Here is a 114,548-nt window from a genome sequence, read left to right as displayed (position 1 = left end):
GCTCAGCGTCGGTGAACTCGCCGCCGCGCTCCAGCGGCAGAGCTGGGAGGACCTGGAGTACCGCTACCTGAACGGTGTGGAGATCCTCCGCGAGATGGCCCGGCTGCGCGGCGGCACCAGCGGCTCGGTGATGCCCGTGGTCTTCACCAGCACCCTGGTGCAGGAGAACGAGGCCGAGGACGCCTCCATGTTCGGCTGGCTCGGCGCGATGCTGCACGAGATCGCGCAGACCCCGCAGGTCTGGCTCGACTTCGCCGTGATGGAGAACGCCGACGGTGTACAGCTCAGCTGGCACTGGCTGCGCCGCCTCTTCCCCGAGGGCGTGATCGACGCCGTCTTCGACTCCTTCCACCACCTCGTGGAACGCCTCGCCGACTCCGACGCGGCCTGGGGCGACGCCGCTCGATGCCCGCTCCCGGCGGAGCAGCGCGCACTGATCGAGCGGGCCAACGCGACCGAGGGGCCGCTGCCGGAGGGGTTCCTCTACTCCGCCCTCCTGGCCCGGGCCGAGGAGCACCCCGACCGCGTCGCGGTCACCGCCGACGACGGCGAGCTGACCTACGGACGGCTCCGCGCCCACGCCTGCGCCCTCGCGCACCGTCTGCGCGGCCTCGGCGCGGGGCCCGGCCGGCTCGTCGCCGTCGCCCTGGAGAAAGGCTGCGAGCAGATCGTCGCTGCCCTCGCCGTGCAGCTCGCCGGCGGCGCCTACCTGCCGATCGATCCCGGACTGCCCCCGGAGCGGCAGGACCACCTGTGCGCACGCGGCGAGGTGCGGCTCGTCCTCACCCCCGCCGGCGGCACGGACCGCACCTGGCCCGGCGGCGCCCGCGAGGTGCCCGTCGACCTCGGTGCCGACCCGGAGGGGCCCGGCGCCGACGGCACCCCGCCCGAGGCCGTGCAGGTGCCCGACGACCTCGCCTACGTGATCTTCACCTCCGGCTCGACCGGCGAGCCCAAGGGTGTGATGCTCTCCCACCGGGCGGCCCTCAACACCCTGGAGGACATCAACGAACGGTTCGGCGTCGGCCCCGGGGACGCCGTCCTCGGCCTCTCCTCGCTGAGCTTCGACCTGTCCGTCTACGACGTGTTCGGCGTGCTCGGTGCTGGCGCCCGGCTGGTGCTGCCCCGCCCCGGCACCAGCCGGGACCCCGCGCACTGGGACGAACTGGTGCACCGCCACCGCGTCACGCTGTGGAACAGCGTGCCGGCCCTACTGCGCATGTACGTCGAACACCTCGCCGGCCGGCCCGCCGAGGAGGACAAGGACGCCGCCTCCCCGGAGACCAACCCCCTCCGGCTGGCGCTGATGTCCGGTGACTGGATACCCCTCGACCTCGCCTCCCGCCTGCGCGACGTGGCCCCGCAGGCCCGCCCGATCAGCCTCGGCGGCGCCACCGAGGCGGCCGTGTGGTCCATCTACCACCCCATCGACCCGGACGACACCGACCGCGAATCCGTCCCCTATGGCACCCCCCTGCGCAACCAGACCTTCCACGTCCTCAACGACCGGATGGAGCCCTGCCCCGTGTGGGCCACCGGCGAGCTGTTCATCGGGGGCGACGGCCTCGCCCTCGGCTACTGGCGCGACGAGGAGCGCACCCGGGCCTCGTTCGTCACCCGGCCGGACACCGGGGAGCGCCTCTACCGCACCGGAGACCTCGGACGGCGCCTGCCGGACGGCACGCTGGAGTTCCTCGGCCGCGAGGACTTCCAGGTCAAGGTCGGTGGATTCCGTATCGAACTCGGCGAGATCGAGAACGTCCTCACCCGCCACGAAGGCGTGCGCACCGCTCTCGCCGCCGCCCCCGGGGACCGCCACAACCGCCGCCTGGTGGCCTACCTGGTGCCCGAGGCCGACCCGGACGCCCGCACGCCCGAATCCGACGAGTCGCTCGTCGACGAGGTCACGGCACTCGCCGAGACGGCCCTGCCCGCCTACATGGTGCCCACCGCGCTACTCGTTCTGGACCGGTTGCCGCTGAGCGCCAATGGCAAGGTCGACCGCTCCGCCCTGCCCGACCCGGCACGTGCCGCCGCAGGGACCGACGGCGCCGCGGCGGGCCCCGTCGCGGCCCGGCTCGCCGAGATCGTCGCCGAGGTCGTCGGCGTCCCCGGCATCGGCCCGCACGACAACTTCTTCTCCGTCGGTGGCAACTCCATCATGGGCGTCCAGATCGTCTCCCGCGCCAACGCCGAGGGCCTCGACTTCACGGCCGCCGACCTCTTCCAGCACGAGACGCTCGGCGAACTCGCAGCCGTCCTCGAAGCACGGGGCGCGGTCGTCTCCGGCGAAGCGCCCACCACGCCCCCCACCCGGCACCAGCGCCGGCTGCTCGAGGCCGCCGCGCCCGGCACCCCCGCGGGCGCGCACCGCGCCGAACTCCTGGTGGCGGAAGACGTCGGCCCGGAACAGCTGGAAACCGCGCTCGCCGCCGTCGTCGCCCGGCACAACGCCCTGCACCAGCGGCTCGCCACCCCCGACGGCACCGGCGGCCTCGTACGGGCCGGCGACGCCGCACCTCCCGTGCCGCACATCGACCTCACCTCGCTGCCCGACGCGCGCAGGCTGCGAGCCTTCCACGGCATGGTCGAGGAGATGCGCCAGGAACTGTGCCCCCACGGTGGGCCGGTGACCAAGGCGGCGCTGTTCGAACTCGGGAACCACGGCCGCCGCATGGTCTGGCTGGTGCACGAACTCCTGGTGGACGGCGCCTCCTGGCCGGCGCTGCTCGGCGACCTCGACCGGGCCGCTCGAGCGGTACGGAACGAATCCGAACCCGCGCTGCCCGCCCCGGACGACCAGCAGGCCCGCGCCCTGACCGCACTGGCCACCGAAGCCCCCGCCGACGCGCCACCGCCCGTACCGGAAGCCGTCGGGGGAGAGGGCGCCGGGGAGGAGAGCGCCGACCTGGTCGACCTCGGCGCCACGGCCGGCACCCGGCACGCCCTGCACGCCCTGGACACCGCCCTCACCGAGGAGGAGACGGCGGACCTGCAGCACGGTGTGGCGAGCACCTACCGGCTCACGCCCGCGCGGACGGCGGTCGCCGCCCTCGCGCTGGCCGCCGGCGCAACCGGCCACCGGCAGGCGCTGCGCTGCGACGTGGAGGACGACCTGCGGGAGTTCGAGGAGGAGGACAGTCGTGCCCGGATCCCCGCCGGCAGCTTCAGCACCCTCCTCACCGCGCTCCTCCCCGCCCCGGAGACCGCCCCCGGCCCACCGGCGGAGAACGGGGCGGACGCCCCGGCCGACGCGCTCCTGCGCTCCGTGAAGAACCTGCGCGACGACGCCACGCCCGCGGCAGAGAAGCCCGCGTCCCAGATCCTGGTCCGCCACCTGGGTGCCCTCGACCTCGCGCCGGACGGCCCCTTCGACCTCGCGGGTCCGCCCCGGCTCGACGCCTCCGGCCACCCCGTCGTCTTCGACACCCGCATGGAGGCCGGACGCTTGCACACCACCCTGACCTGTCACGCCGACGAGGCGGCCGCCCGTCGCCTGGCGGACCTGAACGAGGCCCTCCCCGGCGCCTTCCGGCGGATCGCCGCGCACTGCCGCGACACCGGCACCGCGGTCCTCGACCCCGGCGACTTCCCGCTCGCCGGTCTGGACCAGGACACCCTCACCGCGTTCCTCGGCGCCTTCGCCGGTGACGACGGCGGTAGGGGTGACGCGGAAGGCGACGCACGTACCGGCGTGCCCGAGGGCGACGACGCACCCCCGGCCCACGGAGCGCGGCCGACCCGACACGCGGAGGAGACCCGATGAAGCCCGAGAACCTCCAGGACGTCTTCGAACTCACCCCCGTCCAGGAGGGGATGCTCTTCCACAGCCTCTTCACCCCGGATTCGGGCGTCTACGTGGAGCAGCTCTCCTTCACCCTCCGCGGCCCCCTCGACCCGGACGCGTTCCTCAAGGCGTGGCAGGATCTCGCCGCCCGGCACCCGATCCTGCGGACCGGCTTCCACTGGGAGGAGGTCGGCAGGTCCCTCCAGGCCGTGCACCGCCGCGTCGAGGTGCCGGTGCGGCACCACGACTGGCGCGACGTGCCCCCCGCCGAACGGGAGGGACGCTACGAGGAGTTCCGCGCCGAACAACGCCGCCTCGGCTTCGACCTGCGGCGGCCCCCGCTGATGCGGCTCGCCCTGATCCGGCTCGAGGACGAGCTGCACCGCTTCTTCTGGAGCTTCCCCCACCTGGTCATGGACGGCTGGTCGTTCGGCCTGGTGCTGCAGGAGTTCGCCGCCGCCTACGCCGCACGCTGCGCCGGGAGGGCGCCCCAGCTCCCCGGTGCCCGCCCGTACCGGGACTACGTCGCCTGGTGGAAGCGCCGCGACACCGGTCGCGCCGAGGAGTTCTGGCGGCGGGAACTGGCCGGCGCCGCGCCGCAGCGGCTCGACACCGGGCCCACCGCGCCCGACGACGGTGGCCCCACCCACGCCTTCGTCCCGGACCGCCACCTCGGCTCGCTCGTCCGCGACCTCGACGGCCTCGCCCGCGACAACCGGCTGACCCTCAACACCCTGGTGCAGGGAGCCTGGCTGCTGCTGCTCGGCCGCTACACCGGCAGCGACGACGTGGTCAGCGGTGCCACCTCCACCCACCGGCCGTCCGACCTGCACGGCGCGGAGACCATCGTCGGCCCGATGATCACCACCACCCCGGTGCGGGCCCGCATCGACCCGGCCCAGCGGCTGCTGCCTTGGCTGCGCCGCCTCCAGGACGCCATGACCGAGGCTCGCGAGTACGCCGACGTCCCCCTGCACCTCTTCCCCCGATGGGCCGGACTCCCCGGCGGAACACAGCTCTTCGAGACCGACCTCGCGTTCGAGAACACTCCCGCTCCCGAGATGGCCCTGCACCGTCTGGAGATCACCGACTTCGCCTACGACGGCCGACCGCACTACCCGCTGACCATGGTGGTCTTCCCCCAGGAGGACCTACCGCCCCGGCTGGTGCACGACCGGCGCCGCTTCCCCGCCCCCTTCGCCGAACGCCTCCTCGGGCACTTCCAGCACCTTCTCGGCGGTATGGCGGACGACCCCGGCCGCAGCCTCGGCGACATCGACCCCTACACGGCGGCTGAACGCGTACGACTGCTGGACGGCGGGCACCGTCCGGACCCCGTGGACGGCGACGACCTGCTGCACGAGGTGTTCGCCCGCCGCGTGGACGCCGCCCCCGACGCGGTCGCCGTGGTGTGCGGCGACGACACCGCCACCTACCGGCAGCTCGACGAGCGTGCCAACCGCATCGCCCGGCACCTGGTCGCCCTCGGGGCCGGCCCCGAGGAGCGCGTCGGCCTCTGCCTGGAGCGGTCCGTGGACATGGTGGCCGCCGTCCTCGGCGTGCTGAAGAGCGGAGCCGCCTACGTGCCGCTCGACCTGGCGCAGCCCGCCTCCCGCATGGCGCACGTGCTCGCCGACTCCGGCGCCGCCCTGCTCGTCACCCACGACGCCGCCGCCGACCGCGCGCCCGCCTTCGAAGGCACCCTCGTCCACCTGGAGAAGGACGCGGATGCTCTCGCGGACCAGGACCCGACCCGCCCGGACACCGGTGCCACGCCCACCGACCTCGCCTACGTCATCTACACCTCCGGCTCCACCGGCCGCCCCAAGGGTGTCGAGGTGACGCACTCCAACGTGGTGCGTCTGGTGCGCGGCGCCGGCACGCTGCTTGACACGGGCCCGGCGGACGTGTGGAGCATGTGCCACTCCTACGCCTTCGACGTCTCCGTCTACGAGATGTGGGGCGCATTCGCCGAAGGCGCCCGCCTGGTCGTCGTCCCCCGGGACACCGTGCGCGCCCCCGACGCGCTGCACGAGCTCCTCGCGGAACAGGGCGTCACCGTCCTCAGCCAGACACCTTCGGCCTTCCACCCGTACGCGCGGCACGCGCTGGAGACCGACGGCGTGCAACCGCCGTTGCGCTACGTGCTGTTCGCCGGCGAGTACCTGGACGTGCCGGCTCTGGAACCCTGGTTCGCACGCTTCGGCGACGACGAGCCGCAGCTGGTCAACCTTTACGGCATCACCGAGGTGACCGTGCACGCCACGTTCCACCGGGTCACCCGGTCCGACGTCCTGTCCGGGGTGCGCAGCAACATCGGCCGCCCGCTGCCCGACCTCACGCTGCGGCTCCTCGACCCCCACGGGCGCCCCGTACCGCAGGGTGTGCCGGGCGAGATCCACGTATCCGGGCCTGGCGTCGCCCGTGGATACCGCAACCTGCCCGAACTGACGCGACAGCGTTTCCTTCCCGACCCGTTCACCGGGGGCGACGCCCGCATGTACCGATCCGGCGACCTCGCCCGGTTGCTGGACGACGGCACCCTCGAGGTGCTCGGTCGCGTCGATGACCAGGTCAAGATCCGCGGCTTCCGAGTCGAACCCGGCGAGATCGCCGAGGTGCTGGCCGGGCACCCCGCCGTCCGCGAGGCCGTCGTCGTTCCGCGCGAGCACGCAGAGGGCGACGTGCGGCTCGTCGCCTACGTGGTGATCCCACAACCGGACACGGACGGTCCGCAGACGGCGGTCGGCGACGCGCGAGGCGAGGGGCGGCAGCCCGGGCCCACCGGCACCGAACTGCTGGAACGGGCCCGCCGCAACCTCCCCGAGTACATGGTGCCCGCGTCCGTTGTGCTGCTGGACGTCCTGCCGCTCACCGCCAACGGCAAGGTCGACCGAGCTGCCCTGCCCGCCCCGGGCACCGGTCGCTCGGCAGCGGCCGGCGCCTACGTGGCGCCCCGCGACGACCTGGAACGGCGGATCGCCGAGGTGTGGAGCGAGGTGCTGGAGGTCGAACGGGTCGGCGCACACGACGACTTCTTCGCCCTCGGCGGCCACTCCCTGCTCGCCACCCGCGTCACCGGCCGGCTCAAGTCCGCGCTGCGCCGCGACGTAAGGGTGCGCACCCTTTTCGAACGGCCGGTGCTGGCCGAGTTCGCCCGCGAGTTGCGCGAGACCGGGGATGCCCGTGCGGCTTCCGGCGCCCCCGAACTCGTCGCGGTGCCCCGCACTCCCCGCCGGCCCGCGACCGCCGCCGACGCCGAAGCACCCGGGAACGACGAGGAGAACTGACGTGACCACGGAGCGGACCGACCCGGCAGCCGCGTCGACGGCACAGGACGAGGCGCCCAGCATCCTGCCCATGTCCTCCGGCCAGCAGCGGCTGTGGTTCCTCGCCCAGCTCGACTCCCGGAGCGCCGCCGCCTACCTCGGTCATGGCGCCGCCCGCCTGCGCGGACCATTGGACGAGGAGGCGCTGCAGCGCGCGGTGGACGCCCTGGTCCTTCGGCACGAGACGTTGCGCACCTCCTTCGGCCTGGACGGCGCCGAGCCCGTGCAGTACGTCCACCCCTCCGGCCGGCTGCCCGTGAGCCGACGCGACCTGTCCGCGGCGGAGGACCTCGACGCCGCGCTGCGGGACGTCCTCACCCGGGAGACATCCACCCCGTTCCGCCTCGACGCGGCGCCGCTGGCCCGGGTGACCCTGGTCCGGCTCGCCGACCGGGACCACGTCCTCGTCGTCACCTTCCACCACGGCGTCGGGGACATGTGGTCCGGAGCCGTCTTCGTCCGCGAACTCGCCGCCTGCTACGAGGCCGAGACGACCGGGGCCCCACCCGATCTGCCCGACCTCCCGGTGCAGTACGGCGACTACGCGGCCTGGCAGCAGCGCAGGCTCGAGGACGGTGCGTTCCTCGGTGACCTCGCCTGGTGGCGCATGACCCTGGACGACCTGCCCGTCCTGGAACTCGCCACCGACCTGCCCCGCCCGCCGACGCAGTCCTTCTGCGGCGCCGTCCGCACCACCCGGCTGCCCGCCGACCTCGTCACCGGTCTGGAGGACCTGGCCCGGGAACGCGGCGCCAGCCTCTTCATGGTGCTCCACGCCGCCTACTGCGTCCTGCTCTCCCGCTACTCCGGCCAGCAGGACATTCCCGTGGGCACCTCCGTCGCCGGCCGCGACCGGCCGGAGCTGGAGAACCTCATCGGGATGTTCATCAACACCCTGGTGCTGCGCACCGACCTCACCGGCGACCCCACGTTCGAGGAACTGCTGGACCGCTCCCGCGAGACCTGCCTCGGCGCGTACGCCCACTCCGGGTTGCCCTTCGAGCGACTGGTGGAGGAGCTGAAACCCGAACGCGACCTGTCCCGATCCCCGCTCGCCCAGGTGTGGCTGATGCTCGGCAACACGCCGTCGGACCGGTTGCGCATGGGCGGCCTTGCCGTCGAGCCGGTGCCCGTGGACACCGGAACCGCCAAGGTCGACCTGTTCCTCTCCCTCGTCCCCCACGGCGACGGCGGCCTTCACGTGGAACTCCACTACGACACGGCGCTGTTCACCGCGGACACCGCGGACCGCATGCTCGACCACCTCACCCTGCTGCTGCGCGAGGCCGCAGCCGACCCGTCCCGCCGCCTGACCGCCCTCCCCGCGCTCCCCGCATCGGAGGCGGCACTCCTGGACGCATGGGGGAGCGGCGACACCTCCGCACCCCGCCGCACCCTGCCCGTGCACCGCATGATCGAGGAACAGGCCGCCCGCGTCGGCGACCGTACGGCAGTCTTCCTCGACGACCACGCGCTGACCTACCGCGAGCTCAACACCCGCGCCAACCGCCTCGCCCACCTGCTGCGCCGCCGTGGCGTCCGCCCCGGCAGCCGCGTCGGCGTATGCACCGAACGCACCCCCGACCTGCTGGTCGCACTGCTCGCCGTGCTCAAGTCCGGCGGCGCGTACGTGCCGGTCGACCCCGCCTACCCGGCCGAACGCGTCCGGTTCCTGCTCCGGGACACGGACGTGTCGGTGCTGCTCACCCATCGCGGCGTCGCCGCCGCCCTGCCGGGCCACGACGCCGAGGCGATCTGCCTGGACGACGAACCGGACCCGGCCGCGGCGGAGTCCGGCCACGACCCGGAGCCGGTTGGCGGCCCCGACGACCTCGCCTACGTCATCCACACCTCCGGATCCACCGGCCGTCCCAAGGGCGTGATGATCCCGCACGGGCGGCTGCCGAACTTCCTGGACTGCATGCGCCGCGAACCCGGCCTCCACGAGACCGACATCGTCGCCGCGACCATCACACATGCCTTCGACATGTCCGTGCTCGACTTCTTCCTTCCGCTCACCACCGGCGCCACGATCGCCCTGGTGCCGCGCGCCGAAGCCGTCGACGGGGAACGTCTCGCCGCCCGCATGACCGCCACCGGCGCCACGTACTGGCAGGCCACCCCCGCCGCGTGGCAACTGCTGCTCGACACCGGCTGGCGGGCCCGTCACCCGTTCCGCGGACTGTGCGGTGCCGAACCGCTGGACCCCGGCCTGGCCCACCGGATGGCCGCCGCCGGGGTCGAGGCGTGGCAGGTCTACGGGCCCACCGAGACCACCGTCTGGGCGAGCTGCCACCGCGTCCGCGAGGACGACGCTCCCGTCCCTCTGGGCCGCCCCCTCGCCCACACCCGCTTCCGGGTACTGGACCGGGCAGGCCGGCCCGTACCCGTCGGCGTCACCGGCGAGCTGCACATCAGCGGCCCCGGCGTCGCCCTCGGCTACCACGGGATGCCCGAGCTGACCGACCAGCACTTCCTGCCCGACCCCGACGACCCGGCCGCCCGCATGTACCGCACCGGCGACCTGGTGCGGTACCGCGGCGACGGCCGCCTGGAGTTCGTCGGACGCGCCGACTCCCAGGTCAAGATCCGCGGATTCCGCGTCGAACTCGGCGAGATCACCGCTGTGCTGCGCGAGCACCCCGACGTCCGCACCGCCGTCGTCGTCCTCCGCGAGGACACCCCCGGCGACCGGCGGCTCGTCGGCTACGTCGAACCCGTCACCATGCCCGAAGACCCCGGCGCCCTCGCCGCCGCGCTGCGCGAATTCGCCCGCAGCCGCGTCCCGGAGTACATGGTGCCCGCCGTCGTGGCCGTGCTGCCCGCCCTGCCCCGCACCCCCAACGGCAAGGTGGACCGCCGGGCCCTGCCCGACCTGGACGGCTCCTCGCGCCAGCGCACCGACGACTCCGTCGCACCCCGCACCGACACCGAACGGCGCATCGCGGAACTCTGGGCCGACGTGCTCAAGCTCGACACCGTGACGACCGACGACGACTTCTTCGACCTGGGCGGGCACTCGCTCCTCGCCGGCCGCGTCGTCGCACGGCTCGGCAAACACCTCGGACGCAAGATCCCCGTCCGCACCCTGTTCGACAACCCCACGGTCACCGCCTTCGCCGCCCGGCTCGACGAAACCGCCGACCCCGCCCGCACCCCCGACACGACGCGGGAGAAACCCACCCCGGACATCGGGGCCGCAGCCCCGGCCACCGCTGTCGGCGACGGCCCCGAGCCGTTGCCCCGCACCGCCGGGACCGGCGGGCCCGCGCCCGGCCACGTAGTGCTGCCCGCCTCACTCGGCCAGGCCCGGCTGTGGTTCCTGCACCGCCTCGACCCGGGCAGCGCCACCGCCTACCTGATGTCCGGGCACGTCGCCCTGGACGGCCCCGTCGACGAGGACGCCCTCCAGCGCGCCGTCGACCGGCTCGCCGACCGGCACGAAAGCCTCCGCACAGCCCTGGTCGAGGTCGACGGAGAGCTCCGCCAGGCGATCGCACCGCACGTCACCGTCCCCGTGGAACGGACCGACCTGCGGCACCTGTCGGAGGCGGAACGCCGGGACGCGACCGAACGTCTGCTGCGCACCGCGGCCACCCGCCCCTTCGACCTCGCCCGGGCACCGCTGCTGCGCCTCACGCTGCTGCACACCGGCCAAGACCACCGCGTCCTCTCCTTCGTGCTCCACCACGCCGTCTGCGACCGCTGGTCCGTCTCCGTCCTCGTCCGGGAACTGGTCGCCTGCTACGAGGCGCTGACCGAAGACCGGGAACCGGACCTTCCGCCGCTGCCCATCCAGTACGCCGACTACGCCGCCTGGCAGCGGACCCGCCAGGACTCCCCGGAGGCGGCGGCCCAACTCGCACACTGGCGGGAGCGGCTGCGCGACCTGCCCGTGGTGGACCTGCCTGCCGACCATCCCCGCCCGCCCGTGCAGACCTTCCGCGGGGCCGTCCGCGCCCGCACCCTCCCCGCCGACGTGCTGCGCACCCTGGAGGAGCTGGGGCGGCGCGAGGGCGCCACCCTGTTCATGGTCCTGCTCGCCGTCTACTACGTGCTGCTACAGCGGTACAGCGGTCACCGCGACCTCGCCGTCGGCTCGCCCCTCGCCGGGCGCGGCCGGCCCGAACTCGAAGGGATCGTCGGCTTCTTCGTCGACAACCTGGTGCTGCGCACCGACCTGTCCTCGGACCCCACGTTCACCGAACTCCTCGCCCGTGTCAGGGAGACCTGCCTGGACGCCTACGCCCACCCCGACGTGCCGTTCGAACGCCTGGTGGAGGAGACCGGCGCCGCCCGCGACCTCTCCCGCACCCCGCTGTTCCAGACGGTGTTCTCGTTCGGCAACGTCGAGATCCCGCAGACCCGTATGGGAGCCGCTCGCGTCAGGCCGTTCGACGTCGACGCCGGTACCTCCAAGTTCGACCTCGTCCTGGAGATCGTGCGCCGCGACGGCGACTGGCGCGCCGCCCTCCAGTACAACACCGACCTGTTCGCCGACCACACCGCAGACCGGCTCTTCGACCACTTCGTGGCACTCCTCGAAGCGGCGGCCGACGACCCGGCACGCCCGCTGTCCGCCCTCCCCGCGCTCACCGGGGCCGACGCCCGCGCCCTGGAGCGGTGGCGGCGCGGCGAGCACCGCCCCGTCCCCGCCACCACGGCACATGCCCTGTTCGAGCAGCAGGCCCGCCTCACCCCGGACGACATCGCACTGCGCTGCGCCGACGGCGCCACCACCACGTACGCGGAACTCGACGCCCGTGCCGACCGCCTGGCCCGGCACCTGCGCACGCTCGGCGTCGGCCCCGGCACCCTCGTCGCCCTGTGCACCGGGCGCTCGCCGGACACGTACACCGGCATCCTCGGCGTCCTCAAGGCCGGCGGCGCATACGTGCCCGTCGATCCCGGCTACCCGGCCGAACGCATCCGGCACATGCTCACCGACAGCGCCGCACCCGTCGTCCTCACCCTCAGCGGTCTCGCCGCCACCCTCCCCGCCAACGGCGCGACCCTCGTGCTCCTCGACCGGCCACTCCCGGCGCCCCACGACGACGAACGGGCCGACCGTACCGACGACGCACCGGCCGCCGGCCCGGACGACCCGGCGTACGTCATCTACACCTCCGGCTCGACCGGACGCCCCAAGGGCACGGTGATCACCCACCGTTCGGTCGTCGACCTGCACCTGACCCGCGACCTGACCGGCATCGGACCCGACGACACCCTGCTCGCCTTCGCCTCCACCAGCTTCGACGCCTCCGTGTGGGAATGGGTCACCGCACTCCTCGGAGGTGCGACCCTCGCCGTGCCGGCCGCCGACGCCCCCCTGGCCGGGGAGGAGCTGGCCGTCACCGTTGAGGCGCTGCGCGTCACGGCGGCCCTGCTCCCGCCCTCCCTGCTGGCCCTGCTCGACCCGCGCGACATGCCCACGCTGCGCACCGTCGTCTCCGGTGGCGAGGACTGCCCCGCCTCGGTCGCCGCGCGCTGGACGGACCATGTGCGGCTGTTCAACGCCTACGGCCCCACCGAGATCACCGTGTACGCCACGCTGTCCAAAGTGCTGACCGGCGAAGGGCACCCGCCCATGGGCCGCCCGGTCCCCAACGCCGTCCTCGACGTCCTGGACCCCGACGGCCGCCGAGTACCGGTCGGCGTACCCGGCGAACTGCACGTCGGTGGTCCCGGCGTCGCCCTCGGCTACCTCGGGCTGGCCGACCTGACCGCCGAGCGCTTCACCACCGACCCGGACCGTCCCGGCGACCGTCGCTACCGCACCGGCGACCTCGTCCGATGGCTCCCGGACGGCCAGCTGGAGTACCTCGGCCGCCGGGACGACCAGGTCAAGGTGCGGGGCTTCCGGGTCGAACCCGGGGAGATCGAAGCCGTGCTGCGCACCCACCCCGCCGTGCGGGACGCCGTCGTGCTGCTCCGCGAGGACACCCCCGGCGACCCCCGGCTGACCGGCTACGTCCGCACCGAGGGCGACACCGGCGCCAGCCCGGCACACGTCCTCACCGGCGAACTCCTCACCCTGCTGCGCGACCGCCTCCCCGGCTACATGATCCCCGCACACCTGATCACCCTCACGGCCTTCCCGCGCACCCCCAGCGGCAAGACCGACCGTGCGGCGCTGCCCCGCCCCGACGCCACACGCCCCGACGCCACACGCCCCGGCGCACCGCCGGCCCGTCCCGCCACCCCGGAGGAGGAACACGCCGTGGCCCTCTTCGCGCGCGTCCTCGGCACCGAAGGGGTCGGTGTGCACGACGACTTCTTCGCCTTCGGCGGCAACTCGCTGACCGCCACCCGCCTGCACGCCCTGGTGCGCGACACCTGGCCGGACGCCCGCGTCCCGCTCCGGCTGCTCTTCGAGGAGCCCACCCCGCACGCGCTGGCCCGCGCCGTGACCCGTACCGGAGACGGCGACGCGGCGGACGGCGCCGACACCCGTCCGCGCGCCGACGTCACGCTGGACCCCGAGATCCGCGCCGAGGGGCCCCCGCAGTGGCGCAGTGACCCGCAGGCTGTCCTCCTCACCGGCGCCACCGGCTTCCTCGGCGCCTTCCTGCTGAACGCCCTGCTGGACAGCACCGGCGCAGACGTGGTCTGCCTGGTACGCGGCGACTCCGTCGAGGAGGCCGACGCCCGGCTGACCCGCCACCTGCGCGAACTGCGGCTGTGGGACCGTTGGGACGAGGACACCCGGGACCGGGTACGGGCACTGCCGGGTGACCTGTCCCGGCCCCACCTCGGTCTCGGTGCCGACGGCTTCGAGCGGCTCGCCCACGAGGTGCAGGAGATCCACCACTGCGGCGCCGCCGTCAACTTCGCCAAGCCGTACGCAGCCCTGCGGGACACCAACGTCGGCGGCACCCGGTCCATCCTGCGGCTCGCCTGCACCGGCCCGGTCAAACCGGTCCACCACATCTCCACCCTGTCCGTCTTCACCCTGCGCCGGGAGGGCGACCCTCCGGCCCGCGAGGACGAACTGCCCGCCGACCCGCCGCCCGCGGAGAACGGCTACAACCAGAGCAAGTGGGTGGCCGAGCAGCTCGTCGGAATCGCCCGGGACCGTGGCGTTCCCGTCTCCGTCTACCGCCCCGGCCGCATCGCCGGCGACACCGTCGGCGGAGTGTGGCGTGCGGACGACGTGTTCACCCACATCCTCCGCGCCTGCGCCGTCGTCGGCTCCGTGCCGACGCTCGACTTCCACACCGACATCGTGCCCGTCGACCACATCGCCCGCGTGGTCACCGGCATCGCCCGCCAGGAGGAACATCTCGGCGGCACCTACCAGTTCGGCGGCACCCGGCGCCTCACCTTCGACACCGTGCACGCCGCCCTCCGGCGGGCCGGCCACCCGGTCCGGCGCGACTCCTTCGAAGACTGGTACCGCGCCTGCCGAGCGCACGCCGAACGACACCCCGACAGCGACCTCGGCCCGACCCTGTCGCTGTTCGGCAAGCGTGTCGAGGACGACCGGCAGGGGCTGCGCGAACCCGTCTTCGACACCTCGAACACCCTGCGGGCCACCGGCGGACTGCGGCCCCCGACGGTGGACGTCCCGCTGCTCACCCGCTTCGTGCAGGAGCTGACCGCGACCGGCTTCCTGCCGCCGCCCCCCGCGGCGGCCGACACCGACGCCTGACCCTCCCCGAAAGGCAACGACATGCACGCGAAACCCACAGTCCTCGTCGCCGGAGCGGGCATCGGCGGTCTCACGGCGGCACTCGCCGTCCGGCTGCAGGGGTTCCCGGTCACCGTCCTGGAACGCCGCACCAGCCTGCGCATCGAGACCAGCGGCACCGGCGTCACCATCTGGTCCAACGCGACCAGTGCCCTCGCCGCCCTCGGGTTGGGCGACGAGGTACTCCGGGCCGGCGTCCCCATCCAGCAGTCCCGCCTGGTCACCGAACGCGACGTGCCGGTCATCCACACCCCGGTGCAGGAGTACACCCACCCCGGCAGCATCCCGGGCGTCACCATCGCCCGCGGCGCGCTGGCCCGCGTCCTCACCGACGCCTGCGAACAGGCCGGCGTGGTAATCCGCTTCTCCGCCAACATCACCGAGCACCGAAGCGACGGCGACCAGGTCACCGTCCGCCTCGAAGACGGCACGGAGCTCACGGGCGGCGCCCTCGTCGGCGCCGACGGCCTGCGCTCCCGCACCGCGGCGCGCATCCTCCCCGACACCGACCCCGTCTACACCGGTGTCACCACCTACCGCGGCGTCAGCGACACCGACTGCGGTGTCCCGCCTGGCACCGTGCACCTCTTCCAGGGCAGGCACGGCGTCAACGGCGGTGCCTGGCACATCGGCGGCGGCCGGGTCACCTGGACCGTCGGCCATCCCGCCCCGCCCGGCGGCCAGGACGCCCCCGGCACCCGGCGCGCACGCATCCTCGAACTGATCGACGGCTTCCAGGGACCGCCGCAGTGCCTGGTGCGCAACACCCCCCAGGACCGCCTGCTGCGCACCGACCTCTACTACTGCGACTGGTACGACAGGTGGGGACAGGGCCCCGTCACCCTCCTCGGCGACGCGGCGCACGCAGTCACCACGGTCCTCGGCCAGGGGGCCTGCCAGGCCATCGAGGACGCGGTGGTGCTCGGCGACGAACTGGGCGCCGCCCCCGGCGACCCGGTCGCGGCGCTCCGCAGCTACGAACGCGTCCGCCGCGAACGCGTGCGCTCCGTCCGCGACACCATCTTCAAGGTCGCGTCCGCGCCCCGGGTGGACAACCGCCTGCTCCGGCCCCTGTTCCTTCGCCTCACGCGCCACTTCGCCACCCGCAACCAGGAGGCCATGTGGCGTGACCTGCAACAGCCGCCCCGGCTGCACGCGACCCCGGCCCCCGACGTCGTAGCGCAGCCGTGACCGAGGCCGCCGTGAGCGCCCGCCGCCCGTCAGCGAGAGGACCGATGAAACCTCCAAACCCCTCACTCGACAACGCTCCCCGCCCCCTCACCGACCTGTCGCCCGCCGCCGAGGCATGGCGTCGCAAGGTCCGCGACTTCGCTCGCGACCGCGTGGCCCCCCGCGTCCGTGGCATGGACGAGGCCGGACGTCTCGACGACGCCCTGGTCCGCGGACTCTTCGAGCACGGCCTGATGGGCATCGAGATCCCCGAGATGTACGGCGGCGGTGGCGGCGACCTGTTCGATGTCGTCCTGGCCATCGAGGAGCTCGCCCGCGTCGACCCTTCCGTCGCCGTCTTCGTCGACGTGCAGAACGCCCTGGTCGCCAGCGCCCTGCTGCGCCACGGCAGCGGCGACCAGAAGCGCCGCCACCTGCCCCGGCTCGCCAGCGGTGTGACCGGCGCCTACGCCATCTCCGAGGAGCGCGCCGGCAGCGACGCGTTCGCCCTGGCAACCCGGGCCGAACCCGACGGCGACGCCTACGTTCTCAACGGCCGCAAGCGCTGGATCACCAGCGCTGCGGAGGCCGGACTCTTCCTGGTCTTCGCCCGTACCGGCGAGCGGCCGTCCGCGTCCGCGCCCCCCGGCCTCAGCGCCTTCCTCGTGGAGCGTGACGCGCCCGGCCTCACGGTCGGCGCGGCGGTCCCCAAGATGGGCATCCGCGCAAGCTCGACCTGCGAAGTCGTCCTGGAGAACGTGCGGGTCAGGCGCGCCGACCTGCTCGGCCGGCCGGACGACGGGGGAAGCCTCATGGTGGCCACTCTCGACATCGGGAAGCTCGGTATCGCCGCCCAGCTCGTCGGTCTCGCCGACGGCGCCCTGCAGCACGCCCTGAGCCACGCCGAGGAGCGCGAGCAGTTCGGCACCCGCATCTGGGACTTCCAGGGCGTACGGTTCCCGCTCGCCCGCCTCGCCGCGGAAGTCGAGGCCGCCCGCGTCCTGCTGTACAACACCGCCCGGCTGCTGCAGGGCGAGGCCCCCCAGCACGAGCGGCTCAAGGCCTCCTCGATGGCCAAGTACGTGGCCTCAGCGGTCGCCGAACGCGTCGCCTCGCAGGCCGTGGAGACCCTCGGCGGCGCCGGGTTCGCGGGCAACCACCCCGTGGAGAAGCTCTACCGGGACGCCAAGATCGGCGCCATCTACGAGGGCACCTCCAACGTCCAGTTCCAGACCATCGCCTCGCTGCTCTCGCGGCGCGACGGCTCTGCGCGACCGGACGGGGCGGCGTCGGTGGCGGGGGAGGAGTGATGCCGATGGACCCCAGCACCGCCCCCGCCGCGGGCGCCTCCGTTCCGGTCACACCCACTGCGGACGGCAGCCGGCCGCTCCGGCTCTTCTGCTTCCCCTACGCCGGCGGCTCGGCCCGCCTCTTCGCCGGCTGGGAGGCCGCCATGCCCGCCCACGTACGTCTGCACGCCGTCGAACCCGCCGGCCGCGGCAGTCGGTTCCGCGAACCCCCTCACGACCGCATCGAGGCGCTCATCCAGGACCTGCTGCCGACCTTGCTCGCGGCCCGGGACGCCCCGTACGCCCTGTTCGGCTACAGTCTCGGTGCCCTCGTGGCCTTCGAACTCGCCCGCACGATGGAGCAGCGCTTCGGCTGCCCGCCGGCGCACCTGTGCGTCGGCGCTTTCCGCGCCCCGCATATGCGGCGGACCGCAGTACCCGACTACAACCTGCCCGAGGAGCAGTTCCGCGAACGCCTCCGCGCCTTCAACGGAACCCCGGACGCGGTGCTGGCGGACGACTCGTTGATGGAACTGGTCATCCCCATCCTCCGCGCCGACCTCGCGGTCGCCGACACCTACCAGCACACGGCGGGACGCCCGCTGAGCTGTCCGATCACCGCCTTCGCCGGCACCGGCGACGAGGAGGTGCCGGTCTCCGCCGTGGCACAGTGGGAGCGTCACACGAGTGCAGCGTTCACCCTCAAGGTCCTTGAGGGCGACCACTTCTTCATCCACCAGCAGGAAACCACCATGCTGGAACACCTGTCCGGTGTTTTCGAGCACGGGTGAGGAAAGGGAGTGGTGGGATGCTGGTCAGGGCCCTTCCTCGTCGGAGGGATCGTCGACGATGCCCTCGCGCAGGGCCAGGGCAACGGCCAGCGTCCGGTTGGGACAGTTGAGCTTCGCCAGTACGTTGGCCACGTGTCGCTTCGCGCCGTGCTGGGATATCTGCAACGACCTGGCTATCTGCTTGTTGCTGTACCCCTCTGCGAGAAGTTGCAGCGTCTCCTGCTCACGTGCCGTGAGGAAGAACGGTCGCACAGAACGGGCCGGAACGCCGCTGCGTATCCGTCCCAGCATCCACTTCGACAGCAGGGCGGGCACGGGCATGTCGCCCCCGACCAGCCTCCGGAGGGAGTCCTCCAGCGACTGCGCGGTGATCTCGTCGACGAGCAGGAACCCGTCCGCCGGCATCTCCGTGGCGACGGCGAGTTGCTGTTCGTCCCCGCTCTCCAGCAGGGCCAGCGTCTTCCCCTGCTGCTCGCGCGTGGCCGCCACCAGCTCCATCACCTCGGGTGTGAGGTCGCACGGACAGATCACCACGTCGGTACCGGGCAGGTTCATCCGTACTTCAGCCGATCCGGGGTCCTCGAAGGCCGTGACCTGGGTCGCGAAATCCTTCTCCTGCATCATCGACTCCAGACCGCGCCGCACCATCTCATGCGGGTGCACCACGCTCACGCGCAGACCGCCGGAGATCGCGGACGGCGGCAGCGTCTGCTGCTCCGCGACCCCGGACGTCGTGGCGTCGTCGCTGACTCGCATCGGCCGGGGCCCTGATAGTCCCTTGCTCACGGCCACCTAGACCATCCTCTCAGGTTTGACGGGCTTATTTGTAATACATCTCCAGTTCGGATGCGTCGATGGAGCCGCCTCCTGTCCACCATGTGCCAACCCGGTATGTCACATGACAGGTTGGTGCCGTTACGGTTTGCTGTTGGGGGGGTAGCCGTTCGGCTACTCCATTCGACCGGCCCGGGTGGCAGGTGGACCGGCGAGCCGGGATGCGGACGCGGGTCACGCGATGAGGCCATGGGGGACGGCGGTGTCCTCACCCTGCCGCATCCGGGTTCTTGCCTTCTCCCCCAGGGCGTTGACGACGGCGGGCACGGTGGTCTCCACGACCGCCAGCGTCGGAACCAGGCTGTCGTAGGGGGAGGGGCGGTGACCTGGCTGGCGAGCACCACGTCTGCGTGCACGGTCGCGGGGGACAGCCCAACGTCGGTGAACAGGACCACGGTGCCCCCCTTCTCCCGCAGTGCCTCGGCGATGACGCTTTTGTCCTGTTCGTAGCGCCGGTAGTCGCAGAGGACGAGCACATCACGGCGGCCGCAGGCCGTCAGTGCCGCGGTGCGCTCGACGGGCCGGTCGGGGAGGATGCGGACGCCGTCACGCAGCTGCATCAGGTGCAGTGCCAGATACTGGGCGAGGAGATGGGTGAAGCGTCCGCCGGTCACCGTGATCCGCCTTTTCGGGCCGGCGACGAGGTTGGCGTCGCCGACGCCGCCGGTGTGGACGCCGTCGAAACGCAAGCCGGAGGTCCGCGGCGAGGTCCTGCTCGTCGCAGACCCCGGGGCCGTGGGCAGGGCGGCCAGCCGTGCGGGAGGGACGCGCGGCGGTGGAGGGCAAGGGGACGGGGGCGCGAGAGGCTCCTCGGTCGAACGCAGGGGCAGGACTGCGCCGGGACGTTGCATCAAGGAGATAGACGCGCCTATATGTACGCACGCTACGCACTGCGCGTGGCGCTCGGTGGCCGAGTGGAAGCATCGCCGGGCACGTTGCGGATCTCTGTCGCCTCCGTTGCTCGTGTCCGTGCGCGCCCGATGCGTGTCCGCCGGTACGTCGGGGGTGTGCCGGGGTTCGAAGCCGACCGGGCGCTCCGTCCGAGTGGGTGCCGTCGACGCGTGATTCCCGCAATCCGCAGATTCCGCACCATGCGGCCGTCGTGATTTCCGCACAGCGCCTTCCCGGCGCATATGCCCGCAGTGTCGCTCCGGCTTCCCAGGAAAAACCGAATTGGCAATGCCAATTGTGTGCCCACGCGGGAGGCCAAGGATTACCGCCGGTGTGATGCAGGCCACACGACACCCTCTTGGCGATCCTTTTGCCTGCACCTATCGTCGTGACCACGCGTCAGATGGAGATTTCACTTCCTCGTTCCCCCGGCCAGGAACGTGACGGAGAAATCGATCTCCTTCTTCGGAAGGTATTCTCCTGCGGCATGCGTGAGATACACGCGTCGTTCGTCGTGACACGAAACGGGGGCATTCTCATTCGTCGTCCACCAAGCCCTCTGTCCCGCGCGAGCGGCGCGCATCTCCCCGCCACCTCATCGCTGAACGCAGATCGCCGCGGCCCGGACTCAGCGGCCGCGCCTCGAAGCTGCCCGACGCGGCGTCGTCGGGTATGACCGGGCGGCGGCGTGCCGTCCCGGTACGGAGCACGACCGAGACACACAGGAGGACTCCGCATGGAGCAGAAGATCGCGACGTTCATGAACGGGCAGGACTTCGGTCCGATCGAGAACGGCCTCCAGGAGACCACCCCCGCGCCGGTCATGGGCACCCCCGCCTCCGCCGCCGCCACCTGCTGGTACGTGGCAGGCGGCGTAGCCGGTGCGGGTGCCGTCGTCGGCGCCTACACCTGGGGTGTCGCCAACGGCTGACCGGCCGCCGTCGGGCAGCCCGCGCCTTCGTCCCTCACCGGTACAGGAAGAGGAGAAAGCAATGAGCCGCATCAAGAACAGTGTGATCGCCGTCACTCCGGAGAAGCTGCAGGACGGGGCCACCACCGAACTGGGCGCGATGGCGCCCGTCCAGGCCACTCCGGGCTTCGTCGCCTTCGGTGTGGGCTTCGCCGGCGGTGCCGGCGCCGCCTGGGTGACCGTCCAGGCCTACGAGGCCGGCGTCAACAACTGACCCGACCCGTTCGACGGTTCACCACGGAAAGACTCCGCCGGGATTGCGCCGTACCCGTGCGACGCCGCACGCGGAGAGAGCTGCCGGGCCGCGCCGCAATCGCGGCCCGGCAGCCCCTCGCGTCATGGTAGGGACCCGTACATCGGACTGCCCCATCGAAGAAAGCCTCGGCGTCATCCGTTCAGGAGACTGGCTTGCCGCCTTCTCATCGATATCGCTGACTGCAAACAGCTCTCATCGGAACAGCTCAGAAGAACTGAGGGGTCCGACTACTGAGATTGAACTCGTGGCGTCGCAGGCGGTCAGGGGCTGAAGGCGAGCCCGGTCCCGGCGAGTCAGCCATCGATGAGTCCGGGGCGAACTCCCGCAGACCGGCGGCCTTGTGCACGTTCAGGTTGTCCCAGACCACCACGATCGGGTCGTCGAGCTGCTGGTGTGCGGCGATCAGGAGGTCCCGGTAGTCGCGCCGGGAGAGGCTCTTGCGGCCGTCGCGTACCAGGAGTTTCCGCACGCCCTGGATCGTGTAGGTCAGGTGGAAGCGCCGCCCGATCACCGTCTTGACCCGCCCCAGCGTCCACCGCTGGTCCTCCCAGCCGTGCGTGGCCGGCCCCTCGGCCGGCTCCGCCTTCAGCTGCCCGAAACTGCTTCTCACCCAGCCGCGGCAGCGACGCCGGCCCCTGCGACCGCAGAGCCCTTGGACCACCCTCAGTCCACATGCGCCGTCACCGCTGCACCGACCGCAGGCTGACGCGCAGGTCCTTCGCGATCGCCGTGCTGCCCTCGCCCCGCGCGAACCGCTCAGCCGCCTGCAGCCGTAACTCCTCGCGGAACGACTGCCGTTCGGACGTCAGGCCGCCTCCCTGTTCAGGCGGTCAACCCACTGGCGGTCGACTCCGCCCCCGTGCTCAACCGGCGGACGTCCGTCCCCGGCCCGGCCCCTGGCCTCCCCTGGCGGCTTCGGCTTCGGCTTTCGCGTCGCTCACTGCTGCGGCAGCCTGCTCTGCCGCCTCATTGGCGGCCGCGGTGGCGTCAAGCGCAAGCGCCGGGCCCGCCCTGAGTTCCGGAGCCCTGCTGCCTTCGCCCGACGCGCCGTTGCCATCGCTGGTGGTTGCTTCCTCTGGCTGCGCGGATTCGGGAAGGCCCTCCATCGGTCGGTCACCGAACGCGCGCGTGACGGTGCGCACTGCCTCGGTCAGCTCGCCCGGGATCACCCAGAACGTGTTGCTGTCGCTCTCGGCCAGGTGCGGAAGCGTCTCCAGGTACTTGTAGGCCAGAACCTTCGGGTCCGCATTGTTGCGGTGTACGGCCTGGAAGACGCGTTCCACCGCCTTCGCCTCGCCGTCCGCTCGCAGGACCATGGCCTGTTGGGTGCCCTGGGCTTCCAGGATGTCCTTTTGCTTTGTGCCTTCTGCGGTGAGGATCTTGGCCTGCCGGTCCCCTTCGGCGTGCAGGATGGCCGCGCGCTTGTCACGCTCGGCCCGCATCTGCTTCTCCATCGCCTCTTTGATGGTGTGCGGCGGGTCGATGGCTTTGATCTCGACGCGGTTGACCCGGATGCCCCACTTGCCGGTGGCCTCGTCGAGGACGGCGCGGAGCCGGGCGTTGATCTCCTCGCGGGAGGTGAGCGTCTCCTCCAGATCCATGGAGCCGATGACGTTCCGCAGCGTGGTCACGGTGAGCTGATCGATCGCATGCACGTAGTCGGCGACCTCGTAGGCCGCCGCCCGTGGGTCGGTGAGCTGGTAGTAGAGCACCGTGTCGATGTTCACCACGAGATTGTCCTCGGTGATCACCGGCTTGGGGTCGGACGAGTACACCTGCTCGCGCACGTCGAGTTTGGTGTTGATGCGGTCCGCCACCGGAAGAACGAAGTTCAGGCCGGGTTGCAGCGTCCGCCGGTACCGGCCGAACCGCTCGACGTTGTAGCGGCGCGCCTGCGGAACGATCCGCACCGTGGCGGCCACGAGAAAAACCACAAGTGCCGCCGCCACGAGAATCGGTATGACCATGGGATCCACACGCCCTCCGGGGAAGTGTGTTCAGCCGTTCACGGAAGGAGCTCGCGGGGGTACACGACCGCTGTCACACCGTCGATCTCCATGACATCCACCAGCGCTCCCGCCGGGATCACGTGGCTTTCGTCGAGCGCACGGGCGGACCATTCCTCCCCGGACACCTTGATCAGGCCCCGGGTTGCCGTCACCTCGTGCATGACCTCGGCGCGTTTGCCGATCAGCGCGTCGCTGCCCTCACGCGTGAGAGGCCCCTGCGCCATGTGCCGCAGCGCGACAGGACGGACGAGGACCAGGCCCGCCGCTGCGGCGACGGCGAGCGCGACAAGCTGGCCGAGAAGGCCGACGCCCAGGCCGGCGACCACAGCGGCTACCAGAGCCGCGCCCGCCAGCAGACCGAGAACCAGAGTCAGGGTGAAGAACTCCGCGACTCCCAGCCCCACGGCGGCGAGCAGCCACACGAACCATGGCATCGGCTCAGCTCCCTCAGCGGGACTTATCAGACATATACTCCTATATGTGAGCATAACCCGGATGGCGGGCCGGTGGCCCGGCCCACGGGCAGTGGCCCCGCGGGTGCGGCGGGAAACCACCGGAGACACCAGCCCGGACTCCGCCTTCGAGGCGGACCCCTTCCTGACCGGCTCCGGCCACCACTACGAGCGCACCCTCGCTGTCAGCAAGGAGACGGCCGCGTCCCTGCGGGTGAGCGACGCAGTCGTCGTGGTGCACGGCTTCGACTACAACAGGAAAGGCAAGTACGACTTCAATCTCGGCAAGAGCCCGCTGGGCCCGATGCCCCCGCCGAAGCCACCTTCCCCGCCCTGTGCGGAGCTCTGAAGAAGTCGCCGCACGGCGGTATCTCCGGCGGTCTCGGCGGCACCCGGGGCGGCGGTCTCGACACCACCCTCGCGGCCACCACCGGTGGCGCACTGCTCCTGGCCTCCACCGGCGCGTACCGGATGCGGCGCCGCACCACTCGCCAGGACTGAACGGCGCACAGAAACCCATGCCGGTCACCTGGCTCGGTGGTCGCCGCGGTGCCCTCACCGCAGCGGCCACCGCCTGCGCCGTCACCGGAACCGCTCTCCTGACCCTGGCCCCTGCCACCCAGGCGCCCCCGCCGTCTGCGCCGCCGCCCGCCCCACCGGTAGTGGCCCGACCACCGGCGCCGGCATCTGATGGGCGACACCTCGGCTGAGCGGGCCGGCGCTGAGGTCCTGTACGGGCTCGCGGGCGCGGTCCAGGCCGAGGTGCCCGTGGAGCGGCTGCGGCACATGATGTACACCTATCCCACCTTCCACCGGGCAGTGGAGGACGCGCTGACCGGCCTGCACCGGAACTGATCCGACCCAGGCCCCTCCGCCGGGCCGCACCACGACAGGAGTCCGACTCGATGCCCGCACCCGTACGGCTGATCGTTTTCGACGTCAACGAGACCCTCAGCGACATGTCCCCGCTGCGCGCCCGATTCGAGGAGGTGGGTACGCCCGGGTACCTGGCGGAGACGTGGTTCGCCGGCGTGCTGCGCGACGGTCTGGCGCTGACCGCGGCCGGCGGCTACGCGTCCTTCCAGGCCGTGGCCGAGGCCGGGCTGCGCGCACTGCTGCCGGGTCTGGACGGCTGGCACGGCGACCTCGACCACGCTGTGGCCCGCATCCTGGACGGCTTCGGCGACCTGGGCGTCCACCCCGATATCCCCGACGGAATGAGGCAGTTGCACGCTGCCGGGCTTCGCCTGGCCACCCTGACCAACGGCTCGGCCACCACCGCCGAACGCCTGCTGTCCCGGGCCGGAATTCTCGACCGCTTCGAGGCGGTGCTGGACGTCGCCGCTGTACGGGCGTGGAAGCCGGCGGCGGCCGCCTACCGTTACGCCACCGAGTGGCTGTCCGCCGACCCCGCGGAGACCCTGCAGGTCGCCGTCCATCCCTGGGACATCGACGGTGCCCGCCGCGCGGGCCTGCAGGCGGCATGGCTGCGACGCGCCTCGCCCGCCTACCCGCACGTGATGACCGCTCCCACCCACACGGCCCAGGACCTGCGGGAACTGGCTGGAATGCTGACGTCCTGAGAGGGGGGTCGGTTCAGCAGCAGCCCGGCCCGGTGCCTATCCCAGCGGTCGACGGCTGCTCTGCGGGACCGCATGGGAACAGGCCGTAGTGCGTGGTCTTGTCACCCGTGACGTCGGAGTCCTGTGCATAGCGGGTCGCCTTGAACATGTCCGCGGTCGCCGCTTCCTGCTGCCGCAGACCAGCACGGGTTTCCGGCGGCCAAGCGGTGGTGGTCCTCCAGGCCTAAGGAGTGCGGGAGTTCGGGCAAGGTGCGCGGTGGGCCGCGACCTGGCCGGCGCGCAGACCGGGCGGGTCGGTCAGGGCGTCGGCAGACTTCTCAGGATGCCCGCCGGGCGCCGATCGAGGCGAGGGCCGCAGTTACCGCCTTTTTGAGTTCCTGCGGGTCTGCCCCGGCACGGGAGCGCAGATTGACACCGTACGCGAGTAGGGCGAGCAGATCGGCCGACGCGTCGGGATCGGTGTCCGGGTCGAGGTGGCCCCGATTCTGAGCAGTGGCGAGCGCCGTGTGCAGGGCGTCCCACAGCTGTTGGTGGTGCCGAATGAGGAGGGAGCGGACCTCCGGGTCGCCGTTCCCGGCGCAGTTGTGCGCGTTGGCGACCATGCAGCCCCACTGCGCGTACTCGCCCGAGCAGCGGACCTCGATCAGAGCGGTGAAGAAGTCGGCGATGGCGGGGAGTCCCCGCGAGTCCTCCGCAAGTTGGCGGAACGAGGGCTGGGAGTGGTCCTGGATGTAGCGGTGCAGCGCAGCGCGGTAGAGGTCCTGCTTACCGCCGAAGGTGGCATACAGGCTGGATCGATTGAGCCCAGTCGCCGTCACGATGTCCTGGATCCCGGTCGAGGCCACACCCTGCCGCCAGAACAGCCGTGCCACGGTCTCCAGGGTCGTGTCCGGATCGAAGTGCTTGATGTCCGGCATGCCTCACCCCCAGGGATCCTGAAACGAGGGTTCCAGTGTACTGTCGTGCCGAGTATCTTGAAACGATCGTTCCGAGTTGAGAAAGCGAACCAGGAGGAACTCCGATGACGCTCAACAGCGAACTCCGCTCCTACAACGAGGCACGACGGCAGGACATCCCAGTCCATGTCCGGGAGGTCATGGACCGCGCCACTCGGGAGCTCGCCGCCTCCGGCCAGGCCGACCGCGCGCTGACCGTAGGCGACACAGCACCCGGCTTCCGCCTGCCGTCGGCGACCGGGCGCACTGTCGAGCTGAAGGCTCTCCTCGCCGAAGGGCCGGTCGTGCTGACCTTCTACCGCGGTGCCTGGTGCCCGTACTGCAACATCACCCTGCACGCCCTACAGGAACACCACGACGCCATCACCGCCCGCGGCGCCCGGCTGGTGGCCGCCTCTCCGCAGATCCCGGACGAGTCGCTGTCGCTGACCGAGAAGCACGAGCTCGCCTTCGACGTCCTCAGCGATCTCGGCTCCGACACCGCCAAGCAGTACGGGCTCGCCTTCGACCTACCCGATGACCTCGCGGCCGTCTACGACACGTTCGGCTTCGACCTCCAGCGCGTCAATGCCGGGCACGCCCGCACCCTGCCGCTGCCCGCTACCTACGTCATCGACCGCGACGGCATCATCCGCTGGGCCTTCGTCGACACCGACTACACCAAGCGTGCCGAGCCCGCCGACATCATCGCTGCGCTCGACGCCCTGGACTGACCCAGGAGGGCGGCCGTCAGCAGCACGAGCACCGGCCGCGACGGGCACCAACACCAGTAGGAGCGCGGCAGCGGTGCCAGTGCCGAGGACCAGCAAAGCGTCGGCACGCAGCACACGGAGCCGAGCAGGAACACCGTGAGCACTCCGCGGGGGCCTTGCGTGCCCTGCCCGGCGGCGAGTTGCCCGGCAGGCCGCCGCCTGCCGGGCTGCGAGCCCGGCGACCGCGCCGCTGCAGCTCACCAGGGCGGCGACGAGCGCTCCGAGCAACCAACCAAAGGTGCCCCCCGCTGAGCTCGGCACCCGCCCTTGGTCCACCCGGTCCAAGGGCGGCAGCGCGATCTTCGATTTCATCGAACGCCGGTACAACCTGCGCAGACTCCACAGCGGCCTCGACTACCGCAGCCCGGCAGAAGGGACTGCTGCACGTATATTCGTGCGATCTCCCTCCCGGAACGATGCGTCGTCGCGCTCAGGGAGCACGCCGACGTTCAGCGGAGGGAAAGGGGCGCGGCCGGAATGAGGTGGGAGCCGTCGCGGGACCAGCCTGCCGGCCTGGTCTTCACGACTCCCACGGGCCGGGTCACGGACCTGCGCAGTCTCAACAGGATGCTGACCGTCCTCTGCCGGGCGGCGAACGTCCGCAGAGTGCGGGTGCACGATCTTCGGCACACCTGTGCCTCGCTGCTGCTGGCTCAGGGTGTGGACGCTCGCACCATCATGGAGACGCTGGGGCACAGCACGATCACCATGACGCTCGACACGTACGGGCACGTGATGGACACGACGCTCAAGGCGGCGGCCGACCGGATGGACGCCGCACTCGGATCGGGCGAGGACGAGCGAGAGAATCGAGGTGCCGAGGGGCTGGAAGGGCCGTCGGCGTGAGGCACTGATGTCACCCACTGATGTCAGAAGCCCTTTGCGAAGATCGCAAAGGGCTTCTGACCACCGTCGGGACGACAGGATTTGAACCTGCGACCCCTTGACCCCCAGTCAAGTGCGCTACCAAGCTGCGCCACGTCCCGGTGTCCTGGGCGGCTGCGGGAAGATCCGCTCGCCGACCGGCACGAAGAACAATACCGCACTCCAGGGGGTGGATGTGCACCCCCCTGCCCGCCTCGCGGGGCGGTCGGGAAGGGGTGGCGGGCGTTTGACGGGCCGAGGCGCGGGAACCGCGGGAGGCCTGACCCGGACCCGCAGGACAGGGAGTGCACGTGAGCAGGTCCCGCATCGTCGTCGTCGGAGCCGGGTTCGCCGGATACCGCGCCGCCCGCACGTTGTCCCGGAAGCTGCGCGGGACGGCGGAGATCGTGCTGGTGAACCCCCACGACTACTTCCTGTACCTGCCCCTGCTGCCGGAGGTGTCCTCCGGCGTCCTGGAGCCGCGCCGGGTGTCGGTGTCGCTGGCTGGGACGCTGCCCGGCGTGCGGCTCGTGCTGGGGGAGGTGCACGGCGTGGACCTGTCGGAGCGGCGTGTGCGCTACACCGACCCGGAGGGCGGCGAGGGTGAGCTGTCCTACGAGCGGCTGCTGCTGTCCGTGGGCAGCGTGAACAAGCTGCTGCCGATCCCCGGCGTCGCCGAGCACGCGCACGGCTTCCGCGCGATGCCGGAGGCGCTGTACCTGCGTGACCACATCACGCGCCAACTGGCGATGGCCGCCGACAGCGACGACCCCGGCGAGCGGGCGGCACGCTCGACGTTCGTGGTGGTGGGTGCCGGATACACCGGCACCGAGGTGGCCGCGCACGGCATGCTGTTCACGGACTCCCTCGCCCGGCAGCACAACCGGTCCGCCGGCCGGGGCGGGGGCCGCGTGGAGCACCCGCGCTGGATGCTGCTGGACGTGGCGCCCCGGGTGCTGCCCGGTCTGGACCGGCGGCTGTCCGCGACCGCCGACCGGGTGCTGCGGCGGCGGGGTGTGGACGTGCGGACGCGGACCTCGGTCAAGGAGGCGACCCACGACGGTGTGCTGCTGGACGACGGGGCCTTCGTGCCGACCCGGTCGCTTATCTGGTGCGTGGGGGTGCGGCCCGATCCGCTGGTCGAGGACCTGGGGATGCCCACCGAGAAGGGCCGCCTGGTGGTGGACGAGTACCTGACGGTGCCCGGTCACCCGGAGGTGCTGGCCTGCGGCGACGCGGCCGCCGTGCCCGATCTGACCCGGCCGGGGGAGTACACCCCGATGACAGCGCAGCACGCGTGGCGGCAGGGCAAGCTCGCCGGACGCAACCTGGCGGCCGCCTACGGGCGCGGGGTGCGGCGCCCGTACAAGCACCACGACCTCGGCTTCACCGTCGACCTGGGCGGGGTGCAGGGCGCGGCGAACCCGTTCGGCATCCCGCTCTCCGGGCTGCCCGCCAACGCGGTCACCCGGGGCTACCACCTGGCGGCGATGCCCGGGAACCGGATCCGCGTCGCCACCGACTGGCTGCTGGAGGCCCTGCTGCCCCGGCAGGCGGTGGAGCTGGGCATGGTCCGCTCCTGGGCGGTGCCGCTGGACACCTCCTCGCCCGAGCTGGCGAAGGCGCCGACCGGACGGAGCACCCCGGGCCGCTGAGCCGCCGAACGGGCGAGGCGCCGGGCTGCCGGAGCGCCCCGCCCGGGCGTCAGCGTTCCAGGACCAGCGCCTGCCCCTGCCCCACGCCGATGCACAGCGCCGCCAGACCCGTGCCGGAGCCCGCCGAGGCGAGCTGGTGCGCCACCGCGCCGGTGATGCGGGCGCCGGAGGCGCCGAGCGGGTGCCCGATCGCGATCGCGCCGCCGCGCGGGTTGACGAGCGAGGGGTCCAGCTCCGGCCATTCGGCCAGGCACCCGAGCGCCTGGGCGGCGAACGCCTCGTTCAGCTCGACGGTGTGCAGGTCGCCGAAGCCGCGTCCGGCCTTGGCGAGGGCCCTGCGCACGGCTTCCACCGGGCCCAGGCCGAAGAGCTGTGGCTCGATGCCGGTGACGGCCGAGGCGCGGATACGGGCCAGGGGTTCGCGGCCGGTGGCCGCCAGGCCCTCCTCGTCGGTGAGCAGCAGTGCCGCGGCGCCGTCGTTGAGCGGCGAGGAGTTCCCGGCCGTGACGGTGCCGGTGCCGTCCTTGCGGAAGACCGGCTTGAGCTTGGCGAGGGTCTCCGGCGAGCTGCCGTCGCGGATGGTCTCGTCGCGCGGTAGGTCGACGCCCTCGTACGGGACCACTTCCCGGTCGTAGAGGCCGTCCTTCCATGCGCGGGCCGCCTTCTCGTGGCTGGCGGCGGCGAAGAGGTCCTGCGCCTCGCGGCCGATCCGGTGCTTGTCGGCGACCAGCTCGGCGCCCTCGCCGAGGGAGACGGTCCACTCCGGGCGCATCCGCTGGTTCACCATCCGCCAGCCCAGCGTGGTGGAGAACGTCTCCGGCGCCCCGGCAGGGAAGGCGCGCTCCGGCTTGGGCATCACCCACGGGGCGCGGCTCATCGACTCCACGCCGCCGGCGATCACCGCGGTGGCGTCGCCGACCGCGACCGCCCGCGCCGCCTGTACGACGGCCTCCAGGCCGGAGGCGCACAGCCGGTTCACGGTGCTGCCGGGCACGCTCAGCGGCAGCCCGGCCAGCAGTACGGCCATCCGGCCGACGTTGCGGTTCTCCTCGCCGGCGCCGTTGGCGTTGCCGAAAACGACGTCGTCGAGGCGCGCGGGGTCCAGGTGGGGCGTACGGTCCACCAGCGCCCGTACGACGTGGGCGGCCAGGTCGTCCGGGCGTACATCGGCCAGGGCGCCGCCGTACTTGCCGACGGGGGTGCGGACGGCGTCGACGACGAAGACGTCGCGGAGTCGATCGTTGGTCATGGCAGCGATCCTCGCAGGCCCCTCGGCGCGTGACCAGGGCCGGCCTTGCCCGGGGCCGTCGTACACCGCCCCATAGGACACCGATACGGGTCAAAGGGGTGAGATCCGCGGTGGGGCCGCGCTCGCGCAACGCGACCGGGTACGTACGAAGGGTTGACGCCGTGCCGCCCGGCAAGCGGCAATGGTCAACGCACCGCGATGAAGCGTGCGTCGAGAGGAGCAATCCATGCCCGCTCACAGCTCCGCGTCCGCCCGTCCGCCCGCCATTCCGTCCTCACTGAGCAGGCGCAGGGTCCTCGCACTGGCGGGAGGTGCGGCGGCGGCGCTGCCGCTGTCCGCGTGCGGCTCCGGCGCCCCCGACACCGACGGTGCGGGCGGAGGCGCCTTCACCGTCTACTGGAATCCCGGCCACGACTACGCGCCGTACCAGCAGGTCGTCAAGGAGTTCGAGAAGGCCCACGGCGTCACCGTCCGCATGCAGAAGTACCAGTGGCCGGACATGCGCACCCGCATCCTCACCGACTTCCAGTCCGGCAACGTGCCGGACCTGATGGAGGAGCCCGGAGGGTGGGTGCAGGAGTTCGCGCTCAGTGGCGACGCGCTCAGCCTGCAGAAGTACATCGAACGGGACGGCGCCGAGATGGGCTTCCCGGACGACTGGCAGACCGCCGCCGTCGAACACAACTCGCACAAGGGCGAGGTGTACGGCATCCAGCTGCACCAGACGTGCAGCCTGCTGCTCTACAACAAGCAGATGTTCGACGAGGCGGGTGTCCGGCCGCCGGCCACGTGGGACGAGGTCGTCGAGGTCTCCCGGGAGCTCACCGGCGGCGGAGTGCACGGCATCGCCCTCAACCAGGACCCGTCCTACGCCTGGCCGTGGATGCTCCAGAACAGCGTGCGCGAGTACGACCCGAAGACGGGGAAACTCCTCACCCCTCGTGACGCGGCACGTGAGGCCCTGCAGTTCCAGACCGACCTGGTGCACAAGCACAAGGTCTCGCCCGTTCCCACGCCCGGCACGGACTACTCCGGCCCGCAGAAGCTGCTCTCCGCCAAGCGCGCCGCGATGATCGTCTCGGGCCCGTGGGACCTGGAGCCCATCGCCAAGTCCAGCCCCGATCTGGAGCTCGGCGTCGCACAGGCGCCGAAGAAGAAGGAGCAGGCCACCATCCTCGCCGGCACGTCGGTCCTCATCCCGAAGAAGGCCCGGCGCCCGGACCTGTCCTGGGACCTCATCAAGCGCCTGACCACGCTCAAGACGGAACTCGCCGTGACCCGGCAGTCGGGCATGCTCATGCCCCGCAAGTCCTGGGCCGAGGACCCGGTCGTGCAGAAGGACACGGTCACCCGGCAGTTCGCCCAGGGCCTGTCCTACGCCCGCGACGCGCACGAGGGCCTGTACCTCACCGGCCACTACGGAGAGATCTCCGTGGACGTGTGGAAGAAGCTCTACCAGGGGGTCGTCATGGAACGCACTCCCGTCGACGAGGCGTTGGACTCCTACCTGGCCGCCGGCCGCCGGATCATCGAGGGGTAGCCGCCCATGGCGCTCAAGACCGCCGTTCGGGAGAGGTCACCCAGGCCGCCGCAGCCCGCGCCGCGGCGGCCGAAGGGCGGCACGCTGCAGGCCCGCCGGGCCCGCACCGCCTACCTCTTCCTCACACCCGCCCTGCTCTTCTTCGCGCTCTTCTTCTACATGCCGATCGCGGACATCGTGAACACCAGCATGCACTCCGGGCCCCAGGCGGACCGGTTCAGCGGGCTCGGCAACTACGTCGACGCCTTCGGCGACCCCTCCGTCCGGAACTCCTTCAGCGTCACCCTGATCTTCGCGGTCGGCACCACCGTCGGCGCGATCGTCCTGGGCCTGGCGCTGGCACTGCTGGTCAACCGGCCACTGCGCGGCCGCACCCTGATCCGGCTGGCGCTGCTGGTGCCGTACCTGACCTCGGTCGCCGTCGTCGGTCTGCTGTGGCGCAACATCCTCGACCCGCAGCTGGGCATCCTCAACCGGATGCTCACCGAGTTCGGCCTGCCCACCCAGGCCTGGCTCAACACCGACCCCCTCGCCACCATCATCCTGGTCACCCTCTGGCAGATCGCCGGCTACACCATGATCCTCTTCCTCGCCGGCCTGCAGGGCATCCCGGAGGTCTACTACGAGGCGGCCACCATCGACGGCGCCAACCAGTGGCAGCAGTTCTGGCGCATCACGCTGCCGCTGCTCGCGCCCACCACCCTGTTCGTCTCGGTGATGGCGGTGATCTCCGGCCTCCAGGCCTTCGGCCAGGCGTACATCATCACCAACGGCGGACCGGCCGACGCCACCGACCTGTACGTCTTCCACGTCTTCGAGGTCGCCTTCCGCAGCCGCGACTTCGGCTACTCCTCCGCCCTGTCGGTGCTGCTGCTGTTCGTCATCATCGCGTTCACCGCCGTGCAACTGCGCGCCGGCCGCCGTGGGGAGGTGCAGTACTGATGACCCGGTTCGGCCGGATCGCGGTCTACGTGACGCTGCTCGCGGCGAGCGCGGTCACCATCGTGCCGCTGCTGTACATGCTGACGCTGTCGCTCCAGACGGAGGGCGAGACGCTGTCCGGCGAGGCGGTGCTGCTCCCGGAGACCCCGCAGTGGGGCAACTACGTCACACTCTTCGAGGAGGCGCCGTTCGGGAACTTCATCATCAACAGTTTGGTCGTCGCGGGCGGCATCACGCTCGCCCACCTGGTCTTCGACCCGATGATCGGCTATGTCTTCGCCAAGTTCGACTTCCCGCTGAAGAACACGATCTTCGTGGCGATCCTGGCGACGCTGATGATCCCGCTCTTCGTACGGATGATCCCGCTGTATGTGATGATGTCCAATCTGGGCTGGCTCAACAGCTACCAGGCGCTGATCCTGCCGTTCGTCATGGACGGCTTCGGCATCTTCCTGATGCGGCAGTTCATCCAGCCCATCCCGGACGACCTGCTGGACGCCGGGCGGGTGGACGGCGCCTCCGAGTTCGCCGTCTACCGACGGGTGGTGCTACCGCAGGTCAAGCCCGCCCTGGCGGTGCTGGGGCTGTTCACCTTCGTCTTCCAGTGGAACGAGTTCCTGTGGCCGCTGGTGGCCACCACCACCGAGGACATGCGCACCATCCCGGTCGGGCTGACCCTGTTCAACCAGGAGCACTTCACGCTCTGGCACCTCACCGCTGCCGGATCGGTGATCATGTTCGTGCCCACTGCGCTGATCCTGGTCTTCGCCCAGCGCTACTTCGTCCGGGGCATCGCCCTGACCGGTCTCAAGTAGTCCGGAACCGGCCGAAGGGCCGCCCGGCTCGGCCGGGCGGCCCTTCGGCCGGTTCACGCCTCTGAGCGCCTGAGCGCCGTCTAGAAGTATCCCTCGCGCTTGCGGTCTTCCATGGCGGCTTCGGACATCTTGTCGTCGGCGCGGGTGGCGCCGCGTTCGGTGAGGCGGGAGGCGGCGATCTCGGTGATGATCGCGTCGTTGGTGTCGGCGTCGGAGTCGACGGCGCCGGTGCAGGACATGTCGCCGACGGTGCGGTAGCGCACGGTGCGGGTCTGCAGGGTGGTCTTCTCGGTGTCGGTGGGGCCGCCCCAGTCGCCGGCGGAGAGCCACATGCCGTTGCGGGAGAAGACCTCGCGGCGGTGGGCGTAGTAGATGGCGGGGAGTTCGATCTTCTCGTGGCCGATGTACTGCCACACGTCGAGTTCGGTCCAGTTGGACAGGGGGAAGACGCGGACGTGTTCGCCGGGGGAGTGGCGGCCGTTGTAGAGCTGCCACAGTTCGGGGCGCTGGCGGCGGGGGTCCCAGCCGCCGAATTCGTCGCGGAGGGAGAAGACGCGTTCCTTGGCGCGGGCCTTCTCCTCGTCGCGGCGGCCGCCGCCGAAGACGGCGTCGAAGCGGTTCTTGTCGATGGCGTCGAGGAGGGGGACGGTCTGGAGGGGGTTGCGTGTGCCGTCGGGGCGTTCGCGGAGGGTGCCGTCGTCGATGAAGTCCTGGACGTGGGCGACGTGGAGGCGGAGGTTGTGGCGTTCGACGGTGGCGTCGCGGTGGGCGAGGACTTCGGGGAAGTTGTGGCCGGTGTCGACGTGGAGGAGGGAGAAGGGCACCGGGGCGGGGGCGAAGGCCTTGATCGCCAGGTGCAGCATGACGATGGAGTCCTTGCCTCCGGAGAAGAGGATCACGGGGCGTTCGAACTCCCCGGCCACCTCCCGGAAGATGTGTACCGCCTCCGACTCCAACGCGTCCAGATGCGACAACGCGTACGGCTCGTCGGGCAGTTCCGCGCCGTACGGGCCCTCCTGGCCCGGGACGGCCGCGCTCATGCCAGGCCCCTCTCGGTCAGCAGGGCGTGCACCGCGCCGGCCGACTCCTCGACGCCGCGGCCACGGGTGTCCAGCCGCAGATCGGGCGCCTCCGGCGCCTCGTACGGGTCGTCGACGCCGGTGAGACCGGAGATCTCCCCGGCGGCCTGACGTGCGTAGAGACCCTTCACGTCCCGCTCGGAGCACTCCTCGACCGGGGTGGAGACGTGCACCTCAAGGTAGGTGGTGCCCGACGCCTGGTGACGCTTGCGGACGGACTCCCGGCTGTCCGCGTACGGGGCGATCACCGGGACGACCGCGATCACCCCGTTGGAGGCGAGAAGCTCGGCCACGTAGCCGATCCGCTGCACGTTGGTGTCCCGGTCCTCGCGGGAGAAGCCCAGCCCGGCGGTGAGGAAGGTCCGGATCTCGTCCCCGTCCAGCACCTCCACCCGGCGGCCGTCGCGGGCCAGGTGGTTTGCCAGCGCGCGGGCGATCGTGGTCTTCCCCGCACTGGGCAGGCCGGTGAGCCACACGGTGGCCCCCCGCCGGTCGTCGCCGGCTGCGTTCATCGGTTACCCGTCCTTGGCTCTCGGTCAGTCCCGCCCGGAGGCGGTGATCAGTCCCGCCCGGGGGCGGTGAGGAGTTCGGTGAACAGCGTCTCCCACTGCGGGTGCACCGCGGCGGGGGCGTAGTTCTGCGCCGTCTCCAGCGCTGCCGTGCCCATCTTCTCGCGCAGTGCCTTGTCGTCCATCAGGCGGATCAGCGCGTCGGCGAGGGCGTCGATGTCCTCCGCCGGTACGAGCATGCCCTCCTGGCCGTCGGTGAGCACGTCGGCGGGGCCCGTCGGGCAGTCGAAACTCACCACCGGCAGGGCGTGCGTCATGGCTTCGATCATCACCATCGGAAGCCCTTCGAAGCGCGAACTCAGCACGTACATCGAGGACTTGGCCAGCTCGTCGTCCAGTGCCTTGGTCTGGCCCATGAGCAGCACATGGTTGTAGAGGTGGTGCTTCTCGATGAGCGCCCGCAGCTGGGCCCGCTTCTCGCCGTGGCCGAAGATGCGGAGCTGCCAGTCGGGGTGCCGCTCGGCCACCTTCGCCCATGCCGGGATCAGCATGTCGAAGCCCTTCTGCGGGGCGAGCCGGCCGGCCGCGACCGCGACCTTGCGGGACCAGTCGGACGGCTGCTGGTCCATCGAGTGGACGGCGTTCGGAATCCGCACCAGACGGGTGTCGGGAAGAAGCTGCCCGTAGTCCTCCCGGTCCCGGTGGGTGAGTACGGCGACCGCGTCGAAGCTGGGGTAGTGCTTCTCGATCGCCGCGACGACGTCCTTGCGGTGCACCGACAGGTTCATGTGCTCCTGCGCGACCCGCACCAGGTGACGGGGCGCGTGGTGCGCGGCGAGGATGTTCAGCGCCGGCCGGGTGGTGACCAGGATGCCGTCGGTGAGCCCTTCGAGGTACGCGCCGACCACGACCTCGACGTACCGGTTGAAGTACCGCACTCCGAACTCGCCGGCCGGGACGAGCTCCGGGTCGGTGTGGGCGAGCGCGATGTCCTCCGGGTTCTTGAGGCCGTCCTTCCAGCCCTGGGCGCCGGCCCTGGCCTCGCGGCCGTCGATCAGGGAGGTGACGGCGACCCGGTCGTCCAGCGGGAACTGGATCTCGTCGCGGTGCCTTATGACGCTGACGATCTCGATGTCGTGACCCGCGGCGACCAGGGTGTTGGCCTGGTTCATCACGGTACGGATCGTGCCGCCGGTGCCGTAGGCGTGCAGCAGCAGGTAGCGGATCTTCATCGGACCATCCACTCCGTCCGCTCGAAGGGCAGCTCGTCCGGGCTCAGCGGCAGGTCGCCGGGGACGCACTCGACGGTCAGGTCGTCGGCGTTGCTGTAGACGGGGCGGACCACCGTTCCGTCCTCGTCCTGGGCGGACTGGCCGGGGAAGACGAAGATCTTCCTCTTGCCCGCGATGTCGTCCAGGTGCCTGCCGACCGTCAGCGTCTCCTCGTCGTCGCCCGAGGGTGAGAGATGGAGGTCCCAGACGGCCTTGTGCAGTCCGTCCAGGGCGAGGTCGTCGACCGGCACCGAGGCGTCGAACGCGGTGCCGTCCAGCCGCACGTCGTAGCGCAGCCGGTACTTCTCATGCCCGCGCAGCGCCAGTACGAGCTGCCATCCGTCGCCTCCGGGCTCGCGTCCGTGGACCGAGCCCACCAGTCTGATGCGGCCGTCGCGCGGCCACACCTCGTCGATTTCGGCGTGGGGTTTCATGCGGAGTGCGCGCCCTCCGCATCCTTGGTGTAGCCCCAGGCCTCACACATCGGGCGGAGCAGCTCGGGGACCTCGTCGAGGGAGGGCAGCTCCCGGCCCGGCTGCACGCTGCCGCTGAGGATCTTCTCCCGCCAGTCGCCCAGACCGCGCTTCATGTCGCTCTTCTCACGCTGGCCGTACTCGAGCATCTGCGGCTCGAACTCCAGGTCGAGGAAGGAGCAGATGCCCTTGAGGGCCTGCTCCGGGTCGGCGGTGAGGTCCTCGTAGCGGACAAGGTGGCCGGTGAGGCCGCCACGGGCCCGCTCGACGGCCTTCATGTAGCGCAGGGCGTCGGCGGTGGCCTCCTCCTCCGAACGCTTCTCCGGGTCCGACTCGTGCCAGGAACGGGCGATGGAGGCCGGGTGGCGGAGCAGGAAGATGTAGCGGGCGTCCGGCCAGCAGGCGGCGATGCGCTTCCAGGCGAAAGCGTTGCTCGGCGTCTTCTCGACGATGAACTCGCCACCGTGCTTGACCAGTTCACGGTGCATGACCCTGTCCCACAGCAGGTGCTCCAGGTCGGCGGTGTCCAGGTCCAGGGCATCCATGGCCTTCTTGGAGATGGACGTGCCGTACCCGACGCTCAGCCGGCGGATGTGGAGCTCGTGCGGGGCGTGCAGCTTGGAATGGCCGCCGACGAGCACGCGCAGCAGGGTGGAGCCGGAGCGCACCGGCGACATGATGAAGACCGGCTTGCGCAGCAGGCGGTCGAGCTCCGGGTTCTTCGTCTCGCGGAACCCGATCGGCTTGGGCCGCGGAGCCTTCTCGGCTGCCTTCGGCTTCGGCTTGGCGGTCTCCGGGATGGACGCGCGCCGGATCTCGAAGCCGGTGGCTTTGCGCAGGGATGTGTTCAGTGTCCTTCGAAGGCTCATTGCGGCAGGCTAGGCATGTTGCAAATTCGTGGTCAAGCTGCGGCCTCCGGGTGAAACTCCTGATTCGGTGCCAATCGTTCACGGCCGGCTCCGCGGGGGTGCTCCAGCCGCTGGCCCAGGGGCCGCGGAGGCCCGTCCGGCACCGCGCAGATCCGGCCACGAATCACCGGAACGGGTGACGTGTCGTGGCGGGCGCCCGTACGGGCGAGAGGTATTCGCGGACCAGGGTGCGGTGCCACCACAGGCCCGTCTCCCGGCGCTCGGACCTGGTGGTGAACCGGTAGCGGTAGAGCAGCGCCCGTACGTGCGTCGGCGCGCCGTCCGGGAACGGGTTGCGGCGGAGCAGCCGCAGGGTGTCCGGATCCGACCGCAGCAGCCGCAGCACGAACGCGTCGAACCAGCCACGGGCGTACGCGGGGGAGAGCGCGGCGAACCACATCATCCAGTCCAGCCGCAGGTGGTACGGAGCGTACTGCCGCGGCCGACGGCGCGGGTCGCCGGGCTTCCCGCGGAAGTCGTACTCCCGCCACACGGTGTCCTCGTCCGGGTGCTCGGCGTCCGTCCCCTCGAGCACGATCTCCTGGCGCACCCGCGTCACGCTGCCGAACGCTCCGTAGGTGTTGACCAGATGCAGGGGGTCGAACGAGCGGTTCATCCGCTGCCGCGGGGAGGTCAGGTTGCGGACCGGGCGGTAGCTGAGCACGGCCACCAGCACGGTCAGCGCGCACACCAGGGCGGCGAACCACAGCGGCGTGGCGCCGTAGGCGCGAGGTCCGGTCACCAGCGAGGTGTCCAGCGCCGCGCACGCGATCACGACGGTCAACCAGTTCAGCCAGGCGAAGTTCCCGGACAGCACCAACCACAGCTGGGTGACGATCATCAGCGCGGCGGCCGCCCCGGCGACCGGCTGCGGGAGCAGCAGCGCGAACGGCACCAGCAGCTGCGTGACGTGGTTGGCGGCCACCTCCACCCGGTGCATGCGGCGCGGCAGCTGGTGGAAGTGCCAGCTGAACGGTCCCGGCATGGGCTGAGTCTCGTGGTGGTGGTCCAGGCAGGTCAGCTCACGCCAGCAGTGGTCGCCCCGCCACTTGATCAGGCCCGCACCGAACTCCACCCGGAACAGCAGCCAGCGCAGCAGCCACAGCACCAGCACGGGCGGTCCGACGGAGTCGTTGCCCAGGAAGACGGCCAGGAATCCCGCCTCCAGCAGCAGCGACTCCCAGCCGAAGCCGTACCAGGTCTGCCCCACGTTCACGATCGACAGGTACAACGCCCACAGCACCGCCCACGCCGCCATCGCGGCCCCGAGCGGCACGGCGTCCCCGGCGCCCGCCGCCAGAGCGGCGGCCAGCGCCGCGCCCGACCAGGCGACGGCGGCGAAGAAGCGGTCGGAGAAGTGCCACTGGAACAGTCCGGGAGCGCTCCGGAACGGCACCGCGCGGACGAACCGGTCCGCGGGCAGTATGCCCTTCTCGCCGATCAGCGGACGGAACTGGAGCGCCGAGGTGAGGAAGGCGACGACGTAGAGCAGCGCCAGGCCGCGCTGCGCCATCTCCCGGGCGAGCCAGAGCTCCGGTGCCGTGAACCAGTCCATGGGCGACGGGTACCACCGGGAGGCGCCGGGCTCACCGCGTCTCAGCCGGTGCCGTTGAGCACCCGGCTGATGGTCGCGGACGCCCGCTGCGCCGCAGGGCGCTTCGCCTCGCCGCGCAGCACGGCGGTCATGTAGCGGGTGATCGGGTTGTCCGCCTCCAGCGCGCCCCAGGACGGAGAGGCGGGGACGGTGTGCCCGTGCTCGGCCGCGCGCGCCATGGCCTCCGCACCCGGGTCGCCGTCCAGTGCGCCGGCGAGCCTCGCCTTGTTCGGCACGTAGCTCATCTCCCCGGCGATGCGCCGCTGCCACCGGTCGCCGGACAGCAGCTTGACGAAGGCGTACGCCTCCTCGTCGAGGCCCTCGCCGTCCGGCATGATCAGCACCGAGCCGCCGGTGAACACCGCACACGGCTCGTCCGGCTTCTCGCCCGGGACGGGGAAGAAGCCCAGCTTGCCCTTCAGGTCCGGGTTGGCGTCCGTGATCAGGCGCGCGCCGCCGGGCACGGTGATCAGCTGGGCCACGCGGCCCTCCGCGAACACCTGCTCCTGGTCCGGGTTCGCCTCGTCGGAAGCGGGCGGCGCCTCCCCGTGGGACTGGAGTTCGCGGTAGAAGTCCATGGCCCGCAGCGCCTGCGGGGTGTCCAGGGCGCCGCTCCACCGGCCGCTGCGCTCGTCGGCCAGTCGGCCACCCTCGTCCCACACGAAACCGGCCAGCACGTACCAGTTCCGGCCCGGCAGGTAGATGCCCTGCTGGCCGGGCGGGGCGTCCAGCGCGGCCGTCGCGGTCAGCCACGCGTCCCGGGTGCGGGGCGGGGAGTCGATCCCGGCCGCCTCGAACAGGTCCTTGCGGTAGACCACGACCCGGTTGGCGGCGTAGAACGGGACGCCGTACTGGAAGCCGTCCACCTGGCCGGACGCCCCGAGGGCGGGCAGCCACTCGTCGCTGCCCAGGTCCATCATCCGGATGGTCAGGTTCTGCACCTTCCCCGTCTGCACGTACTGCGCGACCTGCGTGTTCCCGACCTCGATGACGTCGGGGCCGTCGCCGGACCGCAGCGCGGCGGTCACCTTCCGGTCGATTCCGGGCCACTGCTGCACGACCACCTCCACCTCGACGCCCGGGTGCCCGGCCTCGTAGTCGCGGACCAGGTCGCGGGTGAGGCCGTCGGTGAGGCTGCCCTCCATCAGCCACACCGTCAGCGTCCGGCCGTCCTCGCTCTCGCCGATGAGGCCGCAGGCGGCGAGCAGGGCGCTGCTCAGGGCGAGCGCGAGGGCACGGACGGCGCCTCTCCTCCGGTACGAAACGGGCATGGCTCCCCCAGGGAAGGTCGCACGGGTGCCGCCGGACGGGCGGGTGGCGGCGCGGACTGTGGGGGGCTGACGCACAGCTTTGGCATAGACCAATGCCGGGGTCAAGGGGGATGCCGGGACGACATCCCCGCGCAACCCGCGCCGCACCGGGCCGGACCTTCCGGCGACGCCTGAACCCGCCCGGCGGAAGCGGGCGGGTTCAGGCGGGGGGTCGTGCGTGCTCAGGCGGGGTCGACGATCCCGCGGGCGGCGCCGAGGGCGACGACGTCCTGGGGACGCAGGCGCAGCTGATCGGCGGTCTCGCGCACCCGCCCGCCGTCCCGCTTGAGGACGGCTGCGGCCGACTCCGGCGCGATGACGGAGAAGTACGCCTCCGGCACCAGCCACGTGTGGCCGGGTGCGGCCAGCGCGAGGGCACCGCCCGAGCCGCCCTCGCCGACGACCAGGGTGGTCACCGGCACCCGGGCCTCGGCCACGGCCGCGAAGCACTCGGCCACCGCCGGGCCGGTCCCCGCCCGTTCCGCCTCGCCGTCGCCCGCCGCACCGGGCGTGTCGACCAGCGTGAGGACCGGCAGCCCCAGCCGGTCCGCGAGCCGGACCAGACGCGCCGCCGTGCGGTATCCGGCAGGGCGGGTCGCGGTGCCCAGCTGCGCCGCGTACGCCGCCGTGGTGCCGTCCGGCAGGCGGCCGAGGCCGCAGGCGACGCCCTGGTCGTCCCGGCCGCCGCAGCGGTCGCCGCCGATCTCCTCGCGCCGCGTGAAGTACGCGTCCAGATAGGCGCCCGCACGCGGCCGTCCGGCGGAACGGGCGCGCTCCACCGCCTCCCAGCCGGTCGCAGGCGGGGCGGCCGGCCGCAACGCCGGGGGCGGCTCCAGCCGGTCCCCGGGCGGCCCGACGAGCAGTGCCAGCCAGCGGCCCAGGGCGCTGCGCACTTCCCCGGCGGGCAGCAGCCGGTCGACGTGCCCGGCCGCATACTGCCCCTCGGCCGTGTACGCCGCCGGGTCCGCGCCTTCCGGCCGCACGCGGGAGCCGGCGAAGGCCACCTGCGCGCCCTCGACGGCCAGCACCACGTCGGCGCCGGACGCCACGGCGGCCCAGCCGCCGCCGGTCGTCGGATGCCGGGCCACCGCCAGCTGCGGCACGCCCGCGGCACGGGTGAGCGCGCACTGCCGTGCCACGCGCTGGAGCTGGGACAGAGCCCGCATGCCTTCCTGCATACGGCTGCCGCCGGTGGCGATCAGCGACACCAGCGGCAGCCGGCGCTCCCGGGCCAGGACGTGTGCCGCCTCGATGCGGGCACCCGTGCGCTCCCCGAGGGAACCGCCGAGGAAGCCGAATTCGAAGGCCAGCAGGACCGCTTCGGTGCGTCGACCCGTCCGGTGCCGAGCACCACCGACTCCGCCTCCCCGGTGCGTGCCCGCGCCTTCCCCCGGGCCGCGCCGTACCCGGGCCAGCCCAGCGGGCCGTCGTCGTCCGCGGTTCCGGGTGCCGCCCAGGACTCGGGCGGCGCCTCGGCGAAGCCGTCGGCCAGGCCCGCCAGCAGCTCGCGGGCCGGCACGTCCGCCGGGGCCTGCGGCCGGTCAGGCATCGAGCGCGCGCTTGAGGATCTTGCCCATGTCGTTGCGGGGCAGGGCGTCCAGGTAGCGCACGCGGCGCGGCCGCTTGTGCGGGGCGAGGAGTGCGGAGACGTGCTCGGCCAGTTCGCGTTCGCCGGGCGGCGAGGCGGCGTCCCGGGGCACGACCCACGCCACGACGCGCTCGCCCAGGTCCGGATCCGGTTCGCCGGTCACGGCGGCCTCCGCCACACCGGGGTGCTCCAGCAGCGCGTTCTCGATCTCGCCCGCGCCGATCTTGTACCCGCCGCTCTTCACCAGATCGGTCGACTTGCGGCCGACGAGGGTCACCGCGCCCGCCGCATCGGTGGTCGCCATGTCCCCGGTGCGGAACCAGCCGTCCGGGGTGAACGCCGCCGCGGTGGCCTCCGGGCGGTCCAGATAGCCGGTGAACAGCGAGAGACCCCGTACCTCCACCTCGCCCACGGTCTCGCCGTCCCGCGCCTCCAGCGGCGCACCTGCCTCGTCCACCAGCCGCAGCTCCACGCCGTCCAGCGCCGGCCCGACCGTGCCGGGCCGGGCGGGGCTCAGGGACCGTCCGTCGTCGGCCAGGCGCACGCTGGTGTTCATCAGCGTCTCCGTCATCCCGTAGCGCTCGACCACGTGACGGCCGGTCGCCTCGGCGATCCGCTGGTGGTCGCGCAGCGGCAACGGCGCGGACCCGGAGACCAGCAACCGGGCCCCCGACAGGGCGCTGACCAGCTCCCGGTCGTCGGCCACGGCCTCGGCGAGCCGGTGGTACATGGTGGGCACGCCGAACAGCATCGTGCCGGGACCGGCCAGTTCGCGGGCCACCGCCGTCACGTCGAAGCGACCCAGGTGGTGCACGGCGCCGCCGCGCCGCAGCGGGCCAAGGACGCCCAGCACCAGGCCGTGCACATGGAACAGCGGCAGGGCGTGCACCAGTACGTCGTCCGCCGTCCACCCCCACGCGCCGGCCAGCGCATCCAGGGTGTGCGCGACGGCGCGGCGCGGGATCACCGCGCCCTTCGGCGGACCGGTGGTGCCGGAGGTGTAGACGACCAGCGCGGCTGTCTCCGGCCCCGGCTCCTCGGGCGCGGGCACGGCGGCCCCCGGTGTCGCCCCGGTCGTCAGGGACACGTCCACGCGGGGCAGCGTGTCGGGGCCCTCGGGGAGCACGTCGCCGGACGTGGCGAGGACCAGCGCCGGGGAGCTGTCGCCGAGGATGTGTGCCAGTTCCCGGGTGCCGGTCCGCGGGTTCAACGGCACCGCGGGTACGCCGGCCCGCAGCGCGGCGACCACGGCGACCGCCGTGTGCGGGGACGGTGTCGCCCAGACGGCGACCCGGCCGGCCCCGGCGATCTTCTCCGCCAGCGCCGCGGACGCGGCGTCCAGTTCGCCGTACGTCAGGACGTCCGGACCGAACCGCAGGGCGGTCCGGTCCGGGCTCTCGCGCAGTGCTGGGAAGAGGGACGACACCGGTACTCCTTCACAGGTCGCGGGTGCGCATGCCGCGCGTCGGCAGGGCGCGGTCTCGCAGGTGAGGGACGTCTGCGCCCTCAGCATCGCACGGCGGCCGACGCCCGGGGCCCGGTACGCAGTCCGCCGTGCGCAAGTGCAGGGAAGCTCCCGGTCACGCCCGGGCGGGGGCGTACGCCATCGGGTCGTCCAGCACGGCGCGCACCACCGAGCGGGCCGCGCCGAGCACCGGCCCGTCGGTGCCGACGGCGGAGGTGAGGAGCCGCGGCAGGGGGGCGGGCGCGGCCTGACGGGAGGCGAGCTCTCCGGTGAGCGCGGGGATCAGGAAGCGTCCGAGCCCCGCGAGCTCCCCGCCCAGCACCACGGCCTCCGGGTCCAGCAGGTTGACCGTGCCGGCCAGAGCGACACCGAGCGCCCGTCCGGCGTCCCGCAGCGCCCGCAGCGCGGCCGCGTCGCCCTGCGCGGCCCGTTCGGCGAGGACGGCCGTCCGGCTGCGCGGGGAGGCGTGCCCGGCGGGCAGTCCGGCCGCCCCCAGCAGGGCCTCCTCCCCGGCGTACTGCTCCAGGCAGCCACGGCCCCCGCAGCCGCACGGCCTGCCTTCCGGTACCACGGGCACGTGGCCCAGCTCGCCCGCGAACCCGCGGGCCCCGCGCAGCAGTTCGCCGCCCAGCACGACCGCGCCGCCGATGCCGATGCGGGCGGAGACGTGCACGAAGTCGGCCGGGGCCTCCGCGCCGCCGTGCCAGAGCTCCGCCAGCGCGCCGAAGTTGGCCTCGTTGTCCACGGTTAGCGGCAGCGTCGGGGGCAGCCGGGGGCGCAGGTCGGTGGCCGGCCAGCCCAGGTTGGGCGTGCGGACCACCCGGGTGGAGTCGCGGCCGACCAGTCCCGGCACCGCCACGGCGAGTCCCGCCGGCGCCAGTCCGTGCCCGGCCGCCCCGGCGGCCGTCTCCTGGACCAGTGCGGCCAAGCGCGCCAGCACCTCGTCGGGGTCGGAGTCGCGGTGGTCGCCCTCCACCTCGGCGCGGGCGCGGACCCGGCCGCGCAGGTCGAGGGCGACCACCGCCAGCCGGTCCACGCCGACGTCCGCGCCGATCCCGCACGGTCCGTGGTCGCCGACGTCGAGCGCGTGGCCCGGGCGCCCCACCCCGCCGGTACGGCCCGGCCCCAGCTCCGTCAGCAGCCCGCCGCGCAGCAGTTCGTCGACCAGTGTGGAGACCGCGGCCCGGGTGAGCCCGACGCGGGCGGCGATGCCCGCCCGGGACACGGGGGCCTGTTCGGCCACGGTGTGCAGGACCCGGGAGAGGTTGCGGCGCCGCATCTCCTGCTGCGAGTTGGGGGCGGAAGCGGGCATCTGGTCCTCCTGCGCGCTGCGGCCGGCCGATGGTCAGGAGCCGGGTCGGCCCAGCAGCGCTCCCGCGCTCCCGAGCGTCGCCGTCAGCCGGTCGAGGGTCTCCTCGTCGCGCTGCACCGCGGGGTAGGCCGGGCCGTCGGCGGTCGCCCAGCGGCGGGCGACCGCGGCCGGGTCCTCGCCCATCAGCAGTCCGGCGGCCTGCGCAGCCGCCCCGAGTGCCACCAGTTCCTGCGCCCGGGGCACCTGGACCGGCCGCCCGGACAGGCGGCGCACGGTCTCCCGCCAGGCGGTGCCCTTCGCGCCGCCGCCGATCAGCAGCAACGGGGCGTCGGGGCCGCCGTCCGGTGCGGCTTCGTCGCCCAGCACCTTCTCCAGGGCGTCGAGCAGGGTGAAGACCGCGCCGTCGTAGGCGGCCTGGAGGATGTGCCCGCCGGTGGTGTCGTGTCGCAGGCCGTGCAGCAGACCGGACGCGTACGGCAGGTCGGGTGTGCGTTCGCCGTCCAGAAAGGGCAGCAGCGTCGCCCCGCCGCCCGCCTCGACGTCCTCGCGCTCGCGGCCCAGGAGGGCGGCGACCCGGTCCACGGCGAGGGTGCAGTTCAGCGTGCAGGCCAGCGGCAGCCAGCGGGTGCCGGCGTCGGCGAAACCGGCGACCGTGCCCGTGGGGTCGGCCGGCCGCGTGCCGGAGACGGCGTAGACGGTGCCGGAGGTGCCCAGGCTGAGCACTGGCTGCCCGGGACGCAGACCCAGCCCGAGCGCCGCCGCCATGTTGTCGCCGGTGCCGGGTGCCACCAGCGCGCCGGAGGGCAGCGGCAGCCCGTCGCGGACGGTGCCTGCCACTTCGCCGTGGCCGACCACGCGAGGCAGCGCCGCGGGGGAGAGGCCGACGTGGTCGAGGGTCTCCGTGTGGTACGTGCCGGTGTCGGACGCCCACCAGCCGGTGCCGGAGGCGTCGCCGCGGTCGGTGGTGCCGGTGCCGGTCAGCCGCTCGGTGAGGTAGTCGTGCGGCAGTCGTACGGCAGTGGTGGCCGCTGCGGCCTCCGGCTCGTGCTCGGCGAGCCAGGCCCACTTGGTGACGGTGAAGGACGGCGCGGGCACGCTCCCGGTCCGGCGGGCCCAGCCTTCCGGGCCGCCCAGCTCCGCCAGCAGTCGGTCCCGTTGGGGCGCGGACCGCACGTCGTTCCACAGCAGGGCCGGACGGACCGGTCTGCCGTCCCGGCCGAGGGTCACCAGGCCGTGCTGCTGGCCGGCCACGGACACCGCCGAGGCCCGCCGCACGGCCGGGCCGCACTGCTCCAGCGAGGAGGCGAGGGCCGTCCACCATTGCTCCGGGTCGGACTCCCGGCCGGACGTCGCGTCCACGGTGTGCGGGGCCTGCCCCCGGGCGACGACCCGGCCGGTCGCCACGTCGACGACCAGCGCCTTGGTGGCCTGGGTGGAGCTGTCCACGCCGACGACGAACGGCCCTTCGGGTGCGGCCATTGCTCCCTCACCTCTTCCTCCCGCGGGGGTCCTGCCCGCATACTAGTTTGTCAACGGGCATGACGAATAGAGTCCCGAAGCCCCCGGAACCGGCGGAACCCCGAACAGGAGAGTGCTGCACGATGAGCTACCGGCCGACCCCTGAGGACAGGTTCAGTTTCGGTCTGTGGACGGTGGGCTGGCAGGGCCGCGACCCGTTCGGCGACGCCACCCGGCCCGCGCTCGACCCAGCCGAGTCCGTGCGCCGTCTCGCCGACCTGGGCGCCTGGGGCGTCACCTTCCACGACGACGACCTCATCCCGTTCGGCTCCCCGCAGCCCGAGCGCGAGCGGCACGTGCGGCGCTTCCGCGCCGCGCTGGACGAGACCGGCATGACGGTGCCGATGGCGACCACCAACCTCTTCACGCACCCGGTGTTCAAGGACGGCGCCTTCACCGCCAACGACCGCGACGTACGCCGCTACGCCCTGCGCAAGGTGATGCGCAACATCGACCTCGCCGCCGAACTCGGCGCGCGCACCTATGTCGCCTGGGGCGGCCGGGAAGGCGCCGAATCCGGCGCCGCCAAGGACGTCCGCTGCGCCCTGGACCGGCTGAAGGAGGCATTCGACCTCCTCGGCGAGTACGTCACCGGTCAGGGCTACGACCTGCGGTTCGCCCTCGAACCCAAGCCCAACGAGCCGCGCGGCGACATCCTGCTGCCCACCGTCGGGCATGCCCTCGCCTTCGTCGAACGGCTGGAGCGGCCAGAGTTGTTCGGCGTCAACCCGGAGGTCGGCCACGAGCAGATGGCCGGGCTGAACTTCCCGCACGGCGTCGCGCAGGCGCTCTGGGCCGGCAAGCTGTTCCACATCGACCTCAACGGCCAGTCCGGCATCAAGTACGACCAGGACCTGCGCTTCGGAGCCGGCGACCTCCGCGCGGCCTTCTGGCTGGTCGACCTGCTGGAGAGCGCCGGCTACGACGGCCCGCGGCACTTCGACTTCAAGCCGCCGCGCACCGAGGACTTCCAGGGCGTGTGGGCGTCGGCTGCCGGCTGCATGCGGAACTACCTGGTGCTGCGCGAGCGGGCCGCCGCCTTCCGCGCCGACCGGGAGGTCGCCGAGGCGCTGCGCGCCTCGCGACTGGACGAGCTGGCCGGCCCCACCCTTGAACCGGGCGAGACGCCGGCCGGCCTGCTGGCCGACCGCGCCGCGTTCGAGGACTTCGACCCGGACGCGGCCGCCGAGCGCGGCATGGCCTTCGAGCACCTGGACCAGCTGGCGATGGACCACCTGCTGGGTGTGCGCGGGGGCTGAGACCGCCGGTCCCTTCCACATCGACGACGGGACGCCGCACACCGGTTCCCGCCGGTGCGCGGCGTCCCGTCGTCCAGCGGACGGCCCTTGCAGGAGGGACTGTCCGCCGGACAGGCCTAGTCCGGCAGGTCGGCCGCCGCCGGGTCGAGCACCCGGGAGAGGAACTCGCGGGTCCGCGCGTGCTGCGGGTCGACGACGACCTGCTCGGGCGGGCCCTCCTCGACGATGACCCCGCCGTCCATGAAGACGACCCGGTCGGCCACCTCACGGGCGAAGCTCATCTCGTGCGTGACCACCAGCATGGTCATGCCCTCCGCGGCGAGGCGCCGCATCACCGAGAGCACGTCGCCGACGAGCTCCGGGTCGAGTGCCGAGGTCGGCTCGTCGAACAGCATCAGCTGCGGGTCCATCGACAGCGCCCGCGCGATGGCCACCCGCTGCTGCTGACCGCCGGAGAGCTTCGCCGGGTAGGCGGACTCCTTCTCGGTCATGCCCACGCGCTCCAGGTTGCGGCGGGCGACCTTCCGCGCTTCGTCCTTCTCCCGTCCCAGCACCCGGCGCTGGGCGATGGTGAGATTCTCCAGCACCGTCAGGTGCGGGAAGAGGTTGAAGGACTGGAACACCATGCCGATGCCGCGCCGGACCCGGTCGATGTCCACGTTCTCGTCGGTCACCTCGGTGCCGGCCACGGTGATCGTGCCGGAGGTGGGCTCCTCCAGCAGGTTCACGCACCGCAGCAGGGTGGACTTGCCCGAGCCCGACGGCCCGATCACGCACACCACCTCGCCCCGGCGCACGTCCAGGTCGATGCCGGTCAGCACCTCCAGGTCGCCGAACGACTTGTGCAGGTCCACGATGTGGATGGCGGTGTCCCCGTCGGCGGGGGAGGCGTGCTCCGTCTTCGTCACGGCGTCCTTCATGCCGTTCACCTGGCCTTCGCGGTACGGGCCTCCAGTCGGCGCACCAGGTGGCCGAGCGGGAGGGTGATGACGAGGTACAGCAGTCCGGCCAGCAGGATCGGGGTCATGCTGCGGTTCTGGTTGAGCGCGTCCCGGCCGAACTTCGTCAGCTCGTAGCCCGACAGCGAGAGCCCCAGCAGGTACACCAGGGAGGAGTCCTTGGTGAGCAGGATCAGCTCGTTGGCCAGCGGCGGCAGGATGATGCGGAAGGCCTGCGGGATGATGATCGAGATCATCGCCCTGCCCTGCGACATGCCCAGCGAACGTGCCGCCTCCGCCTGGCCCTTGGGCACCGCCTGGATACCCGCCCGGATGGTCTCCGCCATGTAGGCGGCGCCGACCAGGCCCAGCGCCAGCATCACGGTGACGTACTGGTTGATGGACACCTGGAAGGCGAGCGGAACGCCGAAGCCGAGCGCGATGAACACCAGCAGGGCCGGCACGCCGCGGAAGAACTCGATGTACCCGATCGCCAGCCACCGGTAGGGCGGCACCTGTGACAACCGCATCAGGGCCAGCACCAGACCCAGCACCAGACCGAACCCGAAGCCGAGCGCGGTGTAGAGAAGGGTGTTGACCAGTGCGGTGGTGATGATCTCCGGGAACTGCTCCCGGGCCACTTCGAGATCGAAGAAGGCCTGGTGGATCACGTTCCAGTCCGCTACCAGCGCGATCACGATCACCACGACCACCAGCACGGCGTACTGGGTGGTGCGGATCGCGGTGGTGCGCTGGCGGCGGGTCAGCCGTCCCGTCACTGGGCGGACTCCGGAGCCTTGCCGAACCACTTCTTGTAGATCTTGTCGTAGGTCCCGTCCGACTTGATCTTCGCGATGACGTCGTTGACCTGCTTGCGCAGCGCGTCGTCGCCGGTCTGCACGCCGATCCCGTACTGCTCGCCGGTGTCGAACTCCGTGGTGACCTTGGTCTTCGGGTTCTTCTTCACATAGTCGAAGAGGGCCCCGTTGTCGTGGATGGCCGCGTCGACCTGGCCGGTCTTGACCGCCGTCAGCAGCAGGGCGATGTCCTCGAACTCGACGATCTCGACGCCGTCGCCGTTGTCCTGGCCGTACTTGGCGCCGGTGGTCGCCTGCTGCACCCCGAGCTTCTTGCCCTTGAGGTCCGCCATCGAGGCGTAGTCGTTCTCCTTCTTGACCAGCAGCGCCTGGGTGGCCTCGAAGTACGGGTCGGAGAAGTCCAGGTTCTCCTCCCGGGTGTCGGTGATGGTCATGCCCGCGGCGGCGACGTCGCACTTGTTCGCGTTGAGGGCCTGACCGGACTGGATGCCCTCGAAGGGGGTGTCGACGATCTCCTGCTCGACGTCCAGCTCCTTCGCGACGGCGTCGACCAGGTCGACGTCGAAGCCGACGATCTGGTTGCCCTTCTTGAACTGGAAGGGCGAGTACGGCAGGTGGGTGCAGGTGGTGAGCTTGCCGGCCTTGACGAGCGATATCTCGGTCCCGTCGCCGGCGCTGGTCTTGGTACTGGTGCACGCCGTGGTGGCGGCGAGCAGACCGAAGGTCGCGGCTGCGGCCAGCAGGGACAGCGACCGGCGGGACGTCGGGTGGGCGGACACGGTGCCTCCGTCAGGGTGGGTTCCTGGGCGACCCTGCCGTACCGGGACCTCGACGGCGTCGTGGGTGACGCGGGCTCCGGGAAGATCGGCAAGGTTGCCGCGCATCCTGCCATCGCAGCAGCCCCTCGGAGCCCTCGCGTGAGGTTGCGACCGGATAACACCGCAGTTCGGCGCCCCGTGGTGATGCCGTCGCTACGCGGGGGCGTGGCGAGAGGGCAGGGTCAGGCGGGGGTGCGCACGCAGGGGAGTTCCGCCCACACGGAGTTGCCCTGGTCGCCTACGTCGGGCCGTACGCCCCACTCGTCGGCGAGCACGCTCACCAGCAGCAGGCCCCGGCCGCCCTCGCCGTCGGCGTCCGGGGTGCGGGGGGTAGGGAGTAGTCGGCGGTGGGCGCCGCCCTCGTCGGTGACCTCCAGGCGCAGCCGTACGCCGATCATCCACAGCTCGCAGCCGACCTTGTCGCTGTCGGTGTGCCGTACGGCGTTGGTGAAGAGTTCGGAGACGAGCAATTCGGCGTCGTCGCAGGACTCCTCCGCCACGCCCCAGGCGCGCAGGCGCCGCTGCACCAGCCGCCGCGCCTCGGAAACCGAGGTCTCCCGGGCGGGAAGGTGAAAGGCGTCCCTCAGCGGCCGCGTGCCGGTATTGCCGCCGCGGTGCGCTAGGGAAGGTGCCTCATGGGGGGAAGCCACCGGTCCACTATGGGGGCGCGAGTGGCGTATGGCAAGGAACAGGCTGCAAATGGCAGAACTGTCCCGGGGCGTTCCGTCACACTCCCTTCTCCGGCAGTGAAAATGCCTGGTCGTGGCGGCTTTTCGGGGTGGGACGCGCGGATTACCGGAAAGCCCCATTGTGGGGAAATTCGGGCGTACTTCCGCCGCGTTTCAGGCGTTCTGCGTTGTGAGGCATCCCACAGTTCCTCTGAGGGAAAGCCTGAAGTCCGCGTGCAGAAGACGTGCAGGGGTCTTTTCCTATTCAACGAATTGCGCGGTGAAGCGCAGCGAGAAAACGGCCGGCGCGGGATCGAGGCGGTGGACCGGCAGCACGCCCGGCCCGCAGGAGGCGGAGCCGAGCCCGTGCTGGGCGTGGTCCAGGTGCACCCACACGGTGTCGCCCGGCGTCAGGTCGGTGGTGTGTGCTGCGGCGTCCAGCTGTTCGCTCGTCCACCGCCGGGCGCTGAACCAGAACCTCTCCGGCGCCCCGGTGATCCGGACCCCAGCCCCGCCGTCCGGGCGCTCCCGCAGCTCCGCCCAGCGCACGCCGGGCCGCGCGCCGTTCTCCTGCGGCCGCACGTACGGGGTCTGCAGGGCGTCGACCGGCGCCCGCCAGCGGCCCACCTGGGCGGCGGCGCACGCGTCCGGGTAACCCTCGCCCGGTCCGCCGCCGAACCACTCCGCGTGCCCGAAGCGGGCGGGCAGCCCGAACCGTACGCCCAGCCGCGGCAGCGGGCACGGCCAGTCGCCCTCCGGGGCGACCGTCACCGTCAGGCGGACGCCCGCGCCGTCCGCGGCCCAGCGGTAGGCCGTGCGCAGGCCGAGGCCGGTTCCCGCCGCGGCGACGCGGGTGCGGACGGTGAGGCCGTCGTCCAGGTGCACTGCGTCGGTGCGGTGGTGCACGCGATGCAGCCCGAGCTGCCGCCACTGCGCCGCCGTCCTGCTGGGCTGCCGGGCCCCGCCCTCGTCGTTGTCGGTGGGGGCCCGCCACACGTCCAGGCGGGGCGGGCCGGTGAGCGGCAGTCCGCCCAGGGCAGCGAGGGCACCGGTGCGGGCGTCGAAGACGGCCGGGCCCAGAAGCACGGACGTGCCGTCCCGGCGGGGCGCCCGCGCCGGGGTAGGTGCGGGTTCCGGGGCCGGGGGTGCGGCCGGGCCGGGAACCTGGGCCCAGGCCACCCGGTGTCCGCGCGGCGCCCATGCGGTGTCCGCCGCCAGGCGGGCGGTGACGGTCCACCACGCCTCGCCGTGCAGCGCGTGGTCCGGCGGCGGGGGGAGCCGGAGGCGGACCGACGCGCCCGCCTGCAGCGGCGGCACGTCCAGCGCGCCGGCGCCGACCTCGACCCCGTCCACCGCGTACGTCCAGTCGAAGGCCAGGTGCGAGAGGTCTGCGAAGTCGTACAGGTTGGCGACGGTCAGCTCACGGTCCGTTCCGTCGTGCCCGGTCATGCGCACCGGCTCGACGACCTTCGCGTACTCGGTGAGTCCCGGTGAGGGGGTGCGGTCGGGGAAGACCAGGCCGTCGCACACGAAGTTGCCGTCGTGCAGCTCCTCCCCGAAGTCCCCGCCGTACGCGAAGTACTCCCGCCCGTCGGCGGTGCGGCGCAGCAGTCCGTGGTCGATCCACTCCCAGACGAAGCCGCCCTGGCAGCGCGGGTGGGCTTCGAACAGGCGCTGGTACTCGGTCAGGCCGCCGGGGCCGTTGCCCATCGCGTGGGCGTACTCGCAGAGCAGGAACGGTTTCGCGCCGGGCTCCTCCGCGCCGCCGATCTCGTCGACCTCCTCGTGCGCCGCGTACATCTGGCTGTGCACGTCGGAGTCGGGGTAGGCGGGGTCGCCCTCGTAGTGCAGCGGCCGGCCCGGGTCGCGCTCGCGCATCCAGCGGGCCATCGCGGACAGCCCGGCGCCGCTGCCGCACTCGTTGCCCAGCGACCACATCACCACGCTCGGGTGGTTCTTGTCCCGCTCCACCATGCGCCGCGCCCGGTCCAGCAGGGCGGGCGTCCACCGCGGGTCGTCCACCGGGTTGTTCCGCCATCCGACATGGCGGAAGCCGTGCGTCTCCACGTCGCACTCGTCGATCACCCACAGGCCCAGCTCGTCGCACAGGTCGAGGAAGGCGGGGTGCGGCGGGTAGTGGCTGGTGCGGACGGCGTTGAGGTGGTGTCGTTTCATCAGCTCCACGTCGCGTCGCATCGTCGCGACGTCCAGCGTCCGCCCGGTGGCGGGGTGGAATTCGTGCCGGTTCACGCCGCGGAAGAGCACCCGCCGCCCGTTTACCCGCAGCAGCCCGTCCTCCACCACGACGGTCCGGAAGCCGAGGCGCAGCGGGACGGTCTCGCCCGGTGTGCGCAGCGTCGCGTTGTAGAGGCGCGGCGTCTCGGCCGTCCACGGCTCCACCGGCACCCGCACGGTCTCGCCGGTGGCCGTCTCGACACCGAGTTCCGGCACCGACACCCGTCCCCCGGGTGCCGCGTCCACCCGCAGCGTGCCGGTCCCGTCGTGGTGGTCGTACCCGGCGTGCACGAAGACGTCGGACACCGCACCGGGCGGGCGGTGCAGCAGGGTGACCTCGCGGAAGATCCCCGGAAGCCACCACATGTCCTGGTCCTCCAGGTACGTGCCCGCCGACCACTGGTGCACCCGCACGGCGAGCACGTTCCCGCGGCGGCGCAGCAGCTTCCCGACCTCGAACTCGTGCGGCAGCCGGCTTCCCTGGAAGGACCCCAGGCCGGTGCCGTTGAGCCAGACCCGGGCGCAGGACTCGACGCCGTCGAAGCGCAGCACGGCCGACCCGTGGTCCGGCCAGGCGGCGGGGAGGTCGAACTCCCGCCGGTGGTCGCCGGTCGGGTTCCCGTCCGGCACCCGCGGCGGGTCCACCGGAACGGGGTAACGGGTGTTGGTGTACGCGGGGGCGCCGTGGCCCTGCAGCACCCAGTGGCCGGGCACCCGCAGCGTCGTCCATCCGGGTGCCGCGCGGGGGTCGAAGTCGTCCCTCCTGAACGGCGCATCCCGCGGCGCGCGGTCGTGGAGCCGGAACGCCCAGGTGCCGCCGAGGTCGAGCGACGCGGCGTCCGACGTCCTCCACCAGGCGCGCGGCGGCAGCGTTCCGTGCGCCGGGGTCACGTCCTCGAAATACGGAATGCCCGACAATCCGCCTCCTTCTGAACGGCCGTCACCGGGAGGTTCCCCAGTTCGTTGTCCCCGAGACACCTTTCGGCTTTTTTGGCATGGACACTTCTCGAATCCGGGACCCGCTGCTACTACTGAGTACGGCAGAAGTTCCCTCCATGCCACCCCCACCATGAGAGGCCCCATGAAGCTGCGCAGATGGAAGGCCGCGGTCACCACCGCGGTCGCCGTCCTCGGACTGACCACCCTCTCCACCAGCGCCCACGCCGCCGACACGGCGGCGCTCGACTATGTGGCGCTCGGCGACTCCTACTCCTCCGGCGTCGGCGCCGGCGCGTACAGCGGCGGCGACTGCCGGCGCAGCGCCAACGCCTACCCGGAGCTGTGGAAGGCCAACAACGCGCCCGCGTCGTTCGCCTTCACGGCCTGCTCCGGAGCGACCACGTCGGACGTGCTGGCCGGCCAGCTCGGCCCCGTCAACTCCGGCACCGACCTGGTGAGCATCAGCATCGGCGGCAACGACGCCGGCTTCGCCGACGCCATGACGACCTGCGTCGTCCTCGGCGAAGGCGCCTGCCTCGACGCCATCGCCGACGCCCGCGCCTTCATCGCGGGCACGCTCCCCGGCCGGCTGGACTCGGTCTACAACGCGATCAGCGACCGGGCCCCGAACGCCCACGTGGTCGTGCTCGGCTACCCGCACATCTACAAGGTCAACGGCACCTGCTCGTTCGGCATCAGCGAGACGTCCCGCGCGGCCATCAACTCCGCCGCGGACGACCTGCACTCCGTGACCTCCAAGCGCGCCGCCGACCACGGCTTCGCCTACGGCGACATGCGGCCCGCCTTCGAGGGTCACGAGATCTGCTCGGGCGACCGCTGGCTGCACAGCACCACCTGGCCGGTGTGGGAGTCCTACCACCCGACCGCCCAGGGCCAGTCCGGCGCCTACTACCCCGTCATGGAGAGCCTGGCCTGACGGATCCGCATCACAGGGTGTCCTCCGCATGGACGCCCTTCCCGGGGCGCGCCCCCTCCATCACAGAGGGAGCGCGCCCCGGGCGTCCGTGTGCGGGGACGAAACGTGTGGCCCGCTGTGCGACGGCCGGGGCTGCGGCGCCGGACCGCCGGACCGGGCGCGGAACGGCCGGTGCCACGGGCCGCGCGGCTACGGCATCCCGCACGAAGTGAGAACCTGGAACCCGGCGGGGCACTGCCGCACGGAACCCGGGGGACCGGGCGTGCGTTCTCTAGTGTGAACAGCGGCGGCAGCCGCTCCCGCAGAGGAGGCACTTCAGATGACCAACCGAGGCAAGATCGCCGTCGGGGGCGTGGCGGTGGGCCTGCTCCTGTGGTGGCTGACGTCGTTCTGGATCGCGCTGCTGGTGATGGTCGGCGTCCCGGTCGCCGCCTACCTGGCGCTCGACCCGTCGCAGCGGCGCAGGCTGCGCCGCGTCAGCCGCAAGGAGATCGGCAGGTAGACATCCCCGCGCGGGCGCGGCGGCCGGGTGCCCGACCGCCGCCCTGCGCTCCCGTGCGCGCCCGGGAGGCGTCAGGCGGCCGGACGTACCGCGATGCCGTCCAGGGCGCTGAGCAGTGTGGGCAGCCCCGGCCCGCGGCCGACCGGCACCACCTCGCCGGGCTCGTCGTCGAGCAGCAGGAACGCGATGTCGTCGGTGCGGGCGACCATGCTCCAGCCCGGCCCGTCGCAGCGCAGCGTGCGGGCGTCGCCGGAGGCGAACGCCGACCGTACGCGGCCTGGCGGTGGCGGGTCGTCCAGATAGGCCCGCATCTCGCGCATCACCCGCTGCACCGGGCTCGCCGCCGGACCGGGAGGCCCGTCGGCGTCCCCGGCCGGGAGAGGGGCACCGGCACCGGCACCGGCTTCGGCGCCTGCGTCGGAGAAGACCGCGGCGTCGTCGATCCGCTCGCGCCACGCCGCCCACTGGAGGGCGATCTCATCCGCCCCCATGCGCCGCTGGGCGGGCCCCCACTCCCGGGTGTCCGGGGGAGCCAGGACCTTCCACTCGCCCTCGGTGCCCGGCTCCGGCGGCGGATCGTGCGGCGCCGGGACGCCGGGCGCGGCGACCGCCACCGCGAGGGGCCAGCCGGGGAGCACCGCGCTCACCGAGCGCTCGTCGGGGGAGAGGTCGTACTCCATGCCGCAGTCCCAGGCGGCGACCGCGCAGGCGACCAGGGTGACGTCCTCGGTCGCCACCGTCCACCGGGCGCCGGCGCCGTCCTGGCCCAGTACCAGGCCGTAGCCCTCGGCGAAGGGTTCCAGGCCGAGCACGGAGCACGCCTCCGGGTAGTCGTCGCCGAGCACGCTGGGGAACTGGGCGGGTGTGAGCAGCACGGCGGTCAGCACGTAGAGCGCGTCGTCCTCGTCGGCGGTCACGATGCGACCCCTCTCCCGATCGTGCGGGTCTCGATCGTGCGGGCACCCTAACCCGCCGCGGTCCGGCAGGACAGAGAGCCGCCGGGTGGCGTGCGGCACCTCCGCCCGCGGCCGCGCGGCGCCCCCGGGCGTGCCGCTGCGGCCGCGTCGGTCAGGTCCGCGATGCCACGGCCAGGTAGCGGGCGTCGCCGTCCTCCAGCGACTCCAGACGCCAGCCGCAGGCCGCCAGCAGCGGGCGGAGGTTCTCCTCGGCCCGCAGGTCGCCGGCCTGCAGCACGTGCCCCCTGCGGGCCGCCAGCACCGCCCGCCCCAGCGGATGGAAGATCGCCAGCCGCCCGCCGGGCCGCACCACGCGGGCGAACTCGCGGAGCCCGGCCGCGGGGTCCGGCAGGTGGGTGAGCAGCCCGGCCGCGAGCACCGCGTCTGCTGCGCCGTCCCGCACCGGCAGGCGCGCCGCGTCGGCGACCGCCGGCAGCCCGGCCCGTCCGCGCCCTGCCCGCAGGGCCCGCACCGCCATCTCGGGCGTCAGGTCGAAGCCGAGCACGGCGCCGGACGGGTCCACCGCCGCCCGCAGCGGCTCCAGCGCCCGTCCCGTCCCGCTGCCCACGTCCAGCGCCACGTCGCCCGGACGCAGCCGGAGCGCGGCGACGGCGGCTCGGAACGCCGGGCCGTCGTCGGGGAACTTCGCGTCCCACCCGCCCGCGCGGGCCGCGAAGAACTCCCGCACGGACACCGGATCGTTCCTCGCCCGCCTCCGGCCCGGGTGGGCGTCGCCGCCTCCGTGTTCCGTCATCGGCTGGTCTCCGTTCGGTTCCGACCCGGTCCGCCTCCGGCCCGGAGGTTGCTCTCTGTGGCGTCGTGGGTAAGGGTGGCACGCGACCACCTTGCGAAGGGGGACCCCGGGATGGCCCTGAACACCGGACTCGACTGGTTGCTGGACGACCTCTGTCAGCGGATATCGCTCGTCCGGCACGCCCTCGTGCTCTCCAACGACGGGCTGGTGACGGCCAACAGCAGGGACCTGGAGCGCGCCGACGCCGAGCACCTGGCGGCCGTCGCCTCCGGTCTGCACAGCCTCGCCAAGGGCTCGGGCGTCCACTTCGGCGTGGGCCAGGTCCGGCAGACCATGATCGAGTTCGACGAGGGCATGCTGCTCGTCACCGCCGCCGGCGACGGCAGCTGCCTGTGCGTGCTGGCGGGCGCTGAGGCCGACATCGGGCAGATCGCCTACGAGATGACGCTCATGGTCAACCGGGTCGGCGAGCACCTGGGCGTCGACGCGCGCAACAGCGTCTGATCCGCGCCGCTCACCGCCCGGCGCGCGTGCCGCCCGGGCGGGCCGCCCACGTGCCGGCGACCCGCCCGGGCGGCCTTCACAGCTGCCCGACGGAGGTGACCTTCACGACCGCGCGGCCCTCCGCGTCGGAGGCGGTCAGGTCGATCTCGGCGGAGACGCCCCAGTCGTGGTCGCCCGACGGGTCGGCGAACGTCTGCCGCACCCGCCACAGCGCGTCCTCCGGGACCTCCTCGATCTGCAGGAGTTTCGGGCCGCGCGCGTCCGGACCGGTGCCCAACTCGTCGTACTCGTCCCAGTAGGCGTCCAGCGCCGCGCCCCAGGCGTCCGCGTCCCAGCCCGATTCGGCGTCCAGCTCGCCGAGTTCGGCGACCTTGTCCAGCGCCGCCAGCTCCACCCGCCGGAACATCGCGTTGCGCACCAGCACCCGGAACGCGCGGGCGTTCGCCGTCACCGGCCTGACCTGGTCCGCCCGGTCCTGGGCGTCCTCCGCGGTCTCCACCTCCGGATTGGCCAGCGCCTCCCACTCGTCCAGCAGGCTGGAGTCGACCTGCCGGACCATCTCGCCCAGCCACGCCACGATGTCCTCGAAGGCCTCGGACTTCAGGTCGTCCGGCACGGTGTGCTCCAGCGCCTTGTACGCGCTCGCCAGGTACCGCAGCACGATGCCCTCGGTGCGGGCCAGCTCGTAGTGCGAGACGAACTCGCTGAAGGTCATCGCCCGCTCGTACATGTCGCGGATCACCGACTTCGGGGACAGCGGGTGGTCGCCCACCCAGGGGTGCGAGCGCCGGTACAGGCCGTAGGCGTGGAAGAGGAGTTCGGCCAGCGGCTGCGGATGGGTGACGTCCATCAGCCGTTCCATCCGGTCCTCGTACTCGACGCCGTCCGCCTTCATCTGCGCGACGGCCTCGCCCTTGGCCTTGTTGGTCTGGGCGGCGAGGATCTGCCGCGGGTCGTCCAGCGTCGATTCCACCACCGACACCATGTCCAGCGCGTACGACGGCGACTCCGGGTCCAGCAGCTCGAACGCGGCAAGCGCGAAGGTGGACAGCGGCTGATTGAGGGCGAAGTCCTGCTGGAGGTCGACGGTCAGCCGGATGCGGCGGCCCTCCGCGTCCGGCTCGTCCAGCTGCTCCACCACGCCGCCGTCCAGCAGCGAACGGTAGATCGCGATGGCCCGCCGGATGTGCCGCAGCTGGGCCCGGCGGTCCTCGTGGTTGTCCTCCAGCAGCTCCCGCATCGCGGAGAACGCGTCGCCGGGCCGGGCGATCACCGCCAGCAGCATGGCGTGCGTGACGCGGAACCGCGAGGTCAGCGGCTCCGGGTCGGAGGCGATCAGCTTCTCGTAGGTCTGCTCGCTCCAGTTGACGAAACCCTCAGGGGCCTTCTTCCGGACCACCTTCCGGCGCTTCTTCGGGTCGTCGCCCGCCTTGGCGAGCGCCTTCTCGTTCTCGATGACGTGCTCCGGGGCCTGCGCCACCACGAATCCGGAGGTGTCGAAGCCGGCGCGGCCGGCGCGGCCGGCGATTTGGTGGAACTCCCGCGCCCGCAACGTACGCACCCGGGTGCCGTCGTACTTGCTCAGCGCCGTGAACAGCACCGTGCGGATCGGCACGTTGACCCCCACGCCCAGGGTGTCCGTGCCGCAGATGACCTTCAGCAGACCCGCCTGGGCCAGCCGCTCCACCAGCCGCCGGTACTTGGGCAGCATCCCGGCGTGGTGCACGCCGATCCCGTGGCGGACGTAGCGGGAGAGGTTGCGGCCGAAGCGGGTGGTGAAACGGAAGTTGCCGATCAGCGCGGCGATCTCGTCCTTCTCCGCGCGGGTGCACATGTTGATGCTCATCAGCGCCTGCGCCCGCTCCACGGCCTGTGCCTGGGTGAAGTGCACGATGTAGACCGGCGCCTGCTTGGTCTCCAGCAGCTCCGTCAGGGTCTCCGTCATGCCCGTGACGCGGTACTCGTAGCTCAACGGCACCGGCCGTGTCGCCGACCGCACCACGGCCGTGTCCCGTCCGGTGCGGCGCTTCAGGTCCTCCTCGAAACGGGAGACGTCGCCCAGCGTCGCCGACATCAGCACGAACTGTGCCTGCGGCAGCTCCAGCAGGGGGATCTGCCACGCCCAGCCGCGGTCCGGTTCGGCGTAGAAGTGGAACTCGTCCATCACGACCTGGCCGATGTCCGCGTCCCGCCCGTCGCGCAGCGCGATCGACGCCAGGACCTCGGCGGTGCAGCAGATCACCGGGGCGTCCGCGTTGACCGACGCGTCACCGGTCAGCATGCCGACGTTCTCGGTGCCGAGGATCTTGCACAGGTCGAAGAACTTCTCCGACACCAGCGCCTTGATCGGCGCGGTGTAGAAGGTCACCTCGTTGCGGGCCAGCGCCGCGAAGTGCGCCCCCGCCGCGACCAGCGACTTCCCCGAACCGGTGGGGGTGGAGAGGATCACGTTGGATCCGGACACCACTTCGATCAGGGCCTCCTCCTGCGCCGGATAGAGGCTGATGCCGCGCTCCTCCGCCCACCGCGAGAAGTTCTCGAACAGGGCGTCGGGGTCGGCTTCGGTCGGCAGCTGATCGATAAGGGTGGCTGTCACGCCCCCCATCTTGCCTGCCGCCGAACCCGGGACGGCAACCGGTGCGACGCGCTTGATCATCGACCGCTACGCTGTGTCGCCTGACGGCGGCCCTGTGGCCGCCGTCACGGCTGCGCGCACGCGACACGAACCCGGGGTGGGGATCAGCATGATGGGACCGGCGCACTCGCTCTCCGGAGCGGCGGCATGGCTCGGAGCCGGGGCGGCGGCGGCCTGGTTCGACCGGCCCATGCCCTGGCCGGTCCTGGTGGTGGGCGCCCTCATATGCGCCGGCGCGGCGCTCGCCCCCGACCTCGACCAGCCGTCGGCGACCATCTCGCGGGCTTTCGGCCCGCTGGGTCGCGGCCTGTGCACCGTCATCGGCAAGCTGTCGGAGACGGTCTACAACGCCACCCGCGGCAAGGGGGAACGCCCTCGCACCGGCGGCCACCGCACCCTCACGCACACCTGGCCGTGGGCGGTGCTCATCGGAGCGGGCTTCTCCGCCGCGGCGGTGTACGGCGGCCGGTGGGCCGTGCTGGCCATCCTCTTCGTCCACGTCGTGCTCGCCGTGGAGGGCCTGCTGTGGCGCGCGGCCCGCGTCTCCAGCGACGTGCTGGTGTGGCTGCTGGGCGCCGCCGGGGCGTGGATCCTCACCAATATCCTGATCAAGCCCGGCAACGGCGCGGAATGGCTCGTCGGCGACCCGGAGCTGCGCTACGCGTGGCTCGGCCTGCCCATCGTGCTGGGAGCACTGGTGCACAGCATCGGGGACGCGCTGACGATCTCCGGCTGCCCGATCCTGTGGCCCATACCGATAAGGGGCAAGCGGTGGTATCCGCTGGGGACACCGCGGTTCATGCGGTTCCGCGCAGGGGCGTGGGTCGAGGTCAGCGTGCTGATGCCGCTGTTCATGATCGTCGGCGGTGCGGGCGGCGTCTACGCCCTCGACCTCTTCTAGCTCCGGCACTCCGGCGCTCCGGCGCCGGGCCCGAGACCCGGCGCCGAGGGAGCCCGTCAGCCGTGCCAGCTGCGCCAGAGTGCCGCGTACGGGCCGTCGGCCGCGATCAGCGCGTCGTGGCTGCCGAGTTCGCTGATGCGCCCGTCCTCCACCACGGCGATGACGTCCGCGTCGTGCGCCGTGTGCAGGCGGTGCGCGATCGCGACCACCGTCCGCCCGTCCAGGACTCGGGCCAGCGAACGTTCCAGGTGCCGTGCCGCGCGCGGGTCGAGCAGCGACGTCGCCTCGTCGAGGACCAGCGTGTGCGGGTCGGCCAGCACCAGGCGGGCCAGCGCGATCTGCTGGGCCTGCGCGGGCGTGACCGTGCGGCCGCCGGAGCCGACCTCGCTGTCCAGGCCGTCCGGCATGGCGCGCGCCCAGCCGTCCGCGCTCACGGCGCCGAGTGCGGCCCACAGTTCGGCGTCGGACGCGTCGGTGCGGGCCAGCAGCAGGTTGTCCCGCAGGGAGCCGACGAAGACGTGGTGCTCCTGGTTGACCAGCGCGACGTGCTCGCGCACCCGTTCGGTCGGCATGCGCGACAACTCCGCGCCGCCGAGCGTCACTTCTCCGGCGCGGGCGGCGTAGATGCCGGCCAGCAGCCTGCCCAGCGTCGACTTGCCCGCCCCGGACGGACCGACCAGAGCCATCCGCGTGCCGGCCGGCACGTCGAGGGACACGCCGTGCAGCACGTCGGCGCCCGCGTGGTAGCCGAACCGGACGCGGTCCGCGGTCACGTCCCGTCCCTCCGGCCGAACGTGGTCCTCGCCGGCCTCCGTCTCGATCTCGCGCACGCCCACCAGGCGAGCCAGCGACACCTGCGCGACCTGCAGCTCGTCGTACCAGCGCAGGATCAGCCCGACGGGCTCCACCAGCATCTGGGCGAAGAGCGCACCGGTGGTGAGCTGTCCGACGGTCAGCCAGCCCTGGAGGACGAACCATCCGCCGAACATCAGCGTCGCCCCGAGCACCACCACGTGCGTGGCGTTGACCACGGGGAAGAGCACCGTGCGCAGCCACAGCGTGTACCGCTCCCAGGCGGTCCACTCGGCGATGCGCCGCTCGGAGAGGGCGACCCGGCGCCGGCCGAGCCGGTGCGCCTCGACGGTCCGGCCCGCGTCCACGGTCTCGGCCAGCGCGGCGGCGACCGCCGCGTACCCGGCGGACTCGGAGCGGTAGGCCGCTCCGGCGCGGCGGTAGTACCAGCGGCACCCGACCGTCAGCAGTGGCCCGGCGACCAGCACCGCCACCGCAAGCGGCGGCGCCGTCAGGGTCAGGGCGCTGAGGAGCAGCCCGGCCCACACCACGCCCACCGAGAGCTGCGGCACGGCCTCTCGCATGGCGTTGGAGAGCCGGTCGATGTCCGTGGTGATGCGGGACAGCAGGTCGCCGGTACCGGCGCGCTCCAGCACGCCCGGCGGCAGCGCCACCGACCGCACCAGGAAGTCCTCGCGCAGGTCCGCCAGCATCGTCTCGCCGAGCATCGCGCCGCGCAGCCGCACCAGCCGTACGAAGAACGCCTGCACGACGAGGGCGACGGCGAACAGCGCGACCGTGCGCTCCGGATGCAGGTCCCCGGAGCCGGACGACAGGTCCTCGACCACGCCGCCCAGCAGGTAGGGACCCACCATCGAGGCGGTGACCGCGACGGCGTTGACCACGACCAGCGTGGTGAAAGCGCGCCGGTGCCGCCGCGTCAGCTCGCGCACGTACGCCCGCACCGTCGCCGGAGCACCCACGGGCAGCGTGGTGACCGACTCGGGCGCGGCCGGGTCGTAGGCGGGGGGAGCTACTCCGATCATGAACGGGTGGTCCCTTCAGCGAGTTCTTCGGCCAGGTCGTCGGCGGTCTCGTCGGCACCCTCCGCCGTCCCGTGGTCCGGGGCGAGGCGGGTGCCGGCGGCGCGCTCGTCGTCTGTGTCGCGCGTGACGACGGCCCGGTAGGCCGGTGCGGTGCGCAGGAGGTCCCGGTGCGTGCCGTCGGCGGCCACCCGGTCGCCCTGCACCAGCAGCACGCGGTCCGCGCGGTCCAGCAGCAGGGGGCTGGTCGCCAGCACCACCGTGGTGCGGCCGTGGCGCAGTCGGCGGACGGCGTCGGCGACGCGCGCCTCTGTGTGCGAGTCGACGGCGCTGGTCGGCTCGTCCAGCACCAGCACCTCCGGGTCGGTGACCAGCGAGCGGGCCAGCGCAAGCCGCTGCCGCTGGCCACCGGACAGGGAGCGGCCACGTTCGGTGATCCGCGCGTCCAGCGGATCGGACACGTCCGCGGAACTCTGTGCCAGCGCGGTCAGCACGTCCTCGCACTGCGCCGCGTCCAGGGCCTCGGCGGGGGTCACCGCGCCGGAGGCGGGCACGTCCAGCAGCTCCGCCAGCGTCCCGGAGAGCAGCACGGGGTCCTTGTCCTGCACCAGCACCACGCGGCGGGCCGCCTCCAACGGCAGCCCGTCCAGCGGGACGCCGCCCAGCAGCACCGACCGCTCCTCGGCCCCGTCCGCGCCGCCCGCGGCCTCGCCGTGGGCGTGGCCTCCGAGCCGTTCGGCGAGCGCGCCCGCGGTGTCCGGGTCGCCGCAGACCACGGCGGTGAACTTCCCTTCCTCGGCGACCAGTCCGCTTGCCGGGTCGTACAGGTCGCCCGCCGGTTCCCCGGTCCGCCCGCCGTCCGCCGGAGCCCGGAGGCCCCCGTCCGCCGTGCGGCGCAGCCCCAGCACGCGTGCGGCGCGGCGCGCCGACGGGCGGGAGAAGGAGTAGGCCATGGCGAACTCCTGGAACAGCCGCAGCGGGAACAGCAGGAACGTCACCGCGCCGTAGACCGCGACCAGTTCGCCCACGGCGAGGCGGCCGTCCGCGACCATCCCGGCGCCGTGCCACACCACCGCGATGAGCAGCAGCCCCGGCAGTGCCACCTGCACCGCCTCGATCACCGCCCACATCCGTGCCGTGCGCACCGCCGCCCGCCGCACCTCCTGCGAGGCCGACCGGTACCGGCTCAGGAACAGCTCCTCGCCGCCGATGCCGCGCAGGACCCGCAGTCCGGCGACGGTGTCGGCGGCCAGCTCCGTGGCGCGGCCCGCCTTCTCACGCTGCAGGTCCGCGCGCCGGGTGGCCCGCGGCAGCAGCGGCAGCACCGCCGCCGCCAGCGCGCACACCCCGCCGGCCACCAGCACGCCGAGCTGCGGCTCGTACACCACCAGGCCCACGCACACGCCGACCGCGGTGAGCAGCGCCGCACTGAACCGGGACGCGGACTCCACGCACCAGCCGATCTTCTCGATGTCGCCCGTCGACACCGCGACCACCTCGCCCGCCGCGACCCGGCGGGTCAGAACCGCGCCCAGCTCGGCCGTGCGGCGGGCCAGCAGCTGCTGCACGCGCGCCGCGGCCGTGATCCAGTTGGTGACGGCCGTGCGGTGCAGCATCGTGTCGCCCACCGTCACCCCGGTGCCCAGTACGGCCATCAGGCCGCCGGCCTTCGCCAGGTCGGCTCCCGAACCGTCGACCACCGCCTGCACGGCGAGCCCGACCACCACCGGGAACAGGGCGATGCACACCAGGTGCAGCAGCCCCCACCCCAGCGACTTCGCCTGCCCGGCGCGCTGTCGGCCGCCCAGCCACAACAGCAGCCGCAGCCCGGACCGCACGTCGGGAACGCCGGGATCGGTGAACGGTAGGTCGCGGATCTGCATGACGTCCCAAGGCGCTCGTACGGACAGGGAATCGGTGCGGGAAGAAGAAGAGGGAGACATGCAAGGCTCGCCAAGGAGAGGGGGCCCGCGCAACGGGTTTTCCCGCGCGGACGGGCGCACGGTGATGCGACGATGGGGCGCATGCGCACACGCCCCGGAAGCAGCAGGAGCACGGTGCCCGCCTGCCACTCCCGCGCGGCCGCCGCGGCCTGCACGACCGCCGTGGCGCTGTTGCTCGCGGGCTGCGGCACGGGCCAGGACACCCCGGGCGGGGACCGCGGCTCCCACACGCAGGACGGGGGCGGGGAGGCCGACGCGACCTCCGGTGCGCGGCACCTGCCGGGTGTCGGCGCCCGCTACCGCGCCCGGATACCCGAGGCCGCCGGCCAGGTCGTCGTGGTCCACGGCGAGGGCCGCGACTCGGCCCGCTCCCGGGTGGAGTTGTGGGCCCGAGGGGGCGAGCGGGACGGCGGTGACGAGCGGGAAGGCCGCGGCGGCACCGGCGCCTGGTCGCTGGAGAAGCGCTGGCAGGGCCACAACGGCAAACGGGGCTGGACCACCGACCACCACGAGGGCGACAAGCGGACTCCGGTCGGCGTCTTCACCCTCACCGACGCGGGCGGCGTCGACGCCGCACCGGCCGGCACCGCACTGCCCTACCTGCACTCCGCCGCGTTCACGCCGCCCGCACACTGGGCGGACCGGACCGAGCACGACTTCGACCACGTCGTCGCCATCGACTACAACCGCGTCCCCGGCACCAGCCCGCTGGACCCGACCCGTCCTCGCGGCCAGGAGAAGGGCGGCTTCATCTGGCTGCACCTGGACCACGGCAGCGGCACCTCCGGCTGCGTCAGCGTGCCCCGGCGGGCGATGGAGCACCTGCTGCGCACCCTCGACCCGGACCGCCGCCCGGTCATCGTGATGGGCGACCGCGCCACGCTCCGCGACTGACCGGCGTACCCGCTCCCGGTGGCCGTCTGCGGGACAGCTGTATCCTCGGCCGGTGACCACCCCGGACCGGCGAGCCGGCCGCGGGGAGACCCCGGCGCCGTGAACCCGGCCAGGCGACCGCCCCGCACCGGCAGCCGACCAGGAGAGGAGCTCGTTGCCCCGCGAAGCACCGCTGTGGAACCCGTCGCCCGAGGACCTGAAGACCGCGCGCGAGCAGCCCGCCCAGATCCGCCGCATCCTGCGCCTGTTCCGCCCCTACCGCGGGCGACTCGCGGTCGTCGGCCTGCTCGTCGGCGCCTCCTCGCTGGTCTCGGTCGCCTCGCCCTTCCTGCTCCGCGAGATCCTCGACACCGCGATTCCCGAGCGGCGCACCGGCCTGCTCACCCTGCTTGCGCTGGGCATGATCCTCATCGCCGTCACCACCAGCGTCTTCGGCGTCCTGCAGACGCTCCTGTCCACCACCGTCGGCCAGCGCGTCATGCACGACCTGCGCACCGGCGTCTACGCCAAGCTCCAGCGGATGCCGCTCGCGTTCTTCACCCGCACACGCACCGGCGAGGTGCAGTCCCGCATCGCCAACGACATCGGCGGCATGCAGGCAACGGTGACCTCCACCGCCACCTCGCTGGTCTCCAACTTCACCAGCGTGGTGGCGACCGTCTGCGCCATGCTCGCCCTCGACTGGCGGCTCACCGCCGTCTCGCTGCTCCTGCTGCCGTTCTTCGTCTGGATCAGCCGCCGGGTGGGCCGTGAGCGCAAGGAGCACACCGCGCGCCGGCAGAAGCAGATGGCGGCGATGTCCGCAATGGTCACCGAATCCCTGTCGGTCAGCGGCATCCTGCTGGGACGCACCATGGGCCGCGCCGACTCCCTCACCGACGGCTTCGCCGACGAGTCCGCGCACCTCGCACGCCTGGAGATCCGCTCCAGCATGGCCGGGCGCTGGCGGATGGCCACCATCGGCATCGTCATGGCCGCCCTCCCCGCCCTGCTCTACTGGACCGCCGGCCTGCTCCTCCACCTCGGCGGCCCCACGCTCACCCTCGGCACCCTGGTCGCCTTCGTCACCCTGCAGCAGGGCCTGCTGCGCCCCGCCGTCTCGCTGCTCTCCACCGGCGTGGACATGCAGACCTCGCTGGCGCTCTTCCACCGCATCTTCGAGTACCTCGACCTGACGGTGGACATCACCGAGCCCGAGCGGCCGGTACGGCTGCCCGCGCCGCGCGGCGAGATCCGGCTGGAGGACGTCTCCTTCGCCTACACCCCCGGCGGGCCGCCCACCCTGCACGCCCTCGACCTCACCGTGCCCGCCGGATCCAGCCTCGCGCTGGTCGGCGCCACCGGCTCCGGCAAGACCACGCTGGGATACCTGCTGCCCCGCCTGTACGACGCCACGGCGGGCCGCGTCACCCTCGACGGCGTCGACGTCCGCGACCTGGACTTCGACACCCTGGCCCGCGCGGTCGGCGTCGTGTCCCAGGAGACCTATCTCTTCCACACCTCCGTCGCCGAGAACCTGCGCTTCGCGCGCCCCGGCGCGACCGACGAGGAACTGGCCGCGGCGGCGCGGGCCGCGCAGATCCACGAGCACATCGCGGCCCTGCCGGACGGCTATGACACCGTCGTCGGCGAACGCGGCCACCGCTTCTCCGGCGGTGAGAAGCAGCGTCTCGCCCTGGCCCGTACGATCCTCCGCGACCCGCCCGTACTGGTTCTCGACGAGGCCACCAGCGCGCTGGACACCCGGACCGAACACGCGGTGCAGGCGGCGATCGACGCGCTCTCCGCCGGCCGCACCACGGTCACCATCGCGCACCGGCTGTCCACCGTCCGCCGCGCCGACCAGATCGTCGTCCTGGACGGCGGCCGTATCGCCGAACGCGGTACGCACACCGAACTGCTGGCCCGGGGAGGCCGTTACGCCGCCCTGGTCCGGCGGGAATCCGCAGAACCGGAGGGCCCGCCGGAGGACGGAGCGGCGGAGCAACCCGCGGACGGGCAGGGGGAGGACGCCGGAGCCCGGGCGGGCAGCCCGGTCGCGTGACGTGCGGTCGGGTGACGTGCGGTCGGGTGACGTGCCGCCGGGAGACGCGCCTCGGGGGAGCGTCAGCCGGTGGGCCGCCGCTTGGGCGGGAACACGCAGAACTCGTTGCCCTCGGGGTCGGTCAGCACGTCCCACTCCCGGCCGCCGCCGCGGCGCCGCAGCAGCTTCGCCCCCAGGGTCACCATCTCGTCGGTGTTGCCGTAGACGTCGAGGTGCATCCGGTTCTTCACCGTCTTGGGCTCGGGCACCGGGTTGATCCACAGCACCGGCCCGTGGCCGGTCGGGTCGTACAAAGGCACCGGCCACTCGTCCGGACGGCTCTCCCGGCCCGCCGGGGACTCCCGCCGCAGGTAGCCCAGCGCACGGCACCACCAGTCGGCGAGCGCCTGGTGATCCAGGGCGTCCAGGGTCACGGACTTGAAGCGAGCGGGCATGCACGCAGGGTACCGATCACTACGACCCCCCGCATTCCGCCACTCAGCCGGTGAACGCCCGCGCGGGCAGCCCGTGCGGCGCGGCCTCTGCCAGCAACTCCTCCGCTCCGCCGTCCACCCGCACCGAGAGCAGGAAGCGGTGGTCGTCACCCACACGGCGGGGCTCGAAGGCGACGTGCGCGAAGCCGGCGTCCGGCCCGCTCGCCGCGGCCAGCCGGTCCAGCTCCCGCTCCACCCGCTCCCACGCCTCCCCGGGAACGTACTGCCGCATCACCGAGTGCCACACGACGGTCAGCGTGCCCGGCCGCAGCCGAACGCCGGCCAGGAACGCGTCCGCGTCCTGCCGCGCCACCGGGGCCGGCACCTCGCTCGCCCGCCGCAGCGCTCCCTCCAGCCGCGCGCTGCGCGCCGTCTGGTCCGGCCACAGGTACGCGCGCAGCACCAGCGCGCCGGCCGGGGACAGCGGATCGACCGGGTCCCGGTCGCAGCCGCGCCGCTCGACCACGCGCAGCTCGGGTGACCGGGCGACGGCCTCCGTGAGCCATTCCGGGACCGGCCGTTCCCAGCCGTGGCGCAGCTCGACGGACGAGCCCTCGGGGCCCCAGGCGAGGCCGGGCGCGGTCAGCCGGAAGCCGTCCGCGAGCAGGTTGAGACCGGCGCTCGAACCGACCTCGAACAGGCGCACCGGCATCGGCCGCCGGGCTGCGGCGTGCAGCGCACCGGCCAGCAGCACGTTCGACCGGCCCACCTCGTTGGTCTGCGGCGGCCGCTCCATCCAGTCCCGCACGTGCGGTAGGTGCCCGGCCACCGCGGCGCGGAACGCCGCCCACAGATCGTCCTCCCGCGCCGGATCGAAGGTGCCGCCCGCGCTCGGGTAGTGGGCCGCCAGCGCCGGGACGCGGCCGGTGAGTACCAGCGCGTGCACGCCCCCGAGCAGCCGCAGGGCGACCGCGTCCGGACCCGGCGCCTCCTCGTATCCGTCCAGCGCCTCGGCGCACACTCCGCCGTACCGCACGTCCCCGGCGACCCGTCGCAGCACCGCCGCGTAGAGCGGCGAGCCGAGCTCGCCGCAGGCCGCGGCCTGGAACTCGATCATCCGGACGAGGTGGGAGGACGTCATGATCCGATGCTCACCCGTGCGGCGCGGCCCGCGCAACGGTTTCCCGGGGCCGCGGGGCCGTCAAGTGCCGCACCGCGGTGGCACCATGAACACATGACGGCACTGAGGCTGGTACGGGGCGACCTCACCGAGCAGCGGGTGGACGCGGTGGTCAACGCCGCCAACTCGTCCCTGCTCGGCGGCGGGGGAGTGGACGGCGCGATCCACCGCGCGGGCGGGCCGGAGGTCCTCGCCGAGTGCCGCGAGCTCCGCGCCTCCCACTACGGCGGCGGGCTGCCCACCGGACAAGCCGTGGCCACCACCGCGGGCCGCCTCCCCGCCCGCTGGGTCGTCCATACCGTCGGACCGGTGCACAGCCGCAGCGAGGACCGCTCCGCGCAGCTGGCCTCCTGCTACCGCGAGTCGCTGCGCGTCGCCCGCGAACTCGGGGCGCGCACGGTTGCCTTCCCCGCCGTCTCGACCGGCGTCTACCGCTGGCCGGCCGACGACGCCGCACGCATCGCGGTGGCCGCCGTCCGGGAGACCGTGGCCTCCGCACCGGACGCGTTCGAGGAGGTCCGCTTCGTCGTCCTCGACGCCCCCGCCGAACAGGCCTTCCACGGCCTGCTCTGACTCCCCCGGTTGCACCGGGGAGGCGGAAACGCCGGCTCGGTCAGCCCAGCGGGTCGATCATCTCCACGGCCCGCAACGCCGCCGCCAGCGCCGGTGCGTCGCCCACGTCCAGCGCGGTGTCGGCGAACTTCACGGCATGTTCGTCGCCGTGCTCGGCTGCCCGGGCGAACACCTCCTCGGGCCCCGGGCCGCCCACCTCCCGCGCCCGGACCGGTCCGTCCGGGGTGTAGGCCGCGGTGACGGCCGCGGCCGCCGCCCACGCCGCCCGCAGGCTCGGCTCCCACAGCTGCGGAGCCAGCGCCGGGAGGGTGCGCAGCACCGCGTTGGGCGCGGTCGCCGCGTGCACCAGCATCACCGGCGACCCGTGCGCGCGGGTGCCGTACCGGTGGGTGGCGGCGCGCACCAGCTCGACCAGCCGCTCCCGTGCCGCCTCCGGCTCCGGCACCGTCCCGCCCGGCCAGGCGGGCAGCTCGCCGAGCCGCGCCAGGCGGTCCCGGATTCCCCCCTCCTGCCGCACCGGCCGTACGGCGTCCAGCGCGGCCGGTGCGCCGTCCGGAGCCCGGACCGGGCGCAGATCCTCCGGCAGCACGGCGTGCCGTGCCGCCCAGTAGCCCAGCGCATGGGCGAGTTCGGCGCGGCGCGGCGCGGTCTCGCCGTCGTGCAGGAGGGTGCGCACGGCGTGGCCGATCCGGATCACCGGGTGGGTGGCGGCGCCGCTGATGCCGGGCAGCAGTCTGGGCCACCACAGGCCGAGGACCGCGCGCCACGGCTGCTCGGCCGTCTCCTGCAGGAAGAAGTCCGTCCAGTCCGCCAGCCGCCGGTGGTCGCCGAGCGCCTCCCGCCACCCCGCGGCGGTGACTCGCTCGTACGGCCGCGGCGCCTCGTCCAACCGGCCGCGGTAGCGGTCCAGCCAGGTGTGCACCGCGTCCGCCCTGCCGTGCCGAGCCAGGGCCTCCACGGCCATCGGCGCGTGGTTGGTCAGCCAGCCCTCGAACTCCGGGCCCGTGGCGTGCAGCCGGTCCAGCGCCTCGTCCAGTACTCCGCTGTCGTTCCCCATACGGCGACGCTAGGGGTGAGCCGTGCGGCGGCGACACGGCCGCCGGACGGAAGCTTCCGGCCCGCCGGTCCTACGTCCCGTCCCGCGCCCCTGCGTGCGCAACGTCCTACGACTGCGGCCCAGCAGGGCCCGAGGGGCGATCAGGGCTGCTTGAGGTCGAACGGGTCGTGCTCGGAGAGGATCTTGTCGATACGGGCCTGGTCGACCCGGTGGGTGACCTCCTGCGACTCCTGTCTGTCGCGCACGCACTTGGCGAGCGTGAAGGTCGAACTCACCAGGAACACCAGGCCCAGCGCGAGGAATCCGCGTTGCCAGGAGTCCACTGGCAGCCACGCGATGCCGACTGCGACGCTGACCAGCGCCAGGGCGAAGGAGAGCGCGGCCTGCACGAAGAACGCGGCGGTCATGGGCCGCTGAACGGGTGTCGTCATGGTCCGATCGTGCGCCGCCGCCCGGCCGGGCGCATGAGTACGGCTACTCATCCCGGCCGTGCGGCGGCCCGGTCACCTGCGTCGGTCCCGCGAGGAGGCGGGACCGGCCGCGCCGGGCGGCTCAGCGGTAGAGCAGGTACCGGCGGCGGGTGCGTTCGAAGTCCCGGACCTCGCCGCGCCAGGCATCCTCGCACTCCTCCAGGTCCGCGCCCGCGTCGATCATCTCGCGCAGCCGTGGCGAGCCGGAGAGCTTGTCGATCCAGAACGGACGCTCCGGATCCCAGGAGTCCTCGCGCCAGGCGAACTCGGGGTAGCGGTGCGCCTCGATCAGCATGGCGACCGCCGTCGGGACGGGCCGGAATCGCTTCGGATCGGTCACGAAGACCTGCACGCCCGCGCAGTTCTCCCCGGAGTGCTTGCTGAAGGTGGGCTTGAAGTACGCCTCGCGGAACCGTACGCCGGGCAGGTCAAGGGCGTTGAGACGGTCACTCCAGTGGTAGTCCAGGTACGGCGCGCCCACCAGCTCGAACGGCCGTGTGGTGCCGCGGCCCTCGGAGATGTTCGTGCCCTCGAAGTAACCGGTGCCCGCGTAGACGACCGCGGTGTCCTCGGTCGGCATGTTGGGCGACGGCGGCACGAACGGCAGAGGGCTGTCCGACTGCGTGGAGTACGGGTCCCACCCGCGGCACTCCACGACCTCCAGCTCGACCCGGCCGCCGTCGCCCTCCTGGGGCAGCAGTTCGCCGTTGAAGTAGCGGGCCAGCTCGCCGACGGTCATGCCGTGCTGCTGGATGATCTCCTTCAGGCCGACGCCGGAGGTGTAGTCCGCCGTCATCAGCGGGCCGTCGGCCCAGCGCCCGATCGGGTTGGGCCGGTCCAGGACGACGAAGCGCGCGCCGATGTCGCGGGCCGCCGCCATCGCCTTGTACATGGTCCAGATGTAGGTGTAGAAGCGGACGCCGACGTCCTGGATGTCGAAGACGATCGTGTCGGCGCCGGAGGTGGTGAACAGCTCGCGCATCTTCGCGGTGTCGGCGCCGTATGCGTCGTACACCGTCAGGCCGGTGCGCGGGTCGATGAAAGTGTCCTCCGACTCGCCGGCCTGCGCGCTGCCCCGGAAACCGTGCTCGGGGCCGAAGACGCCGACGATGTTCAGCTCGTCGCGGGCGGCCATGGAGTCGACGATGTGTCCGGCGTCGCTCAGCACCCCGGTGGGGTTGCTGATCACGCCGACCTTGCGACCCCGGAGCATGGACCACCGCTGGGTGGCGGCACGGTCGGCGCCCGTGGTGAGCCGGCGGTTCCGGTGGTGGCCTGCCGCGGCGGCCGGGGACGCCGCGGAGGCGGTCAGGGGTGCGGTGAGCGCGGCGGCTGTGCCACCGGCGAGGAGGGAACGGCGGGTAGGCATGGCCGGAAACTATCCATGCCGGTCAACCGGGACAAGGGTCCACGCAGTACGCCAGTGGTCTACAACTCTGACGCCGCCGTGTCGCCCCGGTGCGACGCGGCGGCGCCGCCCCTCCCTGGAACGGGGAGCGACGGCGCCGGTCGGGGACATGCGTCAGACGAGCCAGCCCACGAAGTGGACGACGCCGGCGAGCAGGCTGGTGATCACGTTCATGGTGGTGCGTTCTCCTCGGTACTTCGGTCGATGGGACATCTCCCCCGGGACGACTCCCCTCCGGGACCTCGGGGGAGGCGCGTGCACGGTCTGCAGCCCGTCGCTCGCGCATCCTCAGCATCCGACGGCATGCCCGTCCCACGCGCCCCGTTCGCCTCACTCTCACGCGGACGTGTGGGCCGTCGCGCATCCGTGCGGATTTCGACTTGCCCGGGGGGCCGGGCGCAGGGGGAGGATGGCGGTATGAGCGACGACGCCTTCCGTACCCACGTCCTCGAGATCACCACCGGCTCGGGCGAGTCCGTCACGGACCTGACCCTGGAATGCGAGGCGTTTCTCGAGCGGGCGGCGAGCGGCCGGGACGGCCTGCTCAACGTCTTCGTCCCGCACGCCACGGCGGGCGTCGCCGTCCTGGAGGCCGGCGCCGGCAGCGACGCGGATCTGCTCACCGTGCTGCGCGACCTGCTGCCCGCCGACGACCGGTGGCGGCACCGGCACGGCAGCCTGGGCCACGGCCGCGACCACGTCCTCCCCGCGCTGGTGGCCCCGCACGCCACGCTGCCCGTGATCGACGGCCGCCTCGCCCTGGGCACCTGGCAGTCCGTCTGCCTGGTGGACACCAACCGCGACAACCCGGACCGGAAGGTCAGGCTGAGTTTCCTGGGGTGAACCAGCCCCCCGCCCTGCCGTTGCGCCTGCGGGGCCGGTCAGGTGGCCGGTGTCAGCCGCGCACAGCGCCGCGACGCCGACGCCCTCGGCGAGCCGGAGCGCCACGAGACCGTCTCCGCCAGGCCGTCACGGATCTCGGCGAGCAGGCGCCTCTTCGCGCGGACAGGCCCGTGCAGGCCGTCTGCGAGCTTCGTCACGAACGCCTCCAGGCGGTCGGTCTGCTGGGCCTCGTCGGTCGTCATGCCGCACTCCGCGGCGACCCGCCGGGGGTCAGGACGGAGCCGATCGCCTCGGTGAACTCTCGCCGTCCTCGGCGGTCCGTGGCTGGTCGCCTCGCTCATCCTCACCGCCCTGGCCGCGGCGTTGCTCATCGCGGCCATCCTGCCCGGCCAGCGGGAGATGCTGGAGCCGTTGCCGGACGGCGCACAGGTGCCCTCGGACCACGAGGACCGCGCCCGCGCCCCCCGGTCGCAGGTGGCCCGGCTCGGCATGCTCACCGGTGTGTTCAACCTGTTGTGGGCCGTCGTCGTCGTGCTCATGGTCGTCCGGCCGGGCTCCACCACTGGAGCCTGAGTCCGGGGCCCCGCTCGCGACATCCCACGGGCCGACGTGCGGGCGAGCAGGGCGCAAATCGGGGTGCTCTGCTCCCCGGCAGGCCGGCGGCGGTAGATTCGGCGCGCACAGGTGCGGTCGGCCAGGCCGCACCGACGACGGTCTGCGAGGGGACGAGATGACTCGAGCGGCCTTCCCGGCCCGCTTCCGTGACGCAGGCGCCGCGGCCGAGGCCGCGCGCTGGGTGCTGCACGCGCACCGTGTCAGCGCCTGGGACCACCGCCTGTTCCACAAGGTCGCGGCCCGGCACTGGCCCGGCGGCGACCGGGTGCTGCCCAGGCTGAGCAAGGCCGCCAACCACGGCGGCCTGTGGTTCGCCGTCGCCGCCGGCATCGCCGCCACCCGCCACCCCGCCGCCCGGCGGACGGCCCTGCGCGGCGTCGCCTCGCTCGCCGTCGCCTCCGCCACGGTGAACACCCTGGGCAAGCGCGCGGTGCGCCGGGCCCGGCCGATCCTCGACAACGTCCCGGTGGTGCGGCAGCTGCACACCCAGCCCGTCACCACCTCCTTCCCCTCCGGCCACTCCGCCTCGGCGGCCGCGTTCACCACCGGACTGGCACTGGAGAACCCGCGGTGGGGAGCCGCCGTCGCGCCGCTCGCCGCCGCCGTCGCGTTCTCCCGCGTCTACACCGGCGTGCACTACCCCAGCGATGTCCTGGCCGGTGCCGCGATCGGCGTCGGAGCAGCCTTCGCGGTCCGTGGACTCGCGCCCACCCGCTCCCAGCTGCCCACCCCCGCACGCCCGTTGTCCGACGCGCCCGCCCTGCGCGGCGGCAAGGGCCTCGTCCTGGTCGCCAACGCCTCCTCCGGGCAGCGCACCGCCGAGCCCGCCGACGGGGCGGACGACGCCCCGGCCGAGGAGCCCGCCGGGCTGGCCGTCGTCCGCGCCCTGCTGCCGGACGCAGAGATCGTGCTCTGTGACCCGCGGTCGGACGACGTCGCCGCGGCCTTCGACGAAGGGGCCGCGCGGGCGGCGGAGACCGGCGGCGCGCTCGGCGTCCTGGGCGGCGACGGCACCATCAACTGCGCCGCGCGCGCCGCGGTGCGCCACGGTCTGCCGCTGGCCGTCCTCCCCGGTGGCACACGCAACCACTTCGCCTACGACCTCGGCATCGAGACCGCGGAGGACGCGTGCCGCGCGGTGGTCGCGGGCGACGCGGTCGCGGTCGACCTCGCCCGCTTCACGCCGGGCCCGGAGGGATCCGACGGCCACCCCGGCTACTTCCTCAACACCTTCAGCCTCGGCTCCTACCCGGAACTGGTCCGCATGCGGGAACGCTGGGCGCCCCGCATCGGCGCCTGGCCCGCCGGCGTCCTCGCCGCGATGCGGGTGCTGCACACCGCCGGCCCCGTCGAGGCGGGACTTGGCGGAAGGCAGCGGCCGATGTGGCAGCTGTTCGTCGGCAACTGCACCTACCGCGGGCTGGGCGTCGCCCCCGTGCGGCGTCACGACCTCGCGGACGGCCTGCTGGACGTGCGGGTGGTGCCCGGCGGACGCTGGCCGCGCAGCCGCCTGCTCGCCGCCGCGCTCACCAGCGTCGTCGGCCGTTCCCCGGTGCACAGCACGGCCCGCCTCCGCCGGTTGCGGATCAGCGACATACCGGATGGCACGCATCTCGCCTTCGACGGCGAGGTCGCCCGGGCGCCGCGCGAACTGCTGATCGACAAGCAGCACGAGGCGCTCACCGTCTACCGGCCGCTGGACCACGGCACCTACTGACCGCCTGAGCGCGTGGGGCGGCGGTGGCACGCCCGTCCGGGTGCGCCGCCGCCGCGAACCGGCGTCCCCCGCGTCCCGGAGCGCGCCTCGGCGTGAAGTCCATCACCGGCCCCGTCCGCAATTTGGTTGACCGAGGCAGAGGATGCTTTCCTCATGTCGTATCCATATGCAGACAAGCGGGTCAGAGCTGGGCCCGGAGGGAGGGCACGGACGGGCGTGGCGAAGGACGACGTGACCGTGGCGGAGCAGGCCGGCGACCGTTCCCCGCGGGGCGCCCGACGACGTGCCGCCCGGCCCTACCGCCACCTCGTGGCCCCCGACCCCGGCCGCATGCGGCTCCGTGCCGCCTCCCGCGCCGTCCTCGGCATCGGCGCGGCCGTCGCCGCCCCCGCGGCCGCCGGTCTCTCCCTGGAGGCCTGCGTCATCGCGGGCCTGGCCGCGCTCCTCGCGCTCTTCACCGTGACCGACCCGACCGTGCGCCGTCAGGCCGTCACCGTCGCGCTGCTCCCGGCCGTCGGAGTCCCCGTCCTCACCCTCGCGCTCGCCCTCCGGGACGCCCCCCTCCTCCGCGACGCCGCCTTCCTCGCCGTCGCGTTCGCCGGCGCCTACGTCCGCCGCTGGGGCACGCGCGGGCACGCACTGGGCGTCTTCGGGTTCATGATGTTCTTCGCCGCCCAGTTCCTCACCACCGGCCTGTCCGGAGCCCCGGGGCTGCACGCCGCCCTGCTGCTGGCGGTGCTCGTGGTCTGCGCGGTCCGCTTCGTGCTCTGGTGCTACGAGCGCCGCACCCCGCCGCCTGCCGCGCCCGCGCCGCCCGGCGGGCGCGGACTGGCCCGCCCGACCACCCGCCTCGCCGTGCAGACCGCCGCCGCCTGTGCGTTCGCTCTCGCCGCCGGGCAACTGCTCTCCCAGGAGCGCTGGTACTGGGCCGTCGGCGCCGCGTGGTGGATCTTCGTCAACACCGCGTCCCGCGGTGAGACCCTGGTCCGCGGCTTCCGCCGGGTGCTCGGCACCCTCGTCGGCATCGTGGCGGGCCTCTGGGTCGCGGTGCCCGTCGACGGCGGGCCGGTGGCCACCGGGCTGCTGCTGTCGGTCTGCGTCTTCGGGATCTTCTACACCGCCGCGGTGTCCTACAGCTGGATGATGTTCTTCGTGACCGTCCTGGTCGGCCTGCTGTACGGCATGCTGGGCGCGCTCCACCCCGGACTGCTCCAGCTCCGCCTGATCGAGACCGCCGTCGGGGCGCTCGGCGCCGGCCTCGCCGTCGCGTTCGTGCTGCCCGTCACCACCCACGCCGCCACCCACGGATGGATCCGGCGTGCCGTCCGCTGCGTCCACGCCTGCGCACGCGAGTCGGCGCTGCGGCTCGCCGGCGACGAGAGCGCCGACCCTGCGCGGCGCATCGCGGAGCTCGAAATGCTCCTCGACCGGGTGCGCACCTCGCTGGCGCCCCTGGTGCACCCGCTCAGCCCGCTGCGGGCACGCCGCGCCCGCGCCCGGGAGGTCCTCGCCCTCCTCGACGACTGCGCCCGGCAGGCCCACGGGCTCGCCCGGGTGGCCGCCGACCCCGACGCCTCGCACGACGCGCGCCTCGCCGACGCCTGCCGCCGCGTCGAGGAGGCCGTGCACCGGCTCACCGGCCCCGCCCAGGACGCGTGCACCGACGCCGACGAGACGGTCACCGGGCAGCACACCCCGTGCCGCCACCCCGGAGCCGACCGCGCGCTCGGCCACCTGCACGGGCTGGAGACGGCGCTGGTCGAGCTCGCCGTCCCCGTGCACGCTCCGCCCCGCGCACCGCTGACCACCGCCGCCTGACACGCTCCCGGGCGACACGGCGCGCTGTGTCCCGCGACCCCGATCCCGGGCCATGATCGGCTGCTACGGTCGCTCCCGGACCACAGACCCGGCAGCACCAGGGTGGAAGGCGGATCCGTGAGCACCGACCAGAGCAGCGGCACGCAGCGGCACGGCGACGGATACGCCCCCGCAGGACGGGCGTACCTGGGGTCGTTCACCTCCGAGGGCGGACGCGGCATCACCACCGCCCGCGTCGACCCCGACGACGGCTCCCTGCGGGCGCTGCACCACACCGGCGACGCTGTCCCCGACCCCTCCTACCTGGTGGTCGGCGACGGGGTGCTGCACAGCGTGTGCGAGCAGAAGGACGGGGCCGTGGCCGCCCTCTCGCTGGCCGACCCCGACCGCCCCTCCCCGCTGGGAGCCCCCGCGCCGGTGGACGGCGCCGGCCCCACGCACCTCACCCGCGCCGGACGACTGCTGTGCACCGCCAACTACGGCTCCGGCAGCGTCAGCGTCCTCGGGACGGCGGCGGACGGTACCCCCCTCGGACCGGCGAAGGTCCACCGCCACGAGGGCAGCGGCCCGGTCCCCGGACGGCAGCAGGGCCCGCACGCCCACGAGGTCGTCGTGGACCCGTCGGGCCGCTACCTGCTCGCCGTGGACCTCGGCACCGACTCGGTCTGGGTCTCGGCGCTGGAGGACGACGACCTGCGCCCCCTCCACCAGGTCGTCCTGCGGCCGGGCACCGGCCCCCGGCACCTGACCTTCGGCCCGGACGGCACCCGGGCGTACGTCGTCGGCGAACTGCGGCCCACGCTCACGGTGTGCTCCTGGGACGCGGAGAAGGGGCGCCTGGAGCCGCTCGGCGAGACCCGGGTGGTGCCCGACGAGACCGGGGGAGAGGCCTACCCCTCCGAGGTCGTCCTCCGCGGGGACGGCCGCCTCGCCTGGGTCGCGGTACGCGGTGCCGACAGCATCGCCGTCCTCACCCTGCACGAGAACGGCGAGGAGGCGGAGCTGGTCGCGACGATGCCGTGCGGCGGCCACTGGCCCCGCGACCTCGCCCTCCATCCCTCCGGGCAGTGGCTCTACGCCGCCAACGAACGTTCCGGAGACATCACCTGGTTCGACATCGACGCCCCGACGGGCATGCCCCGCCCCGCGGGCTCCCTCGCCGTCCCTGCCGCCTCCTGCATCGCCTTCGCGCCCTGACCCACCCGCGACGGCCCGCCGCCGCGACCCGGCGAGGTCGCGCCGAAGGGCGCCCGCCGGGCCGACTGAGGTCTGGTCTTCGACGCGCGCACCTCGATCCAACCGGGGCTTGCCCGGGTCCCGGCCGGCGCTCCCCGTCCACGGGAAGCCGAGGTCCTCCCGCCTCCGCCCCTGGCCGAGCGGGGCGCGTCACGGTGTCCGCGACACCGTGACGGCCCGCCCCAGGCCGGCTGCCACCCGTGCCCCGACGAGGGGTGTGCGGTTCGCGCGGTCCCGGCCGGGCACCACAGCACGCCGAGGTTTCCGTCTCGAGGAACGAGCGGCTGGGAGAGCCCGGGAAGAGCCGAGCCCGGAACGGAGCTTCCCTTTCGTCATCGGAGCCGCCGCATGCGACCGGGGCGCGCCCGTCGCCGCCGTGCGGTGCCGCACCGCTGAGTCTCTTCCGGGCGGGTGAGGTCGTCGGCGTGGGCCGGCCGGAGACCGGTCAGCGGACGGGCATGCCCGGTGCCGGCTGCTGCGGAAGCCCGAGCTTCGCGCCGTACGTCGCGGCGACCAGCTTTCCGAGGGCCGGGTACGGCCCCAGGGGCTCTGCGGCGGCGCAGCCGGCCTCGTCCGTGGCGGCCTGGAGCAGCCCGGCCGGGATCTCCGGGCCGATCAGGCACGGCGCGACGGCGAGGTGCTGGGAGCCCGAGTCGCGCAGCTGCTGCGCGGCACGCGCGATCGCGCCCTCCTCGTCCAGCCCGGCGGCCAGCACCGGAACCGCCAGGCGGGCGGCCAGCAGCATGCCGGTGATGCCTGCGGCCTGGACGGCCTCCTCGCCGCCGAGGCTGGCGATGATGATGCCGTCCGCCGCCGTGGCCACCGTGAACAGCCGGGCACGGTCCGCGCGGGCGAGCCCCGCCTCGGAGAGCTTCACGTGCACGGCCTCGGCCAGCAGCGGGTGGGGGCCCAGCACGTCGGTGAGCTCCGCGCCGGAACCGCTGTTCAGCACCGCCTGCCGTATCTGCCGCATGTGGGCGGCGTCCGGACCCGCCAGCAGCGGCACCACGACGGCTGGGAGCGCGTCGGAGACCTGCGCGTCACCAGGTGCGGCACCCGCGGGGGCCTCCGCGCCGGCCTCGTGCGCCAGGGCGGGCGACGGCGCGGCCGCACGGTCGCCCGCGGCACGGGCCAGCACCTCGGTCAGGCCGGGGAACTCCTCGCCGCCGCCCTCCACGTATCCGATCCGCGCGTCCAGGCCGGGCAGCTCGGAGCGGGCGATGCTCACGATCTCCTCGGCGAGGCCACGCGTCGCAGAGGTCGGCTCCCCGGGCACGGCCAGCACCAGCGCCGGCGCGTTCTCCGGGGCGACCACGGGCTCCGGCCGGCGGTGCCGACCGGACTGGCGGGGACGCGGCATTCGTACGGGCAGGCCGTTGTCCGGCCCTGTGGGGGAGCTCATGCGCCCGCATGTTAATGCCTTGAAGGACCCTGCTGTTCGAGCGGGGGTGAACGGTGACGAATGTCCTCTTCGCACCGCGCGTCGCGCGGGTACGACTGTGCGATCCCGTCAAGCCCCGCTGAGCGGCGTGTGCACGGTGAGCAGCCGCTCGTCCTCCGGCAGGCCCGGGGTGCCCGCCGCGCGCCGCGCGGCGAGCAGCAGGGCTCCGTCCAGCGGGTCGCCGGCGGCCGGGACCGTGCGGCCGTGCGGCAGCCGTACGGCAAGCTCCCGGCGCAGCGGCTCCAGCAGCACCTCGCCCATCCGGAACAGCCCGCCGGTCAGGGCCACCTGTGGTGCCTCCGCGCCCTGGCCGGAGGGCGACGGGCCGTCCGGTCCGGGGCACGCCGCGGCCGCGGACCGGGCGATCTCCCGTGCCGCGTCGGCCAGCACGGTGCGGGCTGTCGCGTCCCCGTCCCCGCCGGCCGGGTCGGCGGCGGCCGCGACCTGCGGCGCGAAGGAGGCGAGCAGCGCGGGCCGGTCGCTGCGGGGGTAGAGCAGGCCGGGCAGTCCGGCGGCGGGGCCGAACGTCTCCTCCGCGCGCCGCAGCAGCGCCGGGGAGCCGCCTTCCCGGCCGTCGTGGGCGCGCAGCGCGGCGTCCAGGCCCGCGCGGCCGATCCAGGCGCCGCCGCCGCAGTCACCCAGCAGATGCCCCCAGCCGTCGGCTCGCCGCCAGGTGCGCAGGTCCGTGCCCAGGGCGATCATCCCGGTGCCGGCCGCGACGACCGCGCCGGATGCGACACCCAGCGCGCCCGCGTACGCGGTGACGGCGTCGGCGGCGAGGAGCAGGCTCCGCGCGCCGAGAGTGCGGGCGAACTCCTCCGGCAGCAGGGCGCGCAGCTCCGCCCCCAGAGTGGCCATGCCGGCCGCGCCGACGCACACCGCGGTCAACCCTCCGTCCTGCCCGCCGACACGGTCGAGCAGGGCCCGGGCGGCCGGCACCACCTGCGCGGCGAGGTGCCGCGCGTCGATGCCCTCGGGGCCGGTACGCACCGGCTCGCGGCACTCCTCGCGCACGGCGTCCGCGAGCCCGCCGGCGACAGAGGTGACCCCGGCGGCGGGCGCCAGGGCGACGCGCAGCCCCGAGCCGCCGGAGTCGACGCCCAGCACCCAGCCGGCGCCGCTCGCGGTCACGGCAGGCGCCAGTCGACGGGCTGCGCGCCCTGCTGCGCCAGCAGGTCGTTGACGCGGCTGAAGGGGCGGGAGCCGAAGAAGCCGCGATCGGCGGACATGGGCGAGGGGTGCGCGGACTCGACCGTGGGCACGCCCGTCAGCAGCGGCCGCAGGGTGCGCGCGTCCCGCCCCCAGAGCACCGCCACCAGCGGAGTGCCGCGTTCCGCCAGGGCGCGGATGGCCTGCTCGGTGACCTCCTCCCAGCCCTTGCCGCGGTGTGCGGCGGGCCGGCGCGGGGCCGTGGTGAGCGCCCTGTTGAGGAGTAGCACGCCCTGCCGGGTCCAGGGAGTCAGGTCACCGTTCGACGGGCGCGGCACTCCGAGGTCGTCGCCCATCTCGCGGAAGATGTTCTCCAGGCTGCCCGGCAGCGGACGCACCTCGGGTGCGACGGAGAAGCTGAGGCCCACCGCATGCCCCGGCGTGGGGTACGGGTCCTGGCCGACGACGAGGACGCGCACCTCGTCGAACGGCTGCTGGAAGGCGCGCAGCACGTTCGCTCCGGACGGGAGGTAGGTTCTCCCCGCGGCGATCTCCGCCCGCAGGAAGTCGCCCATGGCGGCGACCCGTTCGGTCACCGGCTCCAGCGCCTTGGCCCAGCCTTGTTCGACGATCTCGTTCAACGGTCGTGCAGCCACGAGCGGTCACTCTACCGACTGGCCGCACCACCTCCTGACTCCCGTGGCTCCGGCAGGGGTTGAGGCGTCAGCCGATCACCGCGGCCCGGATGCAGAGCACGTCCGGCAGATGGCGGGCGAGGCGGCGCCAGCTGTCACCCTCGTCCGCGCTGCCGTACACCTCGCCGTTGCGGTTGCCGAAGTAGACGCCCGCCGGGTCGGCGTCGTCGGCGCACATCGCGTCGCGCAGCACCGGCCCGTAGTGCGCCTGCTCCGGAAGACCGGCCCCCGGCGCCTCCCACGTCGCCCCCGCGTCCCGGGTGCGGTGCACGCGGCAGTGCCGGTCGGCGGGCACCCGGTCGGAGTCGGCGTTGAGCGGGAAGACGTACGCCGTGCCCCCGCGGCGCGGGTGCGCCACGACGGGGAAGCCGAAGTCGGAGGGCAGCGAGTCGCCGATCGACGTCCAGGCGCCGCCGCCGTCCTCGCTGCGGTAGACGCCCCAGTGGTTCTGGAGGTAGAGCCGGTCCGGGTGCTCCGCGTCGCGCGCGACCTTGTGCACGCACTGGCCGTACTCCGGGAAGCGCTGCGACTCGGGCAGGAACGTCGCCTGCACGCCCCGGTTGCACGGCTCCCAGCTCTGCCCGCCGTCCGTGGTGCGGTAGGCGCCTCCGGTGGAGACGGCGACCGTGACGCGGCGGGAGTCGCGCGGGTCGACGAGGACGGTGTGCAGGCCGAGCCCGCCACCGCCCGGCACCCAGTCCTTCCGGGTGGGGTGGTCCCACAGCGCGCGGACCAGCGCGAAGCTGCTGCCGCCGTCCTCGGAGCGGAACAGCGCGCCCGGCTCGGTGCCCGCGTAGACCACCTCCGGCTCGTCGAGACCGCCGGGTTGGAGCTGCCAGACCCGCTCCAGCGACGTGCCGGTGTCCTCCGGGAAGCGGACGGCGGGCCGCTCGGGCTCCTGCCAGGAGGCCCCGAGGTCGTCGGAGCGGAAGACCGACGGGCCCCAGTGCGCGCTGTCCCCGCCCACCAGCAGCCGGGGCGCGCCGCCGGGGCGGGTGTCGATCGCGACCGAGTAGACGGCCTGCGCGTTGAAGTGCGGCCCGTCGAACTCCCAGCCGTCCTGGGCGCGTCGTCCGGCGTCCCGGCGGGCCAGGAACAGGCCCTTGCGGGTACCTACCGCGAGCAGTACTTCCGTCATGCCTGGCCACCGCCTTGTGGGATGTCGCCCCGCGCCTGGTGCGCGGGGACGGTCGGGCCCGCGCCGCGCCGTGCCCGTCCCGGACGAAGGCACGCCGGGCGCGTACGGGAAGCAGTCTGCCCCAGCGCACTGACAACGGCCCGCTCGCACACGCCGCCGTCCCCGGCTGCCCGCACATCAGCCCTGCGCCGGCAGCGTGGCCGGCGGCGGAGGGGGAGGTCCGGCGCCGGTCGTGGGGGCGGTCTCGGCGGGCGGTACGCCGAGTCCCCAGTCCAGCTCGTACCGGTCGAAGAGCTCGGCGCGCAGCCGCGCCAGCGGCATCGGGGCGCCGGGCAGCAGGACCGCCACCACCGCCCCCATCAGGAGGGCGCGCAGCATCGGGTAGTCGGTGTCCGGGTCCTCTGACCCGTAGCGCACCATCGCCGTGCGGAGCAGCGCGGCGAGACGGCGTTGCTCGTCGCACTTGACGAAGCCCTCCTGCTGGAGGATCCCGGCCATGTGCGCCCGCATCAGCACCGGCCGGTCGCGGGCGAGCCCGAGGACCGCGTCGATCGCGCGGGCCAGCACCTCGCGGCCGGCGTCCGGGCCCTGCGGCGCGGGCGGCCTGTCCAGGGCCTCGTCGAGCGTCAGGTGCATCAGCCGGTGCACCGCCGACTGGAACAGTTGCCGCTTGCCGGGGAAGTAGTAGGAGATCAGCCCCCGTGCGGAACCGGCCCGGTCGGCGATGTCGCCGAGCGTCGTGGCCTCGTACCCGCGTTCGCCCACCAGCTCCACGGTCGCCTGCAACAGCCGCTCCCGGGAGCGTCGGCGCAACTCTTCATTGACCGATGCGCTCCGAGGGGACATCCTGTAACTCCTGCGTTGACTGGCTCAGAGCCAATATACTCAGCCGTACTCCGGGACCGGCCCCCTGCGGGGCAGCCGGCGGCCCGGTACGACCGCCGATACCGGGGCGACGCGGGGGATCGTCCCGGTATCGGCTCTCGTCCCCCGGCGGGGGACGGGGCCGCCGACCCCCTCAGGCCGGCCCCAGCAGGTCGAGCAGCGGCCGCAGACCGTGCGGTCGCTGCTCGACCGGCAGATGGTCCACGGGGTGGTAGGCGCATCCCACGGCCGTCGCGCCCCCGTCGGCGCGCCGGTCGTCGCCCACCATGAGCACCTCATCCGGTTCCAGTCTCAGCGCCGCGCACGCGGTACGGAAGAGCCGAGGGTCCGGCTTCTGCACGCCGTGCTCGAACGAGAGCACGTACTCCTGGACGAAGCCGTCCAGTGCGTGGCCGCGGAACACCGGACGCAGGTCCCAGCCGATGTTGCTCACCACCGCCACCGGGACCCCGCGGTCGCGGAGCGCGGCAAGGACCTCGACGGTGTCCGGGTAGGGCTCCCAGGCCTCCGGCCTCATGTGCCGGTCGTACAGGGCGTCGTACAAGTCCTCCCTGGGCAGCGGCACCTGCCGGGCCAGCCCGGTGTACGCCGCCCGGTGCTGCTCCGCACTGCGGTCCCGCTCCCACCACAGCCGGTCCAGGTGGGGCGGTACGGCCCGCGGCGGCGCACCGCCCGGCAGGGCGCCCGCCCGTTCGAGCCGCGCCGCGTACCCCGCGGCCTCCGCCGGGGGCAGCTCCACGCCCGACCCGGCCAGTACGGCGGCCAGCCACCGGGCCGCGGGCTCGACGCGCAGCAGGGTTCCGGAGAAGTCGAACAGCACACCGCGAACCGTCATGCGGCGATCTTCCCCGCGGTCCGCAGCGCTTGCCAACTCCCGGCCGCCAACGCCGCCATGGCCAGGCCCAGGGCGACGCCGGACAGCACGTCGGTCAGCCAGTGCACCCCCAGGAAGACGCGGGTGAGGGACACGCCCGCCACGGAGACCGCCGCGACCGCCGTCACGGTCCAGCACAGGGCGGGCCGGTGCAGGCGGGTCCAGGCCACCCAGGTGAGCAGGCCGCATGCGAGGGCCGCCGTCATGGCGTGTCCGGAGGGCATCGCGGCGAAGTGGGCCGCGTCCACGGGGTTCTCCCACTGCGGCCGTTCGCGCCCGACGAGGGCCTTGAGGCCCTGCTGCACGAGGACGCCGAGCAGCATGGCGACGGCGAGGAGGAAGGCCAGGGCACGCTCTCCGCGCCACCAGAGCACCACGAACACCACCGCGACCAGCATCCGCATGGTGACCGTGTCCCACACCCAGTCCGTGAGCACCCGCGCGGTGCCGGTCCAGCCGGGATGGGAGAGCGCGGCGTCGTGCAGGGCGTGGGAGACAGCGTCGTCCAGGTCGATCAGCGGCGGCCAGCCGGCGACGACCAGCAGGATCAGGGCGATGCCCAGGCCGCCGCACACGGAAGCCCACACCCACGGCGCCGCCTGCCGTGGCGACGGCGCCCCGGTGGGGGGTGGGGAGGAGGGCAGACGTGACGCAGCGGACATGGGGCGATCCTCACCCAGTCGACCGCCCCGGCCAACAGGGCGCGCCCGGCGGGCCGCGGGCCGTCGGCCTGCGGGGGCGAGGGACGGGCGCCCGGACGATCCCGCGCGTGAGCGGCCGGGTCAGCCCAGGGCGCTGAGTCCGGGGACGAAGGCCACCGCGAGCGGGATCAGCGGCACCAGTGAGGCGACGGCGACGGTCCGCAGCCGGCGGGTCACCGTCAGGCGCGGGGCCGGGGTGAGCAGCCGGTGGACCCGGGCGGGGACCAGGGCGCCCTCGGCCGGGCAGGGGCCGAACACGCCGCGGTCCTCGTTGAGTTCGACCAGTGCGAGGGCCGTGGTGAGGCGGCCGTGACGGCGGGAGGCGACGTCGTCGGCCGCCAGTTCGACCAGGCGGTGCACCTGGTCGCGGAAGGCGGCGAAGACCGGCACCCGGGGGAAGCCGACGGCGAGGGCGGAGGAGCAGTTCAGCAGCCAGTCGTGGCGGGCGCGTGCGTGGCCCTGTTCGTGCTCCAGCACGGCGTCCAGCTGCCGTCCCTTCAAGCGGCGCAGCGCCGCGGTCGTGATGACCAGTTGCGGAACGGCCCCGGGCAGCCACCAGGCGTCCGCGCGGTCGCTCTCCAGCACCACCAGCGGCCCGCCGGCGCAGGTCTCCTCGCCGGGCAGCCGGGGTGCGCGGACCCGAAGTTCGTCGCGGCGCCGCTTCAGCCGCAGCCGCGCGTCGCGGATCTCCCGCAGCAGCATCGCCGCCGTCCACGCGCCGCCGCAGGCCAGAAGAAGGGCGACGGCGCCCGCCCACCCGTCGTACGCGCCGAGTCCGTACGCCTCCTGGACACCGTGCGGCGCCGGGGCGAACACGTGGTCGCGCACCGCCTGCCAGGCGGCCGCGGCGGAGAGCGCCATGGCGAGGAGGCAGGAGAGCAGAACGCCCGCCACCACGCACTGCCAGGCCCACAGGGCCAGCACCGGTTCCCGGTCCGGCCAGGAGGAGCGCGTGAGGACACGGGGAGCCGCCGCAGCGGCCAGCGCCCCCAGGACCAGCAGCGCGAGCGGCACCAACATGGTCACAGCCTATGACCGTTCGCCCCGCACCGTACGGCCGCCCGTCGCAGGAGTGACGCATGCCTCACGTCTCGCGGGTGCGAGCGGCACGATCACGAGGCGGCAGGCCGTGGCGGCAGGCCGTCTCACGTGGCGGCGGGTGGCGCGGTCACACCGTGAGCAGCATGGCGAAGGAACTCAGGGCCAGCGTGAGCCGGCACGCGTGGGCCATCCCCGCGGCGGGAGGAAGGCGCCGGAAGGCGCCCGCTCCGCTCCCTGCGGGAGCCGTGGCCGGGACCGCCGCAGCCGGGGCCAGCCGGGCGCCGGTGTACAGCGCGAAACCCGCGAAGTAGGCGAGTAGGGCGCCGGTCAGCACGGGTACGCCGCCGGGTCCCGCGCCGTGCCCGGCGTGCTGTCCGCCGCCTGCGGCCGCCATCACCATCGCCATGTACGCCATCGCCAGCGCCTCCAGCGCGTGGTGCAGGCCGTGCCCGAAGTGCCGGCCGCCGGCACGGTCGGCCCGCACCGGGCGGGCCGACCACAGCGCCGCGGCCGCCAGCGCGCCGAAGAACACCGCGAAGGCGGCCTCCGCGACCGCTCCGGCGGGCCGGACGGGCAGCGCCATGGCCGCCATGGCCAGGCCCATCACCCCCTCGACGCGCGCCCCGCCGGGTGGCGCACCGGCGGCACGCGCGGCCCTGCGCAGGCAGTACACTCCCGTGGCCCCGCACATCACGACCAGCAGCCAACTCACCACGGCAGGCCCGTGCATGACGCCCCCTCCGCGCTCGCCGTCGCACGGAGGCTTCCCTCACACCGATGGCTGCAAGGCGGCGCACGGAGGCATCCGGAGGGGCGTGCGCACCCCGGCGTGCGCCCCGGGGCGTTCCCCCGGAGTCCGGCGCGGCGCCCGGCCCGGACCGTCCGGGCCGCCCGGATCGGACCTCAGAGGCCCGGGCGGTAGCGCATCGGGTGGTCGGCCGGCACCTCCACCACGCAGATCCGCACGCCGTCCGGGGCGGCGATCCACATCTCCTCCAGCCCCCACGGCTCCCGCAGGGGCGGACGCAGCACCTCGGCGCCCGCGGCGCCCAGCTCCGCGTGGGCCGCGGCGACGTCGTCGACCTGGAGCCACAGCCGCAGGCCGGGAGAGGACGGTTCCTCGGCACGGCCGGAGATCTCCAGGAACCCGCCGCCGAGGAAGTAGACGGTGCCGCGCTCCGGTCCGGTGCCGAACTCGCGGGCCACCGCCAGGCCCAGCGTCCCGCCGTAGAAGGCGCGGGAACGTTCGGGGTCGGTGGGCCGGAGCAGGATGCGGCTGCTCAGTACATGGACCATGGGGCCGGACGATAGCGCGCTGCGGTTACGCTCCGGGACATGGACAACGCCGACACCCGCACCGCGCTCGCCTTCCGTACCGCCGAGGAGGCCGACGTGCCGGCGCTGGTCGCCCTGATCGAGTCCGCCTACCGGGGTGAGAGCAGCCGGGCGGGGTGGACCACCGAGGCGGACCTGCTGGGCGGGCAGCGCACCGACCCCGAGGGCGTCCGGGCCGTCGTCGCGTCCCCGGAGAGCCGCATGCTCCTGGCCGAGGAGGACGGGGAGACGGTCGCCTGCTGCCAGCTGGAGAACCGCTCCGGCCTGGCCTACTTCGGGATGTTCGCCGTGCGCCCCGGTCTCCAGGGTGGTGGCCTCGGCAGGCGGGTGCTGGCGGAGGCCGAGCGCGCCGCCCGCGAGGAGTGGGGAGCCCGGGAGATGCACATGACGGTGATCGTCCAGCGTGAGGACCTGATCGCCTGGTACGAGCGCCGCGGATACGCCCGGACCGGCGAACTCAGCCCCTTTCCCTACGGCGACGAGCGCTTCGGCCTCCCGCAGCGGGAGGACCTGGCCTTCGAGCTGCTGGTCAAGACCCTCGACTGAGCGGAACCGGACCGCTCCGGGCGCTTCGGGGGGCGGGGCGGGGCCGCCGCCTCAAGACCGTCCGCGGTCCCCGGCGGCGTCCCGGGGCGTCTCCCGGACCGCGACGAGGATCTCCGGCCTGTCGGTCACCACGCCGTCCAGCTCCAGTTCGCGGGCGCGCTGAAGGTCCTCCGGCGTGTTCACCGTCCAGCTGATCACCTCGATGCCGGACTCGTGAGCCGCCTTCACGGTCTCCGTCTCGATGTGGCACAGCTCCAGGGAGACCATCACCGCGCCCAGCTCGCGGGCGCGCCCGGGAGCCGTCGGCGAGGAGCGCCCGGCGACCAGCACCAGCGGCATGTCGGGCAGCAGGGTGCGCGTCTCCCGCAGCGCCTCGTCGTGGAACGAGATCACGGTGACCCGCTCGTGCAGGTCGTGCTTCTCGATGGCCTCCGCCAGCACCCGGGCGGCGGCGGCGTCCTTGATCTCCGCCTGGAGCGGCGCCTTCACGGCCGCCACGACCTCCTCGAACACCGGGACGCGCTCGCCCCGGCCGGCGTCCAGCTCGCGCAGCTCGGTCAACGTGAAGCCGGAGACCGGCCCGGTGCCGTCGGTGGTCCGGTCCACCTCCGCGTCGTGCATCACGACCAGCGCGCCGTCGCTGCTCAGGTGGAGGTCGAGTTCGATCACGTCCACCCCCTCGCGGTCGGCGCGGCGGAAGGACCGCAGGGTGTTCTCGGGCTCGACACCCATCAGGCCGCGGTGGCCGACTGTGAGCATGGACACGTGAACGCTCTCGCTTTCCTGCGGTGGCCGACGGCGGTGTGCCGCCTCAGACTAGCGGCCGTGGAGGGAAGTTCGGGGCCTCCACCCTGTCCACCCGAACGGACGACACCGACAGGAAGAACAGCGGTATGAGGGGGGCCAGGCAGAAGAATTTCCGCGATCGCCACTTGAGGGGGTGACGTTCTCCCGATACCGTGGTCGTACGCGATTTTCTCCCGTGGAGGTCCGGTCATGACGGAAATTCTTTCGCCCAGCAGCGTGGACGGCCCCGCCGTGTCCACGGACCGGGTGGTGGATCACCCCGCCTGGCCCGTGCTCAAGCAGGCCGTCGAAGCGCTGCGGCCCGCCCAGTCCAAGGACGGCTCGATCGACTTCGCGGCCGAGGACGCCCCGACCCGCGCCGAGGTCGAAGCCGGGCTGGAGCGCGTCGTGACCGCCGTCCAGGAGCTGGCGCCGCTGGTTTCGCACGACGCCGCCTACCTGGAGGCCCTGGTCGCCGACCTGCGCCGGTGGGCCGCGGACGGCTTCGGCGTGCCCGACTTCCTGGACTCGCTGCTCGCCTTCCAGCCCGCCCGGCAGCGCGCCGACGGCCTCCAGCACCTGGTCCTCTTCCCGATGTACACCCAGAACGGCAACCCCGACCGCAACCTCGAGGCCGTCGTCCTGCGCATGGTGTGGCCCGACTGGCTGGCCGAGCTGGAGCGCACCCGGTACGACAACCCGCTGTTCTGCGGCATCGCGTTCGAGGACTTCACAGCCGGCTACGACACCAACTCCGCGGTGCTCTTCCCGGAGACCATCGCCGTGCGCGAGGCCCCGGACCGCTTCACCTGGGGCGGCATCTTCTGCGACCGCGAGGCCGCCCGCTTCCGCCGCGTGATCGACGCCGCCTGCGAGGTCACCAGCCTGGAGCTGCCGCAGGACGCCAAGGGCCTCCTCACCGACCAGGAGCGTGCCCAGCAGGCGTTCGTGCTGTGGGACATGGTCCACGACCGCACGCACAGCCACGGCGACCTGCCGTTCGACCCGTTCATGATCAAGCAGCGCCAGCCGTTCTGGATGTATGGCCTGGAGGAGCTGCGCTGCGACCTGACCGCCTTCGGCGAGGGCGTCAAGCTCGAGGCCGACGGCGTCCCGCAGGGCCGCGACGTGCAGTACGCCATGCTGCTCGACCGCCTCTTCCGCTTCCCCGTCACCGGCGAGCGCAACCGCAACTACGACGGCCTGGGCGGCCAGCTCCTCTTCGCCTACCTCCACAAGCACGACGCGCTGCGCTGGACGGACAACAAGCTCACCGTCGACTGGGACCGCGCCCGCGAGGTGACCGTCGCCCTCCGCGAGGAGATCGAGACCCTCTACCGCGAGGGCATCGACCGCCCCAAGCTGGTGCACTGGTTCAAGGCCTACGAGCTGGTCTCCACCTACCTCGCCCCGCACCCCGGCTCGACCTGGGCCAAGGGCCCGGACGCGCTGGACCTCGACCTCCCCCCGCGCAAGCTCGTCGACGACGTGCTTCCCGACGAGTTCCCGCTGAGCATGTTCTACGAGGCCCTTCGCAAGAAGCTCCGCGGTGTGATCGCATCGACCAAGGGCATCACCGCCGAGTCCGCCGCCCTCGCCGCGTGAGCGGTGGGACGACGGACCACGGGCGGCAGGCCGGAGTCGGGCCCGCGAGGGCACAGCGCAGAGAGGCGATCAGCATGACCAGTACCAGGACCGACGGCGGGACCACCGGCGGTGACGGCGGCCTGGACGGCGCGGTCGTTGCCGTCGCCGGCGCGGCCGGCCCCGCGGGCCAGGCGGCCCTGCTGCGGCTTGCCGAGGCGGGTGCCACGGTGGTGGCCGCCGACGCCGACGCGGAGCGGCTGGCGCAGGCCGTCGACGCGGCGAGGTTCGCGCACGGCGGCGCCACCGTCACCGGCGACACCGTCGACCTGCTCGACCTGGCCGCCACCCGCGAGTGGGTGGCCCGCACCGAGAAGGAGTTCGGCCGCATCGACGGCCTGGTGCACCTCGTCGGCGGCTGGCGCGGCTCCGCGCACTTCGCCGAGACCGACCTCGGCGACTGGGACGTGCTGCACGATTTGCTGATCCGCACCGTGCAGCACACGTCTCTCGCCTTCCAGGGCGCCCTGGAACGCAGCGGCAACGGCCGCTTCCTCCTGATCAGCGCCGCCGGAGCGAGCAACCCCACGGCGGGCAACGCCGCCTACTCCGCGTCCAAGGCGGCCGCCGAGGCGTGGACGCTGGCGCTCGCCGACGCCTTCCGCAAGACGGGGGGCGAGAGCCCGCCGCCCGCCGCGGCTGCGATCCTGGTCGTGAAGGCCCTGGTGAACGACCAGATGCGCAAGGAACGGCCGAACGCCAAGTTCAAGACGTTCACCGACGTCCGCGACCTGGCAGACGCCATCGCCGGGACCTGGAACCAGCCGACCGAGGAAGTGAACGGACAGCGCCTGTGGCTCACACCCCAGCCGTGACGGCCCCCGCGCGGGCGGCCACGGACGCCAAGCGGCACCACGACCCCGCGGTGCGCGGCTTCGCCAGCGACAACTACGCCGGCGCGCACCCGGAGATCCTGGCCGCCCTCGCGCTGGCCAACGAGGGCCACCAGACTGCGTACGGCGGCGACGCCTACACCGCGCACCTCCAGCAGCTGATGCGCTCGCACTTCGGCCCGTACGCGGAGACCTTCCCGGTCTTCAACGGCACCGGCGCCAACGTGGTCGCCCTCCAGGCGCTCACCGACCGCTGGGGTGCGGTGATCTGCGCCGACACCGCCCACATCCACGTCGACGAGTGCGGCGCGCCCGAACGCGTCGGCGGGCTCAAGCTGCTCACCGTGCCGACCGAGGACGGCAAGCTCACCCCCGAGCTGATCGACCGTGAGGCGTTCGGCTGGGACGACGAGCACCGCGCCATGCCGCAGGTCGTCTCCCTCGCCCAGAACACCGAGCTCGGCACGCTGTACACGCCGGACGAGATACGCGCCGTCTGCGACCACGCGCACGAACGCGGCATGAAGGTGCACCTGGACGGCGCCCGCATCGCCAACGCCGCCGCCGCCCTCGACGTCCCCATGCGCGCCTTCACCTACGCCGCGGGCGTGGACGTGCTCTCCTTCGGCGGCACCAAGAACGGCATGCTCTTCGGCGAGGCCGTCGTCGTGCTGAACCCGGACGCCGTGCGGGCGATGAAACACCTGCGCAAGCTGTCCATGCAGCTCGCGTCCAAGATGCGCTTCGTCTCCGTCCAGCTGGAGGCGTTGCTCGCCAAGGACCTCTGGCTGCGCAACGCCCGCCACGCCAACACCATGGCCCAGCGCCTGGCCGCCGGCGTACGGGCCGTCCCCGGCGTGGAGATCCTCTACGCCGTTGAGGCCAACGCGGTCTTCGCCCGGCTCCCGCACGACGTCAGCGAGCGGCTCCAGAAGCGCTTCCGCTTCTACTTCTGGGACGAGACGGCCGGCGACGTGCGGTGGATGTGCTCGTTCGACACCACCCCGGACGACGTCGACTCCTTCGTGGACGCGCTCCGCGAGGAGATGGCCGCCTCGCGCTGACCGGCGCACCGTCAGCCCCGGCGCCCCTCGGGGCGCCGGGGCTGACGCGCTTCGTCCCGTGTCGGACGCCCATGGCATCCTTGTCCGTGACCGATCATGGACAGCCCGTAGGGGCTGGGCGCGTGCAGACGACTCAGGGGGGAGCACGAACATGGGTGAGATGCGGGTCGACCTCAGCGAACTCGAGGAGACCGTGCGCAAGCTCGGCCGGGTCACCTCAGCCATGGGCGAGTCGGTGACGAAGAGCAAGTACAACACCTTCCTGCCCGACGGCGCCCTGGGCGGTGGCGGCTTCCAGGAGGCACGCGACCTCACCGGCGCACACGGCGAGATGAAGACGCACATCGAGGAGATCGTGCGCGTCATCAACGACGTCATCGCCGATTTCGGCACCAACACCAAGAAGGCGCACGGCAACTACCAGAACGCCGAGTACGACGCCAAGCACGGCATGGACAACGGCCAGGCCTGAGCGGCCCGGCAGCGGAGAACGATCGGGGGCGAGGGCGCAGATGAGCGACCAGGGCGGACAGTTCGGCTTCGAGTACGAGCAGGCGAACATGTGCTTCACCGGCGAGGTGAAGACTCCGTTCGCGACGGGCGAGACCATCGACTCGATGAAGGCGATGCTGGCCGACGCCAAACCGGCAACGGTGCTCGGCGTCGCCGACGCGTGGAAGCACCTCCACGACCACCTGGTGGGCGGCGGAGACAGCGTCAAAGGCGGCTTCGACAAGGCCGTCAAGCACATCCTGGAGCACTGGGAGGGCGAGTCCGCGGACGAGTTCGCCAAGAAGGCCCAGAAGATCAGCCGGCAGATCGCCGACTGCGCCAAGTACGCAAGCCACACCTCGATCGCCATGCGCAACGCAGGAGAACGGCTGAACGACATCAAGCCGAAGGTCGATGCGATCGAGGTGCCCGGCGACGTCGACAGCGCGCTCAACGCGATCGGCGACGGCCTCACCCGCGACGACACCAAGTGGCGCGGCGAGATCCAGGGCAACGAGGGCGCCCAGCGCGCCCTGGACAACCACCACGACGACCTCTCGGCAGGCCGCGAGGAGCAGCTCAAGACCGCCGCCCTCATGGAGACGCTGGCGCTGACGTACTCCTCCCAGGCGAGGACCATGGGTTCATGGGACAAGCGGAAGCCGAACCGCGACACGGAGCACGAGTACCCCGGAGACCCCGGGGGCGTGGTGCCCGTACCCGTGATCGTGACTCCGGACGTGAGCGGGCCGTCGGCAGCCGCGCCGGGCCGGGGGAGTACTGCCACGCCCGCAGTCGGCAGCGGAACTCCGAAGACGATATCGCCGAACGCGTCGCAGGTCGTGCCGGCTACCGGTACCAGGCTCGACAGCGTCTCCGGCGGCACGACCACGGCTCCGGGGAACGGCGGCACACCTGTGAGCTCTGGCGGAGGCCGGAGTGTTCCCACTGGTGTTCCCACAGCCGGGCCCACCGGTGGAGTGCCGGGAGGCCCCGGGCTGGTCGGTCGCGCTTCGGGAAATCGTGGTATGCCCGCAGGGGGCGCGAGCGCCACCGGAGCAGGCTCAACGGTCGGCCGTGGCGGAGGCGGTGCCGCTCCCGGCGGGCGAGCTGCAGGGGGCAGTGGCGGTCGTGGCCCTCTCGCCCGGCAACGAGGCGGGACAGCCGATACGCCCAAAGCGGCAAGTGCCGCAGATCGACAGGGCGGTCAGGGACTGCACTCAAGCCGCGGTGGCACCCAGGCAGGTCAACGCGGCGCTCACGGCGGTGGGGCGATGCGCGGCGGTGGTGCTGCGGGCAACAGGCGGAGGGACGAAAGAGAGAGTGAGGGGCAGCGTCCCGACTATCTCGTCGAGGATGAGGAGACGTGGATGCCCAGGCGAAGGAATGTCGCCCCACCCACAATCGATTGACACGGCGACGGCAAACTGACGTGGTGGTGTTGTCCGTAGCCGCACCATCACTCACTGGAGATGAGGATGTCGACAGATGGTCATCAAACGGGCGCTGCTCACCGTCAGTGGCGCGGCGCTGGCGGCGGCGCTGGTCGTGCCCTCCGCTTCCACTGCTGTGGCGGATCAGGTCAGGGACGATCAGTGGGCGCTCGATGCTCTGGATGCAGAATCGGCTTGGAAGATCAGTAAGGGCGAGGGCCAGACGGTCGCGGTGATCGACACGGGGGTGAACCCGGACCACCCGGATCTCGTCGGAAACGTGCTCAGAGGGAAGGACTTCATCGACGGAGGTGACCCCCTTCCGGATGAAGGGGACGGTCACGGCACGGCGATGGCGTCTCTGATTGCAGGACACGGTCATGGACCAGGCAAGTCCGAAGGCGTCATGGGGTTGGCGCCCGAAGCGAAAATCCTGCCGGTCAGGAGCGACGGGATCGGCTCCAACAGCGGTGCTGACGCCGTCAAGTACGCAGTTGATCAAGGTGCCACCGTGATCAGCTGGTCTCAGGGCAGCGCAGGGAAGCCCGACCCGGACGTAGTGGACGCGATCGCCTATGCACTTGAGCGTGATGTGCCGGTGTTCGCGTCGACGGGCAATTCAGGAGCACCGGTCGAGTACCCGGCAGCGAACCCCGGAGTCGTCGCAGTCGGTGGGGTAACGGAAGACGGGACCATCTGGAGCGACTCGAACAAGGGGCCCGAAACGCTTCTCGTTGCTCCCGCGACGCGCATCGTCGGAGCCAGCTCAGGGGCGGGGGAGTCGTACCGCATGGGTACGGGCACGTCAGACGCGACCGCGTACGCGGCTGCGGCTGCTGCCTTGCTAAGGGCTGAGTTCCCAGATCTGACCGCAGGGCAGGTCGTGAACCGGCTGACCAAGACGGCTGAGTTGCCCCCATCGATCGAGGGCGCCAAGCTGCCGCATTCGCAGTACGGGTACGGTGCCATCCGGCCGACCGCCGCACTGACCGCAGAGATTCCCAAGGGGTCGGAGTTCGGGCCCTTGCGGGTGCCGCAAGCCATCAAGGATGCCAGGCAGGAAGCCCAGGAGCAGAAGGAACGGCTCGCCGAGTCCGCGGAGATGCAGAAGCAGGCGGACCGGAAGGCGATCATCGCGTGGTCGGTCATCGGGGCCGTCGGTCTGCTGGTGATCGCCCTCGTCGTCTGGCTGGTGGTGCGGCGCCGCCGCAAGCGGAACCGGCCCGGCGGGCCGGGGGGCCCGGGCGGGTTCCCGGGCCCGCCGGGACCGGGGCACCCGTACCCGTACCAGCAGCAGCCCTACGGCCAGCAGCCGCCGCCGCAGTACACCTCGTACGGCACGCCGCCGCCCCAGGGCCACCCGGCACCGCCGCCGCAGCCGCCGCCCCGGTAACCGGGGCTCCGGCGGCCCGGCCCGCCGCAGGCGCTACGCGCCGTGCGGCTGGGGCGGCGGCGGTGCCGTGCCGCCCAGGTGCGCGGGGAGCCACCAGGTGTCCTCCGCGTTGCGCGGGGTGCCCGGGTACGCCCGCTGCGCCGCCTCCAGCAGTTCGCCGACTCGCCCGCGCAGGCGCTCGGTCAGTGCCGAGGCGACCTCCCCGGGCTTGGCCACCAGGGGCTCGCCGACCCGGATGCTGATGGGGAAGTGGTTGCGGCCGAAGTCCCGCTTGTGGCCCTTGGTCCACAGCCGCTGCGTCCCCCACAGCGCCATGGGGAGCAGCGGCACGCCGGCTTCCTGCGCCAGCCGGGCCGCACCGGACTTGAAGTTCTTCAGGGTGAAGGACTGGGAGATGGTGGCCTCCGGGAAGACGCCGATGATCTCCCCGTCGCGCAGCGCTCGCAGCGCGTGCCCGTAGGCGTGCTCACCCTGCGCGCGGTCCACCGGGATGTGCTTCATCGCGCGCATCAGCGGGCCGGAGACCTTGTGCCGGAAGACGGACTCCTTGGCCATGAAGCGCACGAACCGCTTCGCGGGGAGGGCGGCCAGGCCCGTGAACACGAAGTCCAGGTACCCGATGTGGTTGCTGACCAGCACCGCGCCGCCGCTCCGGGGCACGTGTTCGGTGCCGCCTATGTCGAAGCGCAGATCGACCGCCTTGAAGAAGCTTCTGGCTATGCCGATGACGGGCGGGTAGACGAGCTCTGGCATGCGGGGGCCCTTCTCGTCGCGGTGTGGCATCCGCGACGGTGTATGAAATCCGGAGTACCTACGGGGACGTAACTTCCGGCCTCCGCGCATCGTGCCCGATCGCCGCACCAGAGACCACAGGCCCGTCCCGGCGGGGGGCGAGAGACTCGTCACCCGCCGCCGGTGCATCCTGGGAGTCATGACCGACGCATTGACGGCCGCCACGCTCGGTGTGGACCGGCTGGGCGCACGGGCGACACTCGTGCAGTTCTCCACCGCCTTCTGCCAGCCCTGCCGGGCCACTCGCCGCATCCTCGGTGAGGTGGCCGCGATGGTGGACGGCGTGTCACACGTCGAGATCGACGCGGAGGACCGGCTGGAACTGGTGCGGAGGCTGGAGATCACCGGGACGCCGACCGTGCTGGTGCTCGACGCCCGCGGCCGCGTCGTGCGCCGGGCGACGGGGCAGCCGCGGAAGGCGGACGTCATCGGCGCCCTGGGAAGGACGCTGCCGTGACGGCCGGAGCGCGTCCGGGCGGTGCGGTGAGCGTCGTGGGGCGGCGCGTGATTGAGTGGCCGTGTGGCCCGCTGGCCCCTTCCCGGCCCACGTTGGGAAGGTCACAGTTCGACATCCTTGCCAGCGGGGTACGTGACGGATGTACTGACGAGTAACAACGCCCGTTAACGCGTACTAAGCTGTCGTGCAGACCGGCCCGACCGGCCGGAACGCGTACACGACGAGCGCGTAGAGACGATGCAGTAGGAGAGCCGGCGTGAGCCTGAGGATCGTTGTCTGTGTGAAGTACGTGCCCGACGCCACCGGCGACCGGCACTTCAACGAGGACCTGACGACCGACCGCGAATCGGTCGACGGCCTGCTGTCGGAGCTCGACGAGTACGCCGTCGAGCAGGCCCTCCAGATCTCCGAGGACGCCGACGACGCCGAGGTCACCGTGCTGACCGTCGGTCCGGAGGACGCCAATGACGCGCTGCGCAAGGCGCTGTCGATGGGCGCCGACAAGGCCGTTCACGTCGAGGACGACGACCTGCACGGCACGGACGCGCTTGGCACCTCGCTCGTTCTCGCCAAGGCGGTGGAGAAGACCGGATACGACCTCGTGATCTGCGGCATGGCCTCCACCGACGGCACGATGGGCGTGCTGCCCGCGATGCTCGCCGAGCGGCTGGGCGTGCCGCAGGTGACGCTACTGTCCGAGGTCGCGGTCTCCGACGGCAAGGTCACTGGTCGGCGCGACGGTGACGCCGCCACCGAACACCTCGAGGCGTCCTTGCCGGCCGTGGTCTCGGTGACGGACCTGTCCGGCGAGGCGCGCTACCCGTCCTTCAAGGGCATCATGGCGGCGAAGAAGAAGCCCGTGGAGTCCCTGGACCTGGACGACCTGGACATCGACGCGGACGACGTCGGCCTCGAGGGCGCCTGGACCAAGGTCACCGACGCCACCGAGCGCCCGCCGCGCACCGCCGGCACCGTGGTCGAGGACGAGGGCGAGGGTGGCAAGCAGCTCGCCGAGTTTCTTGCGGGGAAGAAGTTCATCTGACGGCTCCGGCCGTCTCCGCCCCCGCCCGCACGCCCCGTCACGACTTTCCGCAGGAGAAACGAAACCATGGCTGAAGTCCTTGTCTACGTCGACCACGTGGACGGTGCCGTCCGCAAGCCGACGCTCGAACTGCTGACCCTCGCCCGCCGTATCGGCGACCCGGTCGCCGTGCACCTGGGCCCCGGTGCCGAAGACGCCGCGAAGACCCTCGGCGAGTACGGCGCGGTGAAGGTGCTCGCCGCCGACGCCCCCGAGTTCGCCGACTACCTGGTCGTCCCGAAGGTCGACGCCCTCCAGGCCGCGTACGACGCCGTCTCGCCGGCCGCGGTGCTGGTGCCCTCCTCCGCCGACGGCAAGGAGATCGCCGCCCGCCTGGCCGTCCGCATCGGCTCCGGCCTGATCACCGACGCCGTCGACCTGGAGGCCGGGGACGAGGGCCCGGTGGCCACCCAGTCGGTCTTCGCCGCCGGCTACACCACCAAGTCCCGCATCACCCGCGGCACTCCGGTCGTCACCGTCAAGCCCAACTCCGCCGCGCCGGAGGCCGCCTCGGCCGCAGGTACGGTCGAGCAGTTGGACGTCTCGTTCGGCGAACTGGCCCAGGGCACCCGCGTGACGTCGCGGAACGCGCGCGAGGCGACCGGGCGTCCGGAGCTGACCGAGGCCGCGATCGTGGTCTCCGGCGGACGTGGCGTCAACGGCGCGGAGAACTTCCACGTCATCGAGGAGCTCGCGGACTCCCTCGGTGCCGCGGTCGGCGCCTCCCGTGCCGCGGTGGACGCGGGCTGGTACCCGCACTCCAACCAGGTCGGCCAGACGGGCAAGTCCGTGTCGCCGCAGCTGTACGTGGCGGCCGGCATCTCCGGGGCCATCCAGCACCGCGCCGGCATGCAGACCTCGAAGACCATCGTCGCGATCAACAAGGACTCCGAGGCGCCGATCTTCGAGCTGGTCGACTACGGCGTGGTCGGTGACCTGTTCCAGGTGCTGCCGCAGCTCACCGAGCAGGTGAAGGCCCGCAAGGGCTGACGCCGCTCCGGCCGGGCCTCCGGCCGTCGCCGCACCGGGCCCCGTACGCCCGCCTCCACGGCCGGGCGTACGGGGCCCGGTCGCGTGTCACTGCCGCGGACGGCGCTTGACCGGGCGGGTGCGGGCGGTTAGCGTCCCAGCAGAACTTCAACGTTTTGTTGATGAACGGCTTGCTTCCGGTCTCCCGGGAGAGAAGGGCGGCGGCACAGATGGCGCAGGACCAGCCGGTGGCGACCACGTTCGCTGCATCGATCACCCGGGACGCGGCCGCGGCGCTCGCCGGAGTCGACGCCGAACTGGCGCGCCGCTACCCCGGCGACCCGGGGACCCGCCAGCCCGTCCACACCGTCTACGTCCCCGGGGACGCCGTCGACGAGGGCACTCCGCGTTCCTGGGGCGACCAGGCCCTCGAACTCCTCGACGCACACGCCCCGGACGCCCAGGCGTTCGCCGCCGTGCTCGGACTCCCCGACGCACTCGCCGAACCGGTCCACCGGCGGGTGCGCGCCAAGCTCGCCCACCAGCCCGTCGAAGACCTGCGCATCGACTTCGAGGACGGCTACGGTCCCCGGCCCGACGACGAGGAGGACGCCGCCGCGGCCCGGGCGGCCCGCACCGTCGCCGCGATCTGCCGCGACGCCGCGCCCGGCGCCGCGCCCGTGCACCTCGGCATCAGGATGAAGTGCCTGGAGGCGGCCGTCCGCGACCGCGGCATCCGCACCCTCGACGTCTTCCTCACCGGCCTCGCCGAAGCCGGCGGCCTCCCCGGGCAGCTGGTGCTCACTCTGCCCAAGGTCACCTATCCCGAGCAGGTCTCCGCCATGGTGCGGCTGCTGGAGGAGTTCGAGGGCGCCCACGCGCTGCCGTCCGGACGCCTGGGCTTCGAGATCCAGATCGAGACCACCCAGTCCGTCCTCGGTCCCGACGGCACCGCCACGGTCGCCCGCATGATCGACGCCGCCGCCGGACGCTGCACCTCGCTCCACTACGGCACCTTCGACTACAGCGCCGCCTGCGGCGTCGGTGCCGCCCACCAGGCGCTGGACCACCCGGTGGCCGACCACGCCAAGGCCGTCATGCAGGTCGCCGCCGCCGGCACCGGCGTGCGACTCAGTGACGGCTCCACCAACGTGCTCCCGGTCGGCACCACCGCCCGCGTGCACGACGCCTGGCGGCTCCACCACGACCTCGTCCGCCGCTCCCTGGCCCGCGCCTATTACCAGGGCTGGGACATGCACCCCGGCCACCTGCCGACCCGGTACGCCGCCGTGTACGCCTTCTACCGCGAGGGCATGGAGCAGGCCGCCGCCCGCCTCGCCGCCTACGCCGCGCGCACCGCCGGGGACGTGATGGACGAGCCCGCGACGGCCCGCGCACTCAGCGGCCACCTGCTGCGCGGGCTGGACTGCGGAGCGCTCGACTCGGCCGAGGTCGCCAAGCTGACCGGGATGACCCGCGCCGACCTCGACGCCCTCGCCGGACGGCCCGCGGCCTGCTGACCTCCGGTTCCTCTCCGGCCGAGGGATGACGGACGGACGGCAGGGAGCGGCGTACTACCCCTGCACGGGCGGGAGTTCACCCGAGCCGCGGGCCAGCAGGCGGGTGGGCAGCGTCACCCGCTCCGGCGCGCCGGCGGCTCCGGCCAGCCGCCGGAACAGCAGCCCGGCGGCGGTGCCGCCGAGCAGCGCGGGGTCCTGGGCCACCACCGTCACCGGCGGCGACAGCAGATCGGCGAGCTCGAAGTCGTCGAAGCCCACCAGTGCCGTCGGGCGCGGCCGTCCCGCAAGAACCCGGACCAGCGACACCGTGACCCGGTTGTTGCCGGCGAGGAACGCGGTCACCGGCGCGTGACCGGCCAGGATGCGCTCCGCCTCCGCACGTACCCGGGCGGGCTCCGTGGGTCCCAGGGAGACCCACGCCGGGTCGACCGGCAGGCCGGCGTCCGCCATGGCTGCGCGGTAGCCGCGCAGGCGCTCGGCGGCCGTCTGGATCTCCGGCCGGTCGCCCAGGAAGCCGATGCGCCGGTGCCCGTGCGCGATGAGGTGGGCGGTGCCCTCGCGCGCGCCGCCGGCGTTGTCGCTGAGTACCACGTCGGCGTCCAGCAGGCCGGGGGAGCGGTCCACGAAGACGGTGGCCACCCCGGCGTCCATCTCGGGCCGCAGGTACCGGTGGTCGTCGCCCGCCGGCACCACCACCAGGCCGTCCACCCGTCGCGCGCACAGGGCCAGTACCAGCTCCCGCTCGCGTTCCGGGTCCTCGGCGCTGGAGCCGTTGATCAGCAGAGCCCCGTGGGCGCGGGCGGCCTCCTCCACGGCCCGGACGAGCGGCGCGTAGAACGGGTCGGCGAGGTCTTCGAGCACCATGCCGATGCCCGCCGTGCGGCCCTGGCGCAGCAGGCGCGCGCCGTCGTTGCGGCGGAAGCCGAGCGCGTCGATGGACGCGCGTACCCGCAGCCGGGTGTCCGGTGCCACCCCCTCCTCGCCGTTGACCACCCGTGAGACCGTCTTCAGGCCGACCCGGGCGTGCGCGGCCACGTCCTTCATCGTCGGCCGCCCGGCGGGGCGGACGGCGGCCGGACGGGGGAGGCCCGGACGGGAGGGCGGCGGGGGCTCGGCCACGGCATCCCGTCCTCGTCGTGTCGTCGTCACGCGCCGACGACACGGACGCGCAGGTGCGGGAGCAGCATACTCCGGGCCGTGCATCGAACTGGACAACGTTGTCATACTGGAGCGCCGACCCGCCCGCCCGCTCACCTCCGGAGACACGCACCGCCATGCCCCACGACCTCGTCGCCGCCCTGGACATCGGCGGCACCAAGATCGCCGGCGCTCTCGTGGACGGCGACGGCGCGCTGTTCGCCCGCGTGCTGCGCCCCACCCCCGCACAGGAGAGCGGCGAGCGGGTGATGGCGGCGGTGAGCGAGGTCCTCGACCACCTCGCCGCGAGCCCCCTGTGGCCCCGGGTGGACGCCGTGGGCATCGGCAGCGCCGGGCCGGTCGACGCCCGCAACGGCACCGTCAGCCCGGTCAACATCCCCGGCTGGCGGGACCACCCGCTGGTCGACGGCGTGCGGCGGTCCACCGGGCCGCTGCCGGTCACCCTCGTCGGCGACGGCGTGGCGATGACCGCGGCCGAGCACCTGGTGGGCGCCGCCCGCGGCCACCGCTCCGCGCTGTGCATGGTGGTGTCGACCGGTGTGGGCGGTGGCCTGGTCCTCGACGGCCGACTTCATCCGGGCCCCACCGGCAACGCCGGTCACATCGGCCACATCAGCGTCGCGCTCGACGGCGAGTCGTGTCCGTGCGGCGCCCGCGGCTGCGTGGAGCGCCTGGCCAGCGGCACCGCCATCGCCCGGCACGCCCGCGCCGGGGGATGGCGGCCCCGGCCCGGTCAGGACGCGGGCGCGGCCGGCGTGGCCGCCGCCGCCCGGGAGGGCGACCCCGTCGCCACCGCCGCCTACACCCGGGCGGCCCGCGCGCTGGCGGCCGCGATTTCCGCGACCGCGGCGCTGGTCGAGATCGAGGTCGCGGTGATCGGCGGCGGCGTCGCCGGGGCCGGAGAGGTGCTGTTCGCGCCGCTGCGGGCGGCGCTGGAGGACTTCGCCAGGCTGTCCTTCGTGCGGGGGCTGACCGTCGTACCCGCGGCCACCGGCACCGACGCCGGCCTGATCGGCGCCGCCGCGGCCTCCCGCACCCTGCTGCGCCAGGACGGCTGAGCCGGCCCGTCAGGCCGACCGGTACGGGGGCGTGCGGGCTCCCGTGCCGGGCGCCGGAGGTGCGCCGGTGCGTTTCCCCCACGGGGTGGAGCGGGCACCGTAGGGAGGTCGAGAACGGGGGGCGAGGAAGAGGGGGATCTGTGATCGTCTGGTTGAACGGCGCGTCCGGCGCGGGCAAGACCACCACGGCGCACGAACTGCTCGACCTGCTTCCCGGGAGCACGCTCTACGACCCCGAACTGCTCGGCCCGGGCCTGCGCAGCATGCTGCCCCCGGACCGGGCGGCCGACGACGTGCGCGAACTCCGCTCCTGGCGCCGCCTCCTGGCGGACGGCGCCGCCGCGCTCCTCACCGAGGTGCCCGGCCCGCTGATCACCCCGGTGTCGCTGCTGCGGCAGGACCACCGCGACGAGATATTCGGGGCGCTCGCCGCCCGCCGCATACCGGTCTGCCACGTGCTGCTGCACTGCGACGCGGCCACGCTGCGGGCCCGCGCACCGGAGGGGGAGCAGCCCGGCGGGCCCGCCGAGCCCGAGCACGCACGGCGCGCCGCGTACGAGGCGGCGCTGCCCTGGCTGACGGCTGACGCGCACACCGTGGACACCACCGGACGGACGCCCGCGGACGTCGCCGCCCTGGTCGCGGAGGCGGTCGGCAAGGGCGCCGGCCTGCCGGGCATCGTGCAGACGCCGGAGCCGACGGCCGAGACGCTCGCCGCCGGGGTGCTGCTCTTCGACGAGGACGACCGGGTCCTGCTCGTCGACCCCACCTACAAGCCCGGCTGGGAGTTCCCCGGCGGGATCGTCGAGCACGGCGAACCGCCCGCCCGGGCCGGCATGCGGGAGGTCGCCGAGGAACTCGGCATCGAACTCGCCGCCGTGCCGCGGCTGCTGCTCGTCGACTGGGAGCCGCCGAGGCCGCCCGGCTTCGGCGGCCTTCGCCTGCTCTTCGACGGCGGAGTGCTGCCCGCGCCCCGCGCCGCGGAGGTGCTGCTCCCCGCCGCCGAGCTGCGCGGCTGGCGCTTCGCGACCGAGTCCGAGGCGGCCGGACTGCTGCCGCCCGTGCGGCACCGCCGCCTGACCTGGGCGCTGCGCGCCCGGGAGCGCGGCACCACGCTCAACCTGGAGGGCGGCGTGCCCGTCGGCGTCTGAGCCCGGCGAGCCGCCGCGCAGGGCGGGCACCGTCCTCGGGGCTCCGGGGGCTCCGGGGGCCCCGAGGTCTTCGGGGGCGCCTCCCGCGTACGCGGTACGGACGCGCACCGCTCGCGGGCGGCGGGCGCCCGCCCTAGCGTGACGGTGACGCCCGGCCCCGAGCCAGGACGGTGCACCGCGCGCATGGACGACGACCGCTCCCCGTTCCGCGAACTGCTGCGGCACGCGCAGGACCTGCTGCCCCGCGGCGGACAGGCCGCGCTCGGGGCCGCCGCGTTCGCCCTGGTGATCGGCCTGACCCTGATCCGCACCGGAACCGATGCGCCGCCCCGCCCGCCGCAGCCGGACCCTGCGGCGGCCCGGTCGGCGGCCACCCCCGGCGAGCCGTCCCCGGACCACCGGACCGGGGACGGCGCCCGCCGGATTCCGCCGGCGCGCGCCCCGATCGCCGCCTCGCCTCCCCGGCGGGTGGTCATCCCCGCCGCTGGCGTGGACGCCCCCGTGTCCCCCGTGGGCCTTGGCCCGAAGGGCCTGCTGGAGGTGCCGCCGCCGCAGGCGGAGAACCTCGCCGGCTGGTACGAGGGCGCCGCCACGCCCGGCGAACGCGGCACCGCCGTCGTCGTCGGCCACGTCGACAACGCGTCCGGACCGGCCGTCTTCTTCCGGCTCGGCGCCGTGCAGCGCGGATCCGAAGTCCGCGTGGCGCGAGAGGACGGCCGCACCGCCGTGTTCACCGTGTACGCGGTCGAGCTTCACCGGAAGGAGGCGTTCCCCGGCGACCGGGTCTACCGTGACACCGGACGGGCCGAGCTGCGCGTCATCACCTGCGGCGGCGGCTACGCCGAGGAGACCGGCTACCAGGGCAACGTCGTCGCCTACGCCCGCCTGACCGGCGTCCGGTGACATCGCGTCATCCGCGCCCGCCTGCGCCTGCGCGTCCCCGCCACCGCATCCCGGCGGCAGGCCCTCCCGCCGGGCCGGTCAGCCGCAGGCGGCGGCGTACCGCTGCAGGAACAGCGCCTCGGCCAGCGCCAGCGCGCGGAGCTCCCGCGGGCACACGCTCTCGTTCACGGCGTGGATCTGCGCCTCCGGTTCGCTCAGCCCGATGAGCAGGATCTCGGCCTCCGGGTAGAGCGAGGCGAGGGTGCTGCACAGCGGGATCGACCCGCCCTGGCCGGCCGTCGCCATCTCCACGCCGTCGTACGCCTCCCGCATCGCCGCGGCCATCGCCGTGTACGCCGGGCTGGAGGTGTCGGCCGCGAACGGCTGCCCCCGGCCGACCTGCTCCACCGACACCCGCGCGCCCCACGGCACGTGCGACTCCAGGTGGGAGACCAGCAGTTCGGCTGCCTTCGCGGCATCCGTGCCCGGCGGTACGCGCAGGCTCACCAGCGCCCGCGCGGATGCCTGCACCGACCCCGTGGCGCCGACCACCGGCGGGCAGTCGATGCCCAGCACGGTCACTGCCGGACGTGCCCAGAGCCGGTCCGCGACGGTGCCGGAGCCGATCAGCCCGACGCCGTCGAGTACCCGGGCGTCGCGCCGGAAGTCCTCCTCGGGGTACGCGAGGCCCTCCCAGGCGGCCGAGGCGTCGAGGCCGTCGACGGTGGTCGAGCCGTCCTCGCCGCGCAGCGAGTCCAGCAGGCGGATCAGCGCCGCCAGCGCGTCGGGCGCCGCCCCGCCGAACTGGCCGGAGTGCAGGTTGCCCGCGAGGGTGTCGACCTGCACCCGCACCATCGCCATGCCGCGCAGCGAGGCGGTGACGGTCGGCAGCCCGGCCCGGAAATTGCCGGTGTCGCCGATCACGACCGTGTCCGCGGCCAGCAGTTCCGGGTGCGCCTCGGCGTAGCGCTCCAACCCTCCGGTGCCCTGCTCCTCCGAGCCCTCCACGACGACCTTGACGCCCACCGGGACGCCGCCGTCCTCCTTCAGCGCCCGCAGCGCTGTCAGGTGCATGACCAGGCCGCCCTTGCAGTCGGCGGCGCCCCGCCCGTACCAGCGGCCGTCTTCCCGTTCGGTGAGTTCGAACGGCGGGGAGTCCCAGCCGTCCGGGTCCAGCGGCGGCTGCACGTCGTAGTGCGCGTAGAGCAGCACGGTCGGCGCGCCCTCCGGGCCGGGCAGGTGCCCGTACACCGACTGCGTGCCGTCGGGGGTGTCCAGCAGCGCCACGTCCTGGAAGCCCTCGGCACGGAGCGCGTCCGCCACCCAGACGGCCGCCGCCTCGCACCCGCTGCGCGGGAACTGCTCGGGATCGGCGACCGACGGGAAGGCCACCAGCTCGGCGAGCTCCTCCCTGGCGCGCGGCATCAGCGACGCGACGGTGGCGGCGAGGGGGCTCTGCGGCATGGGAACGCTCCTTGTGGGGGCGACGTTGGGCACAGGTGTGCGGAGGAGGCACACGTGGGTGGCGGGTCGTGGCCGATCCTCCCACAGCCCGGCCGGCGGGCCGGGCCCCGTAGGATGCGGTCGCGACACCGCGCAGACGTCGAGAGAACGGGAGCCAGAGCAGCGTGAGCAGCGAGAACGGAGCCGGGGACAGCGAGACGGAGCGGAACGTGTGGGACGTCGTCGTGGTCGGTGCGGGTCCCGCGGGTGCCTCCGCCGCGTACGCCGCCGCCGTCGCCGGACGCCGGGTACTGCTGCTGGAGAAGGCCGAACTGCCGCGCTACAAGACCTGCGGCGGCGGCATCGTGGGCCTCTCCCGCGACGCGCTGCCGCCCGGTTTCGAACTGCCGCTGCGCGACCGGGTGCACGCCGTCACCTTCTCGCTGAACGGCCGCCTCACCCGCACCCGCCGTTCCCGCCGGATGCTGTTCGGCCTGCTCAACCGCCCCGAATTCGATCACGCGCTGGTGGAGTCGGCGGTGGACGCCGGCGCCGTGCTGCGCACCGGGGCGTCCGTCTCCCGCGTCGAGCAGCACGGACCGCTCGTCCCGGACCGGCGGACGGTCGCCGTGGTGCTCGCGGGCGAGGAGGAGCCCGTACTCGCCCGGGCGGTGGTCGGCGCGGACGGCAGCGCGGGCCGGATAGGCGCGCACGTCGGTGTGAAGCTCGACCAGGTCGACCTGGGCCTGGAGGCGGAGATCCCGGTGCCGGACAGCGTCGCCGAGGACTGGGCCGGCCGGGTCCTCATCGACTGGGGCCCGCTGCCGGGCAGTTACGGCTGGGTGTTCCCCAAGGGCGACACCCTCACCGTCGGCGTCATCTCCGCGCGCGGCGAGGGCGCCGCCACCAAGCGGTACCTGGACGACTTCATCGGCCGCCTCGGCCTGGCCGGCTTCGAACCCAGCATCTCCTCCGGCCACCTGACACGCTGCCGCACCGACGACTCACCGCTGTCCCGCGGCCGGGTGCTGGTGTGCGGCGACGCCGCCGGCCTGCTGGAACCCTGGACGCGCGAAGGCATCTCCTTCGCGCTCCGGTCCGGCCGCCTGGCGGGCGAGTGGGCGGTGCGCATCGCGGAGGCGCACGACGCCGTGGACACCCGGCGGCAGGCGCTCAACTACACGTTCGCGGTGAAGGCCGGTCTCGGCGTCGAGATGAGCATCGGCCGCCGGATGTTCACGGTCTTCGCCCGTCGCCCCGGTCTGCTGCACGCCGCGCTCACCGGCTTCCGGCCCGCCTGGACGGCGTTCGCCCGCATCACCCGCGGCGCGACCTCGCTGACCGAGATCGTCCGCACCCATCCGGTCGCACGCCGCGCACTGGACGCCATGGACCGCCCCGCACCCGCCCCGGCCCCGGCACCTGCCGGACCCTCGGACCCCAAGGGCTGACCGGGACCATCGGACGGGCCCCGCACCGGGGACCGCGTACTCCCGGGGGAGTAGCCGAGGGCACCGCGAGCGGCGGACGCCGGGCGGGGGCCGTCGGCGCTAGCGTGGCGGACATGCACCGAGCCCTCCTGCGGCACCGCCGCCGCGGCGGCCCGCCCTGGCGGCGTCTGCCGGGGCCGGCCCGTCCCGAAGCCCGCATCCCGTGGCGTTCCGCCCTGTTCCTGGCCGTCTTCACGATGGCCGGCGCGCACTTCGCGGCCGAGGGCCAGACCGGGCGGGAGCCGCTGGACCTCCTCGCCCGGCTGCTGCTGCTCGCCGGGCCCGCGCTGCTGCTGCTCCGCCTCCGCCTGCCGCGTTTCACGGTGTACGCGGTGGCGGGCGTCTGCCTGGTCTACCTCGCGGCAGGCTATCCGTACGGCCCGGTGTTCCTCAGTGTCGTCGTCGCCGCGTTCTCCGCCGTGGTCTCCGGGCGCCGGGTCGCCGCGTGGACGGCCCTCGGCGCGCTGTGGGCCGGACACCTCGCCGCCGGGCTCTGGCTCCACCCCTGGCTGCCGCCCGAGGGTGGCTCCGGCACCCCGCTGCTCCAGGCGCTCGTGATCGGCGCCTGGCTCGCCGTGGTCGTGCCGGTCGCCGAACTGGCGCGGGTGCGCCGGGAGCAGTGGGCGCGGGAGCGGGAGGAGCGCGTACGCGCCGAGGAGCGCCGTGCCGACGAGGAACGGCTGCGGATCGCCCGCGAACTGCACGACGTCCTCGCCCACAGCGTCTCCGTGATCAACGTGCAGGCCGGAGTGGGTCTCGCCCTCCTGGACTCCGATCCCGAACAGGCCCGCAGCGCGCTCACCACCATCAAGTCCGCCAGCAAGGAGGCGCTGGGCGAGGTGCGCCAGGTGCTGGACACCTTGCGTACCCCGGGTGCCGCACCGCGTGCGCCGGCCCCGGGGCTGGAACGCCTGCCCGAACTGGCCGAGCACGCGGCGGGAGCCGGACTGCGGGTCACCACCGAAACGGTGGGCGAGGCGGTGCCGCTGCCGCCCGGCGCGGATCTGGCGGCCTTTCGCATCGTCCAGGAGGCGCTGACCAACGTCGTGCGGCATTCTGCCGCGCGCACCGCCCGGGTGCGACTCGTCCACGGGCCGGGAACGCTGGAGATCACCGTCGACGACGACGGTCCGCCGTCCGGCGCGGACGGGCCGGACGGCGGCACCTCGGGAGGCAACGGCCTGGCCGGGATGCGGGAGCGGGCAGCCGTGCTCGGCGGCGGCATCGAGGCCGGTCCGCGCCCGGACGGCGGCTTCCGGGTGCGGGCCGTGCTGCCCACGCGTCCCGCGGCCCACCGCACCGGGCCGGGAGAGGAGACACCGTGATCCGCGTCCTGCTCGCCGACGACCAGTCACTGGTGCGGGCGGGCTTCCGCGCCCTGCTTGACGCGCAGCCCGGCCTGGAGGTCGCGGGGGAGGCCGCCGACGGCCAGGAGGCGCTGGCCCGGGTGCGGGAACTCGCCCCCGATCTGGTGCTGATGGACATCCGCATGCCCGTGCTCGACGGCCTCGCCGCCACCCGCCGCATCACCGGGGACCCGGCGCTGGGCGCGGTGAAGGTCGTCATGCTCACCACCTTCGAACTCGACGAGTACGTCTTCGAGGCGATCCGCGCCGGCGCCTCCGGCTTCCTGGTCAAGGACACCGAACCGGACGAACTCGTCCGCGCCGTGCACGCCGCGGTGCAGGGAGACGCCCTGCTCTCGCCCGGGGTCACCCGCCGGCTGATCGCCGAGTTCGCCGCCCGGTCCAAGGAGCCGGACGCCGCCACCGCGCTGGCCGGGCTGACCGAGCGGGAACGCGAGGTCATGACCCTGGTCGGGCTGGGGCTGTCCAACGAGGAGATCGCCCGGCGTCTGGTCGTCTCACCGCTCACGGCGAAGACCCACGTCAGCCGGGCCATGGTGAAGCTCGGTGCCCGGGACCGGGCCCAACTGGTGGTGCTGGCCTACGAGTCGGGACTGGTCCGGCCGGGCTGGCTCGGCTGAGGAGCCGCCTCCCGACGCTCGTGCCACTTCACCAGCACCCACACCACGCGGAGGATGAAGACCCACGAACCCAGCCACTGCGCCGTCCGCAGCCAGCTGTCGGGGGCGCCGTCGAACAGCGTCGGTGACGCCACCGCCAGGAACACCAGCCCGGCCAGCAGACCCCCGCTGAGCAGCGCGAAGACGATCTCCACCGCCGCGGCCTCACGTTCGGCCTGCGGACGCGGCCCGCGGCCGCGGACCCGCCGGGCCCCTCCTGCCTGCTGCTCCGCCTCCATGGGGGCATTGTGCCACCCGGTGCCGCGCCGCAGCACGTCCCCGCTCCACCGGAAGGGTCCGGTCAGGAACGAGACTGCTTGCGCCGCACGTACAGCTGCTTGCGCACCCGCGCCACCACCGTTCCGTCACCGGCCGTGATCTCGGCCTCGAACCAGGGCAGGGCCTTGTCGCCGTCCGCGGTCGCTCTGCGGATTTCCTCCAGCCGGTCCTCGGTGACGGTGAAGCGCGCGAAGACGTCGCCGCGGCCGGGGGAGACGTACTCGATCTCGGCGGCCTTGTCCCACACGATGTAGTCCCGGCCCAGCCGGTGCACGGCGAGCAGCGCGAAGAACGGGTCGCTCATCGAGTACAGCGACCCGCCGAAGTGGGTGCCGAAGTAGTTGCGGTTGAGCCTGCCCAGCCGGAGCCGCACCAGGGCGGTGCTCCAGTCGTCGGCGATCTCCAGCACCCTGATGCCCGCACCGCGGTACGGCGGCCACCAGGCCAGCGCCCGGCGCAGACCGCGCGGGCTGGACAGGATCTTCTGCATGCTCCGACGCTACCACGAAGTTACTCACCGGTAGATCGCAGGGTTGGTATCGGCCCGCGGTGGCGCGGAAGGCAGGCCGCGGCCTCCGCCGGGTTCGTCCGGTCAGCCGATCGCCGAGGTCTGCTGCCACAGCGTGGCCACGGACGCGTCCCCCTCGATGCGCACCCCGTCGCCGTACGGCAGCCGGTTCCACAGGGCGAGGTAGAGCGTGGCGGCGGGCCCGCTCAGCCGGCAGTCCGTCTCCCCGTCCGCGCCGCGTTCCACCGCGGGCGGCAGCTGGGACATCCGTACGGTCCACTCGCCCCCCGGCACGTCGGATGCGCGGACCGCGAGCGTCACCGGCCGCTCGCTGCGCACCCGGCTGCGGGAACGGGTGTGGAAGCCGGTCAGCAGCTCGTCGATGCCGTCACCGGCGAACTCCGCTGTCACCGGGCCGAGTTCGGCGCCTGCGGCCAGTTCGGCGTCCACCCGGTGGACGCAGGTCTCATGGGCCTGCCGGCGGGCCCAGAACGCCCGGGTGGAGGGGGAGCCGTCGAGGAACGACCAGCACTCCAGGTCCTCGCGGGCTTCCCGCAGGCAGTCGGCGAGCCGCCGGTGCCCGTCCCGGAACCACGCGGCCAGTTCGGCGTCCGTGACGTTCTCCTCGCCGATCGGGCGTGGTTCGGCTCGTGCTTCGGCGACGTAACCGCCCGCCCAGCGGTGCACGTTGCCGGTGTGCAGCACCAGGTCGCGCACCCGCCAGCCGGGGCACGACGGCACCTCGGCGTCCGGGCCGGCGCGCTCGGCGGCGGCGAGCAGGGCGTCGCCCTCGCTCTCGAGCGTGTCGATGTACGCGGCGGTTTCCATGCCCCGATTCTGCCCGTCCGGTCCGCCGGCGACGCGCGCGGCGCGGCGGTTCGGTGCCCGTCAGCTCCGCGGTGGGTCGGCTCAGATCACCCGGCGAGCGGCGCAGGCCACCGCGGCGGCGACGGCGGCGAGCGCGGCCACCGTGGTGAGCGCCGCCGTGAGGGACGTCCATTCGGCGACGAAGCCGATGGCGACCGGGCCGAGCAGCATGCCTCCGTATCCCAATGTGGAGGCGGCGGCCACGCCGCGCGGCCCGGCCAGGGCGCCGGCCCGGCCGATCGCGACCGGGAAGATGTTCGCCAGCCCCAGGCCGGTGACCACGAACCCGGCGAGGGCCAGCCACACGTTCGGCGCCAGCGCGCCCAGCAGCATGCCCGCCGCCGCGGCGGCCCCGCCGGCCACCAGCGCCCGCACCTGCCCCAGGCGCTGGAGCAGGACCGTGCCGCTGAGCCGGCCCACGGTCATCGCCAGCGCGAACACCGAGTATCCGGCGGCCGCGAGGCCCGGTCCGGCGCCCAAGGACTGGGTCAGATGCAGGGCGCTCCAGTCGGCGAGCGCGCCCTCGCCGTACGCCGTGCACAGGGCGATCAGGCCCAGTACGGCGACGACGCCGCGGTGCGAACCGCCGGGACCGCGGGGACCTTGTGCACCTCCCGAACCTTCCGGGCCGTTCCGCCCCGCGCCCGTCGACGGCGGGCCGCTGCGTCCGGCCGCCGGGGGAGGGGCGGGCCGGGAGAGCAGGGCGCGTCCGGCCACGGCCGTCACCGCCAGCCCGATCACGGCGAGCAGCAGGAGATGGCGGGTCGCCGACAGCGAGCCGGCCACCAGACCGCCCGTGCCGGCGCCGAGCATCCCGCCGAGGCTGAACGCCGCGTGGAATCCGGGCATCACGGGCCGTCGCAGGGCGGCCACCAGGTCGACGGCCGCGCTGTTCATCGCTACGTTGATCGCGCCGTACGCGCTGCCGAAGACCAGCAGCACCAGGCCCAGCGCCAGGGCGGAGTGGGTGAGCGGGGGGAGTGTGACGCCCAGCGAGACGAGCGCCGCGGACACGACGGTCACGCGGTGGTTGCCGAACCGTCCGCACAGCCGCCCGGTGAGCATCATGGTGGCCACCGCGCCGGCCGACACGCCCAGCAGCGCCAGGCCGAGTTCGCCGGCCGAGGCGCCGGTCTGCGCCTTGATGGCCGGGATGCGGACGACCCACCCGGCGAAGAGGAAGCCGTCGACGGCGAAGAAGGCGGTCAGGGCGGTGCGGAGTCGGGCCGGTCCCGGGGCGGGGACGGGGGCGTCCACGCGCATGCGGTCCCCCTCCTCGCAGGCACGACCGGACCGGAGTTTGTTTATTTGCGGCACAAAGCCAGAATAGAGGGGTGACCCAGACGCGTACAACAAGGCTGGACAGGGGCCGGGGCGCCCTCGGTCCGGCACTCGCACTCGTGCACACCGGCCGGGCGCCCACGCGGGCGGTGCTCACCGCCGAACTCGGCGTGACCCGGGCGACCGCCGGCGCCGTCGCGGCCGAACTCGAGGCTCTCGGACTGATCACCGTGGACTCCGGTCCCGGAGCCGCCGTCGGCTCCCAGGGCCGCCCCTCGCACCGCCTCGCCGTCGACCCGGACGGCCCGGTCGTCCTGGCCGCGCAGGTGCACGCCGACGGCTTCCGCGCCGCCCTCGTCGGGCTCGGCGGCCGCA

The 114,548-nt window shown here is 73.2% G+C and carries 96 protein-coding genes, 1 tRNA gene and 4 pseudogenes (2 of these 101 cut by a window edge); 48 read left to right on the top strand and 53 right to left on the bottom strand.

Translation table 11 applies throughout. The annotated features are described in order from the left end of the window. The 6 genes in view from E4198_RS01440 to E4198_RS01415 are tightly spaced (at most 44 nt apart) and all read left to right on the top strand, a layout consistent with a single transcriptional unit that may run on beyond the window. Positions 1-3,766: the final stretch of a non-ribosomal peptide synthetase/type I polyketide synthase gene (locus E4198_RS01440; protein WP_136181514.1), read on the top strand. 4,028 nt of this gene lie to the left of the window's left edge; 3,766 of the gene's 7,794 nt are visible here — the last part of the coding sequence; its start codon lies off the left edge, out of view; its stop codon occupies positions 3,764-3,766. Further along, entirely contained in the window at positions 3,763-7,077 is a 3,315-nt protein-coding gene (locus E4198_RS01435) for a non-ribosomal peptide synthetase (RefSeq protein ID WP_136181513.1), read from the top strand. The genes E4198_RS01440 and E4198_RS01435 overlap by 4 nt, the downstream gene beginning before the upstream one ends. Before the next feature lies 1 nt (position 7,078). Next, positions 7,079-14,767 carry a non-ribosomal peptide synthetase gene (locus tag E4198_RS01430; RefSeq protein WP_168711346.1) on the top strand — a complete coding sequence of 2,563 codons (7,689 nt, stop codon included), beginning with the start codon at positions 7,079-7,081 and terminating at the stop codon, positions 14,765-14,767. A 21-nt stretch (positions 14,768-14,788) separates the two neighbouring features. Next, entirely contained in the window at positions 14,789-15,997 is a 1,209-nt protein-coding gene (locus tag E4198_RS01425) for an FAD-dependent monooxygenase (RefSeq protein ID WP_136181511.1), read from the top strand. A gap of 44 nt (positions 15,998-16,041) precedes the next feature. After that, positions 16,042-17,286 carry an acyl-CoA dehydrogenase family protein gene (locus tag E4198_RS01420; RefSeq protein WP_136181510.1) on the top strand — a complete coding sequence of 415 codons (1,245 nt, stop codon included), beginning with the start codon at positions 16,042-16,044 and terminating at the stop codon, positions 17,284-17,286. Between the two features lie 5 nt (positions 17,287-17,291). After that, complete coding sequence (locus tag E4198_RS01415; protein WP_168711345.1) at positions 17,292-18,056, top strand: alpha/beta fold hydrolase; 765 nt, start codon at positions 17,292-17,294, stop codon at positions 18,054-18,056. Between the two features lie 24 nt (positions 18,057-18,080). Here E4198_RS01415 and E4198_RS01410 read toward each other — a convergent pair whose 3' ends face one another. Both E4198_RS01410 and E4198_RS01405 read right to left on the bottom strand, forming a co-directional pair. Next, on the bottom strand, positions 18,081-18,812 hold the full coding sequence (locus E4198_RS01410) for a response regulator transcription factor (RefSeq protein ID WP_136181508.1): 732 nt from the start codon (positions 18,810-18,812) through the stop codon (positions 18,081-18,083). Positions 18,813-19,270: 458 nt separating this feature from the next. Next, positions 19,271-19,741: pseudogene (locus E4198_RS01405) on the bottom strand (SIS domain-containing protein); the annotation flags it as partial. A 776-nt stretch (positions 19,742-20,517) separates the two neighbouring features. Between E4198_RS01405 and E4198_RS01400 the strand changes: the two are divergent. Continuing rightward, on the top strand, positions 20,518-20,712 hold the full coding sequence (locus E4198_RS01400) for a hypothetical protein (protein WP_136181507.1): 195 nt from the start codon (positions 20,518-20,520) through the stop codon (positions 20,710-20,712). A 61-nt stretch (positions 20,713-20,773) separates the two neighbouring features. Beyond that, a complete protein-coding gene (locus E4198_RS01395; protein ID WP_136181506.1) occupies positions 20,774-20,965 on the top strand; it encodes a hypothetical protein in 192 nt (63 codons plus the stop codon). Positions 20,966-21,320: 355 nt separating this feature from the next. Here the strand turns inward: E4198_RS01395 and E4198_RS25765 are convergent. The 3 genes and pseudogenes from E4198_RS25765 to E4198_RS01380 form a co-directional block, all read right to left on the bottom strand. Continuing rightward, positions 21,321-21,458 (bottom strand): annotated as a pseudogene (locus E4198_RS25765) (IS630 family transposase); the annotation flags it as partial. Between the two features lie 412 nt (positions 21,459-21,870). Then, complete coding sequence (locus E4198_RS01385) at positions 21,871-22,983, bottom strand: SPFH domain-containing protein (RefSeq protein ID WP_136181505.1); 1,113 nt, start codon at positions 22,981-22,983, stop codon at positions 21,871-21,873. 29 nt (positions 22,984-23,012) lie between these two features. Continuing rightward, entirely contained in the window at positions 23,013-23,450 is a 438-nt protein-coding gene (locus tag E4198_RS01380) for an NfeD family protein (RefSeq protein ID WP_136181504.1), read from the bottom strand. Between the two features lie 46 nt (positions 23,451-23,496). Here E4198_RS01380 and E4198_RS01375 point away from each other — a divergent pair, with 46 nt between their 5' ends. The 3 genes from E4198_RS01375 (at position 23,497) to E4198_RS01365 (ending at position 25,051) form a co-directional block, all read left to right on the top strand. Continuing rightward, positions 23,497-23,817: a hypothetical protein gene (locus E4198_RS01375; RefSeq protein ID WP_136181503.1), complete on the top strand. Its 321-nt coding sequence runs from the start codon at positions 23,497-23,499 to the stop codon at positions 23,815-23,817. A gap of 341 nt (positions 23,818-24,158) precedes the next feature. Then, the gene (locus E4198_RS01370; RefSeq protein WP_247597501.1) at positions 24,159-24,323 is read left to right on the top strand and encodes a hypothetical protein; all 165 of its coding nucleotides are present in this window, start codon (positions 24,159-24,161) and stop codon (positions 24,321-24,323) included. Positions 24,324-24,373: 50 nt separating this feature from the next. Then, a complete protein-coding gene (locus E4198_RS01365) occupies positions 24,374-25,051 on the top strand; it encodes a haloacid dehalogenase type II (protein ID WP_136181502.1) in 678 nt (225 codons plus the stop codon). 317 nt (positions 25,052-25,368) lie between these two features. On the opposite strand, the gene E4198_RS01360 is transcribed toward E4198_RS01365, so the two are convergent. Continuing rightward, the gene (locus tag E4198_RS01360) at positions 25,369-25,968 is read right to left on the bottom strand and encodes a TetR/AcrR family transcriptional regulator (protein WP_136181501.1); all 600 of its coding nucleotides are present in this window, start codon (positions 25,966-25,968) and stop codon (positions 25,369-25,371) included. Positions 25,969-26,072: 104 nt separating this feature from the next. Here E4198_RS01360 and E4198_RS01355 point away from each other — a divergent pair, with 104 nt between their 5' ends. Both E4198_RS01355 and E4198_RS25760 read left to right on the top strand, forming a co-directional pair. After that, positions 26,073-26,720, top strand: coding sequence for a peroxiredoxin-like family protein (locus E4198_RS01355; protein ID WP_136181500.1), 648 nt, complete (start codon positions 26,073-26,075; stop codon positions 26,718-26,720). Positions 26,721-27,236: 516 nt separating this feature from the next. Next, positions 27,237-27,605, top strand: coding sequence for a tyrosine-type recombinase/integrase (locus E4198_RS25760; RefSeq protein ID WP_348771282.1), 369 nt, complete (start codon positions 27,237-27,239; stop codon positions 27,603-27,605). Positions 27,606-27,671: 66 nt separating this feature from the next. On the opposite strand, the gene E4198_RS01345 is transcribed toward E4198_RS25760, so the two are convergent. Then, positions 27,672-27,745: transfer RNA gene (locus E4198_RS01345), tRNA-Pro, on the bottom strand. Between the two features lie 189 nt (positions 27,746-27,934). Here E4198_RS01345 and E4198_RS01340 point away from each other — a divergent pair. Further along, positions 27,935-29,278: an NAD(P)/FAD-dependent oxidoreductase gene (locus E4198_RS01340; RefSeq protein ID WP_136181498.1), complete on the top strand. Its 1,344-nt coding sequence runs from the start codon at positions 27,935-27,937 to the stop codon at positions 29,276-29,278. A gap of 49 nt (positions 29,279-29,327) precedes the next feature. Here E4198_RS01340 and E4198_RS01335 read toward each other — a convergent pair whose 3' ends face one another. Next, positions 29,328-30,527 (bottom strand): thiolase family protein, encoded by a 1,200-nt coding sequence (locus E4198_RS01335; protein ID WP_136181497.1) that lies wholly within the window; start codon positions 30,525-30,527, stop codon positions 29,328-29,330. 226 nt (positions 30,528-30,753) lie between these two features. Here E4198_RS01335 and E4198_RS01330 point away from each other — a divergent pair, with 226 nt between their 5' ends. The 3 genes from E4198_RS01330 to E4198_RS01320 are packed head-to-tail and all read left to right on the top strand — an operon-like array spanning position 30,754 to position 33,824. Further along, a complete protein-coding gene (locus E4198_RS01330) occupies positions 30,754-32,067 on the top strand; it encodes a sugar ABC transporter substrate-binding protein (RefSeq protein WP_210732757.1) in 1,314 nt (437 codons plus the stop codon). A gap of 6 nt (positions 32,068-32,073) precedes the next feature. Beyond that, complete coding sequence (locus E4198_RS01325) at positions 32,074-33,009, top strand: sugar ABC transporter permease (RefSeq protein WP_136181496.1); 936 nt, start codon at positions 32,074-32,076, stop codon at positions 33,007-33,009. Further along, positions 33,009-33,824, top strand: a complete 816-nt coding sequence (locus tag E4198_RS01320; protein ID WP_136181495.1) for a carbohydrate ABC transporter permease — start codon at positions 33,009-33,011, stop codon at positions 33,822-33,824. Before E4198_RS01325 ends, E4198_RS01320 begins: the two co-directional genes overlap by 1 nt. Before the next feature lie 80 nt (positions 33,825-33,904). Here E4198_RS01320 and cysD read toward each other — a convergent pair whose 3' ends face one another. The 11 genes and pseudogenes from cysD to xylB all read right to left on the bottom strand — a co-directional run bounded on the left by cysD (position 33,905) and on the right by xylB (position 46,812). After that, complete coding sequence (gene cysD, locus E4198_RS01315; RefSeq protein WP_136181494.1) at positions 33,905-34,864, bottom strand: sulfate adenylyltransferase subunit CysD; 960 nt, start codon at positions 34,862-34,864, stop codon at positions 33,905-33,907. Beyond that, on the bottom strand, positions 34,861-35,415 hold the full coding sequence (gene cysC / locus E4198_RS01310) for an adenylyl-sulfate kinase (protein ID WP_136181493.1): 555 nt from the start codon (positions 35,413-35,415) through the stop codon (positions 34,861-34,863). The genes cysD and cysC overlap by 4 nt, the downstream gene beginning before the upstream one ends. A gap of 47 nt (positions 35,416-35,462) precedes the next feature. Next, positions 35,463-36,644 (bottom strand): glycosyltransferase family 4 protein, encoded by a 1,182-nt coding sequence (locus E4198_RS01305; protein ID WP_136181492.1) that lies wholly within the window; start codon positions 36,642-36,644, stop codon positions 35,463-35,465. Continuing rightward, positions 36,641-37,117 carry a hypothetical protein gene (locus tag E4198_RS24735; RefSeq protein ID WP_210732756.1) on the bottom strand — a complete coding sequence of 159 codons (477 nt, stop codon included), beginning with the start codon at positions 37,115-37,117 and terminating at the stop codon, positions 36,641-36,643. Before E4198_RS24735 ends, E4198_RS01305 begins: the two co-directional genes overlap by 4 nt. Next, positions 37,114-38,025 (bottom strand): sulfotransferase, encoded by a 912-nt coding sequence (locus tag E4198_RS01300; protein ID WP_168711344.1) that lies wholly within the window; start codon positions 38,023-38,025, stop codon positions 37,114-37,116. Before E4198_RS01300 ends, E4198_RS24735 begins: the two co-directional genes overlap by 4 nt. Before the next feature lie 163 nt (positions 38,026-38,188). Continuing rightward, entirely contained in the window at positions 38,189-39,619 is a 1,431-nt protein-coding gene (locus tag E4198_RS01295; RefSeq protein ID WP_136181491.1) for a lipase maturation factor family protein, read from the bottom strand. Between the two features lie 41 nt (positions 39,620-39,660). After that, positions 39,661-40,929, bottom strand: coding sequence for an extracellular solute-binding protein (locus E4198_RS01290; RefSeq protein ID WP_136181490.1), 1,269 nt, complete (start codon positions 40,927-40,929; stop codon positions 39,661-39,663). Positions 40,930-41,150: 221 nt separating this feature from the next. Next, positions 41,151-42,517 (bottom strand): annotated as a pseudogene (locus E4198_RS01285) (carboxyl transferase domain-containing protein). Continuing rightward, positions 42,510-43,982 carry an acyl-CoA synthetase gene (locus E4198_RS01280; RefSeq protein ID WP_136181489.1) on the bottom strand — a complete coding sequence of 491 codons (1,473 nt, stop codon included), beginning with the start codon at positions 43,980-43,982 and terminating at the stop codon, positions 42,510-42,512. Before E4198_RS01280 ends, E4198_RS01285 begins: the two are co-directional and overlap by 8 nt. A gap of 154 nt (positions 43,983-44,136) precedes the next feature. Beyond that, positions 44,137-45,333 (bottom strand): ROK family transcriptional regulator, encoded by a 1,197-nt coding sequence (locus tag E4198_RS01275; protein ID WP_136181488.1) that lies wholly within the window; start codon positions 45,331-45,333, stop codon positions 44,137-44,139. 33 nt (positions 45,334-45,366) lie between these two features. Further along, complete coding sequence (gene xylB, locus E4198_RS01270) at positions 45,367-46,812, bottom strand: xylulokinase (RefSeq protein WP_136181487.1); 1,446 nt, start codon at positions 46,810-46,812, stop codon at positions 45,367-45,369. 122 nt (positions 46,813-46,934) lie between these two features. Here xylB and xylA point away from each other — a divergent pair, with 122 nt between their 5' ends. Then, positions 46,935-48,110, top strand: a complete 1,176-nt coding sequence (gene xylA / locus E4198_RS01265; protein ID WP_136181486.1) for a xylose isomerase — start codon at positions 46,935-46,937, stop codon at positions 48,108-48,110. A gap of 116 nt (positions 48,111-48,226) precedes the next feature. Here the strand turns inward: xylA and E4198_RS01260 are convergent, their stop codons facing one another. The 5 genes from E4198_RS01260 to E4198_RS01240 form a co-directional block, all read right to left on the bottom strand. Beyond that, the gene (locus E4198_RS01260) at positions 48,227-49,030 is read right to left on the bottom strand and encodes an amino acid ABC transporter ATP-binding protein (RefSeq protein ID WP_136181485.1); all 804 of its coding nucleotides are present in this window, start codon (positions 49,028-49,030) and stop codon (positions 48,227-48,229) included. Positions 49,031-49,035: 5 nt separating this feature from the next. Further along, a complete protein-coding gene (locus E4198_RS01255) occupies positions 49,036-49,827 on the bottom strand; it encodes an amino acid ABC transporter permease (protein ID WP_247597500.1) in 792 nt (263 codons plus the stop codon). Then, positions 49,824-50,615: a basic amino acid ABC transporter substrate-binding protein gene (locus tag E4198_RS01250; protein ID WP_247597840.1), complete on the bottom strand. Its 792-nt coding sequence runs from the start codon at positions 50,613-50,615 to the stop codon at positions 49,824-49,826. Before E4198_RS01250 ends, E4198_RS01255 begins: the two co-directional genes overlap by 4 nt. A 251-nt stretch (positions 50,616-50,866) precedes the next feature. Then, the gene (locus tag E4198_RS01245; RefSeq protein ID WP_247597499.1) at positions 50,867-51,334 is read right to left on the bottom strand and encodes an ATP-binding protein; all 468 of its coding nucleotides are present in this window, start codon (positions 51,332-51,334) and stop codon (positions 50,867-50,869) included. 279 nt (positions 51,335-51,613) lie between these two features. Beyond that, the gene (locus E4198_RS01240; RefSeq protein ID WP_247597498.1) at positions 51,614-54,505 is read right to left on the bottom strand and encodes a glycoside hydrolase family 2 TIM barrel-domain containing protein; all 2,892 of its coding nucleotides are present in this window, start codon (positions 54,503-54,505) and stop codon (positions 51,614-51,616) included. A gap of 163 nt (positions 54,506-54,668) precedes the next feature. On the opposite strand from E4198_RS01240, the gene E4198_RS01235 reads away from it, so the two are divergent. After that, positions 54,669-55,463 (top strand): SGNH/GDSL hydrolase family protein, encoded by a 795-nt coding sequence (locus tag E4198_RS01235; protein WP_136181482.1) that lies wholly within the window; start codon positions 54,669-54,671, stop codon positions 55,461-55,463. 319 nt (positions 55,464-55,782) lie between these two features. After that, positions 55,783-55,965 carry a hypothetical protein gene (locus E4198_RS01230; protein WP_027764635.1) on the top strand — a complete coding sequence of 61 codons (183 nt, stop codon included), beginning with the start codon at positions 55,783-55,785 and terminating at the stop codon, positions 55,963-55,965. Positions 55,966-56,036: 71 nt separating this feature from the next. On the opposite strand, the gene E4198_RS01225 is transcribed toward E4198_RS01230, so the two are convergent. Together E4198_RS01225 and E4198_RS01220 are read right to left on the bottom strand one after the other, a co-directional pair. Further along, positions 56,037-56,882: a hypothetical protein gene (locus E4198_RS01225; RefSeq protein ID WP_247597497.1), complete on the bottom strand. Its 846-nt coding sequence runs from the start codon at positions 56,880-56,882 to the stop codon at positions 56,037-56,039. 151 nt (positions 56,883-57,033) lie between these two features. Then, a complete protein-coding gene (locus E4198_RS01220) occupies positions 57,034-57,675 on the bottom strand; it encodes a class I SAM-dependent methyltransferase (protein WP_136181481.1) in 642 nt (213 codons plus the stop codon). Between the two features lie 111 nt (positions 57,676-57,786). Here E4198_RS01220 and E4198_RS01215 point away from each other — a divergent pair, with 111 nt between their 5' ends. After that, positions 57,787-58,179: a roadblock/LC7 domain-containing protein gene (locus E4198_RS01215; RefSeq protein WP_027764638.1), complete on the top strand. Its 393-nt coding sequence runs from the start codon at positions 57,787-57,789 to the stop codon at positions 58,177-58,179. 76 nt (positions 58,180-58,255) lie between these two features. Here the strand turns inward: E4198_RS01215 and E4198_RS01210 are convergent, their stop codons facing one another. Then, a complete protein-coding gene (locus E4198_RS01210) occupies positions 58,256-60,784 on the bottom strand; it encodes a DEAD/DEAH box helicase (RefSeq protein WP_136185111.1) in 2,529 nt (842 codons plus the stop codon). Positions 60,785-60,923: 139 nt separating this feature from the next. On the opposite strand from E4198_RS01210, the gene E4198_RS01205 reads away from it, so the two are divergent. After that, positions 60,924-61,715 (top strand): metal-dependent hydrolase, encoded by a 792-nt coding sequence (locus E4198_RS01205; protein ID WP_136185110.1) that lies wholly within the window; start codon positions 60,924-60,926, stop codon positions 61,713-61,715. 56 nt (positions 61,716-61,771) lie between these two features. On the opposite strand, the gene E4198_RS01200 is transcribed toward E4198_RS01205, so the two are convergent. Together E4198_RS01200 and E4198_RS01195 are read right to left on the bottom strand one after the other, a co-directional pair. Further along, the gene (locus E4198_RS01200) at positions 61,772-63,553 is read right to left on the bottom strand and encodes an ABC transporter ATP-binding protein (RefSeq protein WP_136181480.1); all 1,782 of its coding nucleotides are present in this window, start codon (positions 63,551-63,553) and stop codon (positions 61,772-61,774) included. Beyond that, the gene (locus tag E4198_RS01195; protein WP_136181479.1) at positions 63,550-65,433 is read right to left on the bottom strand and encodes an ABC transporter ATP-binding protein; all 1,884 of its coding nucleotides are present in this window, start codon (positions 65,431-65,433) and stop codon (positions 63,550-63,552) included. Before E4198_RS01195 ends, E4198_RS01200 begins: the two co-directional genes overlap by 4 nt. A gap of 141 nt (positions 65,434-65,574) precedes the next feature. Between E4198_RS01195 and E4198_RS01190 the strand changes: the two genes are divergently transcribed. Together E4198_RS01190 and E4198_RS01185 are read left to right on the top strand one after the other, a co-directional pair. After that, positions 65,575-66,387, top strand: a complete 813-nt coding sequence (locus E4198_RS01190; RefSeq protein WP_247597496.1) for a L,D-transpeptidase family protein — start codon at positions 65,575-65,577, stop codon at positions 66,385-66,387. Between the two features lie 172 nt (positions 66,388-66,559). Continuing rightward, positions 66,560-68,431, top strand: a complete 1,872-nt coding sequence (locus E4198_RS01185; RefSeq protein WP_247597839.1) for an ABC transporter ATP-binding protein — start codon at positions 66,560-66,562, stop codon at positions 68,429-68,431. Positions 68,432-68,493: 62 nt separating this feature from the next. Here the strand turns inward: E4198_RS01185 and E4198_RS01180 are convergent, their stop codons facing one another. Continuing rightward, complete coding sequence (locus E4198_RS01180; RefSeq protein ID WP_136181477.1) at positions 68,494-68,865, bottom strand: VOC family protein; 372 nt, start codon at positions 68,863-68,865, stop codon at positions 68,494-68,496. Between the two features lie 43 nt (positions 68,866-68,908). Beyond that, entirely contained in the window at positions 68,909-69,985 is a 1,077-nt protein-coding gene (locus tag E4198_RS01175; RefSeq protein ID WP_136181476.1) for a DUF2332 domain-containing protein, read from the bottom strand. Between the two features lie 93 nt (positions 69,986-70,078). Between E4198_RS01175 and E4198_RS01170 the strand changes: the two genes are divergently transcribed. Continuing rightward, positions 70,079-70,597: an O-acetyl-ADP-ribose deacetylase gene (locus tag E4198_RS01170; protein ID WP_136181475.1), complete on the top strand. Its 519-nt coding sequence runs from the start codon at positions 70,079-70,081 to the stop codon at positions 70,595-70,597. A gap of 40 nt (positions 70,598-70,637) precedes the next feature. Here the strand turns inward: E4198_RS01170 and E4198_RS01165 are convergent, their stop codons facing one another. The 3 genes from E4198_RS01165 to E4198_RS01155 form a co-directional block, all read right to left on the bottom strand. Further along, positions 70,638-71,654 (bottom strand): questin oxidase family protein, encoded by a 1,017-nt coding sequence (locus E4198_RS01165; protein ID WP_136181474.1) that lies wholly within the window; start codon positions 71,652-71,654, stop codon positions 70,638-70,640. A gap of 140 nt (positions 71,655-71,794) precedes the next feature. Beyond that, a complete protein-coding gene (locus E4198_RS01160) occupies positions 71,795-72,085 on the bottom strand; it encodes a YiaA/YiaB family inner membrane protein (RefSeq protein WP_027764647.1) in 291 nt (96 codons plus the stop codon). 121 nt (positions 72,086-72,206) lie between these two features. After that, positions 72,207-73,493: a DUF1343 domain-containing protein gene (locus E4198_RS01155; RefSeq protein WP_136181473.1), complete on the bottom strand. Its 1,287-nt coding sequence runs from the start codon at positions 73,491-73,493 to the stop codon at positions 72,207-72,209. A gap of 456 nt (positions 73,494-73,949) precedes the next feature. Between E4198_RS01155 and E4198_RS01150 the strand changes: the two genes are divergently transcribed. Then, on the top strand, positions 73,950-74,375 hold the full coding sequence (locus E4198_RS01150; protein ID WP_136181472.1) for a secondary thiamine-phosphate synthase enzyme YjbQ: 426 nt from the start codon (positions 73,950-73,952) through the stop codon (positions 74,373-74,375). Positions 74,376-74,413: 38 nt separating this feature from the next. Here E4198_RS01150 and E4198_RS01145 read toward each other — a convergent pair whose 3' ends face one another. After that, complete coding sequence (locus E4198_RS01145) at positions 74,414-74,617, bottom strand: hypothetical protein (protein ID WP_136181471.1); 204 nt, start codon at positions 74,615-74,617, stop codon at positions 74,414-74,416. Between the two features lie 79 nt (positions 74,618-74,696). Here E4198_RS01145 and E4198_RS01140 point away from each other — a divergent pair. The 4 genes and pseudogenes from E4198_RS01140 to E4198_RS01125 form a co-directional block, all read left to right on the top strand. After that, positions 74,697-74,948 (top strand): annotated as a pseudogene (locus tag E4198_RS01140) (hypothetical protein); the annotation flags it as partial. 157 nt (positions 74,949-75,105) lie between these two features. Beyond that, positions 75,106-76,707 (top strand): phosphatase PAP2 family protein, encoded by a 1,602-nt coding sequence (locus tag E4198_RS01135; RefSeq protein WP_136181469.1) that lies wholly within the window; start codon positions 75,106-75,108, stop codon positions 76,705-76,707. 330 nt (positions 76,708-77,037) lie between these two features. Further along, complete coding sequence (locus E4198_RS01130) at positions 77,038-78,525, top strand: FUSC family protein (protein WP_136185108.1); 1,488 nt, start codon at positions 77,038-77,040, stop codon at positions 78,523-78,525. A gap of 117 nt (positions 78,526-78,642) precedes the next feature. Further along, on the top strand, positions 78,643-79,722 hold the full coding sequence (locus E4198_RS01125; RefSeq protein WP_136181468.1) for a lactonase family protein: 1,080 nt from the start codon (positions 78,643-78,645) through the stop codon (positions 79,720-79,722). 484 nt (positions 79,723-80,206) lie between these two features. Here the strand turns inward: E4198_RS01125 and E4198_RS01120 are convergent, their stop codons facing one another. The 10 genes from E4198_RS01120 to E4198_RS01070 form a co-directional block, all read right to left on the bottom strand. Further along, positions 80,207-81,163: a hypothetical protein gene (locus tag E4198_RS01120; RefSeq protein ID WP_136181467.1), complete on the bottom strand. Its 957-nt coding sequence runs from the start codon at positions 81,161-81,163 to the stop codon at positions 80,207-80,209. A 108-nt stretch (positions 81,164-81,271) separates the two neighbouring features. Beyond that, on the bottom strand, positions 81,272-82,333 hold the full coding sequence (locus E4198_RS01115) for a BadF/BadG/BcrA/BcrD ATPase family protein (RefSeq protein ID WP_136181466.1): 1,062 nt from the start codon (positions 82,331-82,333) through the stop codon (positions 81,272-81,274). After that, a complete protein-coding gene (locus E4198_RS01110; protein ID WP_136181465.1) occupies positions 82,330-83,007 on the bottom strand; it encodes a uracil-DNA glycosylase in 678 nt (225 codons plus the stop codon). Before E4198_RS01110 ends, E4198_RS01115 begins: the two co-directional genes overlap by 4 nt. Before the next feature lie 67 nt (positions 83,008-83,074). Further along, a complete protein-coding gene (locus E4198_RS01105) occupies positions 83,075-84,184 on the bottom strand; it encodes an exo-alpha-sialidase (RefSeq protein ID WP_136181464.1) in 1,110 nt (369 codons plus the stop codon). A gap of 177 nt (positions 84,185-84,361) precedes the next feature. Further along, entirely contained in the window at positions 84,362-85,030 is a 669-nt protein-coding gene (locus tag E4198_RS01100; protein WP_136181463.1) for a TetR/AcrR family transcriptional regulator, read from the bottom strand. Between the two features lie 172 nt (positions 85,031-85,202). Next, positions 85,203-85,904 (bottom strand): HAD-IA family hydrolase, encoded by a 702-nt coding sequence (locus E4198_RS01095; RefSeq protein ID WP_136181462.1) that lies wholly within the window; start codon positions 85,902-85,904, stop codon positions 85,203-85,205. Then, complete coding sequence (locus E4198_RS01090) at positions 85,901-86,605, bottom strand: phosphatase PAP2 family protein (RefSeq protein ID WP_136181461.1); 705 nt, start codon at positions 86,603-86,605, stop codon at positions 85,901-85,903. The genes E4198_RS01095 and E4198_RS01090 overlap by 4 nt, the downstream gene beginning before the upstream one ends. A 120-nt stretch (positions 86,606-86,725) precedes the next feature. Beyond that, positions 86,726-87,664: a M56 family metallopeptidase gene (locus E4198_RS01085; protein ID WP_136181460.1), complete on the bottom strand. Its 939-nt coding sequence runs from the start codon at positions 87,662-87,664 to the stop codon at positions 86,726-86,728. A gap of 148 nt (positions 87,665-87,812) precedes the next feature. After that, entirely contained in the window at positions 87,813-88,415 is a 603-nt protein-coding gene (locus tag E4198_RS01080) for a DUF5134 domain-containing protein (protein WP_136181459.1), read from the bottom strand. Between the two features lie 173 nt (positions 88,416-88,588). Then, positions 88,589-88,981: a VOC family protein gene (locus E4198_RS01070; protein ID WP_136181458.1), complete on the bottom strand. Its 393-nt coding sequence runs from the start codon at positions 88,979-88,981 to the stop codon at positions 88,589-88,591. Between the two features lie 39 nt (positions 88,982-89,020). Here E4198_RS01070 and E4198_RS01065 point away from each other — a divergent pair, with 39 nt between their 5' ends. Then, positions 89,021-89,566: a GNAT family N-acetyltransferase gene (locus tag E4198_RS01065; protein WP_136181457.1), complete on the top strand. Its 546-nt coding sequence runs from the start codon at positions 89,021-89,023 to the stop codon at positions 89,564-89,566. A gap of 51 nt (positions 89,567-89,617) precedes the next feature. Here E4198_RS01065 and E4198_RS01060 read toward each other — a convergent pair whose 3' ends face one another. Continuing rightward, positions 89,618-90,331: a glycerophosphodiester phosphodiesterase family protein gene (locus E4198_RS01060; RefSeq protein WP_136181456.1), complete on the bottom strand. Its 714-nt coding sequence runs from the start codon at positions 90,329-90,331 to the stop codon at positions 89,618-89,620. Between the two features lie 231 nt (positions 90,332-90,562). Here E4198_RS01060 and E4198_RS01055 point away from each other — a divergent pair, with 231 nt between their 5' ends. From E4198_RS01055 to E4198_RS01030, 6 genes are all read left to right on the top strand, one after another. Then, a complete protein-coding gene (locus E4198_RS01055; protein WP_136181455.1) occupies positions 90,563-91,957 on the top strand; it encodes a DUF6421 family protein in 1,395 nt (464 codons plus the stop codon). A gap of 74 nt (positions 91,958-92,031) precedes the next feature. Beyond that, positions 92,032-92,811, top strand: a complete 780-nt coding sequence (locus E4198_RS01050; protein ID WP_136181454.1) for an SDR family NAD(P)-dependent oxidoreductase — start codon at positions 92,032-92,034, stop codon at positions 92,809-92,811. Continuing rightward, positions 92,808-93,893: a low specificity L-threonine aldolase gene (locus E4198_RS01045; RefSeq protein WP_027764667.1), complete on the top strand. Its 1,086-nt coding sequence runs from the start codon at positions 92,808-92,810 to the stop codon at positions 93,891-93,893. The genes E4198_RS01050 and E4198_RS01045 overlap by 4 nt, the downstream gene beginning before the upstream one ends. 151 nt (positions 93,894-94,044) lie before the next feature. Beyond that, entirely contained in the window at positions 94,045-94,365 is a 321-nt protein-coding gene (locus tag E4198_RS01040; protein ID WP_027764668.1) for a hypothetical protein, read from the top strand. A gap of 40 nt (positions 94,366-94,405) precedes the next feature. Beyond that, a complete protein-coding gene (locus E4198_RS01035; protein ID WP_136181453.1) occupies positions 94,406-95,797 on the top strand; it encodes a hypothetical protein in 1,392 nt (463 codons plus the stop codon). A 76-nt stretch (positions 95,798-95,873) separates the two neighbouring features. After that, a complete protein-coding gene (locus E4198_RS01030) occupies positions 95,874-97,211 on the top strand; it encodes a S8 family serine peptidase (protein ID WP_136181452.1) in 1,338 nt (445 codons plus the stop codon). 33 nt (positions 97,212-97,244) lie between these two features. Here E4198_RS01030 and E4198_RS01025 read toward each other — a convergent pair whose 3' ends face one another. Continuing rightward, a complete protein-coding gene (locus tag E4198_RS01025) occupies positions 97,245-97,964 on the bottom strand; it encodes a lysophospholipid acyltransferase family protein (protein WP_136181451.1) in 720 nt (239 codons plus the stop codon). 178 nt (positions 97,965-98,142) lie between these two features. On the opposite strand from E4198_RS01025, the gene E4198_RS01020 reads away from it, so the two are divergent. From E4198_RS01020 to E4198_RS01005, 4 genes are all read left to right on the top strand, one after another. Then, a complete protein-coding gene (locus E4198_RS01020; RefSeq protein ID WP_136181450.1) occupies positions 98,143-98,460 on the top strand; it encodes a thioredoxin family protein in 318 nt (105 codons plus the stop codon). Positions 98,461-98,716: 256 nt separating this feature from the next. Then, positions 98,717-99,502 carry an electron transfer flavoprotein subunit beta/FixA family protein gene (locus E4198_RS01015; RefSeq protein WP_078529224.1) on the top strand — a complete coding sequence of 262 codons (786 nt, stop codon included), beginning with the start codon at positions 98,717-98,719 and terminating at the stop codon, positions 99,500-99,502. 66 nt (positions 99,503-99,568) lie between these two features. Continuing rightward, a complete protein-coding gene (locus E4198_RS01010; RefSeq protein WP_136181449.1) occupies positions 99,569-100,531 on the top strand; it encodes an electron transfer flavoprotein subunit alpha/FixB family protein in 963 nt (320 codons plus the stop codon). Positions 100,532-100,740: 209 nt separating this feature from the next. Continuing rightward, the gene (locus tag E4198_RS01005; protein ID WP_136185106.1) at positions 100,741-102,030 is read left to right on the top strand and encodes an aldolase; all 1,290 of its coding nucleotides are present in this window, start codon (positions 100,741-100,743) and stop codon (positions 102,028-102,030) included. 54 nt (positions 102,031-102,084) lie between these two features. Here the strand turns inward: E4198_RS01005 and E4198_RS01000 are convergent, their stop codons facing one another. Then, positions 102,085-103,074, bottom strand: a complete 990-nt coding sequence (locus tag E4198_RS01000) for a LacI family DNA-binding transcriptional regulator (protein WP_247597838.1) — start codon at positions 103,072-103,074, stop codon at positions 102,085-102,087. A 230-nt stretch (positions 103,075-103,304) separates the two neighbouring features. On the opposite strand from E4198_RS01000, the gene E4198_RS00995 reads away from it, so the two are divergent. The 3 genes from E4198_RS00995 to E4198_RS00985 all read left to right on the top strand — a co-directional run bounded on the left by E4198_RS00995 (position 103,305) and on the right by E4198_RS00985 (position 106,300). Then, positions 103,305-104,246 carry an ROK family protein gene (locus E4198_RS00995; RefSeq protein WP_136181448.1) on the top strand — a complete coding sequence of 314 codons (942 nt, stop codon included), beginning with the start codon at positions 103,305-103,307 and terminating at the stop codon, positions 104,244-104,246. Between the two features lie 140 nt (positions 104,247-104,386). Continuing rightward, positions 104,387-105,397, top strand: coding sequence for an NUDIX hydrolase (locus E4198_RS00990; protein WP_136181447.1), 1,011 nt, complete (start codon positions 104,387-104,389; stop codon positions 105,395-105,397). Positions 105,398-105,580: 183 nt separating this feature from the next. Continuing rightward, positions 105,581-106,300, top strand: coding sequence for a class F sortase (locus tag E4198_RS00985; RefSeq protein ID WP_136181446.1), 720 nt, complete (start codon positions 105,581-105,583; stop codon positions 106,298-106,300). A 78-nt stretch (positions 106,301-106,378) separates the two neighbouring features. Here E4198_RS00985 and E4198_RS00980 read toward each other — a convergent pair whose 3' ends face one another. After that, positions 106,379-107,743: a dipeptidase gene (locus tag E4198_RS00980; protein ID WP_136181445.1), complete on the bottom strand. Its 1,365-nt coding sequence runs from the start codon at positions 107,741-107,743 to the stop codon at positions 106,379-106,381. A 164-nt stretch (positions 107,744-107,907) separates the two neighbouring features. Here E4198_RS00980 and E4198_RS00975 point away from each other — a divergent pair, with 164 nt between their 5' ends. The 3 genes from E4198_RS00975 (at position 107,908) to E4198_RS00965 (ending at position 111,199) form a co-directional block, all read left to right on the top strand. Beyond that, positions 107,908-109,173: a geranylgeranyl reductase family protein gene (locus E4198_RS00975; RefSeq protein ID WP_136181444.1), complete on the top strand. Its 1,266-nt coding sequence runs from the start codon at positions 107,908-107,910 to the stop codon at positions 109,171-109,173. A 113-nt stretch (positions 109,174-109,286) separates the two neighbouring features. After that, entirely contained in the window at positions 109,287-110,537 is a 1,251-nt protein-coding gene (locus E4198_RS00970; protein WP_136181443.1) for a sensor histidine kinase, read from the top strand. Further along, a complete protein-coding gene (locus tag E4198_RS00965) occupies positions 110,534-111,199 on the top strand; it encodes a response regulator transcription factor (protein WP_136181442.1) in 666 nt (221 codons plus the stop codon). Before E4198_RS00970 ends, E4198_RS00965 begins: the two co-directional genes overlap by 4 nt. Here E4198_RS00965 and E4198_RS00960 read toward each other — a convergent pair. The 4 genes from E4198_RS00960 to E4198_RS00945 all read right to left on the bottom strand — a co-directional run bounded on the left by E4198_RS00960 (position 111,160) and on the right by E4198_RS00945 (position 114,155). Then, positions 111,160-111,477, bottom strand: coding sequence for a DUF6332 family protein (locus tag E4198_RS00960; RefSeq protein ID WP_136181441.1), 318 nt, complete (start codon positions 111,475-111,477; stop codon positions 111,160-111,162). The two genes, E4198_RS00965 and E4198_RS00960, sit on opposite strands and share 40 nt — an antisense overlap. Before the next feature lie 62 nt (positions 111,478-111,539). Beyond that, positions 111,540-112,007, bottom strand: coding sequence for a DUF4442 domain-containing protein (locus tag E4198_RS00955; protein ID WP_136181440.1), 468 nt, complete (start codon positions 112,005-112,007; stop codon positions 111,540-111,542). Between the two features lie 102 nt (positions 112,008-112,109). Beyond that, positions 112,110-112,853 (bottom strand): maleylpyruvate isomerase family mycothiol-dependent enzyme, encoded by a 744-nt coding sequence (locus E4198_RS00950; protein WP_136181439.1) that lies wholly within the window; start codon positions 112,851-112,853, stop codon positions 112,110-112,112. A gap of 81 nt (positions 112,854-112,934) precedes the next feature. After that, positions 112,935-114,155 carry an MFS transporter gene (locus tag E4198_RS00945; protein WP_136181438.1) on the bottom strand — a complete coding sequence of 407 codons (1,221 nt, stop codon included), beginning with the start codon at positions 114,153-114,155 and terminating at the stop codon, positions 112,935-112,937. Between the two features lie 71 nt (positions 114,156-114,226). Between E4198_RS00945 and E4198_RS00940 the strand changes: the two genes are divergently transcribed. Beyond that, positions 114,227-114,548: the 5' portion of an ROK family protein gene (locus E4198_RS00940; RefSeq protein ID WP_136181437.1), read on the top strand. It continues 917 nt past the right edge of the window; the window shows 322 of its 1,239 coding nt (coding positions 1-322); the start codon lies at positions 114,227-114,229; its stop codon lies beyond the right edge, outside the window.

The organism is Streptomyces sp. RKND-216, assembly GCF_004795255.1.
Classification (GTDB): domain Bacteria; phylum Actinomycetota; class Actinomycetes; order Streptomycetales; family Streptomycetaceae; genus Streptomyces; species Streptomyces hazeniae.
This window is presented reverse-complemented; position numbering and strand designations above follow the sequence as displayed.

What these genes read in the sequence shown, in the direction of transcription:
- E4198_RS01360 (WP_136181501.1), bottom strand. Translation starts at nt 25,968, where the DNA reads ATGCCGGACATCAAGCACTTCGATCCGGACACGACCCTGGAGACCGTG.
- E4198_RS00955 (WP_136181440.1), bottom strand. Translation starts at nt 112,007, where the DNA reads ATGCAGAAGATCCTGTCCAGCCCGCGCGGTCTGCGCCGGGCGCTGGCC.
- E4198_RS01055 (WP_136181455.1), top strand. Translation starts at nt 90,563, where the DNA reads ATGACGGAAATTCTTTCGCCCAGCAGCGTGGACGGCCCCGCCGTGTCC.
- E4198_RS01370 (WP_247597501.1), top strand. Translation starts at nt 24,159, where the DNA reads ATGGGCGACACCTCGGCTGAGCGGGCCGGCGCTGAGGTCCTGTACGGG.
- E4198_RS01205 (WP_136185110.1), top strand. Translation starts at nt 60,924, where the DNA reads ATGATGGGACCGGCGCACTCGCTCTCCGGAGCGGCGGCATGGCTCGGA.
- E4198_RS01070 (WP_136181458.1), bottom strand. Translation starts at nt 88,981, where the DNA reads ATGGTCCATGTACTGAGCAGCCGCATCCTGCTCCGGCCCACCGACCCC.
- E4198_RS01275 (WP_136181488.1), bottom strand. Translation starts at nt 45,333, where the DNA reads ATGCCCGCTTCCGCCCCCAACTCGCAGCAGGAGATGCGGCGCCGCAAC.
- E4198_RS01050 (WP_136181454.1), top strand. Translation starts at nt 92,032, where the DNA reads ATGACCAGTACCAGGACCGACGGCGGGACCACCGGCGGTGACGGCGGC.
- E4198_RS01035 (WP_136181453.1), top strand. Translation starts at nt 94,406, where the DNA reads ATGAGCGACCAGGGCGGACAGTTCGGCTTCGAGTACGAGCAGGCGAAC.
- E4198_RS01025 (WP_136181451.1), bottom strand. Translation starts at nt 97,964, where the DNA reads ATGCCAGAGCTCGTCTACCCGCCCGTCATCGGCATAGCCAGAAGCTTC.
- E4198_RS01210 (WP_136185111.1), bottom strand. Translation starts at nt 60,784, where the DNA reads ATGGGGGGCGTGACAGCCACCCTTATCGATCAGCTGCCGACCGAAGCC.
- E4198_RS00985 (WP_136181446.1), top strand. Translation starts at nt 105,581, where the DNA reads ATGGACGACGACCGCTCCCCGTTCCGCGAACTGCTGCGGCACGCGCAG.
- E4198_RS00980 (WP_136181445.1), bottom strand. Translation starts at nt 107,743, where the DNA reads ATGCCGCAGAGCCCCCTCGCCGCCACCGTCGCGTCGCTGATGCCGCGC.
- E4198_RS01410 (WP_136181508.1), bottom strand. Translation starts at nt 18,812, where the DNA reads ATGCGAGTCAGCGACGACGCCACGACGTCCGGGGTCGCGGAGCAGCAG.
- E4198_RS01195 (WP_136181479.1), bottom strand. Translation starts at nt 65,433, where the DNA reads ATGCAGATCCGCGACCTACCGTTCACCGATCCCGGCGTTCCCGACGTG.
- E4198_RS01030 (WP_136181452.1), top strand. Translation starts at nt 95,874, where the DNA reads ATGGTCATCAAACGGGCGCTGCTCACCGTCAGTGGCGCGGCGCTGGCG.
- E4198_RS01300 (WP_168711344.1), bottom strand. Translation starts at nt 38,025, where the DNA reads ATGAGCCTTCGAAGGACACTGAACACATCCCTGCGCAAAGCCACCGGC.
- E4198_RS01040 (WP_027764668.1), top strand. Translation starts at nt 94,045, where the DNA reads ATGGGTGAGATGCGGGTCGACCTCAGCGAACTCGAGGAGACCGTGCGC.
- E4198_RS01325 (WP_136181496.1), top strand. Translation starts at nt 32,074, where the DNA reads ATGGCGCTCAAGACCGCCGTTCGGGAGAGGTCACCCAGGCCGCCGCAG.
- E4198_RS01365 (WP_136181502.1), top strand. Translation starts at nt 24,374, where the DNA reads ATGCCCGCACCCGTACGGCTGATCGTTTTCGACGTCAACGAGACCCTC.
- E4198_RS01320 (WP_136181495.1), top strand. Translation starts at nt 33,009, where the DNA reads ATGACCCGGTTCGGCCGGATCGCGGTCTACGTGACGCTGCTCGCGGCG.
- E4198_RS01355 (WP_136181500.1), top strand. Translation starts at nt 26,073, where the DNA reads ATGACGCTCAACAGCGAACTCCGCTCCTACAACGAGGCACGACGGCAG.
- xylB (WP_136181487.1), bottom strand. Translation starts at nt 46,812, where the DNA reads ATGGCCGCACCCGAAGGGCCGTTCGTCGTCGGCGTGGACAGCTCCACC.
- E4198_RS01400 (WP_136181507.1), top strand. Translation starts at nt 20,518, where the DNA reads ATGGAGCAGAAGATCGCGACGTTCATGAACGGGCAGGACTTCGGTCCG.
- E4198_RS01100 (WP_136181463.1), bottom strand. Translation starts at nt 85,030, where the DNA reads ATGTCCCCTCGGAGCGCATCGGTCAATGAAGAGTTGCGCCGACGCTCC.
- E4198_RS01105 (WP_136181464.1), bottom strand. Translation starts at nt 84,184, where the DNA reads ATGACGGAAGTACTGCTCGCGGTAGGTACCCGCAAGGGCCTGTTCCTG.
- E4198_RS01120 (WP_136181467.1), bottom strand. Translation starts at nt 81,163, where the DNA reads ATGAGCTCCCCCACAGGGCCGGACAACGGCCTGCCCGTACGAATGCCG.
- E4198_RS01000 (WP_247597838.1), bottom strand. Translation starts at nt 103,074, where the DNA reads ATGAAGGACGTGGCCGCGCACGCCCGGGTCGGCCTGAAGACGGTCTCA.
- E4198_RS25760 (WP_348771282.1), top strand. Translation starts at nt 27,237, where the DNA reads ATGAGGTGGGAGCCGTCGCGGGACCAGCCTGCCGGCCTGGTCTTCACG.
- E4198_RS01220 (WP_136181481.1), bottom strand. Translation starts at nt 57,675, where the DNA reads ATGACGGAACACGGAGGCGGCGACGCCCACCCGGGCCGGAGGCGGGCG.
- E4198_RS01425 (WP_136181511.1), top strand. Translation starts at nt 14,789, where the DNA reads ATGCACGCGAAACCCACAGTCCTCGTCGCCGGAGCGGGCATCGGCGGT.
- E4198_RS01130 (WP_136185108.1), top strand. Translation starts at nt 77,038, where the DNA reads ATGCGGCTCCGTGCCGCCTCCCGCGCCGTCCTCGGCATCGGCGCGGCC.
- E4198_RS00995 (WP_136181448.1), top strand. Translation starts at nt 103,305, where the DNA reads ATGCCCCACGACCTCGTCGCCGCCCTGGACATCGGCGGCACCAAGATC.
- xylA (WP_136181486.1), top strand. Translation starts at nt 46,935, where the DNA reads ATGAGCTACCGGCCGACCCCTGAGGACAGGTTCAGTTTCGGTCTGTGG.
- E4198_RS01330 (WP_210732757.1), top strand. Translation starts at nt 30,754, where the DNA reads ATGCCCGCTCACAGCTCCGCGTCCGCCCGTCCGCCCGCCATTCCGTCC.
- E4198_RS01335 (WP_136181497.1), bottom strand. Translation starts at nt 30,527, where the DNA reads ATGACCAACGATCGACTCCGCGACGTCTTCGTCGTCGACGCCGTCCGC.
- E4198_RS01180 (WP_136181477.1), bottom strand. Translation starts at nt 68,865, where the DNA reads ATGCCCGCTCGCTTCAAGTCCGTGACCCTGGACGCCCTGGATCACCAG.
- E4198_RS01135 (WP_136181469.1), top strand. Translation starts at nt 75,106, where the DNA reads ATGACTCGAGCGGCCTTCCCGGCCCGCTTCCGTGACGCAGGCGCCGCG.
- E4198_RS24735 (WP_210732756.1), bottom strand. Translation starts at nt 37,117, where the DNA reads ATGAAACCCCACGCCGAAATCGACGAGGTGTGGCCGCGCGACGGCCGC.
- E4198_RS01200 (WP_136181480.1), bottom strand. Translation starts at nt 63,553, where the DNA reads ATGATCGGAGTAGCTCCCCCCGCCTACGACCCGGCCGCGCCCGAGTCG.
- E4198_RS01170 (WP_136181475.1), top strand. Translation starts at nt 70,079, where the DNA reads ATGACGGCACTGAGGCTGGTACGGGGCGACCTCACCGAGCAGCGGGTG.
- E4198_RS01305 (WP_136181492.1), bottom strand. Translation starts at nt 36,644, where the DNA reads ATGAAGATCCGCTACCTGCTGCTGCACGCCTACGGCACCGGCGGCACG.
- E4198_RS01085 (WP_136181460.1), bottom strand. Translation starts at nt 87,664, where the DNA reads ATGTTGGTGCCGCTCGCGCTGCTGGTCCTGGGGGCGCTGGCCGCTGCG.
- E4198_RS01020 (WP_136181450.1), top strand. Translation starts at nt 98,143, where the DNA reads ATGACCGACGCATTGACGGCCGCCACGCTCGGTGTGGACCGGCTGGGC.
- E4198_RS01165 (WP_136181474.1), bottom strand. Translation starts at nt 71,654, where the DNA reads ATGGGGAACGACAGCGGAGTACTGGACGAGGCGCTGGACCGGCTGCAC.
- E4198_RS01145 (WP_136181471.1), bottom strand. Translation starts at nt 74,617, where the DNA reads ATGACGACCGACGAGGCCCAGCAGACCGACCGCCTGGAGGCGTTCGTG.
- E4198_RS01095 (WP_136181462.1), bottom strand. Translation starts at nt 85,904, where the DNA reads ATGACGGTTCGCGGTGTGCTGTTCGACTTCTCCGGAACCCTGCTGCGC.
- E4198_RS01065 (WP_136181457.1), top strand. Translation starts at nt 89,021, where the DNA reads ATGGACAACGCCGACACCCGCACCGCGCTCGCCTTCCGTACCGCCGAG.
- E4198_RS01260 (WP_136181485.1), bottom strand. Translation starts at nt 49,030, where the DNA reads ATGAAGGACGCCGTGACGAAGACGGAGCACGCCTCCCCCGCCGACGGG.
- E4198_RS01090 (WP_136181461.1), bottom strand. Translation starts at nt 86,605, where the DNA reads ATGTCCGCTGCGTCACGTCTGCCCTCCTCCCCACCCCCCACCGGGGCG.
- E4198_RS01150 (WP_136181472.1), top strand. Translation starts at nt 73,950, where the DNA reads ATGAGCGACGACGCCTTCCGTACCCACGTCCTCGAGATCACCACCGGC.
- E4198_RS01160 (WP_027764647.1), bottom strand. Translation starts at nt 72,085, where the DNA reads ATGACGACACCCGTTCAGCGGCCCATGACCGCCGCGTTCTTCGTGCAG.
- E4198_RS01395 (WP_136181506.1), top strand. Translation starts at nt 20,774, where the DNA reads ATGAGCCGCATCAAGAACAGTGTGATCGCCGTCACTCCGGAGAAGCTG.
- E4198_RS01080 (WP_136181459.1), bottom strand. Translation starts at nt 88,415, where the DNA reads ATGCACGGGCCTGCCGTGGTGAGTTGGCTGCTGGTCGTGATGTGCGGG.
- E4198_RS00960 (WP_136181441.1), bottom strand. Translation starts at nt 111,477, where the DNA reads ATGGAGGCGGAGCAGCAGGCAGGAGGGGCCCGGCGGGTCCGCGGCCGC.
- E4198_RS01010 (WP_136181449.1), top strand. Translation starts at nt 99,569, where the DNA reads ATGGCTGAAGTCCTTGTCTACGTCGACCACGTGGACGGTGCCGTCCGC.
- E4198_RS00970 (WP_136181443.1), top strand. Translation starts at nt 109,287, where the DNA reads ATGCACCGAGCCCTCCTGCGGCACCGCCGCCGCGGCGGCCCGCCCTGG.
- E4198_RS01415 (WP_168711345.1), top strand. Translation starts at nt 17,292, where the DNA reads ATGGACCCCAGCACCGCCCCCGCCGCGGGCGCCTCCGTTCCGGTCACA.
- cysD (WP_136181494.1), bottom strand. Translation starts at nt 34,864, where the DNA reads ATGAGCGCGGCCGTCCCGGGCCAGGAGGGCCCGTACGGCGCGGAACTG.
- cysC (WP_136181493.1), bottom strand. Translation starts at nt 35,415, where the DNA reads ATGAACGCAGCCGGCGACGACCGGCGGGGGGCCACCGTGTGGCTCACC.
- E4198_RS01175 (WP_136181476.1), bottom strand. Translation starts at nt 69,985, where the DNA reads ATGACGTCCTCCCACCTCGTCCGGATGATCGAGTTCCAGGCCGCGGCC.
- E4198_RS01230 (WP_027764635.1), top strand. Translation starts at nt 55,783, where the DNA reads ATGACCAACCGAGGCAAGATCGCCGTCGGGGGCGTGGCGGTGGGCCTG.
- E4198_RS00945 (WP_136181438.1), bottom strand. Translation starts at nt 114,155, where the DNA reads ATGCGCGTGGACGCCCCCGTCCCCGCCCCGGGACCGGCCCGACTCCGC.
- E4198_RS01290 (WP_136181490.1), bottom strand. Translation starts at nt 40,929, where the DNA reads ATGCCCGTTTCGTACCGGAGGAGAGGCGCCGTCCGTGCCCTCGCGCTC.
- E4198_RS01295 (WP_136181491.1), bottom strand. Translation starts at nt 39,619, where the DNA reads ATGGACTGGTTCACGGCACCGGAGCTCTGGCTCGCCCGGGAGATGGCG.
- E4198_RS01190 (WP_247597496.1), top strand. Translation starts at nt 65,575, where the DNA reads ATGCGCACACGCCCCGGAAGCAGCAGGAGCACGGTGCCCGCCTGCCAC.
- E4198_RS01215 (WP_027764638.1), top strand. Translation starts at nt 57,787, where the DNA reads ATGGCCCTGAACACCGGACTCGACTGGTTGCTGGACGACCTCTGTCAG.
- E4198_RS00950 (WP_136181439.1), bottom strand. Translation starts at nt 112,853, where the DNA reads ATGGAAACCGCCGCGTACATCGACACGCTCGAGAGCGAGGGCGACGCC.
- E4198_RS01155 (WP_136181473.1), bottom strand. Translation starts at nt 73,493, where the DNA reads ATGCCTACCCGCCGTTCCCTCCTCGCCGGTGGCACAGCCGCCGCGCTC.
- E4198_RS01380 (WP_136181504.1), bottom strand. Translation starts at nt 23,450, where the DNA reads ATGCCATGGTTCGTGTGGCTGCTCGCCGCCGTGGGGCTGGGAGTCGCG.
- E4198_RS01420 (WP_136181510.1), top strand. Translation starts at nt 16,042, where the DNA reads ATGAAACCTCCAAACCCCTCACTCGACAACGCTCCCCGCCCCCTCACC.
- E4198_RS01235 (WP_136181482.1), top strand. Translation starts at nt 54,669, where the DNA reads ATGAAGCTGCGCAGATGGAAGGCCGCGGTCACCACCGCGGTCGCCGTC.
- E4198_RS01435 (WP_136181513.1), top strand. Translation starts at nt 3,763, where the DNA reads ATGAAGCCCGAGAACCTCCAGGACGTCTTCGAACTCACCCCCGTCCAG.
- E4198_RS01005 (WP_136185106.1), top strand. Translation starts at nt 100,741, where the DNA reads ATGGCGCAGGACCAGCCGGTGGCGACCACGTTCGCTGCATCGATCACC.